The organism is Kribbella sp. NPDC104740, from assembly GCF_055583505.1.
On sequence record NZ_JBVJNV010000011.1, the window covers coordinates 1 to 113,862 of the forward strand.

The 113,862-nt window shown below is 70.3% G+C and carries 100 protein-coding genes (1 of these 100 only partly in view); 53 read left to right on the top strand and 47 right to left on the bottom strand.

Annotated features, from left to right (window positions below; genetic code table 11):
* Window positions 1-262 (top strand): hypothetical protein (locus ACZ6Z4_RS36790; protein WP_465576284.1); only part of this gene is annotated, 262 nt, incomplete at its 5' end.
* Here ACZ6Z4_RS36790 and ACZ6Z4_RS36795 read toward each other — a convergent pair.
* Genes ACZ6Z4_RS36795 through cysC form a run of 3 tightly spaced genes read right to left on the bottom strand, consistent with a single transcriptional unit; the run spans window position 259 to window position 3,675 of the window.
* Window positions 259-1,335 (bottom strand): CDP-glycerol glycerophosphotransferase family protein, encoded by a 1,077-nt coding sequence (locus ACZ6Z4_RS36795; protein ID WP_363671251.1) that lies wholly within the window; start codon window positions 1,333-1,335, stop codon window positions 259-261. The genes ACZ6Z4_RS36790 and ACZ6Z4_RS36795 overlap by 4 nt on opposite strands.
* Window positions 1,332-2,294, bottom strand: a complete 963-nt coding sequence (locus tag ACZ6Z4_RS36800) for a sulfite exporter TauE/SafE family protein (protein WP_465576286.1) — start codon at window positions 2,292-2,294, stop codon at window positions 1,332-1,334. Before ACZ6Z4_RS36800 ends, ACZ6Z4_RS36795 begins: the two co-directional genes overlap by 4 nt.
* A 1-nt stretch (window position 2,295) precedes the next feature.
* Window positions 2,296-3,675 (bottom strand): adenylyl-sulfate kinase, encoded by a 1,380-nt coding sequence (gene cysC, locus ACZ6Z4_RS36805; RefSeq protein ID WP_465576288.1) that lies wholly within the window; start codon window positions 3,673-3,675, stop codon window positions 2,296-2,298.
* Window positions 3,676-3,982: 307 nt separating this feature from the next.
* Here cysC and ACZ6Z4_RS36810 point away from each other — a divergent pair, with 307 nt between their 5' ends.
* The 5 genes from ACZ6Z4_RS36810 to ACZ6Z4_RS36830 are packed head-to-tail and all read left to right on the top strand — an operon-like array spanning window position 3,983 to window position 9,666.
* Complete coding sequence (locus ACZ6Z4_RS36810; protein WP_465576293.1) at window positions 3,983-5,644, top strand: sugar transferase; 1,662 nt, start codon at window positions 3,983-3,985, stop codon at window positions 5,642-5,644.
* Window positions 5,644-6,588 (top strand): GDP-L-fucose synthase family protein, encoded by a 945-nt coding sequence (locus tag ACZ6Z4_RS36815; protein ID WP_465576296.1) that lies wholly within the window; start codon window positions 5,644-5,646, stop codon window positions 6,586-6,588. Before ACZ6Z4_RS36810 ends, ACZ6Z4_RS36815 begins: the two co-directional genes overlap by 1 nt.
* Window positions 6,585-7,574, top strand: a complete 990-nt coding sequence (gmd, locus tag ACZ6Z4_RS36820) for a GDP-mannose 4,6-dehydratase (protein WP_465576299.1) — start codon at window positions 6,585-6,587, stop codon at window positions 7,572-7,574. The genes ACZ6Z4_RS36815 and gmd overlap by 4 nt, the downstream gene beginning before the upstream one ends.
* The gene (locus ACZ6Z4_RS36825; RefSeq protein ID WP_465576302.1) at window positions 7,571-8,374 is read left to right on the top strand and encodes a WecB/TagA/CpsF family glycosyltransferase; all 804 of its coding nucleotides are present in this window, start codon (window positions 7,571-7,573) and stop codon (window positions 8,372-8,374) included. The genes gmd and ACZ6Z4_RS36825 overlap by 4 nt, the downstream gene beginning before the upstream one ends.
* Complete coding sequence (locus ACZ6Z4_RS36830) at window positions 8,371-9,666, top strand: hypothetical protein (RefSeq protein WP_465576307.1); 1,296 nt, start codon at window positions 8,371-8,373, stop codon at window positions 9,664-9,666. The genes ACZ6Z4_RS36825 and ACZ6Z4_RS36830 overlap by 4 nt, the downstream gene beginning before the upstream one ends.
* Here the strand turns inward: ACZ6Z4_RS36830 and ACZ6Z4_RS36835 are convergent.
* The 3 genes from ACZ6Z4_RS36835 to ACZ6Z4_RS36845 all read right to left on the bottom strand — a co-directional run bounded on the left by ACZ6Z4_RS36835 (window position 9,623) and on the right by ACZ6Z4_RS36845 (window position 14,625).
* Window positions 9,623-10,678 (bottom strand): hypothetical protein, encoded by a 1,056-nt coding sequence (locus ACZ6Z4_RS36835; protein ID WP_465576310.1) that lies wholly within the window; start codon window positions 10,676-10,678, stop codon window positions 9,623-9,625. The genes ACZ6Z4_RS36830 and ACZ6Z4_RS36835 overlap by 44 nt on opposite strands.
* Before the next feature lie 89 nt (window positions 10,679-10,767).
* Window positions 10,768-12,297: a fibronectin type III domain-containing protein gene (locus ACZ6Z4_RS36840; protein ID WP_465576313.1), complete on the bottom strand. Its 1,530-nt coding sequence runs from the start codon at window positions 12,295-12,297 to the stop codon at window positions 10,768-10,770.
* A gap of 129 nt (window positions 12,298-12,426) precedes the next feature.
* Window positions 12,427-14,625, bottom strand: coding sequence for a LamG-like jellyroll fold domain-containing protein (locus ACZ6Z4_RS36845; protein WP_465576316.1), 2,199 nt, complete (start codon window positions 14,623-14,625; stop codon window positions 12,427-12,429).
* Window positions 14,626-14,783: 158 nt separating this feature from the next.
* On the opposite strand from ACZ6Z4_RS36845, the gene ACZ6Z4_RS36850 reads away from it, so the two are divergent.
* Window positions 14,784-16,412, top strand: a complete 1,629-nt coding sequence (locus ACZ6Z4_RS36850) for a Wzz/FepE/Etk N-terminal domain-containing protein (RefSeq protein WP_363671229.1) — start codon at window positions 14,784-14,786, stop codon at window positions 16,410-16,412.
* Window positions 16,413-16,433: 21 nt separating this feature from the next.
* Window positions 16,434-17,762 carry an O-antigen ligase family protein gene (locus ACZ6Z4_RS36855; protein ID WP_465576320.1) on the top strand — a complete coding sequence of 443 codons (1,329 nt, stop codon included), beginning with the start codon at window positions 16,434-16,436 and terminating at the stop codon, window positions 17,760-17,762.
* On the opposite strand, the gene ACZ6Z4_RS36860 is transcribed toward ACZ6Z4_RS36855, so the two are convergent.
* Together ACZ6Z4_RS36860 and uxaC are read right to left on the bottom strand one after the other, a co-directional pair.
* Entirely contained in the window at window positions 17,759-19,246 is a 1,488-nt protein-coding gene (locus ACZ6Z4_RS36860; protein WP_465576323.1) for a right-handed parallel beta-helix repeat-containing protein, read from the bottom strand. The two genes, ACZ6Z4_RS36855 and ACZ6Z4_RS36860, sit on opposite strands and share 4 nt — an antisense overlap.
* 42 nt (window positions 19,247-19,288) lie before the next feature.
* Window positions 19,289-20,707, bottom strand: coding sequence for a glucuronate isomerase (uxaC, locus tag ACZ6Z4_RS36865; RefSeq protein ID WP_465576327.1), 1,419 nt, complete (start codon window positions 20,705-20,707; stop codon window positions 19,289-19,291).
* 250 nt (window positions 20,708-20,957) lie between these two features.
* Here uxaC and ACZ6Z4_RS36870 point away from each other — a divergent pair, with 250 nt between their 5' ends.
* The 3 genes from ACZ6Z4_RS36870 to ACZ6Z4_RS36880 are packed head-to-tail and all read left to right on the top strand — an operon-like array spanning window position 20,958 to window position 24,287.
* Complete coding sequence (locus tag ACZ6Z4_RS36870; protein ID WP_465576332.1) at window positions 20,958-21,941, top strand: LacI family DNA-binding transcriptional regulator; 984 nt, start codon at window positions 20,958-20,960, stop codon at window positions 21,939-21,941.
* A gap of 37 nt (window positions 21,942-21,978) precedes the next feature.
* The gene (locus ACZ6Z4_RS36875; RefSeq protein ID WP_465576335.1) at window positions 21,979-22,908 is read left to right on the top strand and encodes a sugar kinase; all 930 of its coding nucleotides are present in this window, start codon (window positions 21,979-21,981) and stop codon (window positions 22,906-22,908) included.
* The gene (locus ACZ6Z4_RS36880) at window positions 22,905-24,287 is read left to right on the top strand and encodes a mannitol dehydrogenase family protein (protein ID WP_465576340.1); all 1,383 of its coding nucleotides are present in this window, start codon (window positions 22,905-22,907) and stop codon (window positions 24,285-24,287) included. The genes ACZ6Z4_RS36875 and ACZ6Z4_RS36880 overlap by 4 nt, the downstream gene beginning before the upstream one ends.
* Here ACZ6Z4_RS36880 and ACZ6Z4_RS36885 read toward each other — a convergent pair.
* Both ACZ6Z4_RS36885 and ACZ6Z4_RS36890 read right to left on the bottom strand, forming a co-directional pair.
* On the bottom strand, window positions 24,277-25,959 hold the full coding sequence (locus ACZ6Z4_RS36885; protein WP_465576343.1) for a right-handed parallel beta-helix repeat-containing protein: 1,683 nt from the start codon (window positions 25,957-25,959) through the stop codon (window positions 24,277-24,279). The two genes, ACZ6Z4_RS36880 and ACZ6Z4_RS36885, sit on opposite strands and share 11 nt — an antisense overlap.
* A gap of 186 nt (window positions 25,960-26,145) precedes the next feature.
* On the bottom strand, window positions 26,146-27,840 hold the full coding sequence (locus tag ACZ6Z4_RS36890; protein WP_465576345.1) for a right-handed parallel beta-helix repeat-containing protein: 1,695 nt from the start codon (window positions 27,838-27,840) through the stop codon (window positions 26,146-26,148).
* 142 nt (window positions 27,841-27,982) lie between these two features.
* Between ACZ6Z4_RS36890 and ACZ6Z4_RS36895 the strand changes: the two genes are divergently transcribed.
* The 5 genes from ACZ6Z4_RS36895 (at window position 27,983) to ACZ6Z4_RS36915 (ending at window position 32,110) form a co-directional block, all read left to right on the top strand.
* Window positions 27,983-29,152: a glycosyltransferase gene (locus ACZ6Z4_RS36895; RefSeq protein ID WP_465577028.1), complete on the top strand. Its 1,170-nt coding sequence runs from the start codon at window positions 27,983-27,985 to the stop codon at window positions 29,150-29,152.
* Window positions 29,153-29,353: 201 nt separating this feature from the next.
* Window positions 29,354-29,767, top strand: coding sequence for an adenylyltransferase/cytidyltransferase family protein (locus ACZ6Z4_RS36900; RefSeq protein WP_465576348.1), 414 nt, complete (start codon window positions 29,354-29,356; stop codon window positions 29,765-29,767).
* Window positions 29,764-30,501 (top strand): CDP-alcohol phosphatidyltransferase family protein, encoded by a 738-nt coding sequence (locus ACZ6Z4_RS36905; RefSeq protein ID WP_465576351.1) that lies wholly within the window; start codon window positions 29,764-29,766, stop codon window positions 30,499-30,501. The genes ACZ6Z4_RS36900 and ACZ6Z4_RS36905 overlap by 4 nt, the downstream gene beginning before the upstream one ends.
* Entirely contained in the window at window positions 30,501-30,917 is a 417-nt protein-coding gene (locus ACZ6Z4_RS36910) for an FAD synthase family protein (RefSeq protein ID WP_465576355.1), read from the top strand. Before ACZ6Z4_RS36905 ends, ACZ6Z4_RS36910 begins: the two co-directional genes overlap by 1 nt.
* Entirely contained in the window at window positions 30,914-32,110 is a 1,197-nt protein-coding gene (locus ACZ6Z4_RS36915; protein WP_465576358.1) for a glycosyltransferase, read from the top strand. Before ACZ6Z4_RS36910 ends, ACZ6Z4_RS36915 begins: the two co-directional genes overlap by 4 nt.
* A 67-nt stretch (window positions 32,111-32,177) precedes the next feature.
* Here the strand turns inward: ACZ6Z4_RS36915 and ACZ6Z4_RS36920 are convergent, their stop codons facing one another.
* Together ACZ6Z4_RS36920 and nadA are read right to left on the bottom strand one after the other, a co-directional pair.
* Window positions 32,178-32,828: a hypothetical protein gene (locus ACZ6Z4_RS36920; RefSeq protein ID WP_465576360.1), complete on the bottom strand. Its 651-nt coding sequence runs from the start codon at window positions 32,826-32,828 to the stop codon at window positions 32,178-32,180.
* A gap of 34 nt (window positions 32,829-32,862) precedes the next feature.
* Entirely contained in the window at window positions 32,863-34,044 is a 1,182-nt protein-coding gene (gene nadA, locus ACZ6Z4_RS36925) for a quinolinate synthase NadA (protein ID WP_465576366.1), read from the bottom strand.
* On the opposite strand from nadA, the gene ACZ6Z4_RS36930 reads away from it, so the two are divergent.
* On the top strand, window positions 33,986-35,368 hold the full coding sequence (locus ACZ6Z4_RS36930) for an NAD(P)/FAD-dependent oxidoreductase (protein WP_465576370.1): 1,383 nt from the start codon (window positions 33,986-33,988) through the stop codon (window positions 35,366-35,368). The genes nadA and ACZ6Z4_RS36930 overlap by 59 nt on opposite strands.
* Here the strand turns inward: ACZ6Z4_RS36930 and ACZ6Z4_RS36935 are convergent.
* Genes ACZ6Z4_RS36935 through ACZ6Z4_RS36945 form a run of 3 tightly spaced genes read right to left on the bottom strand, consistent with a single transcriptional unit; the run spans window position 35,349 to window position 36,294 of the window.
* Entirely contained in the window at window positions 35,349-35,807 is a 459-nt protein-coding gene (locus tag ACZ6Z4_RS36935; protein WP_465576374.1) for an NUDIX domain-containing protein, read from the bottom strand. The two genes, ACZ6Z4_RS36930 and ACZ6Z4_RS36935, sit on opposite strands and share 20 nt — an antisense overlap.
* Before the next feature lie 9 nt (window positions 35,808-35,816).
* Entirely contained in the window at window positions 35,817-35,993 is a 177-nt protein-coding gene (locus ACZ6Z4_RS36940; RefSeq protein WP_465576377.1) for an endonuclease V, read from the bottom strand.
* 7 nt (window positions 35,994-36,000) lie between these two features.
* Window positions 36,001-36,294 (bottom strand): endonuclease V, encoded by a 294-nt coding sequence (locus tag ACZ6Z4_RS36945; protein ID WP_465576383.1) that lies wholly within the window; start codon window positions 36,292-36,294, stop codon window positions 36,001-36,003.
* A 195-nt stretch (window positions 36,295-36,489) separates the two neighbouring features.
* On the opposite strand from ACZ6Z4_RS36945, the gene ACZ6Z4_RS36950 reads away from it, so the two are divergent.
* The 6 genes from ACZ6Z4_RS36950 (at window position 36,490) to ACZ6Z4_RS36975 (ending at window position 41,882) form a co-directional block, all read left to right on the top strand.
* The gene (locus ACZ6Z4_RS36950; protein WP_465576387.1) at window positions 36,490-37,584 is read left to right on the top strand and encodes a glycerate kinase family protein; all 1,095 of its coding nucleotides are present in this window, start codon (window positions 36,490-36,492) and stop codon (window positions 37,582-37,584) included.
* 145 nt (window positions 37,585-37,729) lie between these two features.
* Complete coding sequence (erpA, locus tag ACZ6Z4_RS36955) at window positions 37,730-38,092, top strand: iron-sulfur cluster insertion protein ErpA (RefSeq protein WP_465576390.1); 363 nt, start codon at window positions 37,730-37,732, stop codon at window positions 38,090-38,092.
* A 128-nt stretch (window positions 38,093-38,220) separates the two neighbouring features.
* Complete coding sequence (locus tag ACZ6Z4_RS36960) at window positions 38,221-38,862, top strand: ABC transporter permease (RefSeq protein ID WP_465576393.1); 642 nt, start codon at window positions 38,221-38,223, stop codon at window positions 38,860-38,862.
* Window positions 38,855-40,033: an ABC transporter ATP-binding protein gene (locus tag ACZ6Z4_RS36965; protein ID WP_465576395.1), complete on the top strand. Its 1,179-nt coding sequence runs from the start codon at window positions 38,855-38,857 to the stop codon at window positions 40,031-40,033. Before ACZ6Z4_RS36960 ends, ACZ6Z4_RS36965 begins: the two co-directional genes overlap by 8 nt.
* Window positions 40,033-40,908 carry an ABC transporter permease gene (locus tag ACZ6Z4_RS36970; protein WP_465576398.1) on the top strand — a complete coding sequence of 292 codons (876 nt, stop codon included), beginning with the start codon at window positions 40,033-40,035 and terminating at the stop codon, window positions 40,906-40,908. The genes ACZ6Z4_RS36965 and ACZ6Z4_RS36970 overlap by 1 nt, the downstream gene beginning before the upstream one ends.
* The gene (locus tag ACZ6Z4_RS36975) at window positions 40,905-41,882 is read left to right on the top strand and encodes a glycine betaine ABC transporter substrate-binding protein (protein ID WP_465576401.1); all 978 of its coding nucleotides are present in this window, start codon (window positions 40,905-40,907) and stop codon (window positions 41,880-41,882) included. The genes ACZ6Z4_RS36970 and ACZ6Z4_RS36975 overlap by 4 nt, the downstream gene beginning before the upstream one ends.
* Here the strand turns inward: ACZ6Z4_RS36975 and ACZ6Z4_RS36980 are convergent.
* Window positions 41,869-43,299, bottom strand: a complete 1,431-nt coding sequence (locus ACZ6Z4_RS36980; RefSeq protein WP_465576404.1) for a DHA2 family efflux MFS transporter permease subunit — start codon at window positions 43,297-43,299, stop codon at window positions 41,869-41,871. The genes ACZ6Z4_RS36975 and ACZ6Z4_RS36980 overlap by 14 nt on opposite strands.
* Before the next feature lie 82 nt (window positions 43,300-43,381).
* On the opposite strand from ACZ6Z4_RS36980, the gene ACZ6Z4_RS36985 reads away from it, so the two are divergent.
* The 4 genes from ACZ6Z4_RS36985 to ACZ6Z4_RS37000 all read left to right on the top strand — a co-directional run bounded on the left by ACZ6Z4_RS36985 (window position 43,382) and on the right by ACZ6Z4_RS37000 (window position 47,251).
* Window positions 43,382-44,089, top strand: coding sequence for a TetR/AcrR family transcriptional regulator (locus tag ACZ6Z4_RS36985; protein WP_465576407.1), 708 nt, complete (start codon window positions 43,382-43,384; stop codon window positions 44,087-44,089).
* 79 nt (window positions 44,090-44,168) lie between these two features.
* Entirely contained in the window at window positions 44,169-45,542 is a 1,374-nt protein-coding gene (locus tag ACZ6Z4_RS36990; RefSeq protein ID WP_465576410.1) for an MFS transporter, read from the top strand.
* A gap of 131 nt (window positions 45,543-45,673) precedes the next feature.
* On the top strand, window positions 45,674-46,642 hold the full coding sequence (locus ACZ6Z4_RS36995) for a TRM11 family SAM-dependent methyltransferase (protein ID WP_465576416.1): 969 nt from the start codon (window positions 45,674-45,676) through the stop codon (window positions 46,640-46,642).
* A gap of 126 nt (window positions 46,643-46,768) precedes the next feature.
* Window positions 46,769-47,251, top strand: coding sequence for a VOC family protein (locus ACZ6Z4_RS37000; RefSeq protein WP_465576419.1), 483 nt, complete (start codon window positions 46,769-46,771; stop codon window positions 47,249-47,251).
* Between the two features lie 1,325 nt (window positions 47,252-48,576).
* Here ACZ6Z4_RS37000 and ACZ6Z4_RS37005 read toward each other — a convergent pair.
* Together ACZ6Z4_RS37005 and ACZ6Z4_RS37010 are read right to left on the bottom strand one after the other, a co-directional pair.
* Entirely contained in the window at window positions 48,577-50,046 is a 1,470-nt protein-coding gene (locus ACZ6Z4_RS37005) for a M20/M25/M40 family metallo-hydrolase (protein ID WP_465576421.1), read from the bottom strand.
* Window positions 50,046-51,431 carry a serine hydrolase domain-containing protein gene (locus ACZ6Z4_RS37010; protein WP_465576425.1) on the bottom strand — a complete coding sequence of 462 codons (1,386 nt, stop codon included), beginning with the start codon at window positions 51,429-51,431 and terminating at the stop codon, window positions 50,046-50,048. The genes ACZ6Z4_RS37005 and ACZ6Z4_RS37010 overlap by 1 nt, the downstream gene beginning before the upstream one ends.
* 155 nt (window positions 51,432-51,586) lie before the next feature.
* Here ACZ6Z4_RS37010 and ACZ6Z4_RS37015 point away from each other — a divergent pair, with 155 nt between their 5' ends.
* A complete protein-coding gene (locus ACZ6Z4_RS37015) occupies window positions 51,587-52,129 on the top strand; it encodes a dihydrofolate reductase family protein (RefSeq protein WP_465576430.1) in 543 nt (180 codons plus the stop codon).
* Window positions 52,130-52,197: 68 nt separating this feature from the next.
* The gene (locus ACZ6Z4_RS37020) at window positions 52,198-53,106 is read left to right on the top strand and encodes a diacylglycerol/lipid kinase family protein (RefSeq protein ID WP_465576433.1); all 909 of its coding nucleotides are present in this window, start codon (window positions 52,198-52,200) and stop codon (window positions 53,104-53,106) included.
* On the opposite strand, the gene pulA is transcribed toward ACZ6Z4_RS37020, so the two are convergent.
* The 5 genes from pulA to ACZ6Z4_RS37045 all read right to left on the bottom strand — a co-directional run bounded on the left by pulA (window position 53,103) and on the right by ACZ6Z4_RS37045 (window position 61,537).
* Window positions 53,103-58,808 (bottom strand): pullulanase-type alpha-1,6-glucosidase, encoded by a 5,706-nt coding sequence (gene pulA, locus ACZ6Z4_RS37025; RefSeq protein ID WP_465576436.1) that lies wholly within the window; start codon window positions 58,806-58,808, stop codon window positions 53,103-53,105. The genes ACZ6Z4_RS37020 and pulA overlap by 4 nt on opposite strands.
* Before the next feature lie 99 nt (window positions 58,809-58,907).
* Window positions 58,908-59,618: an SIR2 family NAD-dependent protein deacylase gene (locus tag ACZ6Z4_RS37030; protein WP_465576441.1), complete on the bottom strand. Its 711-nt coding sequence runs from the start codon at window positions 59,616-59,618 to the stop codon at window positions 58,908-58,910.
* Complete coding sequence (locus ACZ6Z4_RS37035) at window positions 59,615-60,172, bottom strand: GNAT family N-acetyltransferase (protein WP_465576444.1); 558 nt, start codon at window positions 60,170-60,172, stop codon at window positions 59,615-59,617. Before ACZ6Z4_RS37035 ends, ACZ6Z4_RS37030 begins: the two co-directional genes overlap by 4 nt.
* 31 nt (window positions 60,173-60,203) lie before the next feature.
* The gene (locus ACZ6Z4_RS37040; RefSeq protein ID WP_465576448.1) at window positions 60,204-60,413 is read right to left on the bottom strand and encodes a sulfurtransferase TusA family protein; all 210 of its coding nucleotides are present in this window, start codon (window positions 60,411-60,413) and stop codon (window positions 60,204-60,206) included.
* Window positions 60,410-61,537 carry a cysteine desulfurase family protein gene (locus ACZ6Z4_RS37045; protein ID WP_465576452.1) on the bottom strand — a complete coding sequence of 376 codons (1,128 nt, stop codon included), beginning with the start codon at window positions 61,535-61,537 and terminating at the stop codon, window positions 60,410-60,412. Before ACZ6Z4_RS37045 ends, ACZ6Z4_RS37040 begins: the two co-directional genes overlap by 4 nt.
* Before the next feature lie 94 nt (window positions 61,538-61,631).
* Between ACZ6Z4_RS37045 and ctaC the strand changes: the two genes are divergently transcribed.
* From ctaC to ACZ6Z4_RS37065, 4 genes are all read left to right on the top strand, one after another.
* Complete coding sequence (gene ctaC / locus ACZ6Z4_RS37050) at window positions 61,632-62,531, top strand: aa3-type cytochrome oxidase subunit II (RefSeq protein ID WP_363671146.1); 900 nt, start codon at window positions 61,632-61,634, stop codon at window positions 62,529-62,531.
* Complete coding sequence (ctaD, locus tag ACZ6Z4_RS37055) at window positions 62,528-64,306, top strand: aa3-type cytochrome oxidase subunit I (protein ID WP_465576456.1); 1,779 nt, start codon at window positions 62,528-62,530, stop codon at window positions 64,304-64,306. Before ctaC ends, ctaD begins: the two co-directional genes overlap by 4 nt.
* Window positions 64,303-64,698, top strand: coding sequence for a cytochrome c oxidase subunit 4 (locus tag ACZ6Z4_RS37060; RefSeq protein ID WP_465576459.1), 396 nt, complete (start codon window positions 64,303-64,305; stop codon window positions 64,696-64,698). The genes ctaD and ACZ6Z4_RS37060 overlap by 4 nt, the downstream gene beginning before the upstream one ends.
* 164 nt (window positions 64,699-64,862) lie before the next feature.
* Window positions 64,863-66,110: a L,D-transpeptidase gene (locus ACZ6Z4_RS37065; protein WP_465576463.1), complete on the top strand. Its 1,248-nt coding sequence runs from the start codon at window positions 64,863-64,865 to the stop codon at window positions 66,108-66,110.
* A 74-nt stretch (window positions 66,111-66,184) separates the two neighbouring features.
* Here the strand turns inward: ACZ6Z4_RS37065 and ACZ6Z4_RS37070 are convergent, their stop codons facing one another.
* Together ACZ6Z4_RS37070 and ACZ6Z4_RS37075 are read right to left on the bottom strand one after the other, a co-directional pair.
* Window positions 66,185-66,442: a hypothetical protein gene (locus tag ACZ6Z4_RS37070; RefSeq protein ID WP_465576468.1), complete on the bottom strand. Its 258-nt coding sequence runs from the start codon at window positions 66,440-66,442 to the stop codon at window positions 66,185-66,187.
* Between the two features lie 161 nt (window positions 66,443-66,603).
* Window positions 66,604-67,161: a TetR/AcrR family transcriptional regulator gene (locus ACZ6Z4_RS37075; RefSeq protein WP_465576472.1), complete on the bottom strand. Its 558-nt coding sequence runs from the start codon at window positions 67,159-67,161 to the stop codon at window positions 66,604-66,606.
* A gap of 49 nt (window positions 67,162-67,210) precedes the next feature.
* Between ACZ6Z4_RS37075 and ACZ6Z4_RS37080 the strand changes: the two genes are divergently transcribed.
* Window positions 67,211-68,560, top strand: coding sequence for an NADP-dependent oxidoreductase (locus ACZ6Z4_RS37080; protein WP_465576476.1), 1,350 nt, complete (start codon window positions 67,211-67,213; stop codon window positions 68,558-68,560).
* A 78-nt stretch (window positions 68,561-68,638) separates the two neighbouring features.
* Here ACZ6Z4_RS37080 and qcrB read toward each other — a convergent pair whose 3' ends face one another.
* The 4 genes from qcrB to ctaE are packed head-to-tail and all read right to left on the bottom strand — an operon-like array spanning window position 68,639 to window position 72,973.
* Window positions 68,639-70,336: a cytochrome bc1 complex cytochrome b subunit gene (qcrB, locus tag ACZ6Z4_RS37085; RefSeq protein WP_363671135.1), complete on the bottom strand. Its 1,698-nt coding sequence runs from the start codon at window positions 70,334-70,336 to the stop codon at window positions 68,639-68,641.
* Between the two features lie 5 nt (window positions 70,337-70,341).
* Window positions 70,342-71,400 carry a cytochrome bc1 complex Rieske iron-sulfur subunit gene (gene qcrA / locus ACZ6Z4_RS37090; protein ID WP_465576480.1) on the bottom strand — a complete coding sequence of 353 codons (1,059 nt, stop codon included), beginning with the start codon at window positions 71,398-71,400 and terminating at the stop codon, window positions 70,342-70,344.
* Window positions 71,397-72,263: a cytochrome bc1 complex diheme cytochrome c subunit gene (qcrC, locus tag ACZ6Z4_RS37095; protein WP_363671131.1), complete on the bottom strand. Its 867-nt coding sequence runs from the start codon at window positions 72,261-72,263 to the stop codon at window positions 71,397-71,399. The genes qcrA and qcrC overlap by 4 nt, the downstream gene beginning before the upstream one ends.
* Window positions 72,260-72,973, bottom strand: a complete 714-nt coding sequence (ctaE, locus tag ACZ6Z4_RS37100) for an aa3-type cytochrome oxidase subunit III (RefSeq protein WP_465576485.1) — start codon at window positions 72,971-72,973, stop codon at window positions 72,260-72,262. The genes qcrC and ctaE overlap by 4 nt, the downstream gene beginning before the upstream one ends.
* A gap of 31 nt (window positions 72,974-73,004) precedes the next feature.
* Between ctaE and ACZ6Z4_RS37105 the strand changes: the two genes are divergently transcribed.
* The 3 genes from ACZ6Z4_RS37105 to trpD are packed head-to-tail and all read left to right on the top strand — an operon-like array spanning window position 73,005 to window position 75,440.
* Window positions 73,005-73,922: a cytochrome c oxidase assembly protein gene (locus tag ACZ6Z4_RS37105; RefSeq protein WP_465576488.1), complete on the top strand. Its 918-nt coding sequence runs from the start codon at window positions 73,005-73,007 to the stop codon at window positions 73,920-73,922.
* Window positions 73,923-73,969: 47 nt separating this feature from the next.
* On the top strand, window positions 73,970-74,386 hold the full coding sequence (locus ACZ6Z4_RS37110) for an Rv3143 family two-component system response regulator (RefSeq protein ID WP_184793991.1): 417 nt from the start codon (window positions 73,970-73,972) through the stop codon (window positions 74,384-74,386).
* 7 nt (window positions 74,387-74,393) lie between these two features.
* A complete protein-coding gene (gene trpD, locus ACZ6Z4_RS37115) occupies window positions 74,394-75,440 on the top strand; it encodes an anthranilate phosphoribosyltransferase (protein WP_465576490.1) in 1,047 nt (348 codons plus the stop codon).
* Window positions 75,441-75,478: 38 nt separating this feature from the next.
* Here trpD and ACZ6Z4_RS37120 read toward each other — a convergent pair whose 3' ends face one another.
* The 4 genes from ACZ6Z4_RS37120 to ACZ6Z4_RS37135 form a co-directional block, all read right to left on the bottom strand.
* Window positions 75,479-76,150, bottom strand: a complete 672-nt coding sequence (locus ACZ6Z4_RS37120; RefSeq protein WP_465576493.1) for a hypothetical protein — start codon at window positions 76,148-76,150, stop codon at window positions 75,479-75,481.
* A 2,257-nt stretch (window positions 76,151-78,407) separates the two neighbouring features.
* The gene (locus tag ACZ6Z4_RS37125) at window positions 78,408-80,501 is read right to left on the bottom strand and encodes a DUF2510 domain-containing protein (RefSeq protein ID WP_465576497.1); all 2,094 of its coding nucleotides are present in this window, start codon (window positions 80,499-80,501) and stop codon (window positions 78,408-78,410) included.
* Window positions 80,502-80,550: 49 nt separating this feature from the next.
* Window positions 80,551-80,838 carry an Lrp/AsnC family transcriptional regulator gene (locus ACZ6Z4_RS37130; protein WP_363671119.1) on the bottom strand — a complete coding sequence of 96 codons (288 nt, stop codon included), beginning with the start codon at window positions 80,836-80,838 and terminating at the stop codon, window positions 80,551-80,553.
* A gap of 727 nt (window positions 80,839-81,565) precedes the next feature.
* Window positions 81,566-83,377, bottom strand: coding sequence for a DEDD exonuclease domain-containing protein (locus ACZ6Z4_RS37135; RefSeq protein ID WP_465576505.1), 1,812 nt, complete (start codon window positions 83,375-83,377; stop codon window positions 81,566-81,568).
* A gap of 174 nt (window positions 83,378-83,551) precedes the next feature.
* Here ACZ6Z4_RS37135 and ACZ6Z4_RS37140 point away from each other — a divergent pair, with 174 nt between their 5' ends.
* The 7 genes from ACZ6Z4_RS37140 (at window position 83,552) to ACZ6Z4_RS37170 (ending at window position 91,995) form a co-directional block, all read left to right on the top strand.
* Window positions 83,552-84,859, top strand: coding sequence for an NYN domain-containing protein (locus tag ACZ6Z4_RS37140; RefSeq protein WP_465576512.1), 1,308 nt, complete (start codon window positions 83,552-83,554; stop codon window positions 84,857-84,859).
* Between the two features lie 115 nt (window positions 84,860-84,974).
* Entirely contained in the window at window positions 84,975-85,217 is a 243-nt protein-coding gene (locus tag ACZ6Z4_RS37145; protein WP_363671113.1) for a hypothetical protein, read from the top strand.
* A 278-nt stretch (window positions 85,218-85,495) separates the two neighbouring features.
* Entirely contained in the window at window positions 85,496-86,554 is a 1,059-nt protein-coding gene (locus ACZ6Z4_RS37150) for a C40 family peptidase (protein ID WP_465576517.1), read from the top strand.
* A gap of 144 nt (window positions 86,555-86,698) precedes the next feature.
* Window positions 86,699-88,288, top strand: a complete 1,590-nt coding sequence (locus ACZ6Z4_RS37155) for a hypothetical protein (protein ID WP_465576521.1) — start codon at window positions 86,699-86,701, stop codon at window positions 88,286-88,288.
* Complete coding sequence (locus ACZ6Z4_RS37160; RefSeq protein WP_465576526.1) at window positions 88,281-89,525, top strand: M48 family metallopeptidase; 1,245 nt, start codon at window positions 88,281-88,283, stop codon at window positions 89,523-89,525. Before ACZ6Z4_RS37155 ends, ACZ6Z4_RS37160 begins: the two co-directional genes overlap by 8 nt.
* 25 nt (window positions 89,526-89,550) lie before the next feature.
* Complete coding sequence (locus ACZ6Z4_RS37165; RefSeq protein WP_465576529.1) at window positions 89,551-90,657, top strand: glycosyltransferase family 4 protein; 1,107 nt, start codon at window positions 89,551-89,553, stop codon at window positions 90,655-90,657.
* A 186-nt stretch (window positions 90,658-90,843) separates the two neighbouring features.
* Entirely contained in the window at window positions 90,844-91,995 is a 1,152-nt protein-coding gene (locus ACZ6Z4_RS37170) for an alanine--tRNA ligase-related protein (protein ID WP_465576531.1), read from the top strand.
* Here ACZ6Z4_RS37170 and ACZ6Z4_RS37175 read toward each other — a convergent pair.
* From ACZ6Z4_RS37175 to ACZ6Z4_RS37195, 5 genes are read right to left on the bottom strand one after another with little or no spacing between them, the layout of a single operon-like run.
* Window positions 91,992-92,267 carry a carboxylesterase family protein gene (locus tag ACZ6Z4_RS37175; RefSeq protein WP_465576536.1) on the bottom strand — a complete coding sequence of 92 codons (276 nt, stop codon included), beginning with the start codon at window positions 92,265-92,267 and terminating at the stop codon, window positions 91,992-91,994. The genes ACZ6Z4_RS37170 and ACZ6Z4_RS37175 overlap by 4 nt on opposite strands.
* The gene (locus ACZ6Z4_RS37180; protein WP_465576539.1) at window positions 92,264-93,376 is read right to left on the bottom strand and encodes a carboxylesterase/lipase family protein; all 1,113 of its coding nucleotides are present in this window, start codon (window positions 93,374-93,376) and stop codon (window positions 92,264-92,266) included. Before ACZ6Z4_RS37180 ends, ACZ6Z4_RS37175 begins: the two co-directional genes overlap by 4 nt.
* Window positions 93,377-93,381: 5 nt before the next feature.
* Window positions 93,382-94,356, bottom strand: a complete 975-nt coding sequence (locus ACZ6Z4_RS37185) for an EamA family transporter (protein WP_465576543.1) — start codon at window positions 94,354-94,356, stop codon at window positions 93,382-93,384.
* Window positions 94,357-94,411: 55 nt separating this feature from the next.
* Complete coding sequence (locus ACZ6Z4_RS37190; RefSeq protein ID WP_363671097.1) at window positions 94,412-95,053, bottom strand: hypothetical protein; 642 nt, start codon at window positions 95,051-95,053, stop codon at window positions 94,412-94,414.
* A gap of 9 nt (window positions 95,054-95,062) precedes the next feature.
* The gene (locus tag ACZ6Z4_RS37195; protein ID WP_465576548.1) at window positions 95,063-96,040 is read right to left on the bottom strand and encodes a DUF5937 family protein; all 978 of its coding nucleotides are present in this window, start codon (window positions 96,038-96,040) and stop codon (window positions 95,063-95,065) included.
* Between the two features lie 58 nt (window positions 96,041-96,098).
* Between ACZ6Z4_RS37195 and ACZ6Z4_RS37200 the strand changes: the two genes are divergently transcribed.
* Window positions 96,099-97,334, top strand: coding sequence for an MFS transporter (locus ACZ6Z4_RS37200; protein WP_465576555.1), 1,236 nt, complete (start codon window positions 96,099-96,101; stop codon window positions 97,332-97,334).
* Here the strand turns inward: ACZ6Z4_RS37200 and ACZ6Z4_RS37205 are convergent.
* The 4 genes from ACZ6Z4_RS37205 to ACZ6Z4_RS37220 form a co-directional block, all read right to left on the bottom strand.
* Window positions 97,279-97,821, bottom strand: a complete 543-nt coding sequence (locus tag ACZ6Z4_RS37205; protein ID WP_465576559.1) for a P-loop NTPase family protein — start codon at window positions 97,819-97,821, stop codon at window positions 97,279-97,281. The two genes, ACZ6Z4_RS37200 and ACZ6Z4_RS37205, sit on opposite strands and share 56 nt — an antisense overlap.
* Before the next feature lie 5 nt (window positions 97,822-97,826).
* Window positions 97,827-98,477 (bottom strand): LysE family translocator, encoded by a 651-nt coding sequence (locus ACZ6Z4_RS37210; RefSeq protein ID WP_363671089.1) that lies wholly within the window; start codon window positions 98,475-98,477, stop codon window positions 97,827-97,829.
* Between the two features lie 84 nt (window positions 98,478-98,561).
* Window positions 98,562-99,584: a LacI family DNA-binding transcriptional regulator gene (locus tag ACZ6Z4_RS37215; RefSeq protein WP_465576564.1), complete on the bottom strand. Its 1,023-nt coding sequence runs from the start codon at window positions 99,582-99,584 to the stop codon at window positions 98,562-98,564.
* Window positions 99,585-99,634: 50 nt separating this feature from the next.
* Window positions 99,635-101,473, bottom strand: a complete 1,839-nt coding sequence (locus ACZ6Z4_RS37220) for a glycoside hydrolase family 36 protein (protein WP_465576567.1) — start codon at window positions 101,471-101,473, stop codon at window positions 99,635-99,637.
* Between the two features lie 134 nt (window positions 101,474-101,607).
* Here ACZ6Z4_RS37220 and ACZ6Z4_RS37225 point away from each other — a divergent pair, with 134 nt between their 5' ends.
* The 5 genes from ACZ6Z4_RS37225 to ACZ6Z4_RS37245 are packed head-to-tail and all read left to right on the top strand — an operon-like array spanning window position 101,608 to window position 106,704.
* Window positions 101,608-102,885: a hypothetical protein gene (locus ACZ6Z4_RS37225; protein WP_465576571.1), complete on the top strand. Its 1,278-nt coding sequence runs from the start codon at window positions 101,608-101,610 to the stop codon at window positions 102,883-102,885.
* Complete coding sequence (locus ACZ6Z4_RS37230; protein WP_465576574.1) at window positions 102,882-104,144, top strand: extracellular solute-binding protein; 1,263 nt, start codon at window positions 102,882-102,884, stop codon at window positions 104,142-104,144. The genes ACZ6Z4_RS37225 and ACZ6Z4_RS37230 overlap by 4 nt, the downstream gene beginning before the upstream one ends.
* 8 nt (window positions 104,145-104,152) lie before the next feature.
* On the top strand, window positions 104,153-105,208 hold the full coding sequence (locus ACZ6Z4_RS37235) for a carbohydrate ABC transporter permease (RefSeq protein WP_465576579.1): 1,056 nt from the start codon (window positions 104,153-104,155) through the stop codon (window positions 105,206-105,208).
* Between the two features lie 3 nt (window positions 105,209-105,211).
* Window positions 105,212-106,108: a carbohydrate ABC transporter permease gene (locus ACZ6Z4_RS37240; protein ID WP_465576582.1), complete on the top strand. Its 897-nt coding sequence runs from the start codon at window positions 105,212-105,214 to the stop codon at window positions 106,106-106,108.
* 41 nt (window positions 106,109-106,149) lie between these two features.
* Window positions 106,150-106,704, top strand: coding sequence for a cysteine hydrolase family protein (locus tag ACZ6Z4_RS37245; RefSeq protein WP_465576585.1), 555 nt, complete (start codon window positions 106,150-106,152; stop codon window positions 106,702-106,704).
* Here the strand turns inward: ACZ6Z4_RS37245 and ACZ6Z4_RS37250 are convergent.
* A complete protein-coding gene (locus tag ACZ6Z4_RS37250; RefSeq protein WP_465576588.1) occupies window positions 106,691-107,020 on the bottom strand; it encodes a hypothetical protein in 330 nt (109 codons plus the stop codon). The two genes, ACZ6Z4_RS37245 and ACZ6Z4_RS37250, sit on opposite strands and share 14 nt — an antisense overlap.
* Window positions 107,010-107,378, bottom strand: coding sequence for a nuclear transport factor 2 family protein (locus tag ACZ6Z4_RS37255; protein ID WP_465576590.1), 369 nt, complete (start codon window positions 107,376-107,378; stop codon window positions 107,010-107,012). The genes ACZ6Z4_RS37250 and ACZ6Z4_RS37255 overlap by 11 nt, the downstream gene beginning before the upstream one ends.
* Window positions 107,379-107,482: 104 nt before the next feature.
* Here ACZ6Z4_RS37255 and ACZ6Z4_RS37260 point away from each other — a divergent pair, with 104 nt between their 5' ends.
* Entirely contained in the window at window positions 107,483-108,400 is a 918-nt protein-coding gene (locus ACZ6Z4_RS37260) for an RNA polymerase subunit sigma-70 (protein WP_465576595.1), read from the top strand.
* Window positions 108,401-108,441: 41 nt separating this feature from the next.
* Window positions 108,442-109,038 carry a P-loop nucleotide/nucleoside kinase family protein gene (locus ACZ6Z4_RS37265; protein WP_465576598.1) on the top strand — a complete coding sequence of 199 codons (597 nt, stop codon included), beginning with the start codon at window positions 108,442-108,444 and terminating at the stop codon, window positions 109,036-109,038.
* Between the two features lie 872 nt (window positions 109,039-109,910).
* Here ACZ6Z4_RS37265 and ACZ6Z4_RS37270 read toward each other — a convergent pair.
* Window positions 109,911-110,336 carry a VOC family protein gene (locus ACZ6Z4_RS37270; protein WP_465576601.1) on the bottom strand — a complete coding sequence of 142 codons (426 nt, stop codon included), beginning with the start codon at window positions 110,334-110,336 and terminating at the stop codon, window positions 109,911-109,913.
* A gap of 88 nt (window positions 110,337-110,424) precedes the next feature.
* On the bottom strand, window positions 110,425-111,054 hold the full coding sequence (locus ACZ6Z4_RS37275) for a dihydrofolate reductase family protein (RefSeq protein ID WP_465576604.1): 630 nt from the start codon (window positions 111,052-111,054) through the stop codon (window positions 110,425-110,427).
* 146 nt (window positions 111,055-111,200) lie between these two features.
* On the opposite strand from ACZ6Z4_RS37275, the gene ACZ6Z4_RS37280 reads away from it, so the two are divergent.
* Entirely contained in the window at window positions 111,201-111,752 is a 552-nt protein-coding gene (locus tag ACZ6Z4_RS37280; protein WP_465576607.1) for a cysteine hydrolase family protein, read from the top strand.
* Window positions 111,753-112,565: 813 nt separating this feature from the next.
* Here ACZ6Z4_RS37280 and ACZ6Z4_RS37285 read toward each other — a convergent pair.
* Window positions 112,566-113,862, bottom strand: the 3' portion of a protein-coding gene (locus ACZ6Z4_RS37285) for an AMP-dependent synthetase/ligase (RefSeq protein WP_465576612.1). It continues 494 nt past the right edge of the window; 1,297 of the gene's 1,791 nt are visible here — the last part of the coding sequence; its start codon lies beyond the right edge, outside the window; it ends in the stop codon at window positions 112,566-112,568.

Genomic DNA, 113,862 nt, shown 5'->3' on the forward strand with positions numbered 1-113,862 from the left:
AAGTTGGACGTTCAACCAGGCAAGGGGGTACCGGTTTTCTTGCAACAGTCTAAACACCATCGTCACGCTGCCTTCCACCGACCTCGCGGCCGCCACCAACCCGCCCGCGGTGGCCAAGACCGGGCCGATCGGGTCGCTGGACCTGATCGGCTCCGAGCCGCTGGCGATCGGGGCGAAGATCGGCGAGGACGGCGAGATCGTCCGCTCCTCGACCGACCAGTTCAACGGCCGGATCGACAACGTCAGCTACCTGCGCAACTAACTGAAGATCTCCGCGATCAGCCGGTCGGTGGCGTTGCCGTCGTCCAGGTGGCAGTACCGCCGGCGGAACGCGTCGTACGCCGGCTGGTACTGCCGGACCAGCCCGTCCTCGTCGGCCAGCGCCGCGGTGAGCTCCTCGGCCGTGGTGACCAGCGGGCCGGGCGCCTCCTCCTCCAGGTCGAAGTAGAAGCCCCGCAGCTGGTCGCGGTACGCCGCCAGGTCGTAGGTGTAGAAGACCATCGGCCGGCCGGTCACCGCGAAGTCGAACATCGTCGACGAGTAGTCGGTGATCATCACGTCCGCGGCCAGGTACAGCGCCTGGATGTCGGGGTGGTCGCTGACGTCGATCACCCGCGGGTGCCGGGGGACCGGCGAGGACGCGGCGACCAGGTGGTGGAAGCGGAAGAGCAGCACGGTGTCGTCGGGCAGGCCGCCGAGCACCTGCTCGGCCTGCTCGGCCAGCGGGTTCGGCGCGGCCCCGCCGGTCAGGGCGTCGTCGCGCCAGGTCGGCGTGTAGAGCACGGCCCGCGCCGAGGGCGCCAGACCGAGCTCCGCGCGGACCTTGGCGCGCAGGTCGTCGGCGTACGGGCCGGACAGGACGTCGTTGCGCGGGTAGCCGATCTCGAGCACCGAGCCGGGGTAGCGGAACGCCTGCCGGAGCTTGCCGGTGGAGAAGTGGTTCGGCGAGACCAGGTGGTCCCAGCGCCGGACGTCCTTCTCCAGCCGCCGCGAGTAGACGTCGGCATTGTCGTACTTGGCGTCGACGTCGAAGCCGATCCGCTTCAGCGGCGTCCCGTGCCACAGCTGCACGTAGGTCGTCCGCCGGGTCTTCAGCGGGTAGCGCGGCATCATGTCGTTGGACAGGAAGTAGTTCGCCGAGGCGATCTTCAGGAAGTACGCCGGGGTGTTGCGGACCACCCGCTCGACGTCGTCGGGCAGCTCCACCTCGGAGTCCGCGACCACCCAGATCCGGCGCAGGTCCGGCCGCAGCCGGCCGAGCCGCTCCGAGATCGCCCGCGGGCTGTCGGAGTACTTGCCACGCCAGCTCTCGAACACGACGGTCTCTCGTCTCATCGCTGGTTCCCTCCTGCTTGTTCGCGGACCCGGTCCGCGAGCTCTTCCGGCGGCTGCCGTCGTACGGTCATCGGGAATCCGTGGCGCCGGCGGATCAGCATCCACACCGGCGGAGCCACGAGCAGCACGGCGACCAGCACGACACCGGTCTCCACGTTCGGTACGCCGAGCAGCTTGAGCGCCGAGGCCAGCAGCACGAACGCGAGCGCTCGCCGGACCAGCCCGCCCGGCGCTCGGGAAGAGATGCGGGCGCCGACCCAGACGCCGGGGACGCAGCCGACCAGCATCGCGACCGTGAGGTCGAGCTGGAAGTCGCCGAACAGCAGGTGTCCGAGCGCGGCCGACGCGACCAGCGGGACGGCCTGGAGCAGGTCGGTGCCGACCAGCTCGCTCGCCTTGAGCCCGGGGTACAGGGCCATCAGCGCGATGATCACCAGCGAGCCGGAGCCCACCGACGTCATCCCGACGACCAGTCCGCCGATCACTCCGACCAGCACGGTCGGCAGCGGGCGGGTGCTGACCCGCGGGCGACCCTGGGGGAGCGGCGGCAGCAGACCGTCGCGCTTGCGGGCGCGCTCGGCCAGGCGGATGTAGGCCCGGATGGTCAGACCGGCCGCGGCGATCAGCAGCGCGACACCGAGGGCGCGCTGGATGATCTGCTGCACGTCCTCACCGTCGCCGAGCGAGCGCGCGATCAGCACCCCGGCGAACGCGGCCGGGATCGAGCCGACGCACAGCCAGCCGACGAGCTTGAGGTGGACGGTGCCACGCCGCAGGTGAACGGCAGCACCGACCGGCTTCATGACGGCACTGGCCACGAGGTCGCTGGAGACAGCGGTCAGCGGGGGTACGCCGAAGAACAGCACCAGCACCGGCGTCATCAGCGCGCCGCCGCCCATCCCCGTCAGCCCGACCACCACCCCGACGCCGAAAGCGGCAGCCGCGAGCGCGAAGTCCATCTCAGCCGCCGGCGCCTTGGTGGGCGGCCGGGCCGGCCGGCCCGATCCAGCCCCCTGCCCTCAAGTAGTCGGTGATCTCCCGCAGCGACTCCGCCGGAGACACCTCGGAGGTGTCCAGCCTGATCTCGGCGTCGAACGGCTCGTCGTACGGATCGCTGATGCCGGTGAACTGAGTGACCAACCCCGCACGTGCCTTGCGGTACAAGCCCTTGGTGTCGCGCCGCTCGCACTCGGCGAGCGGCGTCGCCACATGCACGAGCACCAGGTCACCGACCGCCTCGACCATCGCCCGCACCGCCGCCCGGCTGTCCGCCCTCGGCGCGATCGGCGCACACACCGCGACCCCACCGTGCCGAGCCACCTCCGCCGCCACGAACCCGATCCGCCGCACGTTCAGATCCCGCCCGGCCCGATCGAAGCCCAGCCCCGACGACAGCATCCGCCGTACGACGTCCCCGTCGAGCAACGTCACGGACCGACCGGCCCGACTGGTCAGCTCCTCCGAGAGCGCCTTGGCCAGCGTCGACTTGCCCGACCCCGACAGGCCGGTGAAGAACACCACCAGCCCCCGCTCCCGCCGCGGCGGCCGCCAGCGGCTCAGGATCGGGACCACGCTGTTCAGCACCGGGTCCTCGACCACAGCCGGTGTGTCGGTCGCATCCTGCACGCGACGCAGCGCCTCGCTCCACACCTTGTCATCAGCCAGATGCAGCAGCCGCGTGGCGTCGAGCCCCACTGCCACAGCAGCAGCCAGCGCCGCATCCGACTCGTTCCCACGCCAGGACACCGGTACAGCGACCCTGGCAAAGCTCTCCGGGGCAGCCAGCTCCAGACACTCCCGCAGCGTCGCAGCCGGTACGCCGTCCGGCGTGGTGCCCGCGACCGGGAGGACCAGCACCACGTCCTCGCCGTCGACCTCCTGCAGGTCCGCGCTCGTCAGCGGGCGCTGCGCCACGATCACCACACGCCCAGCCGCCGAGCGCGCCGGGACCTGCACACCTCTCGAACTGGCCGGGCCCTCCGCCCACAGCTCGCTCGCCGACTGTCCGACCCACCCGTCTCCCGCGGCGTGCCCGACCCAGCCCTCGATCCACCCGTCGCCGGCCGACAACTCGGTCAGCCTCGCGACCGGCGTCGACTCCGCGTCGGCGACCGTCAGCGCTCCGGCCTCCAGGGCGTGCGCGATCTCGTCGTCGCCCGCGGGCACGCGGACGCGACCAGCGGCCGGCGGCTCGCCGACGGCGTCGTCCCCGAGTACGGCGTACGGCGGCCGGATCCCGTGGCTCGCCAGCCACAGGTCGGCGACGACCCGCGCACCCGGGCAGACCACCGGTGGTTCCCGGTGCGTGGGCAGCGCTACAGCTCTGACGTCTTCCAGCACAACAGCCCCCCAGCTGTGAAACCGGCCCCGTGACGGTTCGTCCGGGCCGTCTTCCCCTCGTGTTTCCCTAGAATTCCCCCCGGTGACACATGGTCACCGGGGCCCAGTCTCGCCTATTCCGTGCGTGCGCGCCAGCATCGCGCAACGGACCGCGCGGTCTCGCAATCGTTCCGACACGCCGCGTAACCGACACGGGTCCGGAACAGTTGACACTGTTGGAGAGACCTTGGAGACTGCCCCGGCAGCCTGGAGTTCCTGGGGTGGCGGCAGTTGAGATCGAGAGGCCGGTGTGAGCGGAGGTAACGGCGTGCCCGCAGCGCCGCGCGAAGCGACGCCCGACGAGGCCCGCACCCCCGCCGACCAGCCGCCCAAGAACGTCACAGCCCCGACGCACACCGCCTCCGGCGCCACGGCGGGATCCCCGGCACACCCCACGCCCACCGCTCCGGTGCACACTCCGGTTCGTGCCGCGGCAGTGCAGGCATCCCTGAGCCCGCTCGCCGTCGACGAGGCCCCCGGCCCGATGTGGGTCGTCCCGCACGAGGTCCCGGCGATCGTCCCGCAGCCCTCCCGGCTCACCGAGCCGCGCTGGATCGGCGTCTACCGCTGGGCCGCCCTCGGCGGCGACCTGCTCGCCGCGGTGATCGGCATCTCCGTCGCCCTGCTGACCAGGTTCGGCTACGAGGTCGGCGGCGCCTACCTGGTGATCAGCAGCCTGCTCCCGCTCGCCTGGGTCGCCGGCGTCGCCCTCTCCAAGGGGTACGACGCCCGCTACTTCGGCGCCGGCCCCGACGAGCTCCGCTCGCTGCTGCGGGCCGGCGTCGGCCTCACCGCGGCGATCGCGATCCTGTCGTACGCCACGAAGAGCGAGATCGCCCGCGGCTTCGTCGTCCTGGCCATCCCGGTCACCGTCATCGCCGCCCTCGTCCTGCGCTACGCGCTCCGCAAGGACCTGCACCGGCACCGCGTCCGCGGCCGCTGCATGCACCGCGTCCTCGTCGTCGGCCGTACCGACCCCGCGGCGACCCTCTGCGAACACCTCGAGAGCCGCCCGACGGACGGCTTCCGCGTCGTCGCCACCTGCCGCCCCCGCGGCGCGGGCCGCAAGGCCGGACCGCTGCGCCCCGACGAGCTCGACGAGGCCGACATCCTCGCCGCCGTCGACCGTCACGCGGTGGATGTCGTCGCGGTCGCCACCGACCCCGAGCTGGCCGGCCAGTCGCTCCGCCGTCTCTCCTGGGCGCTGGAGCAGCGCGGTGTCGAGCTGATCGTGTCCCCGGGCATCATCGAGGTCGCCGGCCCGCGCATCTCCATCCGCCCGGTCGCCGGCCTGTCGCTCCTGCACCTCGAGCGCCCGTCCGTCAGCGGCGGCCCGCACGTGCTGAAGGCGGTCTTCGACCGCGTCGTCGCGCTGGCCATCATCGTCGCCCTCGGTCCGCTCCTGCTCGGCCTGTTCCTCGCGGTGAAGCTGACCAGCCCGGGCCCGGTCCTGTTCCGGCAGCGCCGCGTCGGCCGGGCCGGTGCCGAGTTCACGATGCTCAAGTTCCGCAGCATGTACGCCGACGCCGAGCAGCGGCTCGGTGACCTGTACGCGCTCAGCGACGGCAACGGCGTGCACTTCAAGATGCGCAGCGACCCCCGCGTCACCCCGCTCGGCCGGTACCTGCGCCGCTTCTCGCTGGACGAGATGCCGCAGCTGTTCAACGTGCTGCGGGGTGAGATGTCGCTGGTCGGGCCGCGGCCGCCGCTGGCCGAGGAGGTCGCGCTGTACGCCGCGGACGACTCCCGGCGGATGCTCGTCAAACCCGGCATGACAGGGTTGTGGCAGGTGAGCGGGCGCAGCGACCTGTCCTGGGACGAGTCGGTCCGGCTGGACCTGCGCTACGTCGACAACTGGTCGATGACGCTCGACCTGCTCATCCTCTGGAAGACGCTGCGCGCGGTGTTCTACGGCTCAGGAGCTTATTGATGACGATCGACCCCCGGTCGCCGGTCTACGTCGCGGGGCACCGCGGTCTGGTCGGATCGGCGATCTGGCGCCGGTTGGAGCAGGCCGGTTTCAGCCAGCTGATCGGTGCCACCTCGGCCGAGCTGGACCTGCGCGACCAGGCCGCCACCACGGCGTTCCTGGCCGAGCACCGGCCGGCCGTCGTGATCGACGCGGCCGCCCGGGTCGGCGGCATCCTGGCCAACCGCGACCACCCGACCGAGTTCCTCAGCGACAACCTGCGGATCCAGGTCAACCTGATGGACGCGGCGCTGGCCGTCCGGGTGCCGAAGCTGCTGTTCCTCGGCTCCTCGTGCATCTACCCGAAGTACGCCGAGCAGCCGATCCGCGAGTCCAGCCTGCTCACCGGCGAGCTCGAGCCGACAAACGACGCCTACGCGATCGCCAAGATCGCCGGGATCCTGCAGGTCCAGGCCGTGCGAAGGCAGTACGGGCTGAAGTGGATCTCCGCGATGCCCACCAACCTGTACGGGCCGAACGACAACTTCGACCCGACCAGCTCGCACGTGCTGCCCGCGCTGATCCGCCGCTTCCACGAAGCCAAGACGACCGGCGCCGACAAGGTGGTGCTGTGGGGGACCGGTACGCCGCGGCGCGAGTTCCTGCACGTCGACGACCTGGCCGACGCCTGCCTGTTCCTGCTCGACCACTACGACGACCCGGCGCCGATCAACGTCGGCGTCGGCGAGGACCTGACCATCCAGGACCTGGCCGAGATGGTCGCTCGCGTCGTCGGCTACACCGGTGCCATCGGCAACGATCCGACCAAACCGGACGGTACGCCGCGCAAGCTGCTCGACGTGAGCCGGCTGCGCGACCTCGGCTGGTCGCCGGCCGTCGAGCTCGAGCCCGGCCTCACCCAGACCTACGCCTGGTACCTCGACCACCTGGGAGCTGACCGATGAAGAAGGCCCTGATCACCGGGATCACCGGCCAGGACGGCTCGTACCTCGCCGAGCTGCTGCTGGCCAAGGGATACCAGGTGCACGGGCTGATCCGCCGGGCCAGCACCTTCAACACGCACCGGATCAACCACCTGTACGCCGATCCGCACGAGGACGACAAGCGGCTGTTCCTGCACTACGCCGACCTCACCGACGGCTCCCGCCTGGTCACGCTGCTGGCCTCGATCCAGCCCGACGAGGTCTACCACCTGGCCGCGCAGAGCCACGTCCGGGTCAGCTTCGACGAGCCGGAGTACACCGGTGACACCACCGGCATGGGCACCACCCGGCTGCTCGAGGCGATCCGGATGATCGGGCTGGACTGCCGGTTCTACCAGGCCTCGTCGTCGGAGATGTTCGGCGCGACGCCGCCGCCGCAGAACGAGCAGACCCCGTTCTACCCGCGGTCGCCGTACGGCGCGGCCAAGCTCTACGGCTACTGGATGACCCGGAACTACCGCGAGGCGTACGACATGTTCGCCGTCAACGGGATCCTGTTCAACCACGAGAGCCCGCGCCGCGGCGAGACCTTCGTGACCCGCAAGATCACCCGCGCGGTGGCGCGGATCAAGCTCGGGCTGGAGAAACGCCTCTACCTGGGCAACCTGGAGGCCTGCCGCGACTGGGGCTACGCGCCGGAGTACGTCGAGGGCATGTGGCGGATGCTGCAGCACCACGAGCCCAGCGACTACGTGGTCGCCACCGGTACGTCGTACTCGGTGCGTGACTTCGTTCAGCTGTCCTTCCAGCACGCGGGCCTGGACTGGGAGCAGTACGTCGACTACGACCAGCGCTACGAACGCCCGACCGAGGTCGACTCGCTGATCGGCGACGCCTCCAAGGCCCAGACCGAGCTGAGCTGGAAGGCGCAGGTGCACGTGCCGGAGCTGGTCCGGATCATGGTCGACGCCGATCTGGCCGCCCTGACAGAGGAGGCGACTGCGTGAGCACCGAGAGCGAGTGCGCCCGCAAGAGCACCGGCGACGGCACCGGCTGGGACCAGCGGGTCGACGTGCTGGGCATCCACGTCAGCGTCACCGACCTGGACGACACCGTCGAGACCTTCGGCAAGTGGATTTCGGCGGGGGAGCGGCAGTTGGTCTGCGTCGCGGACATGAACGCGCTGCTGCACGCGCGCGCCGACGCCGAGCTCACCGAGGTCTACAACTCGTCCGGGCTGACGCTGCCCGACGGGATGCCGCTGGTCTGGTCCGGCAAGCGCGCCGGGTTCGACCGGATGGCGCGGGTCTGCGGGCCGGACCTGCTCGAGCGGGTGATGGCCGAGGCGGCCGAGCGCGGCTGGTCGCAGTACTTCTACGGCGGCGCGGACGGCGTACCGGAGAAGCTGCGCGACACGTTCACCGGGCGGCACCCGCGGCTGCGCGTCGCGGGCGCCTACTCCCCGCCGTACCGGGCGCTGTCGCCCGAGGAGGACGCGGCGATCGTCGACGAGCTCAACGCGAGCGGCGCCGACATCGTCTGGGTCGGGCTCGGTGCGCCGAAGCAGGAGCGCTGGATGGCCGAGCACCGCGACCGGCTGACCGCGCCGATCCTGATCGGGGTCGGCGCCGCGTTCGACTTCCACACCGGGCGGCTGGACCGCGCGCCGCTGTGGATGCAGCGCTCCGGGCTGGAGTGGAGCTACCGGCTCTACAAGGAGCCGCGGCGGCTGTGGAAGCGGTACGTGCTCGGGATCCCGCGGTTCGTCGTCGGCGTGCTGCGGCAGGCGCCGAAGCCGGTTTCTTGAAACTTCCCAAGCTCAGCAAGCTGGCCGGGCCCGCGGGCCGCGCCGGGTGGGGACTCGCCGACCAGGGACTGTCCAGCCTCAGCAACCTCGCCGTCGGCGTCCTCGTCGCGCGGAGCAGCAGCGTCGCCGACTTCGGCGTCTACGCGCTCGCGTTCGGCGGCTACACGATCGCGCTGAACGTCTCCCGCGCGGTCGCGACCGAGCCGCTCGCGGTCCGGCACTCGGGGGACCGGACGCCGGAGTGGGAGAAGGCCGTCCGGTCCGGTACGGCGACCGCGCTGCTCGCCGGGCTGGTCGCGATGCTGGTCGGGCTGATCATCGCGGCGGTTCCCGGCGTACCGTCGCACGGGGTGCTGATCGCGTTCGCGGTCACGATGCCCGGACTGCTGCTGCAGGACGCGTGGCGGTGGGCGTTCTTCGTCGTCGGTGACGGACGGCGGGCGTTCCTCAACGATCTGGTGTGGCTGGTCGCGATGGGCGTGCTGTTCGGCGGCCTCTACCTGACCGGCGCCGCGTCGGCGTTCTCGCTGACGCTCTGCTGGGGGCTCGGCGCAGTGATCGCCGCGATCTTCGGCCGCTTCCAGACCGGCCTCCTGCCGCGCTTCCGCCTGGTCAAGCACTGGCTGCGCGCGAACCGCGACCTCACCCCGAAGTACGTCGGCGAGATGCTCGCGGTCAGCGGCACGATCCAGGTCTACATGCTCGGCATCACCGCGGCCGCGAGCATCGCCGCGGTCTCCGGCATCCGCGGCGCCCAGGTGCTGCTCGGCCCGGTCAACGTCCTCAACCAGGGCATCCGCGCCGTCGCCGTACCGGAGGCCGCACGGGCTCTCAAACACTCGCACCGCCGCCTGTGGCGAGTCGGCCTCGTCATCTCCTTCGGAGTCGGCGCCGGCGCGCTGGCCTGGGGCGCGATCTTCCTCCTGCTCCCCGAGTCCGTCGGCACTGCCCTGCTCGGCCCCGGCGTCTGGTCCGAAGCCAGCGCCGTGATGGTCCCGGTCATCCTGCTGCAGGCCCTCGGCGCCTCGAACGCCGGCGCCTTCGCCATCATGCGAGCCCTCGCCGCCGCCGGCCGCGGCCTCCGGGTCCGCCTGATCTCGTCGGTCATCCTGATCACCGCCGGCGTCACCGGCGCCCTCCTCGGCGACGCCCAAGGCGCCGCCTGGGGCCTCGCCACGGCGGCTCTCTGCACCCTGCTCCTGTGGTGGCACGAGGCCCACCGAGCGCTGGTGGCCCACAAAGCCGCCGCTACGCCGACGGCACCCGCCGAAGGGCCGACCGCGCAAAGCTGACCGCGAGGTCGCACTGCGCCGCGGCGTCGTCGTTGTCGCCGTGGACAGCCACCGACAGCGTCTCCACCCAGTCCTCGTGCGCAGGCCGCAGCGGCTGGTAGTCGACCGTCACCTGGCACGACGGCAGCGACGGCCCGATCAGGTTCGCGTACTCGTCCCGCGGCGAGGCATCCAGCACCGCCCGCTTCCCCTGCAGCGTCAGCGCCCGCCCGTCGGCCTCCACCGCGGGCATCGCCTCCCGGCTGAACGCGACGTACACACTGGGCCGCCGGATGTCCTCGCCGCCCCACGTGCACCCGTGCCCACCGAACGCCCGATGCACCTTCCGATCACTCCCCGGCACCCGCGCCACCTCTCGCGAGGTCAGCAACCTGCAGGCATCCCGGCGCCCGACCGACCCCGCCGGAAGCCCAGCCGGCTTCGTCCGGCCCTCCGCTACCGCACGGACGACGCCGCGCATCACGGCGTCAGCGCCGGCACAGGGCTCACTGGCAGGTGCGGTGCTCCAGGAGCCGTAGACCGAGATCACCGCCCCGGGGGCCACCACCACGTCCCGACCGCACAGGTCCCGATCTGTCGTCCACTGCGCGTAGGCACCCACCCCGTCGACCACCTTCCGGGTCTGCGGCGGTGCGCCGGGCTTGGTGCCGCTGAGCGACGGCTGCAGCTCCAGCGCGCCGCCGAAGTGGTTCTTGGCCGGTACGGCGAAGTCGCAGGAGTCGAAACCCTCGCTCCACTTGATCTCCGGCTTGCCGTACCGCGTCAGCACCGCTGGGTCGACGAACCCGCAAGGGTCGGCGGCCAGCACCTGGGCGGCGGTCAGGTGGACTCCGACGGGGCGCTGGGGCGGCGATGCGCTCGTCGGTGCGGGCGGCGTCGGGCTCGGCGAGGACGGCGTGGCGGTCGGTGACGACTCGGCTGCTGGGGGAGCGGCGGCCTCAGGGGAGGAGCAGGCGGTGACGAGCAGCGCGACGGCGAGCACCGCGGTTGCGCCGAAGGGACGACGGGACATGACGTCAGGCTAGGAAAGTTCGCCGTACAGCACACAGGCCCGGCCGGAACCTGTCAGGTTCGGGCCGGGCCTGGGTGTTCAGCTGGGTGTTACTTGACCACGATCGTTGCCGACGTCGCGGACTTGACGACGTTGCGGCCGTCGAGGACCTCGACGCGGTAGTTGACCGACTGGCCGGACTTGGCGCCGGTGTCGGTGTAGGTGACGAGCTGGGCGGCCTGCCAGTTGTAGGTGTTGCGGTTCCAGGTGCCGACCAGGCGGGTGCCCTGGTAGAGCTTGTAGGTCAGGGTGATGTTGTCGGGGTCGACGACCGTCTTGAAGGACAGGCCGACCTTCCCGGCGACCGGGCTGTTCGCCGCGGGGGCGGGCGGGGCCGGGGCCTTCGCGCCGCCGATGGCGTTGGTGAAGCGGGTGACGCCCTGCTGGCCGACGCCGTTCACCTTGAGGAAGTCGCCGCCGACCCACAGGTCGGTGCCGGTGGCGTCCATCGCCAGCGGGCCGACCTTGGTGGTGCTGTTCGGGTCGGCGTCGGTGTTGGGGAACCAGGGGCCGAGCTTGCCGGTCACGCCGGAGTGCGCGAGCAGGTAGTGCGTGCCCGAGCCGTCCTTGAAGTACGACGGGTCGTCGGGGCTGCAGTTGTGCGCGTGCGAGCCCTTGTAGAGCCAGTTCCCGATCGCCTTGACCGACTCGGTCGCGCCCAGGCACTTGCTCTGCCACAGCAGCCGCCCGGTGGCGACGTCCGCGGCCAGGATCCCGTCGTAGCAGCCGGTGCCGTCGCCGCCGTTGGAGACGAACACCTTCGAGCCGTAGGTGTCGATGTCCTTGACCCGGGTGACGCACTTGCTGGTCGGCTCCGGGATGTAGGCCTCGGCGTTCATCGCGATCGGTACGCCGGTGCTGTTGTTCAGCGAGACCAGCGTGTTGTGGTGCTGGTTGTGCACGGTCCGGAACGGGCCGCCGGCGAACACCTTGGTGCCGTTGTCGGCGACGTCGACCGCGTACACGTCACCGTCGGCGTCCGGGTTCCAGGGCAGCAGCTTGCCGCCGTTCAGCGTGACCGCCGCCAGCCGGTTGCGCTCGACGCCGGCCACCCGGCCGAAGGACCCGCCGAAGAAGACGCTGTTGCCGTAGATCGCGACCGCCTTGACCCGCGACGCGACCGACGGCGAGAAGCTGCTCAGCGCGCCGGTCGCGGCGTTGAACATCGCGATCCGGTTCCGCGGCAGCCCGTTGACCGTGGTGAAGTCCCCACCGACCACGATCCACTTCTTGTCCAGCGAGGCCGCGATGCTGTACACCGGGCCGTTCAGCTTCGGCGCGAAACCGCCGGCGTTACCGCTGGTGCGGCTGAAGGCGGCCAGGTACGTGCGTACCGCCTCGCCCTGTCCGGCCGGCTTCCCCGGCGGCCGGACCCTGGTGAAAAGTCCCCCCACGAACACGTTGTCCCCGGCGATCGCGATCGCGTTCACCGGCGCGTTGGTCTGCCAGGTGCTCTGGCGCAACGCGGAGACGGCCGTGCCGAACCCGGGCGCGGCGGCGACCACCGGCGGGCCGGCCGGGATCAGCGCCGCGGCCAGCACGGCCACCGCGGTGACTACTACCAGTACTAACTTCTTCATCGATGTCCTCAGAAAGCGGGCGGGCCTGTCTGCTATCAGCACGCGAAATCTAGCGCTGCCGGGAAGTCACCCGGAAGGCGGCTCCCCAGCAGCGTTATCACGTTGTGCTATAGCAGGCTGACCGTCCGCTCAGCGTGCGTCGAAGTGCGCCTGAACCTGCGTGGCTCCGAGCGCGTACGGGTACACCGCCGCCTCGTCGATCGCCATGCCGGTCTGGGTCGCGCCACCGCCGGACCAGTTGCCCGTGTTGTCGTACCCGACCCGCCACCAACCGTAGTACAGCGCGGCCGGTCCGACGCTCTGGCTGCCCGCCAACACGCCGTCGACATACAGCCGCATGTCCCCGTTGTCGTAGGTGCCGACGACGTGGTGCCACTGGCTGTTGTTCTTGTTCGAGCTGCTGGTCAGGGTCCGCCGGCTGCCGTCGTTGACGCCGAAGGTGATCGCGCCGTTGCTGCGCATGTAGAGCATCCGGTCGCCGCCGTCGGCGCTGTTGCCGGTCTTGGAGTTGCCGAAGCCGACGATCCGGCCGCCGCGGGTGAAGCTCTGCTTCACCCAGGCCTCGACGCTGAACTGCTGCGGCATGCTGAACGCCTTCTCGCCGACCATCCGGCCGCTGGAGTTCGTGGTCGCCGCGGTGTTGCCGCTGATCGCCCCGGCGGTGCCGAGCGTGATTCCGGTGAAGGTGCCGTTGTTGCTCTGGCCGGAGGAGTCGACCGACGTCGTCGTACCGGAGGGCTCACCGAGCCGCCAGTAGGCCTGCGGGCCGTCGGCGGCCAGCAGCTGGTCGTACGCCGTGGAGGCGCTGCTCGCGACCGTGATCGGGTCCGAGTAGTTGCCGCGCAGCGTCGTCGTACCGTCGGTCACCTCGACCCGGTAGTTGGTCACCTCGCCCGGCGTCACCGCGGTGTCGGTGTAGTGCAGCCACGGCTTGTCCCACGGCGTGGAGGTAGCGGTCCAGGTCGCGATGGTGACGTTGCCGAAGCCCTTCAGCAGCCGGTAGGTGAGCGTGCTGTCGTCGTTGTCGACCACGGTCGGGAAGTGGATCTCCACCTGCCCCGGCCTGACGCTGTACGGCGTGAGCTTGGCCGGCTTCGCCGGGGCCGAGCCCGGGCCGGCGTTGGTGAACCGGGTCAGGCCCTGCTGGGCGACGCCGTTGCTGGTGGTGAAGTCGCCACCGGCCCACAGGTCGGAGCCGCCGGTCGCGAACGCCAGCGGGCCGACCTCGGTGGGCGGACCGGCGTTGGTGTTCGGGAACCACGGGCCGAGCTTGCCGTCGCTGAGCGACTCGGTGAGCAGGAACCGGTAGCCGAAGCCCTGCGGGAAGCCGCCCGCGCCCTGGTTGGCGCAGTCGTGCGCGTGCGAGCCCTTGTAGAGCCAGCCGTTGACGACCTTGACCGCCTCGGTGGCGCCCAGGCACTGGTTCTTCCAGATCAGCGCGCCGGTCGCGACGTCGGCGGCCCAGGTGCCGTCGAAGCAGCCGCCGCCGTCACCGCCGTTGCCGAAGTAGACCTTGTCGCCGCTGGCGTCGATCGCCTTCACCCGGGTGGTGCACTGGCCGTTCGGCGGCGGGACCGCGGAGGCCGCCGGGAACGGCAGCACGGCGCCGGTCGCCGGGTCGAGGCTGGAGACGGTGTTCTGGGTGGTGCCGTTGACGGTGCTGAACTGGCCGCCGGCGTACACCTTGGAGGCGTCGTCGGCGACGTCCACGGCGTACACGTCACCGTTCACCGCCGGTGCCCACGGCAACAGGGTGCCCAGGTCGGCGCTGACCGCCGCGAGCCGGAGCCGCTCGACGTTGTTGACCAGGCCGAACGAGCCGCCGAAGTACACGGTGTTGCCGGAGACCGAGATCGTCTTGACCCGGTACGAGACCGAGGGCTTCCAGTTCGTCACCAGCGCACCGGTGGCGGTGTCGAAGGCGGCGATCCGGTTCCGGGTGACGCCGTTGACCTGGGTGAAGTCGCCGCCGACGTAGAGCCGGGAGCCGTCGGCCGACGCCGCGACGGCGTACACCTGGCCGTTCAGGACCGGGTTGAAGGCCGTCACCAGGTCGCCGGTGGTGGCGTCGAACGCCGCCAGGTACGCCTGGCCGACCTCGTTCGTGCCCAGCGGCGAGCCCGGCGGGCGGACGCTGGTGAACCGGCCGCCGGCGTACGCCTTGCCGGCCGCGACGGCCAGGCCCTGGACGCTGGCGTTGGTCTGCCAGACCGGGCTGTGCTCGGCCGACAGGGAGGCGCTGATGCTCTGCGCCGGAGTCGGTGCCAGCACTGCCCCCAGCAGTACGCCGGCCACTCCCAGGCGCGCGAAAAGGCGTCTCTTCTTCATGCTGCGATGTCCCCCCTTGGACATGTTCGCCGTACGGCGACGGCGCGATGTGTGCTACTGGTCCTGCGGACCCCCGGGGACGAGAGTAGGGCATCCGGGGCGATCGGGGGTGAACTCCCGGTATCGTGTGCACCGCGTAACGAGAAAGTGGGGCACCGATGGAACCGGGAACAGTGGTCTGGCGCGACACCGCCCAGGCGCTGCTACGGCACAAGTGGCTGATCGTCGGGTGCATCGTGCTCGGCATCGTCGGCGCGTCCTTCTTCTCGCTGTCCCAGACCGAGCGCTGGACGGCGTCCAGCCAGATCGTGGTCGGCCCGGCCGTCCCGCCGGCCCTGGTCGGCAAGCTGCCCAGCGGCGCCGACAAAACCGGCCCGCTCGGCATGGACCTGCCGGCCGAGACGCAGGCGCGGGTGATCTCCAGCCCGGCGCTGCTGCGTGAGGTGGCCAAGTCGCTGGACCTGCCGACCGACGAGGAAGCGGTCCAGTCGCTGGCCACCGTGACCCGGGTCAAGGCGGTCACCGACAACGCGTACCTGATCACCACCGACGGCCCGACCGCCGACGAGGCCGTACGCCGGGCCAACGCGATCGCCCGGATCTACCTGGCCCAGCGCAGCACCGAGGCGAAGGCCCTGCTGACCACGCTGGCCGGGCAGGCCTCCGACCGGTCCCGGACGGCCACCGCGCAGTCCCGCAGCCTGGTCAGCCAGATCAACGAGGCCCTGTCCCGGAACGACTCGCAGACCGCGGCCGCGCTGCGCGACCAGCGCGTCGGCCTGGCCACCGAGGCCCGGCAGGCCGCCGACGAGGCGTCGGCGATGCGCAAGGCGCTGTCCGGTGTCGGCTCCGGCAGCGAGCTGGTCACCCCGGCGACCAAGGACACCGCGACGTCGTCGCCGAAGGTGCTGCGCGACATCACCGTCGGCGCGATCCTCGGCCTCGTGCTCGGCTTCGGCCTGGCCCTGCTCAGCACGCACCTGAGCCCGTTCGTCCTGACCCGCGACCAGGCAGCGAACGCTGCCAGTGCGCCGGTCATCACGGCGTCGGTCGGCCGGCGCCGCTTCTGGTCCCGCGCGGCGCCGCAGCTGCCGCCGTCCGAGCTGACGGCGCTCGGCGCCGAAGCCAGCGGCGCGCTCGCGCGGCGCGAGATCAACCCGCACGGCGCCGGAACGAGCGGCGCCGCGGCCCTGCTCGTCGTCTCGGCGTCCCCGACCCCGAACTCGGCGGGTATCGCGCTGGCGATGGCCGAGGCCGGTGCACGCGACGGTCGCGAGACGCTGCTGGTGATGGCCGACCTGACCGGCGCGCCGGTGCTGTCGCACGTCACCGACCACGAGGGCCTGACCGACCTGGTCAGCGAGCCCGCTCCCACGCGAGCGGTCCGGGCGCGCAAGCTGTTCCGGCCGGGCACGGTCGCGGACCTGTACGTGCTGCCGCCCGGTCTGAGCAAGGACGAGACGGCGCTGGCCGTCGGGCCGTCGCTGGTGCCGGGCATCGTCGCCGATCTCCCGCCGGGGTACTCGGTCGTCATCCACGGGCCGGCGTCTGTTGGGCGACACGGGATCACGCCGCTCGCGGCCTCGGTGGACGCGTCGGTGCTCGTCGTCCAGGTCGGGCACGACAAGGACACCGACGTGAGCCGGCTGACGTCGGCGCTCGCGTTCGCGGGGGCGCCGGTGCTCGGCGTCGTGCTGGTCGGTGCTTCGCCGCATGACGAGACGCTCGGGATCCCGCTCAACTACAAGCCCGCCGATCGCAGTACGTCCGCACTGCCGATCCGCTGAGCGCTCGATGACCGCGCCGCGATGACGCTGACTGCCCCCGTCGTACCGGGGACCACGCCGCAGCCCAGCCAGAAGCCGGCGGTGCTGTGGCTGATCCTGTGGTGCCTGCTGGTGCTGGGCGTGCAGCCGTGGTCGTCCCGCGCGGCCGCGCCGCAGGGGACCACCGGCTCGACCAACAGCCTGATGAAGGGCGTGCTGCTCGGCGCGATCTTCCTGATCGTGCTCGCGGCGACCAAGCCGGGCTTCCGGACGCGGGTCAGCCCGACGACCCAGCTGTACGTCGTCTACGTGCTGTTCGCGACGGCGACGGTCTTCCTGCTCGCCGACCCGCTCGGCCCGCTGCTCCGCCTGGCGCGGCTGCTGATCGGGTTGGTGCTGTTCTTGATGCTGTGGCGCCCGCTGATCCAGACGCCCGAGCGGCTGATCCGCGCCCATCTGTGGGCGCATCTGCTACTCGCCGGGACGATCGTCCTCAGCGTCGCCTACGCCCCGGCGCAGGCCTGGCGGCCCCTGAGCTCGTTCGGTACCGGCTTCCGCCTCCAGGGCGTCATCATCCCGATGCTCCCGCCGCGCGTCGGCGAAGTCGGCGCCTTGTTGCTGGGCCTGGCGATCATCGCCCTGCTGGCCCGCAAGATCGCCGTCATCCCGGCCGGCGCGATGATCGGCCTCGGCATGGTCCTGGTCGCGCTGAGCCGCACGCGCACAGCCGCCGCAGCCATCGCCTTCGGCCTCTTCCTGGCCCTGCTGCTGACCCGCAAGACCTGGTTCGGCCGCATCGCCGCCCTCGCCGTACCAGGCATCCTGGGAATCGCCTTCCTGCTGATCCCCACGTTGCACACCTGGCTCCTGCGCGGCCAGGGCACCCAGCAGATCAGCTCCCTCAGCGGCCGCACCACCAGCTGGCAGTACGTGCTCGACGAGCAGGTCTCCCTCCAGACCGCCATCATCGGCCACGGCCTCGGCAACAAACGCGTCCTGCTCCGCCGCGGCGAAGGCGACATCGACGTGATGGCCATCGACAACAGCTGGCTGGGCCTCTACTGGGAGACCGGCCTGCTCGCGGTGGTGATCGTCGGCATCGCCATGATCGTCGCCTGGGTCTCGGTCCTCCGGGCGCCGACGCCGTACGTGAAGGCCTGCGGAGCCCTGCTCCTCGGCTACGTCTCCGTCGCGTCGCTGAACGAGAGCGGCCTGTCCGACCTCAGCTCGATGACGCTCCACCTCCTGGTAGCGGCTGCCGTCTGCGACTCCGACCGCCTACGAGAACGCTCAAGATCCGCCCTCCAACGAAGACCTGACGACCCGCTCCCGCTGCTCCTGCCGAACCAGCCGAAGGTCCCACCGCGTTAACTGCTGCGGCTGTCCTTGTCGAAGCCGGCTGCTTGCCATTCCTGCCAGGTGAGGGGAGCACCCTTGTAGGCGAAGCGTTCGGCGCTTCCGCCGATGCGGTAGGTGTTGCGGCGGAAGACGACCGACTCCGGCGCGGGTGAGTCCTTGTTCTCGACCACGCCGGTGCTGGCGGTCTTGCCGTCCATCACGACCTGGTTGCCTTCGACCAGTACGTCGCGCAGCACGTAGGTGCCCCGCGGCCCCTCGCCCCGCGTGCGGGACTGGATGGAGATCCCGTTCCGGTTCGCCCGCACGAGGTTCCCGAGCACCTGCACGTCCGACGACGTGTTCACGTTGATCCCGCCGCCGTCCCACAGGCTCGGCCCCGACCCGCGCCCGGTCCCGAAGCCGTTCTTCTCGACGACGTTGCCCTCGATCACGCCGTTGAAGCTGATCTCGTACCGGATCCCGTCGGCCGCGTTGTCCCGGATCCGGTTCGCGGTGATCCGCCGGTCGTACTCCGCGATGTCGCTCCACATCCCGATCCCGCGGTTCGCGACGATGTCGTTGCCGGTCACCTCGCCCGACGAGCGGGTCGCCTTGATCCCGCCCGACTCCCAGTCGGCGATCCAGAACCCGTCGGTGTTGTTCCGGGCGATCAGGTTCTCCACGATCCGCCCTTCAGCCGACCGGAACTGCCCGATCCCGAGCTGCCCGTTGTCGGCGACCGTGTTCCGGCGGACGACGGCGTGGTCGCCCTCGATCACCATGATCCCGACGGCGTGGTTGCGGCGGACCTCGTTGCTCTCGACCGTCCACTCGGTGCCGACCTGCACGGCCCCGCCCTGCGGCCGGCTCGCGAAGTGCTCAACGGTCAGCCCGCGCACGGTCACCTTCGGCGCCGACTTCTCGATCGCCGTCTCCGTCCGCGACATCTCGACGTCGTGCCCGCCCGGATCCTCGGCGACGTACACGGCGTTGGCCGTGTAGTCCCCGTAGAAGCTCCCCGGCTTCAACGCGGCCCTGCTCATCACCCGGGTCAGCGGCTTCCCGTCGACGAACACCTGCTCACCGCGCTGGCACGGGTTCGTCCGCTCGTCCTCGCACTTCCCCTTCAGCTTGTACGCCGCGGGCAGCGCTCCACGCACCACCCAGTCCCGCCCGTCCCGCTGCCACGTGTTCAACGTGACGGCTCCGGACAGCACCGCCCCCTCGTCGCTGGCGAGCGTCGACCCGGCAGTGGGCCGGATAGCCCGCGCGATCCGATGCAGCCCCTTGCCGAAGCAGTACGTCGTACCGGCGGGGTTGGCGTCGATCACCTGCTGCGGGTCCTGCCCCGGCGCGATCTCCACACCGTCGCAGGCACCCGCCGTGCGAGGTCCGGTCGCTCCCAGCTCGACAGTCGCCGCCGTGGGCAGCCCTGCCGGGTCAGCAGCCTCCGGCTTGCTGTCAGTGCACCCGGCCAGCAGCACCAGCGCCAGTGCGATCCCGGCAGCGCGTCTCATCCATCCCCCAACACCCCAGCAGCAAGTCGCCCAACTGTAGTGCTAGCTGAGGTATGTGGTCCGCGCCAGGTTGTAGGCGAGGTCTTGCGCGACCTGGAACGCGTCGTCCTCGTCCAGCCGGTGCTGCACGACCAGGCTCGCCAGGTACCCCGCGTCGATCCGCCGGGCCAGGTCGTGCCGGGCAGGGATCGACAGGAACGCGCGGGTGTCGTCCACGAAGCCCGACGTGTTGTAGAAGCCGGCCGTCTCCGTCACCAGCTCACGGAACCGCCGCATCCCGTCGGGGCTGTCCAGGAACCACCAGGGCGCGCCGAGCCGCACGCTCGGGTACACGCCGGCCAGCGGCGCCAGCTCCCGCGAGTACGCCGTCTCGTCGACGGTGAACAGCACCATCCGGAAGCCCTCGACGTGCCCGAACCGCTCCAGCACCGGCCGCAGCGACCGGGTGAACTCGGTCGCCACCGGGATGTCGTGGCCCTGGTCCGGCCCGTACGTCGCGTGGATGCCCGGGTGGTGGTCGCGCAGGACGCCGGGGTGCAGCTGCATGACCAGCCCGTCCTCGGCGGACATCGAGGCCATCTGGAACAGCATGTTGCCCGCGAACGCCGCGGCGTCCTCCGGCGTCGTCCGGCCGTGCAGCGCGTCGGCGTAGATCCGCTCGGCCTCGGCGTCGGACAGGGGAGTGGCGGCCGCGCTGAAGTGCCCGTGGTCGGTCGCGCGGGCGCCGGCCGCGATGAACGTCTGGCGGCGCTGGCGCAGCGCCTCGAGGTACCCGGCGTACGACGAAGTGTCGGTCCCCGCGCGCTCGCCGAGCAGCGTGATCAGCTCGGCCCAGCCCGGCCGGTCGACGTGCACGACGGCGTCCGGGCGGAGCGTCGGGACGATCCGCCCGGGCAGGTCGGCGGCGATCTTCGCGTGCGGGGCGAGGTCGTCGGTCGCGGCGTCGGTGGTCGACAGCAGCTCGATGTTGAACGAGTCGAGCAGCGCCCGCGGGCGGAACTCGGGCTGCGCGAGCTTCGCGGCGATCTCGTCGTACAGCTGGTCGGCGGTCTCGGCCGACGGCTGCACGGTCAGGCCGAGCACCTCGGCGAACTCGTGCTCCAGCCAGTAGCGGCTCGGCGTACCGGCGAAGAGGTGCCAGTGCGCGCAGAACTCGCGCCAGATCTCGCGCGGCTCGGCCGTCACCGTCCCGTCGCGGCGGGGGAGGCCGAGGCGGTCGGGGGAGACACCCTGGGAGATCAGCATCCGGGTCACGTAGTGGTCCGGTACGACGAGCAGCTCGGCCGGGTCGCCGAACGGCTCGTCGGCGGCGAACAGGTTGGCGTCGACGTGCCCGTGCAGGCAGAGCAGCGGCAGGTCCTTCGTGGAGGCGTGGATCCGGCGGGCGAGCTCGCGGGCCTCACCGGCCGGCAGCGCACGGTCCGGGTGAGGCTGCAGGGCCTTCGGCATGTCGTCCTCCATCGGTGGAACTGCAACAGTGCTGCAAAGGATTGCAGTAGCCTCAGGTAAGCACAAGAGCCGGTGCTGTTGACAGAGCGTTGCAACCGCTTGCAGACTCGGCGGGACCTGATGGTCGCGGGCCGGACTGCCGGGTGGCGTGGGCGACTCGCGCAGGACGGCAATGGGCGACCTCGCAGGATGGCGTGGCGACCTGCGCAGGATGGCGTGGGCGACCCCACGCAGGACGCGGTGCGATTTCGGGAGGTGGACGGTGGCGGCGACCCTTCGCGACGTCGCGCGGCTGGCCGGGGTGTCGACCTCGACCGTCTCCCGCGCGCTGTCCCTGCCCGACCTGGTCAACCCGGCGACGCGCGCCCGGGTGCGCACGGCAGCGGATACCCTCGGCTACGAGCCGAACCGGGCGGCCCGCGGCCTGATCACCGGCCGCACCGGCAACATCGGCCTGGTCCTGCCCGACCTTGCGAACCCGTTCTTCCCGAGTGTCGTCAAGGGCGTCCAGGCGCGCGCCCGCGCCGCCGATGTCGCGGTCTTCGTCGCCGACACCGACGAGGACGTCGCCGCCGAGCTGGACCTCGTCCGCGCGCTGGCCCAACAGGTCGACGGCCTCATCCTCTGCTCCCCGCGTGCGGACGCGGCGTACCTGAAAGCGATCGCGGCCGACACCACCGTCGTACTGGTCAACCGCCTGGTCGACGACCTCCCCGCCGTCGTCTTCGACCACGAAGACGGCATGCGCCAAGCAGTAGCCCACCTGGCGGCCCTGGGCCACCAACGCATCGCCTGGGTAGGCGGCCCCGCGGCTTCCTGGTCCAGCGACCAGCGCGGCCAGGGCCTCTCCCAGGCGAGCGCCGCCCACGGCGTCGACCTGATCGACGTAGGCCACTTCCCCCCGCACTACGACGGCGGCATGGCCGCCGCCGACCAGGTCGTCGCCACGGGCGCCACCGCGGTCATCGCCTACAACGACCTGGTGGCCATCGGCCTCCTCGCCCGCCTGCACGCCCGCAACATCCCGGTCCCGTCGGCGATCAGCGTGGTCGGCATCGACGACATCGCCATGTCCGCGATGTCCCACCCTGCCCTCACCACCATCCGCCTCCCCAAACAACAAGCCGGCCGCCTGGCCGTAGACCTCCTCCTCACCCTCCTGGAGAACCCGGCAACAACCCCAGCCCCCACAGTCCTCCCCGGCGACCTGCTCGTCCGAGCCTCCACCACCGAACCACCCAGCTGATGTTCAGACCCCGCCCCTGGAGGTACTTCTGATGGTGATGCCTGATGTGTTGGTGCTCGGGGAGATCCTGGTCGAACTGAGCTCGACCGACCCCCTGGACGCCGGCACGCAACTGACGCTGAACTTCTCCGGGGACGCACTGAACGCAGCAGCGGCTTCGGCGGCGGCAGGCGCACGGACGGCTCTGCTGGCTCGCGTGCCGAACGACGAGCTGGGCGATCGCCTGCTCGAGCGAGTGGTTGCCCTGGGCATCGACACCTCCCTCGTACGCCGCGTCGACGGCCAGCACGGCATCTACCTCCAGCACGCCGACCCCTCCGGCGCCCGCGAGTTCACCTACGTACGCCGGGGCAGCGCCGGCTCCGGCTTGGGCCCCGGTGACGTCCCGCTCGATCTCGTCGCCGAGGTCGGCGCGGTCCTGGCCAGCGGGATCGCCTGCGCGATCTCACCGCTGTCCGCGAAAGCCGTCCGCGTAGCCGCCCAGCACAGCAAGTGTTTCGTCTACGACCCGAACTGGCGTCCCCGCCTGGTCTCCGCCGCCGGCGCGGCCGACCACCTGCGCGCCGTCGCGCCGTACACACGTCTGATCACCCCCGGCTGGCCCACCGAAGCCCGGCTCGTCGCCGACACCGACGACCCAGCAACAGCCTGTACGACGCTCCGCAGCCTCGGCATCGACGCCGTGGCGCTGACCCGCGGCGAGGGCGGCATCCTGCTCGACGACGCCGGCCGGCTGACCGAGATCCCCGTCGTCCCCGCCCCGACCGTCGTCGACCAGACCGGCGCCGGCGACTCCTTCGCCGGGACGGTCACCGCCCGCCTGGCGCTCGGCGACGACCTCCTCACCGCCGTCCGCCTCGGCGTCGCCGCCGCGTCCCTCTCGGTCAGCGGCCTCGGCGGCACCGGCCACGTCCCCACCCTCACCCAAACCCGAGCCCATGCCGCCACCACGGAGGTCTCCGCATGAACCGACTCAGCCTCAGCAACCTCCCGACAAAACCAGCGGTAGACCCCTCTGAACTATCGGTCGGCATCGTCCACCTCGGCCTCGGTGCCTTCCACCGCGCCCACCAAGCCGTCTTCACCGAGCGCGCCGCCCAGCTCTCCGGCGAGACCCGCTGGGGCATCTCCGGCATCAGCCAGCGCTCCACAACCGTCCGCGACCAACTGGCCCCCCAGGACGGCCTGTACTCCGTCCTCACCCGCGGCACCGACGACACCTCGATCGAGGTCATCGCCAGCATCCGCGAGGTCCTCACCGCCCCCGAAGACCCAGATGCCGTCGTCGCCCGCATCGCCGCCGACAGCACCGCGGTCGTCACCCTCACCGTCACCGAGAAGGGCTACCGCGCCACCTCCACCGGCGCCCTCGACCTCACCGACCCCGAGATCCAGGCCGACCTCACCGGCCGCCCACCCCGCACGGTCGTCGGCCAGCTGGCAGCAGGTCTGGCGAGACGCGAAGGCGACCCGCTCACGATCCTCTCCTGCGACAACCTCGTTGCCAACGGCCCCTTCCTCCAGCGCCTCGTCCACGAGTACGCCGGGGCCGCCGGTCTGAAGGGCGACCAGTTCGACGCCGCCCGATTCCCCGCGAGCATGGTCGACCGGATCGTCCCCGCGACCACCGACGCCGACCGCGCCGAGGCGGCGCGCCTGCTCGGCGTACAGGACGAGGCCGTCGTCGTCGCGGAGCCCTTCCTGCAGTGGGTCATCGAGGACCACTTCGCCGGCGCCCGCCCGGCGTGGGAGACCGCCGGCGCGGTCCTGACCGCCGACGTCGCCCCCTGGGAGCAGGCGAAGCTCCGGATGCTCAACGCGACGCACTCGATGCTCGCCTACCTCGGCGCGCTGCGCGGCTACGCGACGATCGCCGAGGCGGTCCGCGACGAGGAGCTCGCCGCCGCGGCCCGTGCGCTGATCAGCACCGACGTCATCCCCACCCTCACCCCGCCGGACGGGCTCGATCTCCCGGCGTACGGCGAGTCGGTGCTCGAGCGCTTCGCCAACCCGGCACTCAAGCACAAGACCACCCAGGTCGCGATGGACGGCTCGGTGAAACTCCCGGTCCGCCTGCTCGGCACGATCCAGGACCGCCTCCGCGCCGGCGCCGAACCGGACTCGGCGGCTCGCGCGGTGGCGGCCTGGATGGTGTACGTCGCCCGCTCCGAAACCGTCGACGACCCCCAGGCCGACCGCCTGAAGGCCGCCACTGCGAACGCGTCCACTCCGACAGCACTGGTCGACGCCCTGCTCGGCGTCGACTCGGTCTTCCCGAAGGAGCTTCAGGACGACCCGACCCTGCGCCGCCTGCTGACGACGCACGTCGCCCAGCTCAGCGAATGACCCGCTTCCCGAGCAAGAAGTTGCTCCCGGCATCGATACCGGCCTGCTGCCACTCCTTCGCCGTGAACCACTGACCGAACTTCTGGAACCGGTCCGCGGACAGGCTGTCCAGCAGGTACTGGTTGCCCTTCAGCGTCACCTCGCCGGCCGGAATGGCGGCGCCGGCGTTCTGCACCATGCCGGTCGCCGTCGTCCCGCCCTTCATCGTGACCTGGTTGCCGGTGACGACGATGTCGCGGAGCACGTTCTTGCCCCAGGGCCCGTTGCCGCGGGTCCGGGACTGGATCGAGATCCCGTTCACGTTGCCGGCCACCACGTTGTCGCGGACCTGGACGTTCGACGAGGTGTTGACGTTGATCCCGCCGCCGTCCCACAGCGACCGGCCGGAGCCGCGCCCGGTGCCGAGCCCGTTGCCGGTGATGGTGTTCTTCTCGATGACGCCGTTGCGGCCGATCTCGTACCGGATCCCGTCGGCGGCGTTGTCGACGATCTCGTTGCTCGCGAACGTGCGGCCGTCGTCGTACGCGTCGCTCCACAGCCCGACGCCCTTGTTGGCCTTGATCAGGTTGCCGCTGACCGCGCCGCCCTTGGACCAGGTGGTCTTGATTCCGCCGGACTCCCAGTCGGCGATCCAGAAGCCGTCGGTGTTGTTCTTGCGGATCTCGTTGGCCGCGATGGTGCCGTTGGTGGTGCTGTACTGCCCGACGCCGAGCTGCCCGTTCGAGCGGATCAGGTTCTTCTCCAAGCGGGCGCCGTCGGCGTTGACCAGCATCGCGCCGACCGCGTGGTTCCAGCGGATGTCGTTGGCGAACACGTTCCAGCCGGGGCCGAGCACGACCGCGCCGGCCTGCGGGGCGGAGGCGAAGTGCTCGACGGTCAGGCCGCGCACGGTCACGTTCGCCTGGCCGCCGCCGATCGCGGTCGCGGTCCGGGACATCTCGACCGACTTCCCGGCCGGGTTGTCGCCGATCCAGACCGCGTTCGCGGCGTAGTCGCCGTAGAAGGTGCCCGGGACGACCTTGTCGCGGGTGGCGACCCGCTTCAGGTGCTTGCCGTTGAGGAACAGCTGCTCGCGCAGGTAGCAGATGTTCGCGACGTTGTCCTCGCACTGCCCGATCCGGGCGTACGCCGCCGGCAGCACGCCCTTGACGGTCCAGTCGCCGCCGTTGGCGGTCCAGCCGGTCAGCGGGACGGACCCGGTCAGGACGGCGCCCGCGTCGCTGCCGAGGGTCTGCTTCGCCTTCGGGCGGAGCATCCGGTCGATCCGGTGCAGCCCGGCCGCGAAGCACACTGTGCTACCGGCCGGAGCCTTGTCGACGACGTCGGCGGCGTTGTCGCCGGGCTTCACCAGTACGCCGTCACAGGCGGGCGCCTGCGACGGCCCGGTCAGGAACTCGCCGCTCTGACTCGGCGGCCGGTACGGCCGCCGGTCGTGCACGGTGATCGTCGGCAAGGTGATGGACGGAAGCGTGATCTCCGGGCGCCTGATCTCCGGCCGGTGGATCTCCGGCTGCTGGATCTGCGGCCGCTGGACCTCCGGCCGCTCGGTCGTGGGCCGCCGGCTGCCGGGCCCGGCCGGCCCTTCGTCCAGGACCACCCCGGACGCCGGTCCGGACACGCTCGCGGTCAGGACGACCGCGCTGACACTGATGATGCTCAAAGTCTTCTTCACGCGAAAACCTTTCGGGGCTCAGCACCCCCCGTGGTGCCGCCTTCGCCTGAAGACTACTACTTCTCGTAGCCGTTCCACCACGAAAAGTTTGTTGCTCACCGCAAACGAGCTGTTGCCCCGGGCGCACATCCCGTTGTCCGCAGCAAATGATTGCAAGGTGTGAAAAACCTTGCGCTGGGTAACCGGTCAGCTGGTGGCGAAGGTCCCCGCGGTGTCGTGCCCGGCCGCCCGCCAGCCTTCGGCGGTCAGCTTGGTGCCGAACCGGGCGAACCGCTGGGCCGCCAGGCGGTCCAGCTGGTACCGGTTCCCGCTGAACACCAGCTGCCCGGCCGGCACCTCGGCGCCGGAGTTCTGCACCATGCCGGTGGCCTGCGTGCCGCCGGTCATCTGCACGGTGTTGCCGGTGACCTTGACGTTGCGCAGCAGGTACTTGCCCCACGGCCCGTCGCCGCGGGTCCGGGACTGGATCGCGATCCCGTTCACGTTGCCGCTGACGACGTTGTTGCGGACCGTCACGTTCGACGAGGTGTTCACGTTGATCCCGCCGCCGTCCCACAGCGAGGTACCGGAGCCGCGCCCGGTGCCGAAGCCGTTGCCGGTGATCGTGTTGTTCTCGATGGTGCCGTTGCGGCTGATCTCGAACCGGATCCCGTCGGCGGCGTTGGAGGCGATCTTGTTGCCGCTGATCACCCGGCCGTCGTCGGCGACGTCGGCCCACAGCCCGACGCCCTTGTTGGCCTGGATCAGGTTGCCGCTGACGGTGCCGGACGACCGGGTCGACTTCATCCCGCCGGACTCCCAGTCGGCGATCCAGAAGCCGTCGGTGTTGTTCTGGCTGATCACGTTCGAGGTGACATTCGCCTGCAGCGAGTTGTACTGACCGACGCCGAGCTGGCCGTTGTGGTGCACCAGGTTGCGCTCGATCCGGGCGCCGTTGGCCTTGACCAGCATCAGCCCGACGGACTTGTTCCAGCGCACCTCGTTGGCCTTCACGGTCCAGCCCGGACCGGAGACCAGCGCGCCCGCCTGGGCCGCGCTGGCGAAGTGCTCGATGGTCAGCCCGCGCACGGTGACGCCGGTCTGGTTCGACTCGATCGCGGTCGAGGTCTTGGCCATCTCGACGGCCTTGCCGGCCGGGTTGCTGCCGACGTAGACCGCGTTGGCGGCGTAGTCGGCGTAGAAGGTGCCGGCCTTCACCGCGCCGAGCGAGGCGACGCGGGTCAGGTGCGCGCCGTCGAGGTAGACCTGCTCACGCAGGCTGCAGATGTTCGCGGAGTTGTCCTCGCACTGCCCGGCCTTGCCGTACGCCGCCGGCAGCGCGCCGCGGGTCACCCACGCGGCGCCCGAGCGAGCCCAGCTGGTCAGCGGCACGGACCCGGTGAGCACCGCGCGCTCGTCGCTGGCGATGGTCTGGTTGGCCTTCGGCCGGATCGTCTGGCCGATCCGGTGCAGCCCCGCGGTGAAGCAGAACGTCGTACCGGCCGGCTTCGAGTTCACGACCGCCTGCGCGTTCTGGCCCGGCTTGATCGCGACGCCGCTGCACGACCCGGCGTACGCCGGACCCGCGCTGTCCTTGCCCGGGACGACGACCGGCTTGCTGGTCACCGTCGGCTCCGGCGTGCCCGGCTTCCCGGTCGGGTCCGCGGGCGTTGTCGGCTTCTTCGTCGGTACGACGGTCGCCGGCTTGCTGGTCACCGTCCCCGGCGGCTGCGTCGCCGCGGGCTTCGTCGCCTTGGTCGTCGGCCGCGAAGACGGGAGGATCCCGGCGCCGTTGCCGGCCTCCTGCTCGCCGGCGCGTAACTTCCCGGCGGTCGCGGCGTTCTTCTGATGAGAGACGACGGGGTAGGCGATGGTTGCTGCTGCCAGGGCGGTGGCGATCACTGCAACAGCCAGCAGTCGCTTGGACGGCGTCCTTCTCAAAGCATCCTCCGGGTTAGGGCGCGCGGTGATACGTCCCCAGATGCGGCCTCACGAACCAGTTGTCACCACCCCGAGCCTCTAAGGTGGTGCCATGCGGGTCGCCATGTTGCACAACCGTTATCGTTCGGGTCAACCCAGTGGCGAGAACACCGTCGTCGATCAAACGACTGATTTTTTACGGCGGTCAGGACATGACGTCGACGTCTACGCGCAGCACAGCGACACGATCGCGCAAATGCCCGGAAAAGATCGCGCGCTGTTACCGCTCCGCTCCGTATGGTCATTCTCGTCCGCGCGCGATTTAACATTCCGATTGCGGGAATCCCGTCCGGACATCGTGCATGTGCACAACACGTTCCCGCTCTGGAGCCCGTCGGTGCTCCGGGCCGCGCACCAGCTCGGCCTCCCGGTGGTGGCCACGCTGCACAACTTCCGGCTGATGTGCGCGAACGGCGTGCTGCAGCGCGACGGCCGCCCGTGCGAGTCCTGCGTCGGCAAGATCCCGTGGCGCGGCGCGGTCCACGGCTGCTACCGCGAGTCGACCGTGCAGAGCCTGCCGCTGGTCGCCGGGATCACCGTGCACCAGAAGCTGCACACCTGGCAGAAGTACGTGACCACGCTGATCGCGCCCTCGGAGTTCCTCAAGACCCGGTACGTCGCCGCCGGCTTCACCGCCGAGCAGATCGTGGTGAAGCCGCACGCGGTCCCGTTCTCCGGACGGGTCCGCGAAGGGGCGGGCGAAGCGGTGGTGTTCCTCGGCCGCCTCACCGAGGAGAAGGGCTTCGCCGATCTCCTCGAGGCCTGGGACGCGTCGCTCGGTCAGCTCGTCGTGGTCGGCGACGGCCCGCTGCGCGCCGCGGCCGAGGCGCGGGCCGCCGTCGACCCGTCCGTACGGGTGCTGGGCGAGCTGCCCTGGGCCGAGAGCATGGAGATCGTCCGGACGGCGCGCGCGGTCGTCGTACCGGCCCGCTCGTACGAGACGTTCGGGCTGGTCGTCGTGGAGGCCTTCGCGCACGGCGTACCGGTGGTGGCCTCGCGGAGCGGGGCGCTCGCCGAGCTGGTCGAGGACGGTGAGACCGGCGCACTGGCCGACCCCGGGAGCCCGGACGCGCTGCGGAAGGCCCTGCGGTTGGTCACTGATCCGCACACTTCGATAACCTGCGGCGAGCGAGCCCGCCGGGTCTATGTGGAGCGCTTCAGTCCGGAGCGCGACCTGGCAGCCACGGAGAGGATCTACGCCGATGCGATCGCGCGGCACGCGGCCGGCCGATGACCGGGGCCCCGGCCTGCGGAATCCCTGCCCGGGCAGCGATCGGCACGCGCCGGATTTCCTAGGTCAGCCGCGATCACGCGGTGTAAAGTGCGCGGAGGCGAGGGGGGTCTCGTCGACCGCTGGTGGGGACCGGTTGCCGGGGCGTTCGCCAGAAGTTCAGACCGCAGGGGACGGGTCCGCGGGGACCCAGTGGGGGAGCGCATGCAACGCGTCGGGTATCTGACCGGGGTCTTCGACCTGTTCCACGTCGGGCATCTCGACGTGCTCGAACGGGCCCGGCAGGGCTGCGACCGGCTCGTGGTCGGCGTACTGACCGACGAGTGGGCGCTGGAGGCCTGGGACGCCCGGCCGTTCGTCCCGCTGGTCGAGCGGGCGCAGATCCTGGAGCAGCTGCGCTGCGTCGACGAGGTCGTCGTGGTGACCGACGCCGGCTGGCTGGCCGGTGTACCGGGCGCCGTCTTCGCTGCCGACGGCACCGACGGAGTGCTGGCCGCCGACGAGCTCGACGGGGTTCCTGCCGACCTGATCAGCGAGCTGCCGAGCCGTCGTGAGTCCAGCAGCCAGATCCTGCGCGCCGCGATCGACCAGCGGCAGTCACGCAGCTCCGTCGCATGAGCCGGTACGGCGACGCCGTCGCGCGGCTGGCCCAGGCCCAGAAGCCCTCGGCCGGTACTCCGGTCTACTCCCGGTTCGTGAACCGCAAGCTCGGGCGCTACCTCGCGGCCGGCGCCTACGTGCTCGGCCGGACGCCGAACCAGGTCAGCCTGACCAGCGGCTTCTGCTCGCTGGTCGGCATCGTGCTGATCGCCTTGGTCGAGCCGAGTGTGCCGCTGGCGCTGGCAGTCACCGCGCTGCTCGTGCTCGGCTACGCGCTGGACTCGGCCGACGGTCAGCTGGCCCGGCTGCGCGGTGGGGGATCGCCTCTCGGCGAGTGGCTCGACCACATGATCGACTGCGTGAAGATCGCGCTGCTGCACTCCGCCGTACTGATCTCGCTCTACCGATTCGATGCCTTCAGCAACGAATTGGTGCTGCTGGTCCCGCTGGCCTACCTGTGCGTGTCCGCGGTGATGTTCTTCGGGCTGATCCTGATCGACCAGCTGCGCCGCCGGCACGGCGCCTCGACCGCCAACGCGCGCGGCGACTCGGTGCTGAAGTCGCTGGTGATCGCGCCGACCGACTACGGCATCCTCTGCCTGGTGTTCCTGACCTTCGGCTGGCCGACGCTGTTCACCGCCCTGTACGGGTTGATGCTGCTGGCCAACCTGCTGTTCCTGCTCGCCGCGATCGCCAAGTGGTACCAGGAGATGGCGGCGCTGGCGCCGTCGGCGACGGGGGTCCGGGGCTGATGGGTGTCGTCGGGTACGCGCCGGGTGTCTACGACATGTTCCACATCGGGCACCTGAACATCCTGCGGCGGGCCAGCGAGCACTGCGACTACCTGATCGCCGGCGTCGTCGAGGACGATGTCGTCACCCGGATCAAGGGCCGGCCGCCCGTCGTACCGCACGACGAGCGGATGGAGGTCGTGCGCGCGATCGGCATCGTCGACGAGGTGGTCAGCGACTGGTCCAGCGACAAGTTCGAGATGTGGAAACAGCTCCGGTACGACGTGCTGTTCAAGGGCGACGACTGGAAGGGCACCGAGAAGGGGACCCGGCTGGAGAAGCTGCTCGGCGAGGTCGGGGCCGGCGTCCACTACTTCCCGTACACGGCCTCCACGTCGAGCACGGACCTGCGGCGGTTGCTGGAGGGGACACTGTGAACGGGAGCCGCCGGAAGATCCTGGTGAGCGCGTACGCCTGCCGGCCGAAAGGCGGCTCCGAACCGGGCGCCGGCTGGGCCTGGGCCAAGGCCGCCGCGCGCGACCACGACGTCTGGTTGCTGACCCGCGGCAAGTTCGCGCACGAGATCACCGAAGAGCTCGCGGTCCGGCCGGTGCCGGGGCTGACCGTCGTACCGCTGGAGCTGTCGAAGTTCCTGCTCAAGCTGCGCCGCCGGCACGCCGACGTGTACTGGTACTACCCGCTGTGGCAGCGCAAGGCCGGCCGGGTCGCGGAGCGGCTGCACCGCGAGCTGACCTTCGACGTGATCCACCACCTGACCTTCGCCGTCGACTGGATGCCCGCGGGCGTCGTCCGGCGCTCGTCGGCGAAGGTGATCTGGGGCCCGGTCGGCGGCTCGACCGCGGTCCCGCTGTCGATGGCGCACTGGCTGGGGTCGAGCGGTCTCACGGGGGAGCTGGTACGCCGCGCGTACACCGGTGTCGCCCGCCGCCTCGTCGGTCGCCGGTTGGCCCAGAAGGCCGACCTGGTGGTTGCCCAGAACAAGGACGTCGCCGAGGTCTTCGCCCCGTACGCGCGCGAGATCGCCGTCCAGCCGAACGTCGCGATCCGCCGCTTCGCCAGCGCGGCCGGGCCGTACGAGCCGTTCGGTGGCCCCGGCGTCAAGACCGCGCTGTTCGTCGGCCGCCTGATCCCGTGGAAGGGCTTGCTGATCGCGATCAGCGCCCTGGCGCGTCCGGAAGCCGCGAACTGGGAGCTCCGCGTGATCGGCGACGGCCCCGACTGGCGCCGCGCCGAACGCCTCGCGGAGGACCTCGGCGTGCGCGACCGCGTCGAGTTCACCGGCCAGCTACCCCGCGAGGACGTCCTCGCCGCGCTGCTGCGCGCCGACGCATTGCTCGCCCCCGCGCTGCGTGAAGCGGCGGGTTGGGCAGTCACCGAGGCGCTCGCCAGCGGCTGCCCGGTCGTCTGCGTCGACCGCGGCGGCCCATCGGTCATCGTCGGCCCCGCCGAAGGCGTGACGGTCGACTGGCACGGCGACGTCGTCGGCGAGCTCGCCAAGGGCCTGGCATCGCTGAAAGGCCGAATCACCCCGGTCGACCGCTGGGGGCCCGACCGACTCCCGGCGCTGCTGAGTACTTGGTACGACCCCGCCAGAGTCTCGAACTCCTAAGCCCACCCGCTGAACTTCCCGGCCGGAGCGGTCTCAGCCACAGACGACTGTGTCGGCCGCATGCAGACTAGAGGTACTCCGGCTCGCCTTGCACAGTCAGGCCTGCAGCGGCGGCCAAGCGTTCAGCCAGCTTCCTGTCACCCGAACGCGTCTCGACGTACACGCGGTAGCCCACCGGACCTGGATCCAAATCCCACAGTGTCGACGCGTTGACGGCCACAGCGACCCCCGCGTGCTTGCTCTCACCCGAGTCGGCGGCCCCCGCGGGCCAGCGACAGTCGTCCCAGTGCACCAACGTCCGCGCCGGCTCCGGCGGAATCAGCTCCCAGCTGAACTCCGCCGGCGGCAGATCCCCGACGTACACCCGCACCGGCACCGGCGCCTCGTCCGCCAGCTTGCCGAGCGCCGCCACATCAGTCGGCTCGACCCAGAGATGCACACCCTCCGGCCCGACCACCCCGCTGCGCGGCCGCCCGTCGGCGACCAGCAGCCACTCGACCTCGACCGCAAGCGGCGCAGGCAGCAGGAACTCCATCGTCGTCCACCCGACGGTTGCCGCCGACAACCACCAGTCGAGCGCGTGGCTGGTCGTCTCGCACTCGAGCTCGACCAGCACCCGCTCCGGCGTCGCGTTCAACTGCAGCAGCCGCTCGACAGCCTCAACAGCCCCGGCGCGGTCCACGCCGTACGACACCAGGTGATAAGCAGAGTCGCTCACGCCCCGAACTCTACCGACGCCCAGCGGCCGAACCTCAGTCCCGCGCGGTCTTGCCCGGCAGCGCCAGCATCCGGTCGAGCGCGACCTTCGCGTACTTCTCGGTGTCGGCGTCGACCCTGATCGGGTTCACCACGTGCCCGGCGACCAGGTTCTCCAGGGTCCAGACGAAGTGCGGCAGGTCGATCCGGTTCATCGTCGCGCAGTAGCAGACGGTCTTGTCCAGGAACACGATGTTCTTGTCCGCGTGCTGCTTGGCCAGCCGCGACACCAGGTTCAGCTCGGTGCCGACGGCCCACGACGTACCGGGTTCGGCCTCGTCCAGGACCTTGATGATGTACTCCGTCGACCCGACCAGGTCGGCCTTGGTGACCACCTCGTGCCGGCACTCCGGGTGCACCAGCACCTTCACGCCGGGCACCCGCGCGCGGACGTCGTCGACGGACTCGGCCGTGAACCGCCCGTGCACCGAGCAGTGCCCGCGCCACAGGATCATCTTCGCGGCCGCCAGCTGCTCGCGGGTCAGCCCACCGCCCGGCTTGTGCGGGTCGTACACCACGCACTCGTCCAGCGAGATCCCCATCTTCAGCACCGCGGTGTTGCGCCCGAGGTGCTGGTCGGGCAGGAAGAGCACCTTTTCGCCCTGCTGGAAGGCCCAGTCGAGCGCGACGTCGGCGTTGCTCGACGTACAGACCGCTCCGCCGTTGCGGCCGCAGAACGCCTTGATGTCGGCGCTGGAGTTCATGTAGGTGACCGGCACGGTGACGTCCGCGACGCCGGCGTCGGCGAGCGCGTCCCAGGCGGCCTCGACCTGCTGGATCCGGGCCATGTCGGCCATCGAGCAGCCGGCCGCGAGGTCGGGCAGGATCACCGTCTGGTTCTCGTTGGTGAGGATGTCGGCGGACTCGGCCATGAAGTGCACACCGCAGAACACGATGTACGGCGCGTCCGGCCGGTTCGCCGCGTCCCGGGCGAGCTTGAAGCTGTCACCGGTGACGTCCGCGAACTGGATCACCTCGTCGCGCTGGTAGTGGTGCCCGAGCACGAACACCTGGTCGCCGAGCGCGGCCTTGGCCTTCAGCGCGCGCTCGACCAGGTCCGGGTCGGAGGCCGGCGGCAGCGCGCCGGGGCACTCGACGCCACGCTCGGAGTGCGGGTCGGTGTCGCGGCCCAGGAACAGCAGCGGAAGCGATTTCGGCCCGTCGGCGATCGTCGTCACGTCAACATCGTCGCACGCCGCTGCCCCCGGACCGCGTGGTACCCGTCACTGCCCATCATGCGAAATCACCAGCCGCGATTGCCGGGTGTGCAAGCATCGACAGATGACAGACGTGATCGTCGTCGGAGCAGGACTGGCCGGGCTGAACTGTGCCCTCACGCTGCAGAGCCGCGGCTACGCGGTGACTGTCCTGGAGGCCGCCGACGCCGTCGGCGGGCGTGTCCGCACTGATCGCATCGACGGCTACCTCTGCGACCGTGGCTTCCAGCTGCTCAACCCGGCGTACCCGGCCGTGCGCCGGTACGTCGACCTGGAGGCGCTCGACCTGCAGCCTTTCACCGCGGGCGTCGCCGTCGCCGGAGCAGCCGGTACGACGCTGGTCGCCGACCCGCGGCGGAGCCCGTCGCTGCTCGCCAAGTCGCTCGTCAGCGGGTACGTGCAGCCCAAGGAGTTCTCCCGCCTCGCCGCCTGGGCAGCTCCCGCGCTCGGCCCGGTGCACCGGGTGCTGGCCGCTGACGATTTGTCGCTGCGGGAGTCGCTCGACGCGGCCGGGGTCGAGGGCAGGCTGCGCCGGGAGATCCTGGAGCCGTTCCTGGCCGGCGTACTGGCTGAGGACGAGGGGTCCACGTCGGCGGCGTTTGTCCGGCTGCTGCTGCGCAGCTTCCTGCTCGGTACGCCGAGCCTGCCCGCTGGCGGCATGCAGGCGCTGCCTGAGCAGCTGGCGACCCAGCTCCGCGAGCCGGTGCAGCTGGAGCGGCCGGTCACGTCCGTGCAGGGCGGCGACGAGGTGGTCGTGCACACCCTCGACGGCGACCTGCACGCGCGCGCCGTCGTACTGGCGACCGACCCGGCGACAGCCGCCGAGCTCCTGCAGGTTCAGGCTGCGCGGATGAAGGGGCTGACGACGTACTGGTTCAGCACTGATGAGCCGCCGCGCTCCGACAAGCTGCTGGTGGTCGACGGGCGCCGCGACGGCCCGGTGCTCAACACCGCCGTCATGTCCAATGTCGCCCCGACCTACGCGCCGCCCGGCAAGCACCTGGTCCAGGCGACGACCCTGTACCCCAGCGACGCCGTCGAGGCAGACGTCCGGATCCAGCTCACGCGTATGTACGGCACGTCAGCCGGCGCGTGGGAGCTGATCGTCCGCCACGACATCGCCGAGGCGCTACCGCACCACCCGCCCCCGCTGACCCACCGCCGCCCAGCAAGCCTCGGCGAAGGCCGCTACGTCGCCGGCGACCACCGCGACACCCCATCCATCCAGGGCGCCCTGGTCTCCGGCCGCCGCGCCGCGAACGCGGTCACCCAGCAGCTGGTCTGACGGGCTCGTTGAAGTAGATCCCCGCGACGCCGTACGCCGTCGGCAGCAGCGGCCGGTGGTTGGCGATCACGGTCAGCTCCGCGGCCTCCTCGGCGGTGAACCACCCGACCTCGGTCACCTCGTCGGACAGACCCGCCGTCCCCTCGACCACCTCCGCGCGGAACAGCACGCCGAGGATCTGCACGCTGTTGCCGTCCGGGTAGACCACGACGAGATCCGGGTCCGAGTAGACGCCGAGCAGCCCGGTCGCCCGCACGGTCAGCCCGGTCTCCTCCAGCACCTCCCGCTCAGCCGCCTCCGCAGGCCGCTCACCCGGATCGATCCCGCCACCGGGCATGCACCACTCACCGTTGTCGCTGCGGCGGGTCAGCAGCAATCTGTTGCCGTCCAGCACCGCAGCCGAGGCTCCTGGCCGCAGCGGGGGTCGTACGTCGTTCATCCTGCTCCTCTACCTGTCGGCCAGTGCGTCTCGGCAGGCCCGGTCGGCCGCACGCGTCGTCTCCGGCAGCCGGTAGCGCGGCGAGAGCTCGAGCACTCGCGCCACCGCCGTCTCCAGCGAGACCCGGTGCCCTACCGACACGAAGACTGGTTTGACGCCGGTCTGCGTGCGTACGACTTGTCCCACCACTTCGTCATCCAACAACAGCCCACTGACACTTCCTCGGGCCGCGGAAGCCGAACAGACCGGGCACGTACGGGAAGGTGGTGCGGCCGAGCGCCACAGCCCGGTCGACCTCCTGCAGCCCGTTGCTCCCCACCGGTCGCTGGACCTCCAGAACCACCACCGCCGCGGCGTACTCGTCGCCGTCGTACGCGACGTCCAGCCCCGCCACGAACCGCGGTGGCGTCGGACTGTGGTCGGTGACGTCGACGCTCCGTCGGAGCTCCTCCTGGAGGGCGACGGCGTCGGCCACGGTGAGATCCACCGCCCGCACGCTACCCGGGCCGGACACCCACCACTGTCTAACCCTGCCGCGGAGGCCGTTCCGCCGCCCGGCTGAGCGTGGGCCGAGCGTCGACGGGCCGGTTGATCAGTGGTGGGCGTCCGCGCGACCGGGAGACTCGTCCGGTGGGTGGCCAAGGTGGCGCGGAGCGAGGCGCGGGTTTGGGATGATGGCCGCATGCGCGTGCTGATTGCTCCGGACAAGTTCGCTGGGACGTTGACGGCGGTCGAGGCTGCGGCCGCGATCGAGGAGGGGTGGCGGCGGCGCGATCCGGAGGCCGAGGTGCTGGTCGCACCGATGGCCGACGGCGGCCCCGGGTTCATCGACGTGCTCTCGGCGGTTGTCGACGGCAAGCTCCTGGCGGTGACGGTGCGCGGCCCGCTCGGCGGCGAGGTCCCGGCGACGGTGCTGGTCGCGGGCGAGACGGCGTACGTCGAGACCGCGCAGGCCTGCGGGCTGCACCTCGTGGAGCCGGAAGACCGGCGGCCGGAGGACGGTACGACGTACGGGGTCGGCCAGCTGATCGCCGCCGCGGTGGACGCGGGCGCGAAGCGGATCATCCTCGGGCTCGGCGGGTCCGGGACGAACGACGCGGGCGCCGGCCTGCTCGCCGCGCTCGGCGCGACCGCCGCCGGCGGCAGCCTCGACGCCGGCGCGACCGGGCTGGCGGAGCTGACCGAGGTTGACCTCGAGCCGGCCCGGGCGCGGATGGCGGGAGTCGAGTTCGTCGCCGCGAGCGACGTCGAGAACCCGATGCTCGGGCTGCGCGGCGCGACGAGTGTGTTCGGCAAGCAGAAGGGCGTCACCGACGAGCGCAAGCCGGTCGTCGACGGCTGGCTGACCCGCTTCGCGGAGCTGGCCGACCGGAAGACGGCCGACCAGAAGGGTGCGGGTGCCGCGGGCGGCCTCGGGTACGCGCTGCTCCTGCTCGGCGCCGAGCGGGTCTCCGGGATCGACCTGGTCGCCGAGCTGACCGGGCTCAAGGACAAGGCCGGGCGGGTCGACCTGGTGCTGTCCGGCGAGGGCGCGTTCGACTTCCAGTCCCGCGACGGGAAGGTGATCGCGGGCGTCGCCAAGGTGGCCAACGACGCGATGCGGCCGTGCGTCGTACTGGCCGGGAAGGTGCTGATCGGGGCCCGCGAGATGCGCACGATGGGGGTCGAGTCGGCGTACTCGCTGGTGGACGCGGTGGGGGAGGAGCAGGCCTTCGCCGACGCCTACGGCTCGCTGGCCGCGGTCGCCGAGCGGGTCGCCCGGACCTGGGCCCGCTGAGCACGTTGTTGATCCTCCGAATTGGTGTGCGACCATGGGAATGAAGGCGGGTCAGTGGGTGTTGGCCCGTGTTGACAGCGGATTTTCCGCGTACGGCTGCCTGCCCATCGGCGGCCGGGCGCTCAAGAGATGACTGGAGTCAGGAATGACTGAAGCGCAGACCGAGCAGGCCACCGCCGCCGCGACGGGGATCCTGTTGACGGACGGGGCCGCCGCCAAGGTGAAGGCGCTGCTGGACCAGGAAGGTCGCGACGACCTCGCGCTGCGCGTCGCCGTGCAGCCGGGCGGGTGCTCGGGTCTTCGGTACCAGCTGTTCTTCGACGAGCGTCAGCTCGACGGTGACGTGGTCGCGGACTTCGACGGTGTGAGCGTCGTCACGGACCGGATGAGCGCGCCGTACCTCAAGGGGGCCTCGATCGACTTCGTGGACTCGATCGAGAAGCAGGGCTTCACGATCGACAACCCGAACGCGACCGGGTCCTGCGCCTGCGGCGACTCGTTCAACTGAGCCTCACCCGAAGCCCCCGGCACCCCCGTGGTGCCGGGGGCTTCGTTCTGCCCTGACCGCGAGTCAAACGTTTGAGCTTTCTGCCGAGGGGAACCTCTGGAGGTTACCTAGCGGCAGGAAGGGCGATCGTGTGGGATTTCATCACTGAACGGCAGTCGCAACTGCTGTACCAGGGCTACCAGCACCTGAGTCTGGTCGTGCAGTGCGTGCTGCTGGCGACCGTGATCGCGGTCGCGCTGGCCGTGCTCGTGCACCGCAACCCGCGGATCGCGGCCGCCGCCGAGGGCGTCAGCGCGGTCGGCCTGACCATTCCGTCGTTCGCGCTGCTCGGCCTGCTGATCCCGCTGGCCGGGATCGGCACCGCGACCTCGGTGGTCGCGGTCACCTTCTACGCGACCCTCCCGATCCTGCGCAACGCCGTCGTCGGCCTGGCCGGGGTCGACGCGACGCTGGTCGAGTCCGCCCGCGGCATGGGCATGGGCCGGATCCGCACGCTGCTGCGGATCGAGCTGCCGCTGGCCTGGCCGGTGATCCTGGCCGGCGTCCGGGTCTCGGCGCAGATGTCGATGGGCATCGCGGCGATCGCGGCGTACGTGCTCGGACCTGGTCTGGGCAGCTTCATCTTCACCGGGCTCACCCAGATCGGTGGCGCCAACGCACTCAACTCCGCACTGGTCGGAACGCTGGGGGTGGTGCTGCTGGCTCTCGTGCTGGACGCGCTGCTGCTCGGTGTCGGCCGGCTGACCACCTCCAGGGGGATCCGTGTCTGACCTGCGTACGACGACCGAGACCAGTACGACGGACGAGCACGAGGTCAGCGGCGTCGACCTCGACCTGGTCGACGTCGTCAAGCGGTACCCCGGGCAGCAGAAGCCGGCGGTCGAGGGCCTGTCGCTGCACGTCCCCGCGGGCGAGATCGTGATGTTCGTCGGCCCGTCCGGCTGCGGCAAGACCACGTCGCTGAAGATGATCAACCGGCTGATCGAGCCGACCTCGGGCAGCATCCGGATCGGCGGCGAGGACATCAGCGGGCGTGACGACGACGACCTGCGCCGGCACATCGGGTACGTCATCCAGGGCGGCAGCCTGTTCCCGCACATGACGGTCGCGCAGAACATCGCGCTGGTGCCGGGGCTGCTCGGCTGGGACCGTTCGCGCACCTCCGAGCGTGTCGACGAGTTGCTCGAACTGGTCGGCCTCGACCCCGAGCGCTACCGCTCCCGGTATCCGCGCGAGCTGTCCGGTGGCCAGCAGCAACGCGTCGGCGTCGCCCGCGGCCTGGCCGCGGACCCGCCGGTGATCCTGATGGACGAGCCGTTCGGCGCGGTCGACCCGATCACCCGGCAGCGGCTGCAGGACGAGCTGCTCAGCATCCAGGAGGAGCTGCGCAAGACGATCGTCTGCGTCACCCACGACTTCGACGAGGCGGTCAAGCTCGGCGACCGGATCCTGATCCTCACCGAGGGCGCCAAGATCGCGCAGTACGACGTACCGGAGGCGATCCTGTCGAACCCGGCCGACCGGTTCGTCGCGGACTTCGTCGGTGCGGGGGCTGCGCTGAAGCAGCTGACGCTGAGCCGGGTCAGCGAGATCGATCTCGGGCAGCCGACGGTTGCTTCGGTGGGCGACACGGCTGCTGATGTGCTGCGGTCCGCGCAGGCGGCCGGGGACGACTCGGTGGTCGTGCTGGACGCGAAGCGGCGACCGATCGACTGGATGTGGACCCGCGATCTGGTGGACGTGGATCGGGTGCCGGCGCCGGCCGAGGGGACGGACCTGGTGACGATCGACCGCCGGGCGACGCTGAACGACGCGCTGGACACGATGCTGGTGTCGAGCCACGGGAGCGCTGTCGTCACGGGGCGGCGGGACGAGTATCTCGGGGTGGTCGACTTCCAGGCGGTACTGGACCGGATCCAGGACGCGCCGGAGGCGGTCTGATGAGCATGCTCGATCGCGGCTCCTCGCCGGGCAAGGGACCTGATGCCGAGGACAACGTTGCGGATGCCGAAGGCAAGGTTGCGGAGGCCAAGGGCAACCTTGCCGACGCCAAGGCGACTGCTGCCGGGCTGGCGTCCGAGCGGCGTCGCCGACCGAGCTGGGGACTGTTGCTCGGTCAGCCCATTTTCGTTGCCGTCGTACTGGCCGCTTGGGTGATCTGGCGCTCCCAGGCCTCCCTCGACTCGATCGAGCAGCGCCAGCTGGACTGGGGCGTCGTCGGCACGCTGACTCTGGAGCACCTGAAGCTGACGATCGTTGCCACGGTCATCGTCCTGCTGATCGCCGTCCCGCTCGGCATCGCACTCACCCGCCCGCGGATGCGCCGCGCCGCCCCGATCGTCGTCGCGGTCGCCAACGCCGGCCAGGCGGCCCCGGTGATCGGCCTGATCGTGCTGCTCGCGATCTGGCTCGGCTTCGGCTTCTGGACCGCGATCCTCGCCCTCTGCCTGTACGCCGTACTCCCGGTGCTCCGGAACACGATCGTCGGCCTGCAAGGCGTCGACCGGAACCTGGTCGAGGCCGGCCGCGGCATGGGCATGTCGACCCGCGCGGTACTCGGCCGGATCGAGCTGCCGCTCGCCGTACCGGTGATCATGGCCGGGATCCGGACCGCGTTGGTGCTCGTCGTCGGCACCGCGACGCTCGCGACGTTCATCGACGCCGGCGGGCTGGGCAGCCTGATCACGACCGGGATCCGGTTGCTGCGGTTCCCGGTGCTGATCAGCGGCGCGCTGCTGGTCGGCGTACTGGCGCTGCTGATCGACTGGGCGGGCCGGATCCTGGAAGAGCTGACCCGGCCGAGGGGGCTGCGATGAAGCGTCTCAAGTTGCTTGTGGCAATGGTTCTGGTCGGCGCTGGGCTGACCGGCTGCGGCCTGGGGACGAGCGGCGGCTACGTCCCGACCGCGTCCCTGGCCGGCCCGCTCGCCCCGGTGAAGAAGCTGGACGGCCTCGAGATCGGGATCGGCTCGAAGAACTTCCAGGAGCAACTGATCCTCGGCAAGATCGCCGCGATCCTGATGCAGTCGGCCGGCGCCGAGGTCAAGGACCTGACCAACATGCCCGGCAGCGACACGTCCCGCCAGGCGATGCTGCAGGGCCAGATCCAGATGGCCTGGGAGTACACCGGCACCGCCTGGATCTCGTACCTGGGCCACGACTCCGGCATCCCCGACAAGCAGAAGCAGTACGACGCCGTCGCCGCCGAGGACCTCAACAAGTACGGCCTGGTCTGGCTCGACCCGGCCCCCATGAACAACAGCTACGGCTTCGGCGTAACCCGCGCCAACTCCGAGAAGCTCGGCCTCACCAAACTCTCCCAACTGAGCCAGATCCCACTCAAAGAGCGGACCTTCTGCGTGGAATCCGAGTTCGCCAACCGCAACGACGGTTTCGAACCCATGCTCAAGCACTACGGCGTCCCGCTCGGCTCCGGCGTTTCCCGCAACAACGTCCGCACACTAGACACCGGCGCCGTCTACGCCGCCACCAGCAACGGCGACTGCCTCTTCGGCGAGATCTACACCACCGACGGCCGCATCAAGTCCCTCGACCTGGTCGTCCTCGAGGACGACAAGAAGTACTTCCCGGCGTACAACGTCGCCCCGGTCATCGAAAAGAAAACCCTCGACCAGTACCCCCAACTCCGCGACCTCCTGGCCCCGGTCTCCGCCAAACTCACCGACGCCGTGCTGATCGACCTCAACGCCCAGGTAGACGTCGACGGCCGCGAACCCGCCGACGTCGCCCTGGACTGGCTGAAGAAGGAAGGCTTCATCACTCAGGACTGACCTCCGCGCGGGCGCGGCGGGGGAGTAGCCAGGTGATTGCCAGCGCGACCACGAACAACCCCGTCGCGACCAGCGTGCTGGTTTTGGTGGCGGCGAGGAAGCCGTCGGTCGGGAGCAGCTGGAAGAAGATCGTGCCGATGACCGCGACGCCGATGGCGCCGCCGAACTGTTGCATGGCGGTGAGGACGCCGGAGGCGGAACCGGCGGCGGTGTCGTCGATCGAGGCCAGGATGATGTCGAACAGTGGCGCGAAGACCATGCCGGAGCCGATGCCGACGAGCAGGAGTGGCGGGACCAGGTCCCAGATGGTTGTGGTGTCGCCGTTGTGGGTGAGGGTGAGCCAGACCCAGAGCATCGCGAGCGTCATCACACCGATGCCGAGTTGCAGGGCTCCACGGCCGAGCTTCGGGGCGAGGAGGCCTGCGGAGAGCGGGGCGCCGATCGCGATGCCGAGGGAGAACGGGACCATCGCGAGGCCGGCCTTCAGCGGGCTGTAGTGCAGGCCGAGCTGGGTGAACAGGTTGAGTACGAGCGTGAAGCCGGACATTCCGAGGAAGAACGTGCTGATCACCGCGAGCCCGGCGACGTACCCGCGGCTGCGGAAGAGGGACGGGTCGATCACGGGGTTGCCCGACCGGCGCTCGCGCCGGCCGAACAGCGCGAAGACGGGGAACGAGGCAACCATCATCGCGATCGTCCACAGTGGCCAGCCGTGCTCGCGGCCCTGGACGAGCGGGTAGATCAGCAGGCCGGCGCCGAGGCTGACCAGGAACACTCCGGCCGGGTCGAGCCCGCGGGCGCACGGCGTCTTGACCTCCGGCATCCAGCGCAGCGCACCGACCACCGCGGCCAGCCCGATCGGGACGTTGATCCAGAAGATCATCCGCCATCCCGCGTCGAACCAGTTCGCGTCGATCAGTACGCCGGCCAGCACCGGCCCGGCGACCGCGGACAGGCCCATCACCGGCCCGAACAGCCCGAACGCCTTGCCGATCTCGTCGGGCGGGAACACCGCCTTCAGCACCGCGAACCCCTGCGGGATCATCACCGCGCCGAGCAGGCCCTGCGCGACCCGGCTCCCGATCAGCAGCTCGGGCGAGGTCGCCAGTCCGCAGACCGCCGACGCGACCGTGAACCCGACCGCGCCGATCACGAACAGCTTCCGCCGCCCGACCAGGTCGCCGAGCCGCCCGAAGCTCACCAGCCCGATCGCGAACGCGAGCGTGTACCCGGCGAGCATCCACTGCACGGCGGCGTTCGACCCGCCGAGCTCGCGCTGGATCGACGGCGCCGCGATGTTCACGATCGTCGCGTCGACCAGATCCATGATCTCGGCGACCAGCACGGTCCCGAGCACGATCCACCGCCATCGGTACGGCGTACCGATCGTTGGCGGGACTGAGGTTGAGGTGGTCATCGTTGCTCCAAGCGTCGAACGGTGTTCGTTGGCGAACACTGTTCTACTTACGAACACCGTTCGTGTCAAGTACAGTGTTCGCATGAGTCAGTCGCCGTGGCAGCCAATCACGCCCGCCAAGCCCGCCCGGGCGTCCCGGGAGCCGTTGACGCGGGAACGGATCGTCGACGCCGCGCTCGGCGTACTGGTCGAAGAGGGCTACGAGGCCGTGTCGATGCGCAAGGTCGCCCAGGTGCTCGGCACCGGGCCGGCGTCCCTCTACGCGCACGTCGCGAACAAGAAGGAGCTCGATCAGCTCATGCTCGACCGGGCCGCGGCGGACATGCGGCTGCCCGAGGCCGACCCGGAGCTCTGGCAGGAGCAGCTCAAGGCCGCGATGCGCGAAGTGCTCCGCGTGATGCGCTCGTACCCCGGTCTCGCGCGGGCGGCGATCGGGCAGGTGCCGTTGGGGGAGAGCGCGATGCTCACCACCGAGCGGTTCCTGGCAATCCTCAAGGCCGGCCGGGTCCCCGACCAGGCGGCGGCGTGGGCGGTCGACCTGATCCCGCTGTTCATCGTCGCGACCGCGTTCGAGGAGAGCGTGCAGGGCGCGGCGGAGTACACGCCGGAGGATCTCGAGGGTTTCGTCGAGCAGCTGCGGTCGTACTTCGGCTCGCTCGACCCCGCGCGGTTCCCGATCACGATCGCGCTCGCGGGCGCGATGACGACCGGGGCCGGTGGCGACGAACGCTTCGAGTTCGGTGCCCAGGTCATCGTGGCCGGCCTCGCCTCGATGGTGCCGGCTGAGTAGCTCCCGCCGTCGCCGGCTGATTGGATTCGCGCCGGATGGGAACCAAGGTTGTTGCCATTGACAACCGAGAGGACCTTTCGTGGGCGCCGACCAGTCCCAGCCGACCGTCGAGACCGATCCGCCGCCCGGAGTGCTGAAGCGAGCGATCGCGGCGTCCGCGATCGGTAACGCCACCGAGTGGTTCGACTACGGCATCTACGCGTACGGCGTGACGTACATCTCGGCCGCGATCTTCCCCGGCGACACCGAGAGCGCGACGCTGCTGGCGCTGATGACGTTCGCGGTCTCGTTCCTGGTCCGCCCGCTCGGCGGCCTGGTCTGGGGCCCGCTCGGCGACCGGCTCGGCCGCAAGCATGTACTGGCGATCACGATCCTGCTGATGTCCGGCGCGACTTTGTGCGTCGGGCTCGTTCCGTCGTACGACTCGATCGGGCTCTGGGCACCGATCTTGCTGGTGCTGCTGCGAATGATCCAGGGGTTCTCGACCGGCGGCGAGTACGGCGGCGCCGCGACGTTCATGGCGGAGTACGCGCCGAGTCGTAAGCGCGGTTTCCTCGGGAGCTTCCTGGAGTTCGGGACGCTGGCCGGGTTCTCGCTCGGCGCGCTGCTGATGCTCGGGTTCTCGCTGGTGCTCGGCGACGACGCGATGGGGTCGTGGGGTTGGCGGCTGCCGTTCTTCGTCGCGGCGCCGCTCGGGATCGTCGGGCTGTACCTGCGGTCGCGGCTGCAGGACACGCCGGTGTTCAAGGAGCTGGAGGAGTCGGGCGAGAAGGAGGAGAACACCTCGACGCAGTTCAAGGATCTGCTCGCCGGGTTCTGGAAGCCGATCTTGCAGCTGGGCGGGATGGTTGTCGCGCTGAACGTCGTCAACTACACGTTGCTGACCTACATGCCGACGTACTTGGAGAAGGAGATCCATCTCTCGGCCGACGAGTCGCTGATCGTGCCGATCGTCGGGCAGCTGGCGATGATGTGCTTCCTGCCGTTCGCCGGACGCGTCTCCGATCACGTCGGGCGTAAACCGCTGTGGTGGGTGTCACTGGCCGGCTTGTTCGTCGCCGCGGTCCCGGCGTTTCTGCTGATGGGGACGAACATGACCGGCGCGGTCCTGGGCTTCGCGATCCTCGGTCTGCTGTACGTGCCGCAGCTGGCGACGATCTCGGCGACCTTCCCGGCGATGTTCCCGACCCAGGTCCGGTACGCCGGCTTCGCGATCGCGTACAACGTGTCGACGTCGCTCTTCGGCGGCACCGCGCCTGCGGTGAACGACTGGCTCACCGAGCGCACGGGGGACAACCTGACGCCGGCGTACTACATGATGGCGGCCTGCGTGGTCGGTGCGATCGCCATCGCGAAGGTCCCGGAGACGACGCGCTGCCCGCTGAACGGGACCGAAACCCCAGGCACAGAAGGCGCCCCGCCGCCGGTCGCGTTGGAGCCTGCCAAGGGGTGAGCGCTCCCGCCCGGTCGCCCGTCGGGCTGAAACCAAGGGGGGGAGCGCCCACCGCCCCGCCCGTCTGATCGGCGGGCGGCGCGGAGGTGAGCTGGTACGGTCGAGGACTGCACTCTTCTCAGGAGCTCACCTTGTTGTTGGACCGGCCCGTCCAGGACCAGATCGTTCTCACCACCGTCGGCGGGGCGGAGGACCTGCTCGAAGGTCCGGGCATCATCGCCCGCTCCGACGGCGCGGTGACCTGCCGGATCGACGGGCCGCTTCGGCCGCTCCACGACATGCGCCTCTACCTGACCGCCGCCGTCCCGCTCGTTGACGGGGCCGCCGTGCTGCGGTCGGCGGAGTCCGGCGTACTGTCCGCGCTCGAGGAGCCGATCCGCTTCCGGATCGCACCCCGTACGCCGGACGCCGACGCGCTGCGCGCCGTACTGGTCGACAAACTCGGCTGGTCCGAGAACAAGTCGGACTGGTCGGTGAACTTCATCCCCGGCACCTCGACCAGCTGGCTCGCCGAGATCGGCCCGCTGCACTGGTCGCGCAACTACCCGCAGCTCGAGCGCCTGCCGTGGTCGACCAAGCCGGTTGTCGCCGAGGTGATGATCCGGCTCGCGAAGGTCGGCACCGAGCACCACCTGCTCGACCCGTTCTGCGGTACCGGCACGATTCTGCTCGCCGCTCATCCGTTCGCGCGCGGCCGACTGATCGGCTCCGACCGCGACGAGCAGGCGATCGACCTGGCCCGCACGAACCTGCAGCGCGCCGGCGTACGGGCTGAGCTCGCCGTCGGCCCCGCGGAGAAGCTGACGGCCGCGACCGGCAGCCTCGACCGCGTCGTCTCGAACCTCCCCTTTGGCAAGCTCGTCGGCACCCACGGCGACAACGCCAAGCTCTACCCAGCGGTGCTCAAGGAGATCGCCCGCGTGCTGCGCCCCGACGGTCGCGCCGTCCTGCTCACCGAGGACAAGCGGCTGCTGAAGGACTCCGTCGCCCGGACGCCCGAACTGAAGATCGTCCGCGAGCGTCTGCTCAAGTACTCCGGCGCGACGCCGACTGTCTTCGTTCTCTCCGGCACCCGGAAGCGACAGAACCGGCGGTCGTAGCGGCCAGATCACGGCTCAGGTCTACCGACGCATCTCGCCGTACGGCGGCGCGGGAAGAGGACAGAACCTGGCCGCTTCCATCCGTAGCGTTCTCGGGGTCGGCACCGCGACCAGGAAGGCACCGAGATGACCGTCACCCCGATCCCGCCCGGTTACACCAGCGTCACCCCGTGGATCATCTCCGCGGACACCAACGCCCTGATGGCCTGGCTGACCGCCGCCTTCGACGCCGAGGACTGCGGCCGCGTCGTCGACGACCAGGGCGTCGTCGGCCACGCCGAGATGCGGATCGGCAACGCGATGGTGATGATGTTCGACTCCAAACCCGACTGGCCGCTGACCCCCGCGTTCCTGCGTTTGTACGTCGACGACGCCGACGCCACCCACCGCCAGGCCCTGGCCGCCGGCGGCACCTCGATCACCGAACCCACCGAACTCTTCTGGGGCGACCGGGTAGGCCGAGTGCGCGACCCGTTCGGCAACCTGTACTGGCTCCAGACTCGAGTGGTCGAACTCACCGAGGCCGAGGTCGTGGAACGCATGAACGACCCGAAGTTCATCGCCGCGATGGAGTACGTCCAGGGCGCCAACTTCTTCCCTGGCGCCTGAGCAGGAGAGCGCGGGCCGCGGTCGTCAGCGCGGCGGCCGCGTCATACCAGGGGCCTGCGTCGCTGCGCTGAACGGCTCGCTCGTCGGGCTGCTGGCCCGCCGGGCTTTCACCGGTCACCGGCGGTGCTCAGCCGTCCGGCAGCAGCAGGCTGCACTGCTCAGCTCGGGCCCCAGCCCTCGTCGGAGAGCACTGGCTCAGCCGCAAGCGCTGCAGCGCGGTGGTCGGGATTCGCTCGATCGTCGGCGGAGAGGCGGAGAGGCGGAGAGGCGGAGAGGCGGAGAGGCGGAGAGGCGGAGCGGCGGAGAGGTGGAGGAGCGGAGAAGCACGAGCGGCGGGTCGGGCGGTTCGGCCGATCAGCAGTCGGCCGCGGGGCGCGCCGCGGCGACCTGTGGCAGGGTCCGCCAGGCGGCCGAGCAGCAGTCGACTGCGCGGTACCCGGGAGGCGATTTGCTTCAGATCCGTTGGGTGGCTGTCGGCTTCCGCGCCGCGTCGCACCCCAAGCGCAGCAGCCGCGCGCTGCGTGTCCGCAGATCGTGGGCGTCAGCGGCTGCGTCGCGTCGCGGGCCTGTGGTGGTTGCTCGTGCTCGGGGCGGGTGGTGGTTGCGTCGTACCCGGGCTCGGGGTGGCTGCGTCGCGTCCCGGGCCTGCGGTGGCCGCTCGCACATGGGTTGGGTGACGGCCGCGTCGTGCTCCGGGTTGGCGGTGGTTGCGTCGTCCCCGGGTGAGAGGCGTGCCCCGGGCAGCGGTGGCTGCGTTGCGGCCGGGACCAGCGGCGGCTGTGTCGTGCTCGGGATTAGCGGCGGTTGCGTCGCGCTTGCCTCGGTCCGTCGACGGGGCGGCCGGCGGACCGAGCAGCAGTCGGCCGTACGGTGCCCGGGAGCGAGATTGACGCCGTATGGGGCGAGCTTGCCCATCGTGCTGGTCTCGCGGCGGCTGCGGGGGACGACCTGTGGCAGGTCGCCGGGTGGTTGTCGCCTTCCGCTCCGTCGTATGCCAGCGCAGCAGCCGCATGCGCTGAGTGTCCGCAGGTCGGGGGCGTCAGCGGCCGCGTCGCGGCCCGGACCAGTGGTGGCCGCTCGTGATTGGAGCGAGTGGGGGGTGCGTCGTTCTCGGGCCGGCGGTGACTGCATCGCGGTCCGGTCCAGTGGTGGCCCGCTCGTGCTCGGGGCGAGTGGTGGTTGCGATGTACCCGGGCTAGTGGTGGCTGGGTGGTGCTCCGGGGTTGAGGCTGCCGCGTCGTGCCCGAACAACCGCGCCTGCGTCGCGCCCGGGATCAACGGGGGCTGCGTCGTACCGGCGTTAGCGGTGGGTGCGGGATACAGGGTCAGTGGGTGAGGAGGCGTAGGGCGGTGAGGGCGTAGGTGCGGGCGGCGGTCAGCAGTTCTTCTACTGCAACTGACTCGTTGGCGCGGTGGGCTTCGGTTTTCACTGAGCCTGGGCCTAGGACTATCACCGGTACGGCGAGGTCGCGGGCGATGAAGCCGCCGTCGCACGCTGCTGTCCAGCCGGCGAGGGGGAGGTTGGGGCCGCCGGATGCGGTGAGGGCGGTGTTGGTGATTTGGACCAGGTCGGCGGAGGCGGGGGTTTCGAAGGCGGGCATTTCCATGGGCATGGAGAGGTCTACGGTGAGGTCGCGGTCTTCCAGGTGGAGGGCGGCGACTCGGTGGCGGAGGTCGTTGAGGACTTCCGCTGGGGATTCGCCGGGGAGTAGGCGGCGGTCGGCGACGAGGGAGCACTCGGCGGGGACGATCGAGCCGCCGGTGCCGCCGTTGATCTGGCCGACGCTCCAGGTTGCGGGGCCGAGCAGGGGGTGGGGTTTCTCGGCCAGTTCTGCGTGGATGCGCTCGATTTCGGCGATCACCGCGGCGGCGCCATAGATCGCGTTCGCGCCGTCGGCGGCGTTGCCTGCGTGGACGGCGCGGCCGTGGACCTCGACGCGCAGGTAGGAGTCTCCGCGGGCGCCGATGATCGTCTGCAGGTCAGTTGGCTCGGTTGTGATGCAGCCGAGGAAGGGAGGTTGCCGGGTGAGGTCCGCGTCGGCGGGTTGCCCGGGGAGGTCCGCGCCGGCTGATTGTACGGCGGCGTCCGCGCCGGATGTTTGTACGGCGACGCTCGCGGCGGCAGGTTGCCCGGTGAGGTCCGCGCCGGATGGTTGTACGGCGACGCTCGCGGCGGCAGGATGCCCGGGGAGGTCCGTGCCCGCTGGTTGACTGGCGGTGCTCGCATCGGCCGCCTGCCCGGCGACGTCCGCGCCGGCTGGTTGCTCGGCGAGGCCCGCGACGACTGATTTACCAGCGCCAGCCCAGCGCGACTCCACGTACGCGCGGATGCCCTTGCCGGTTTCCTCCTCGTCGACGAGTGCAGCCAGCTCGACCGGACCCGACAGCTCGACGCCGCGCAGGATCGCCAGCGCGGCCAGGGACGCGGCGAGGCCGCCCTTCATGTCCGAAGCCCCGCGGCCGTAGAGGCGGCCGTCGATCAGCTCCCCGCCGTACGGGTCCTTCGTCCAGCCCTCGCCGACCGGTACGACGTCCGTGTGGCCGAGGAGGAGCAGGCCGGGGCCGTCTCCGCCGGGCAGCGTGATCGTGATGTTGTTCCGACCCGGTTCGACTTGGGTCTCGGCGACCTGCAGGCCGAGGGCGGCTGCGGCGGCGCTGAGGACGGCGACGGTCGCCGCCTCGTCGCCCGGCGGATTCTGGCCTGTTGCTTGGAGCAACGACTGGGTGAGCTCGACGACCCACTGCTCGTCGAGGCGGTCCAGGATCTCCCGCTCCGCCGCGGTCAAGCCATCCATCACACCGGCTCGGAGGTGATGGTCAGATCGGTGGTGCCGAAGCCGACGTTGAAGGCGACATCCACAGCGAGCCCGGCGTCGCTCGGGTGGCAGCGCAGCGTGATGACGAACGGTGTCTCCAGCACGCGGATGGTGCCGACGAAGCTGTCGCCGTCGCCGTACGCCGAGGTGACGATGCGCTGGGCCGGGTCGGGGAGCGTATAGGTCTGCTCGGACCAGGCGCCGGGGGCGATGGTGATCTCCTGCTCGCCGGACTCCCAGGGGCGGGACGCGACGAAGGTGAAGGTGCCGGTGCCGTCGGCGTCGAGGCGGGCGGCGGAGATGCCGGCGTCGTTGGGCGCGAAGCGGTAGGTGCGGCCGTTGCCTGCTGGGGGAGTGGGGCCGGCCGGCGGGAGGAGCTCGAGCGGCTGAGCGGTGGTGTCGCCCTCCGCGCCCTTGCCCTCGAGGACCGGCAGCAGGTGCTCCCAGATCACGTTCATCGTCGCCTGCATGTCCGGCGACGAGCTCGTCATCACCACCGCGGCGTCGTGGTCCGGCAGCACCAGCACGTACTGGCCGAACGCTCCGTCAGCCCGGTACGAGTTGTGCCGCCCGCGCCAGAACTGGTAGCCGTACCCCTGCTGCCAGTCGGGGTTGCTCTCGCTGCTGTTGTCGACCTGGGCCGAAGTCGCGGCCTCGATCCAGTCCGCAGGCACGAGCTGCTCGCCGTTCCACACGCCCCGCTGCACCAGCAGCTGCCCGAACGCAGCGAGCGACGGCGTACTGAGGCTCAACCCCCAGCCGCCCATGTTGATGCCCTCGTCGGACGTCTCCCAGATCGCCTCGGTGATCCCGAGCGGCTCGAACAGCCGGGGGCGCAGGTAGTCGATCAGCTTCTCGCCGGTCACCTTCTGCACGATCGCCGACAGCATGTACGTCGCACCGCTGTTGTAGACGAACGGCGCGCCCGGCGCGTGCTCGACCGGCAGCCGGAGGAAGCCCTGCACCATCCGCCCGGTCCGCCCCAGCCGGTCGACCGTGTCCACCGCATGACCGGTCGCCATCGTCAGCAGGTGCCGGACCTCCATCGCGGCCAGGTTGTCGCTGATCGTCTCCGGCAGGTCGTCGCCGGAGAAGAACGAGACCACCTTGTCGTCGACCGACAGCAGCCCGGCCTCGACCGCGAGCCCGACCGCGGTCGAGGTGAAGCTCTTCGAGACCGAGAACAGCAGGTGCCGGTCGGTCAGCCGGTACGGCGACCACTCACGCTCCAGCACCACGTGACCGCGCCGCAGCACCATCACGGTCTGGATCTCCTGCTCGGACGCGTCCAGCGCCGCGACGAAGGCGTCGAGGCCGGTGCTGGAGAGTCCTTGGTCTGCGGGCGTGCTGCGAGGAAGGGTCACCCGAAGAACGCTAGCTCGCGGCCCCGACAAATTCACCGGATCTGGCGTGCCGTGAGACAGGGGTCAGGAAATCTTCAGGTCCGGGTGTCGATTCCGCCGGCGGCCGGTCGACGTACGGGCAGAAGCAACCATCCGACACCCCAAGGAGCACCGAAATGCGCAAGATCGTGGCCGGCCTGTTCATCTCCCTCGACGGCGTCACCGAGGCGCCCGACCAGTGGCACTTCCCGTACTTCGACGACGCCATGGGCGCGCAGGTCGACGCGCTCACCGCCCGCTCCGACACGATGCTGGTCGGCCGGAAGACCTACCAGGAGTTCGCCTCGTTCTGGCCGACCGCGGAGCTGGAGATGGCCGAGCACATGAACGGTACGCCGAAGCTCGTCGTCTCCCGCACGCTCGACACCGTCGACGCCTGGCAGAACTCGACCCTCGTCGGGGGCGACGACCCGATCGAGACGCTGCGCAAGCTGAAGCAAGGTCCGGGGAAGGACATCAGCGTGGTGGGTTCGTCGACGCTGGTCCGGTCGCTGCTACGGGCCAAGGTGCTCGACGAGCTGCACCTGCTCGTGCACCCGATCGCGGTCTGTCACGGGGCGCGACTGTTCGACGACGGGGAGACGGTTCCGCTGGAGCTGATCTCGGTGACGCCGTTCGAGACCGGCGTACTGCACACGGTTTACCGACCGGCCGAGTAGTCCCTGGGTTTCCTGGGCACTCCGTGGAATGCTGCACCTCCATTCCCCTGAACAGACAGGCTCTACCGGTGACCACACAAGCCCAGCCGCGGGCCGCGGTGATCCTGAACCCGATCAAGGTCGGTGACGTCGACGCGTTCCGCGCGAAGGTCGACGCCGCGCTGACCGAGCGCGGGTTCGACGACTCGCTGTGGCTGGAGACGACCGAGGACGACGCCGGGTACGCGATGGCGCACCGGGCGATCGACGAGACCGTCGACCTCGTCGTCGTCGCCGGTGGGGACGGGACGGTCCGGGTGGTCTGCGCCGAGCTGGCGCGGACCGACATCCCGGTCGCCGTCCTGCCCGCCGGAACCGGGAACCTGCTGGCCCGCAACCTCGGGATCTCGCTCGACCTCGACGTCGCCCTCGAGCAGGTGCTGGACGGGTCCGAGCAGCGGATCGACAGCGTGCTGGTCAAGGGCGATCAACTCGGCGACGACCGGTTCGTGGTGATGGCTGGGCTCGGGCTGGACGCGGCGATCATCGCCGACGCTCCTGATGATCTGAAGAAGCGGGTCGGCTGGGCGGCGTACGTCGTGTCGACGGTGCGCAACCTGAACCATCCGTTCGTCGAGGTCGAGATCTCCGTGGACGACGCGGCGCCGATCAAGCGCCGGGCCCGCACGGTGGTGATCGGCAACGTCGGCACGCTGCAGGCCAACATCCCGCTGCTGCCCGACGCCGAGCCCGACGACGGCCAGATCGACCTGGTGGTGCTCGCGCCGCGCCGGATCAGCCACTGGCCGCGGCTGGCCCTCAGCCTGGTCGTCAAGTCCCTGAACGAGGGCCGCCACATCCAGCGCTTCACCGGTCAGCGCATCCAGGTGAAGGCCGCCACCGCCGTACGCCGGGAGCTCGACGGCGACACCATCGAGACCGGCCGCATCCTGAGCGCCGAGGTCGACCCCTCGGCGCTCGTCGTCAGAGTGCCTTAACGCTGAACCAGTACGGCGACCGTCCGGGCCGGCACCGACACCGTGCCGGTTCCAGCCGTCCAGGTCGTCTGCTTGACCACCGGGTCGGACCCGGCGGCCTGGACAGGCGACAACGACAGGTTCGCGCCGGACAGCCCCGGGAGCTGCTGGCTCACTGTGGAAGCCGTCGAGTTGAAGACCACCACCACGCCCTTCAGCGCCGGGTCGACGTTCGGGCCGACCGTGTCGTCGATGCGCATCGTGACGACCCCCGGTACAGCAGCAGGAGTGCCGCTGAGCGGGAACGACAGCTTCTGGTTGATCAACCCCGCGGATCCCAGCCGGAACAGCGGGCTCGAGAAGCGGAGCTTCAGCAAGTCGGCGGCCGAGGATGACGCGGTAGCGACGTCGGCGGCGGTCGGCTTCAACGAAGCGTCAGCGAGCAGCGGCTTCATGAACGACCACTTCGCCTCGTTGTCCGGCTTCGGCGGCAGCCCGTGGCCGAAGCCGTTGTCGGCGCCGGTCCAGTCGAGCTGGTTAAACCAGTCGCCCGAGTCGTAGGAGTTGCGGTCCAGCGACTTGCTGCGGAGCAGATCAGCACCGGCGTGCCAGAAGGACGGCGTCTGGGACAGTGCGGTGGTGGCCAGCGACAAGGTGTTCATCCGGACTCGATCGGCCATCGGCAGCGTCGCCGGCAGCTTGAAGGTCAGCGAGTCCCACAGCGTTTCGTTGTCGTGGGCATCGACGTACGTGATCACCTCGTTGGGCTGGTCCGCGTACCCCGCGGGGGAGCCGTTGTAGTCGACCCCGTCACCTCGTACGACGGCCCCGCCGTCCGCCGACTTGAACGTGAACGCCCGCAGGTTCCCGGCCAGCCCGAGCTGGACGAGATCCGTGTCGTGAGAGAGCCGCTTGGCCTGGTCAGCGGCCGAACCATTGACCGGCGCCCCGTTCGGATCCGAAGCGGCACCCGACCCGAAGCCCTGTACCCGCGGGTCCTCGTCGAACGGCCCGCCACCCCGGACGGCGTCCCGCAGCCGGTCCGAGAACGTCGCGATCCCGGTTCCGCCGAGGTTCCCCTGCGTCGCCTGCTCGAACAGCGCGTCGTTGGCGACCTCGCCGAAGTTCCAGCCCTCGCCGTACAGGGTCACCTTCTTGCCGTCCACGCCGTCCCGCGCGACGGTCAGCTTGTCCAGAGCCGCGCGCACCTTGAGCATGTTCGCCTTGCTGTGATGCCCCATCAGGTCGAACCGGAAGCCGTCGACGCGGTAGTTCCGCGCCCACGACACCGTGCTGTCGACCATGATCTTCTCGGCCATCGCGTGCTCGGTCGCGATGTTGCTGCAGCACGTCGACGTCTCGACCGCACCCGATGCGTTCAGCCGCTGGTAGTAGCCGGGGACGACCTTGTCGAGCACCGACGTCGGCGCCTGACCAGCCGCCGGTGTGTGGTTGTAGACCTGGTCGAGCACCACCCGCAGCCCCGACTTGTGCAGCCCGCCGACCATCGTGCGGAACTCGGCGACCCGGCTCAGCCCGTCCTTCTGGACGGCGTACGAGCCCTCCGGCGCGAGCCAGTGGTACGGGTCGTAGCCCCAGTTGAAGCCGTCCTTCGCGGCGACCGCCGTGACGCACGCCTGCTGCTGCTCGGAGTCCGCAGGCAGCGCCTTCAGGTCGCACGCGGGCTGCTCCTGCGTGCCCTCCGGGATCGACGCGATGTCGAACGTCGGCAGTAGATGCACGGTGTTCAGCCCGGCCTGCGCGAGCTTGCGCAGGTGCTTGGTCCCGGCGCCCTCGTCGGCGAACGCGAGGTAGGTGCCGCGGTGCGCCGCCGGGACGGTGCTGTCGCTGATCGAGAAGTCGCGCACGTGCAGCTCGTAGATCGTCGAGTCGACCGACCGCGCCAGCGGCGGCACCGGCGTCCGCGACCAGAGCGCGGGCTTCCCGGCCGGGTCGTCGAGATCCACCGCGACCGAGTACGCCGAGTCGGTGGTCAGCGCGACCGAGTACGGGTCGGTGACCACGTTCGTCTCGACCTTGCCCGTGCTCGGCGCGTAGACGGTCACCTCGTACCGGTACTGCGCGCCGGCCCACTGCCGCCGCCCGTCCGCGGTCCACGAGCCGTCCGACGACTCCCGCATCGCCACCCGCTGCCCGCCGATCAGCAGCGAGACCTTCTGCGCGGTCGGCGCCCACAGCGTGAACCGCGGGACGCCGCCGTGCCAGGTCACGCCGTACGAGCGCCCGACCGCGGCGCCGTACACGTCGTCCAGTACGCCGGGGAGCTGCACCCCGGTCGCGTCGAGCAGCCGCCCGGCGTCGTCGTACTGGGCGAGCCCGAGCTGGCCCTTGAGGATCTTGCGCGCGTCGGCGTGGTCGAGCCGGAGCGCGGTGTACCCCTTCAGCGCGGGGAAGCGAGTCAGGATTTCCGACGGCAGGCCGTGAGGATCGACACGCAGCCCCGACGACGAACCGCCGATGTCGTCGGCGTCGACCGCGAGCCCACCGGTCGGCGACCAGTGCAGCCGCCAGCGCGACCGCTCCGGGTGCGCCACCGGCGGTACGGCGAGCAGATCCTTCGCGACCCAGTGCGCCTTGGCCTGCTTCAGGTCGGGCTGCGCGCCCGGCTTCGACGTGGTCACCGTGAGCTGGTGGGTCGCGAGCGCGTACGAGAACGTGACGACGAGTCCGTCCCCGGGAACGGTGATCGGGATGTTCGCGCCGGTCGGGCTGCCGCCGGCGCCGTAGCTCTCGTCCCACGACAGGCCGTGCGCGACCTTCGCCTCATAGCTGCCCGCTCCCAACTCGCTCGTCGACCAGGTGAAGGTGCCGTCGCCGTCCTGGTCGGTCAACCAGGGTCGCATGCAGTCGGGTGACCAGTCGGCCGGGCAGCCCAGCTCGGACTGGAACGACCCGGGCACGGTGACGATCGGGCCCTGCGCGTCCGAGGTGACGAAGTGCCGGCCGTGCTCGTAGTAGAACGTGGTCGGGGTGGCCGGCGCGGTGTAGGAGATGTTCGCGCCGTTGAGGTTGCCCCCGGCCCCGTAGTTCTCGTCCCAGGTCTTGTTGATCGCGGCCTTGTAGGCGTGCTCGCCCGCGGGCAGGGTGTAGCTGCCCTTCCAGACCTTGTCGTCGGGGTCCAGCGTCAGCTGCGCCTGGTCGCAGTCCGGCGACCAGTCCGCGGCGCAGCCCATCTCGCTGTTGTGGTCGCCGGGCACGCTCACGTTCGCGGGCTGGACGACCGGGCCGCCACCGCCACCCCCGCCGCCACCGGGCGGCGGCGGGTCGCCGGCCACGCCGTACGCGCCGGAGACGGAGTAGTTGCCGGAGGCATCCTTGAGGACGGCCCGGTACTCGAGCAGGGTGCCCTTGGCGAGCTTCGAGACGTCGTGGAAGACCCGGTACGGCGCGTTGTCGTCGGCGCCGAGGCGCTGCCAGGCCGTCGTACCGACCGGGCGGACGCCGAAGGTGACGGTGACCGGCGTGTTCTCCGGCACCGCGGCGGCGATCTCGGCGCGTCCGCCGACCGTCGCGCCGAGCTCCGGCGAGCTCAGGTAGACAGCCGGCGCCTTCGAGCGGTGCGGCACCTTGGACACGGCCTGGTAGACCGTGACGGACAGCGGCGGCTGGGTCAGCGTCGCCCGCCCCTCCCGGTCGGTGACGAACGACTTGGTGCCGCCGTACACGGGCCGGAACACGCGAGCGCCGTACGTCGGGACCGTCGCCGTCTTCGCGGTCGTCGCGTTGTTGGACACGACCAGGTACTCGACCTTGTCCGCCCCGAGCCGGCTGAACGCATACAGCCCGCCGGTGTTCGACGAGTACCGGTGGATCTGGGTCCCGTCGCCCAGCGACGGGTACTTCGCCCGCAGTTTCTGCAACGCCGCGATGTGCTTGTACATCGGCGCCTGCGTGTTGAACGAATCCTTGTTCCCGATCGTCGAGGTCCCGGTCCCGTCGACCACCTCGTCGTCGGCGTAGTCGCTGGTCTGGGTCGCGAACATGTCCTGCCGCGCGTCCTTGTCGCCGCCCGGACCGGTGAAGCCCTGCTCGTCGCCGTAGTAGATCACCGGCTGGCCGCGGGTGAGGAACATCAGCGAGTGCGCGAGCTTGTCACGCTGCAGGAGTTCCTGACCCGCTGCCCCGGACTGCTTGAGGAACGTGCCGACCCGGCCCATGTCGTGGTTCCCGAGGAACGTCGGCAGCTGGTACGCGTTCGAGTCGGCGTCGGTGTAGTAGTCGTCGTTGGCGTAGAAGTCGCGCAGCTTCGTCGACGGGTCGCCCTTGGCGAACGCGACCGCGCTCTGCTGGAAGCCGAAGTCGAGCGTCGCCTGCAGCGCGCCCGAGGTCGTGTACGTCGACATGAACTTGGGGTCGGCGTCGAAGACCTCGCCGAACATGAAGAAGTCCTTCGACCCCTTGGCCTTCGCCGCCTTCAGGATCTCCGGCGAGAACTTCTGCCAGAACTCCAGGTTCACGTGCTTCACGGTGTCGATCCGGAACCCGTCGATGCCCAGCTCGGCCCAGGTCTTGTAGACGTCGATCATCCCGTCCCGGACCTTCGGCTGCTCGGTGAACAGGTCGTCCAGACCGACGAAGTCGCCGTACTCCGCGCTCTCGCCGGCGAACGTCGAGTCACCGCGGTTGTGGTAGAGCGTCGGGTCGTTCAGCCAGGCCGGCTGCTTCACGGTCTCGTCGGCCGGCGTCCTGAAGACCGGCACGTTCGGGAAGCTGGTGTTGCGGTCCAGCGGCGGGAACGTGTCGCCGCCGGCGTACTGCTTGTCGTCGAAGACGTTGCCTGCGGCGTCCTTGTACGGCGCGGTCGACTTCGGGATGTAGCCGTACTGGCCGGACTGGTAGGCGATCACGTCCGCGGTGTGGTTGGTGATGATGTCGAAGAAGACCTTCATGCCCTTGCCGTGGGCGAGCTTGATCAGCTTCTGCATGTCCGCGTTGGTGCCCAGGTGCGGGTCGATCTGGGTGAAGTCGGTGATCCAGTACCCGTGGTACCCGGCACTGACGTCCGCACCCGAGCCCTGCACCGGCCGGTTCTTGAACGACGGCGTCAGCCAGATGCTCGTCGTCCCGAGCGACTTGATGTAGTCGAGCTTCTGCATCACGCCGGCCAGGTCGCCGCCGTGGTAGAAGCCCTTGTCGGTCGGGTCGAGCCCGGTGGTCAGCCGGTCGCCGGTCAGCCCGCCCGCGTCGTTCGACTTGTCGCCGTTGGCGAACCGGTCGGCCATCAGGAAGTAGAAGCGTTCCTTGGTCAGGTCCTGGCGCAGGCTCGGGGAGGCGAGCGCCTTGTCGGCCGCGGTCGGCGTCGTACCGGCCAGATCGACCGGCGCGACGCTGACGACGTGCGTCGTGTCGTCGTAGCTGAACCGCACCTTGGCCGGGCCCGCGAGCGTGAGCGGGATGTTCGGCCCGTTCAGTACGCCGCCGGCGCCGTAGTTCTCGTCCCAGCCGCCGTTGACGGTCACCTTGTACTCGTAGCTGCCGGCGGGCACGTCGAAGACCTTGCTGTACGGCGCTGCGGCGCCAAGACTGGACGCGGCACAGCCCGGGTCCCAGTCCCCGGCGCAGCCGAGCTCGCTCTGCAGCGACCCCGCGAGCGTGATCACCCGCTCCGCGGAGGGACCGGCAGGTGCTGCGGACGGCGTACCGAGACCGACCGCGACCACGGCGACCGCGGTCGCTCCGGCCAGCCAACGGGCACGGCGCATGACGAACCTGAGCATCGCGGGTTCCCCTCCCAAGACAGGACAATCTGCCCGGGACGCTAGCCCGGGACCCCGGGCGGGGGAAGGGGTCGAAGGTCGCGCTCAGGTCACGGCGAGCAGATCGGGCAGGGTGGTCTCGATCGGAGTGTGCAGGAGTTGGTCGGCCTCTTCGTCGTACGGCGTCGGCTGGGCGTTCATGATGATCAAACGCTTGCCGGCCTTCAGCGCGACATCGCACAGCCCAGCCGCCGGGTACACCTGCAACGACGTACCGACGGCCAGGAACGTGTCACACGCCTCCGTCGCCGCGACCGCCGCGTCGAGGACCCGCTGATCCAGCGACTGGCCAAAAGAAACCGTCGCCGACTTGAGAATGCCGCCGCACACCTCGCAGGCCGGATCCTCCTCACCGGCGTCGAGCCGCGGCAGCAGGTCGGCCATCGGGATCCGCCGCGCGCACTGCAGGCAGTCGACGAACCAGACCGTCCCGTGCAGTTCCAGCACGTTCACCGAGCCGGCCTTCTGGTGCAGCCCGTCGATGTTCTGCGTGATCAGCGCGGTCAGCCGGCCCTGGCGCTCCAGCTCGGCCAGCGCGTGGTGCCCGGCGTTCGGCTCGGCCGTCCACGCGGGCGCTGACAGCCGGTGCTTCCAGGCTGCCGCCCGGACCCGCGGCGACGCGACGTACTCGTCGATGTCGAACATGGCCTGCGCGGCCGGGTCCTTCGTCCACAGGCCCTGCGGCCCGCGGAAGTCCGGGATCCCCGACGCGGTCGAGATCCCGGCCCCGGTCAGTACGGCGAAACGTTCGGTCACACCGGTGAACTTACCGGCCACTCCGTGGCCAGCACCGACATCACGATCGAGTCGACCCACTCGCCCTCCCAGAACAGGTCGTCGCGCAACCGGCCCTCGACCACGAACCCGGCCTTCTCGTAGGCCCGCTGGGCGCGCGGGTTGAACGCGTAGACGCCGAGGCTGATCCGGTGCAGCCCGAGCTTCTCGATCCCGTAGCCGACGATCAGCTGGGTCGCCTCGGTCCCGAGGCCACGGTTGCGGCCGCTCGGCCCGATCAGGATCCGGAAGTTGCAGGCCCGGTTGTCCTCGTCGTACTCGTTCAGCACCGCCTCGCCGACGGTCTGCCCGGTCGCCTTGTCGACGATCGCGAGATCGAGCCGGTCCGGCTGGTCCTTGCGGGTGCGCATCCACTCCAGCGCCTTCTCGTCGCTGATCGCACCGTGGCTCCCGGTCAGCCGGGCCACCTCCGGGTCGTCCATCGCGGCCTTCATCGCCGGGAAGTCCTGCTCGTCCAGCACCCGCAGCACGACCAGCTCGCCGGTCAGCGTCGGTTTGTACGCAAAGTCGCTCATCCCGAGAGTCTGCCGACCGCTCGCCGCTGTGTCAGCTGAGTTTGCGGACGACGTACCGGCCGTCCTCGGCGGCGACCAGCTCCTGGCCGCGCATCCGGCACCAGGCGGGGATGTCCGTCGCGGCGGCCGGGTCGTCGGCCAGTACGGCGATGCTGTCGCCGACGGCGAGCGCCGGGAAGGCCTGGGCGAGCTTGATCACCGGGAGCGGACAGAGCATGCCGCGGCAGTCGAGGGTCGTCACATGCCCACCTCTGCCCGGATCCGCTGGACCAGGCCGGGGAGGACCTGGGCGAAGCGGTCGACGTCGTCGTACGTGGTGGTGCGGCCCAGCGAGACGCGGACGTTGCCGTGGGTGAGCACGCCCATGGCGGCCAGGACGTGTGACGGGCGGAGCGTGCTCGCCGTACAGGCTGAGCCGCTGGAGACGGAGAAGCCCTCGGCGTCCAGTGCGGTGACCAGGGCCTCGCCGTCGACGTACAGGCACGAGAAGGTCAGGACATGAGGGAGGCGGTCGTCGGGGTCGCCGACCACCTCGACGTCGGTCAGGTCGGCGGCGACGCGGGTGCGCAGCTCGGCGATCCAGGCGCGATGCTGCTTGTCCAAGGCATCGGCTTCCTGAAGGCGGGCCTGGAGAGCAGCGGCGGCGGCCAGCGCTGCCGGGACGTTCGGGTGGCCGGGGGAGAGGCCGTCCTCGCGCTCGTCGACCGGCCAGGCCGCTGCGAACCGGGTGCCCTTCCGTATGGCGAGCAGTCCGACACCGGCCGGACCACCCCATTTGTGAGCACTTGCGCTCAGCACCGACCACCCGGCGGGGATCGGCTCGTGACCGACCGTTGCCGCGGCGTCCACGAACAGGGGGACTCCGGCGGCCTGTGCGACCTCGCTGAGCGCGTCCACAGGCTGGCGGGTGCCGACCTCGTGGTTGGCCGTCTGCAGCGCGGCCAGCGCGACGCCTGGTTGCTGGAGCTGGGTGGCGAAGTGGTCGGAGTCGACACGGCCCAGGTGGTTGACGGGCACCTCGTACGGCGTACCGGCTGTTGCGGCGGCGTGCAGCACGGCCGAGTGCTCGACCGCGGAGTGCACCACCGTGGCGCCGATCCGTCGCCGGGCGGCCGCGACGGCGGGCAAGCCGGCATGGATCGCGGCCGTGCCGGAAGTGGTCAGAAACAGCTCATCCGGGCGGACTCCGACGCCCTCGGCGAGCACCGCTCGGGCGTTGTCCAGCAGCAGTCTGGCGGTCCGTCCCTCGTGGTGCAGACGGGCCGGATCGGCCCACCCGGAATCGAGTGCCTGGAGCAACACCTCACGTGCGGCAGGGTGCAGTTCCTCGGCACTTGCGGCGTCCAGGTATGCACGGTTGCTCACGGAGGAAACGCTAAGCCCTACCTGTGCGCAGAACTGCGGAGGCTGTCCAGTAGTGTTCTGTCGTCAGTCTCACCTGGGAAGGGAAAGGCGCCCCGTGGGTTCGAACGGCACGTCCGGAGTGGTCGCGCGAGCGGCGGGTCAGCAGACCCGCGCCGCCGCACGTCCGGCGAAGCGACGCCTGCTGGTCCCGGCAGCGGTAGTGGTCGGCACATTGCTGCTGACCGGCTGCTCGTCGGAGACCAACGCGCAGTGGAAACGAATTGGACTGCCGGAGGGTGCTTCGGACCGGACCGAGGCTGTCCGTAGCCTGTGGGTCGGGACGTGGATCGCCGCGCTGGTCATCGGTGTGGCGGTCTGGGGCCTGATCCTGTTCGCCGTGGTGCGGTACCGCCGGCGCAGCGAGGACGCCCCGCGGCAGACGCGCTACAACCTGCCGCTCGAGGTGCTCTACACGCTCGCGCCGTTCGCGATCATCGGTGTGCTGTTCTTCTACACCGTCGAGCACGGCAACGAGATCACCCGGAACTCCGGTGCCTCGACGCACCAGATCAACGTGGTCGGCCAGCAGTGGCAGTGGACCTTCAACTACAAGGACACCGTCGACGGGCAGCAGGGCGTCTGGGAGACCGGAACGCTCGACCAGCCCGCCGAGCTGGTGCTGCCGGTGAACGAGTCGGTCGAGTTCGAGCTGACCTCGCCGGACGTCATCCACTCCTTCTGGGTACCGGCCTTCTACTTCAAGCTCGACGTCATCCCCGGCCGGACCGGCAAGTTCGAGCTGACGCCGACCAAGACCGGCACCTTCGCGGGCAAGTGCGCTGAGCTCTGCGGCCTCTACCACAGCCGGATGATCTTCACCGTCCGCGTGGTCACCGCCGACGAGTACCAGGCCCACCTGCGCGAGCTGGCGGCCAAGGGCCAGACCGGTGCCGCCGTCGGTGGCCAGGACGCAACCACCATTCCCGGCCACGGGGAGCAGGAGGGCGAGAAGTGACCGACTTCGCCGAGCGTAGCGGCGCCGTGGGCGCCGCGACTGCGCTGCCGAGGCGGCGCAGCAAAGGCCAGATCGCGGTCAAGTGGCTCACCACCACCGACCACAAGCTGATCGGTCACCTGTACCTGATCACCTCGTTCATCTTCTTCCTGATCGGCGGCGTGATGGCGCTGCTGATCCGCGCCGAGCTGGCCAAGCCGGGTCTGCAGATCGTGAACGAAGAGGTCTACAACCAGCTCTTCACGATGCACGGCACGATCATGCTGCTGCTGTTCGCGACGCCGCTGTTCGTCGGCTTCGCGAACGTGATCATGCCGGTCCAGATCGGGGCCCCCGACGTCGCGTTCCCGCGGCTGAACATGTTCAGCTACTGGCTGTTCCTGTTCGGCGGCACGATCACGATCTCCGGGTTCTTCACCCCGGGCGGCGCCGCCGACTTCGGCTGGTTCGCCTACGCCCCGCTGTCGAACGCGGTCCGTTCGCCGGGCGTCGGCGGTGACCTGTGGATCATGGGTCTGTACCTGGCCGGTCTGGGCACGATCCTCGGTGCGGTCAACTTCGTCACCACGATCATCACCATGCGCGCGCCCGGTATGACGATGTTCCGGATGCCGATCTTCACCTGGAACATCCTGGTCACGTCGATCCTCGTTCTGATCGCGTTCCCGATCCTGGCCGGCGCGCTGCTGATGCTGGAGGCGGATCGAGCTCTAGGGGCTCACGTCTTCGACGCGGCCAACGGTGGTCCACTCTTGTGGCAGCACCTGTTCTGGTTCTTCGGCCATCCCGAGGTCTACATCATCGCGCTGCCGTTCTTCGGCATCATCACCGAGATCCTGCCGGTGTTCAGCCGCAAGCCGGTCTTCGGCTACATCGGCCTGGTCGGCGCGACGCTGTGGATCGCCGTCCTGTCGGTGGCGGTCTGGGCGCACCACATGTACGTCACCGGAGCGGTGAACCTGCCGTTCTTCTCCTTCATGACGTTCCTGATCGCGGTGCCCACCGGGGTGAAGTTCTTCAACTGGATCGGGACGATGTGGGGCGGCTCGCTGTCGTTCGACACCCCGATGCTGTGGTCGATCGGCTTCCTCACCACCTTCCTCTTCGGCGGTCTGACCGGCGTCATCCTGGCCTCCCCGGCCCTGGACTACCAGCTGTCCGACTCCTACTTCGTGGTGGCGCACTTCCACTACGTGGTGTTCGGCACCGTGGTGTTCGCGATGTTCGCGGGCTTCTACTTCTGGTGGCCCAAGATGACCGGCCGGATGCTCGACGAGAAGCTCGGCAAGCTGCACTTCTGGCTGCTGTTCATCGGCTTCCACACGACGTTCCTGGTGCAGCACTGGCTGGGCGTCGAGGGGATGCCGCGGCGCTACGCGTCGTACGGCGCGAACGAGGGCTTCACCACGCTGAACGAGGTCTCCAGCATCGGTGCCTTCGTGCTCGGCCTGTCGATGCTGCCGTTCTTCTACAACGTCTACAAGTCCCGCAAGGCGCCGCTGGTCGGTGTCGACGACCCGTGGGGCTGGGGCCGGTCGCTGGAGTGGGCGACCAGCTCGCCGCCGCCGCGGCACAACTTCGTCAGCCTGCCCCGGATCCGCTCGGAGTCCCCGGCCTTCGACCTCCACCACCCGGAGATCGCCCTGGCCGAGTACGCCGACAGCGGCGCACCCCGGGACAACCTGCTCGACGCCGGCGAGGACCAGGGCCGGGTCGAGAACCTCGAGCGCAACTTGAACGCCGGTACCAGCACGGACGGAGAGGGTAAGGCATGAAGGTCGAGGCCTGGGTCTTCGGCATCGTCACGCTGTTCGTCCTGATCGTCGCCCCGATCTACTGGCTGATGTCGGAGGACCCGACCGGGACCACCGCGCTGGTGATGACGTTCTTCCTGGCACTGCTGGTGACGTTCTATCTGAGCATCACCGCCCGCCGAATGGACGCCCGTCCGGAGGACCGCAAGGAAGCCGAGATCGCGGACGGAGCCGGCGAGCTGGGCTTCTTCCCGCCGTACTCGTGGTGGCCGCTGTGGTGCGCCGCGACGCTGTCGGTGGTCGCCCTCGGCCTGGTCTTCGGCTGGTGGCTGTTCATCATCGGGGCCGGGCTCGGCATCATCGCGCTGTCCGGTTTCATCTTCGAGTACTACCGCGGTGACCACGCTCACTGACGAGCGCACCGACGGAAGAGTCAACTAAAAGACCGTTCCGATCGTCATCAGTACTGCGGGCCTCGACCGGCCCGCCGTACCGGTGGCGATCTGGTGCGTCTGGACTGTCGCCGGGGCGAGCTAGGCTTGTGCGGGCGGTGGAACGAATCTCAGGGGAGCACAGGGTGTTGGGTAGTTCGGTGCGCAAGCGCGGCCTGGCCGTGGCGGGGATCTGCGCGATGCTGGTCGTCGCGGGAGCGTGTAGTGACACCGACGCCGGAGGTCCACCCGCGTCCCAGCAGGGCGGCAGCCCGTCCGCGGGCGCGTCGAACACGCCCGGTGACGACAACAGCCAGACCCCGACGACCGACCCGGCCGCGGCGAACGTGACCGTCACGCCGGCCAAGAACGCCGCGGCGGTGCGCCCGGACCAGCCGGTCAAGGTCGTCACCAGCTCCGGCACGCTGCAGGACGTCACCGTCAGCGACAAGGACGGCGGCAAGGTCAGCGGCTCGTTCAACGACGCCAAGTCGGAGTGGACGTCGCTGCCGCAGCTGAAGCCCGGTTCGACGTACACGGTGGCCGGGTCCGCGCAGGGCAGCGACGGCAAGACCGTGCAGATCAGCTCGACGTTCAAGACGCTGGCCGCGAGCACCCGGCTGAAGGCCTCGGTCGCGCCGCTCGACGGCGAGACCGTCGGCGTCGCGATGCCGATCCAGATCTTCTGGAACAACACCGTCAAGGACCGCGCCGCGGTCGAGAAGCGGCTCTCGGTGAAGACCTCGGTCCCGGTCGAGGGCAGCTGGCACTGGATGAACAGCAAGCAGGTCAACTACCGGCCGAAGAACTACTGGCCCGCCGGCACCAAGGTGACCGTGAACATCGCCACCCAGGGCGTCAACGCCGGCGGCGGCGTCTGGGGCTCGGCGAGCCGCCAGATCGACTTCACGATCGGCAAGTCCGTCGTCACCAAGGTCGACGTCAAGAAGCACACGATGGCCGTCACCATCAACGGCAAGCTGGCCCGTACCATCCCGATCACCGCCGGCAAGGACGGCTTCACCACCCGCAGCGGCGTGAAGGTGATCATGGAGAAGTACCGCACCAAGCGGATGGACGCCCGCACCGTCGGCATCCAGCCCGGCGACCCGGAGTACTACGACATCCACGACGTCCAGTACGCCCAGCGCGTCACCAGCTCCGGCGAGTTCATCCACGGCGCCCCGTGGTCGAGCGGCAGCCAGGGCACCGAGAACGTCAGCCACGGCTGCGTCGGCATGAGCCTCAAGGACGGCGCCTGGTACTTCGCCCAGACGCTCCGCGGCGACCCCGTCGTCGTCACCGGCACCAACCGCCCAATGACCCCCGGCAACGGCTGGACCGACTGGAACGACAGCTGGACCAAGTACAAGGCGGGTTCGGCGCTCGCCTGACCTGGGCTTTATGAGGCCGCCTCACCTTCGGGTGGGGCGGCTTCTTGCATTCGGGCTCTGCAGACCGCGCGGGCTCAGCCGGCCGTCCCCGCCGACGGCCGCCTGACGGCGTACTGAGCCAACTGGGCCCAGTCCTCGAGAGCTGTCTTCAGGATCTGCTTCACGGTCTCCTTCGTGTGCTCCAGGGCAAGCGCGATGAAGCACTGACACCGGGTGAGATCGTCGCCGTTCGCCACACACAGCAGAACGCCAATCACTTGAAGACCGCGCGCGGCGGCCGCGCAGCGGACGTCCATCGGCAGCGGGATCCCGATGCATCGAGCGCTGCCCATGCACGAGTGTGACTGCGACTACGCAGCGTTGCCTCTCGATGCAGAGTGTCGGTTCAGCCCTCCCCGAGCGGGAGGCGGACTGCGGGCCGGAGCAGTAGGCGGAGGTCGGCCAATGGCGGGTAGTGGGTGGCCTGCTGGCCGGGTCTTGCCGCGGCTTGGGGTCAGGCGCGAGTGAGGGGCAGGTGGACTGCGGGCGGGAGCTCTCGGCGTACGGGGGTGGCGGCTCGGATGCCTTCGTTGGCCATCAGGGCTAGGGAGAGGTCTTCGAGGACGAAGTCGTCGCGGAGGGCGCCGGCGGACTTGGTGCGGGTGATCAGGTCCAGGAGGGCGCGGAGGGTGCGGTCGCGTTCGGCGGCGAGGCCGGCGGCTGGGGGGAGGCTGGAGGTGAAGGCGCGGGCGAAGCCTCGGTCGAGGGCGTGCTGCTCCATCATGCGTTCGACCATCTGGCTGAAACCGTGCCACGGGTCGGGGGCGTCGAGGGCGTCCTGGACGATCGTGGAGCAGAGCGTCATCTGCTCGGCGAAGGCCGCGGCGTGCAGGGCCTCCTTGGTGGGGAAGTGACGGTAGAGGGTCGCTACGCCGACCTCCGCACGGCGGGCGATCTCGCGGATGGGGACGTCGAGACCCTCCGCGGCGAAGGCCAGGCGGGCCACGGCGAGGATGCGCTCGCGGTTGTCGCGGGCGTCGGACCGCAGCGGGGCTCCCACTTGTGTCGTCACGTTTCTCACTTTAGCTAAACGGACGGGGTGTTCCGTTACGTTCGCGGGCATGAGAGTGATCGAGTTCAGTGAGTACGGGCCGCCCGGAGTACTGCGGGTGGCCGAGGTCGAGGAGCCGCACGCGGGGCCGGGGCAGATTCGGATCGCGACGCGGGCGTCGGGGCTGTCGGTGGGAGAGACGGCGATCCGGGTGGGGCGGTACCGGGAGATCCTTCCGGCGAGCTTCCCGTGGCGGACGGGCTTCGATGCTGCCGGGGTGGTGGACGAGATCGGCCCGGGGGTCGTCGACCTGGCGGCCGGGCCGGGCCAGCCCGGGGCGGCGGAGCCGGTGCGCGGTCAGCTGGCCGGCGGCGGGTCGAGGGCCGCCCACTCCGGCTCGGGTGGACCGGGGATCGTTGCGCCGGGCGCGAGCGGGCCGGGCGCGGGCGGACCGGGGACCGGTCAGCTCGGCGCGGGCGGTCCGGGGCTCGGCGAACCCGGCTCGGGTGGGGCGGGGCGCGACGGACTCGGCGTCGGTGGGCCGGGGGTCGGCCGGCGCGGCGTCGGTGGGCGGGGAATCGGCGGCCCCGGTTCCAGTGGGTCGCCGATCCTCGGGCCGGGCGCGGGTAGGCCGGGGACTGGCCAGTTCGGCGCGGGTGGGTCTGGGACTGGCTGGGGTGGTGCGAGTGAGCCGGGGATCGGCCGGCCCGGAGTGCGGATCGGGGACGAGGTGTTCGGGATGGCGACGATGGAGGGGCGGGCGGCGAATGCGGACTTCGTCGTGCTGGCTGCTTGGGCGCCTAAACCGGCTGTGTGGGGCTGGGAGGAGGCTGGAGGGGCCGCTGGGAGTGTGGAGACGGCTACGCGCGTTCTGGACCGCCTACAGGTCCGCTCAGGGCATACGGTGCTGATCCAGGGCGCTGCTGGGGGAGTGGGGAGTGTCGCCGTGCAGCTGGCGGTGGCTCGGGGGGCTCGGGTGATCGGTACGGCTCGTGAGGGGAACCATGAGTTCCTCCGAGCGCTGGGAGCGGAGGCGACGACGTACGGGCCGGGGCTGGAGGAGCGCGTCAGGAAGTTGGGTGCTGAGGAGGTTGACGCGGTGTTCGACTGTGCTGGTGGGTCGTTGCCTCAGCTGGTGACTATCGCGGGTGACCCGGCGCGGGTGGTGACGATCGCTGACTTCTCTGCTGCGCAGTACGGCGTACACATGTCGCACAGTGCGCCCGCTGATGAGACCGGGGAGGCTGTCGGCGCGGCTGACAGGCTCGCGGTGCACGGGCTTGCGGAGGCGGTGCGGCTCGCTGAGGAGGGCGGGCTGCGGATTCCCGTGGCGGCGAGTTTCGCGCTCGAGGAGGCGCCGGCGGCGCACGAGCTGAGTGAGAGCAAGCACGCGCCGGGGAGGATTGTCTTCCGGCACTGAACAGGAGACCGGCATCCGGTCAGCACAAAGCGAAAGGCCCCGGCTCGCAAGGAGCCGGGGCCTTCGTCTTACCGAGCGTCAGTGCTTCGAGATCTGCTCTCGGGCCGTCTCGTCGTCGGTCTCGACGGTGCCGGTGACGCCGGGGACCTCGGTGCTGTGGCCGAGCTCCTCGTGGTCGTCGTGGCCGTGACCGTGGGCGTGAGCTTCCTCGATCTCCGCCGCGGTCGGCTTTTGCACCGCGTCGGCGAAGTAGAAGCGCGACAGCGCCGCGCGGATCTTGGTCAGGCCGCGGTGCGGGGCCGCGACGCCGTTCTCGTCGGTCTCCGGGCCGACCTCGAGCGGCAGCTGCCGCTCGCGGGCGGTCAGGGCGTACGCCTCGTAGTTCGAGATCGGGGCGTGCCGCTCGGTGTACTCGCCGTCCGGCGACCGCATGATGACGCCGGTCTCCAGGCCGTGCAGCAGCCGGTCGTTGTCGGCGCGCTGCAGCGAGATCGCGATCCGCCGGGTCACCCAGAAGGCGAACACCGGGCCGAGGAACACCGCGAACCGCAGGAACCAGGTGACCGAGTTGAGCGAGACGCCGAAGTGGGTCGCGATCAGGTCGTTACCGCCACCGATCCACAGCAGGCCGTAGAAGGTGATGAACGCGGCGCCGATCCCGGTCCGGGTCGGTACGTTGCGCGGCCGGTCGAGCAGGTGGTGCTCCCGCTTGTCGCCGGTGATCCACTGCTCGATGAACGGGTAGAGGGCTACCAGGGTGACGAACGCGGGCGGGATGATCAGCGCCGGGATCAGCAGGTTCCAGCTCAGCGTCACGCCCCAGAAGTGGGACTCGAAGCCGGGCATGATGCGGACCGAGCCTTCCAGCCAGCCCATGTACCAGTCGGGCTGCGAGCCTGCCGTCACCTCGGCCGGGTTGTACGGGCCGTACAGCCAGACCGGGTTGATCTGCAGCAGCGCGCCCATCAGGGCGGTGATGCCGAAGACGACGAAGAAGAAGCCGCCGGCCTTGGCCATGTAGACCGGCATCAGCGGGTAGCCGACGACGTTCTTCTCGGTCCGGCCGGGACCGGGGTACTGGGTGTGCTTGTGGTACACGACCAGGATCAGGTGCGCGGTGACCAGCGCCAGGATCAGGCCGGGGATCAGCAGCACGTGCACGGTGAAGAACCGGGACACGAAGTCGTCGCCCGGGAACTCGCCGCCGAAGATGAAGAAGCTCAGCCAGGTCCCGATCACCGGCGAGGCCTGGATCATGCCCTGGGTGATCCGCAGACCCGTTCCGGAGAGCAGGTCGTCGGGGAGGCCGTAGCCGATGAAGCCCTCGATGATGCCGAGGAACAGCATCCCGAAGCCGATCACCCAGTTCAGCTCGCGCGGCTTGCGGAACGCACCGGTGAAGAAGGTGCGCAGCAGGTGGACCATCATCGAGGCGACGAACAGCACGGCCGCCCAGTGGTGGATCTGCCGCATCAGCAGACCGCCGCGGATGTCGAACGAGATGTCGAGGGTCGAGGCGTAGGCCTCGGACATGTGCAGGCCCTTGAGCAGGCTGTACGAGCCCTGGTACTCGACCTCGGCCATCGACGGCTTGAACCACAGGGTGAGGAAGACGCCGGTCAGCAGCAGGATGATGAAGCTGTAGAGGGCGATCTCACCGAGCATGAACGACCAGTGGTCGGGGAAGACCTTGCGCAGGTTCTTCTTGCCGAGCTTGGACAGTCCGGTCCGGTCGTCGAGCCAGGCTACCGGCGGGGGAAGTTCTTTCGTGGCCACTGTTGTCACCCTCGTTCCCAGAAGCTCGGGCCGACCGGTTCGGTGAAGCCGCTCTGCGCGACCAGGTAGCCCTCAGCGTCCACGGCCAAGGGTAGCTGAGGCAGCGGACGGGCCGCGGGGCCGAAGATGACCTTCGCTCCGTCGGCCAGGTCGAACGTCGACTGGTGGCACGGGCAGAGCACGTGGTGGGTGGTCTGCTCGTACAGCGAGATCGGGCACCCGACGTGGGTGCAGATCTTGGAGTAGCACAGGATGCCGTCGATGCCCCAGTTCTCGCGGCCGGCCGGGGTCCGGATCTCGTTCGGTGCGATCCGCACCACGATCACCGCCGCCTTGGCCTTGGCGTTCTGGTACTCGACGCCGCTCTCCTCCTGGATCGGAGCGAGGTTCGCGGGGGCGGCGTTGACCAGCTGGCCGACGATCAGGTCGGACGGCTTGATCGGGCGCAGCGTGACGTCGTTGACGACCCGGATGCCCTTGGCCCAGATGGTGTCGTACAGCTTGCGGCCCGGCGCCGGGCCGAGGTCGCGCAGCAGCACGATGGCCGGCAGGCCGAGCAGCGCCATCGCGCCGATCAGCGAGCGGCGGATCAGCTTGCGGCGGGTGAACCCGGACTCCGCGACACCGGTCTGGAAGCCCTCGATGATGTCGGCCTGCTGCTCCGGCGTCCCGTGGCCGGGGTGCCGGTACTCGACGATCTCGGTGTCGACCATCAGCTTCTTGGCCCACTGGATGGCGCCGGCCCCGATCAGGAACAGCGCCAGGCCCAGGCACAGGCCGATCGTCATGTTGTTCGCGTTGCCGGACAGCGGGCCGAACACCAGCGTGGCGTCCCGCGGGATCGCGAAGTACGCGACGCAGGCGCCGAGCGCGAGCACACCGGCCAGCGAGAACATCGTCGCGACCTGCCGCTCGACGCGGTCGGCGGCCTTCGGGTCGATGTCGGTGATCCGGTGCTCGTGCGGCTCGATACCCGGGTCGGGAATCGGCTCCGAGACCTCCACGGCGCCGTGGCCGTGGTCGTCCCCGCTCTTGACGGGGAGGTTGTCCTTGTCGTCGCTCATTCGGCCTTCGCTCCCTTGGCCTTGACGCCCTTGGCGCCGATCCAGACCGCTACGCAGACCAGCAGGCCGATACCGACCAGCCAGCCCCACAGACCCTCGGAGACGGGGCCGAGACGGCCGAGCCCGAAGCCACCGGGGTCCTTCTGCTCCTGCAGGGCGTTCAGGTACGCGATGATGTCGCGCTTGTCCTGCGGCTGCAGCACCTGGTCGGAGAAGACCGGCATCTGCTGCGGACCGGTGAGCATCGCCTCGTAGATGTGCTTGGGGTCCACGCCCATCAGCGACGGGGCGTAGCGGCCGTTCGGCAGCGCGCCACCCTTGCCGGCGAAGTTGTGGCAGGCGGTGCAGTTGGTCCGGAACAGCTCGCCACCGCGGGTGACCTGCTCGTCGGTGGCCTTGCTGATGTCGTAGGAGTCCGACGCCGGCACCGCCGGGCCGGGCGCCAGCGACGCGACGTACGCGGCCAGGGCCTCGATCTCCTCCGGCGTGTACGCCGGGGTCTTGCGCGGGATCTGGGCGCCGGGCTGCATGGCCGGCATCCGGCCGGTGCCGACCTGGAAGTCGACCGCGGCCGCGCCGACGCCGATCAGCGACGGGCCGGCGAACTTGCCCTCGCCGTTGCCGCCGCCCTCGGCGTTCAGGCCGTGGCAGCTGGCGCAGCCGACCGCGAAGAGCTTCTTGCCCTCCTCGATCTGCTGGGACTGGGCCGAGTTGTCGGCGACCGCGTTGTCAGGGGCGAAGGCGGCGTACGCCGAACCCACTGCCAACAGGCCGAACAGGAGCACGACGAGGCCGGCTGACCGGTGCCGTCGTCGCGCAGACAGAAAGCGCGCCGGTGACAAGGAAAGTCTCTTCTCACTCATTTGAGCAGGTAGATGGTCGCGAACAGGGCGATCCAGACCACGTCGACGAAGTGCCAGTAGTACGACACGACGATCGCCGAGACGGCCTGTTCGTGGGTGAACTTACGGGCCATGTACGTGCGTGCGAGCACGTACACGAAAGCGATGAGACCGCCGGTCACGTGCAGACCGTGGAACCCGGTGGTCAGGTAGAAGACCGATCCGTACGGCGACGAGGCGATCGTCACACCCTCGTGGATCAGCGTGGCGTACTCCGTCACCTGGCCGGCGATGAAGACCGCGCCCATCAGGTAGGTGAGGATGAACCACTCACGCATGCCCCAGGAGCGGACGTTCAGCGCCGAACCGGTGCGGCCGACCCGGCCGTGCTCGGCGGCGAAGACGCCGAACTGGCAGGTGAACGACGACAGCACCAGGATCGTGGTGTTGATCGCCGCGAACGGGATGTTCAGGAGCGCTGTGGAGGCGTCCCACAGAGTCTCCGTCCCCGGTGCCGCGGCGGCGGTCGTCACCGACCGGATCGTGAAGTACGCCGCGAAGAGGGCGGCGAAGAACATCAGTTCGCTCGCGAGCCAGACGATCGTGCCGACACTGACCATGCTGGGACGGTCGTGATGTCCGTGTTCACGGGACGCTGGGAGTGCGGTTGCAGTGGCCACGCGGTCATTATGTCGGTCCGGGTTCCTGACAGCACGCCCACCCCCATGCATGTCGGCGCTTTCTGGTTTCTACTGTGGAGGCGTGCTTCCCCTTCACGCCGGACCGGGCGATCAGATCGAGCCGATCACGCCGCTGCGGCTGCTGACCGCCTGGACCTTCGAACCGGTGCTGCTGGCGGTGATCGTGGCCGTCGGCGCCCTCTACCTGTACGGCGTACACCGGCTGCGTGCGCGGGGGGACAAGTGGTCGCGCGGCCGCACGTTCGCGTTCGTCGGCGTCGGCCTGGGCAGCGCGGTGATCGCGACCCAGTCGGTGCTCGGGGCGTACGACACGGTCCTGATCAGCGTGCACATGGCCCAGCACATGGTGCTGTCGATGCTGACGCCGCTCGCGATGGCGCTCGGCGCGCCGGTGACGCTTGCTCTGCGCACCCTTCCGCAGAAGCCGCGCGGATGGTTGCTCTCCGTGCTGCACTCGCGGTTCGCGAAGGTGATCTGCTTCCCGCTGATCGGGTTCACGCTGTTCGTGCTCAGCCCCTGGGCGCTCTACTTCAGCGGCTGGTACGACGCGACCCTGCGCTCGACGCTCCTGCACGACCTGCTGCACCTGCACTTCATCGCCGTCGGCTCGCTGTTCTTCTGGCCGCTGCTCGGCCTGGACCCGGTGCCCGGCCGCGTCATCTACCCGTTCCGGCTGATCCTGACCTTCCTGACGCTGCCGTTCCACGCCTTCCTCGGGATCACGATCATGTCCGCGAACACGCTGATCGCCGAGGACTGGTACACCTCGTTCGGCCGCTCCTGGCCGCCCTCGCCGCTGCGCGACCAGTACATCGCCGGCGGTCTGCTCTGGGGCTCCGGCGACATCGTCGGGATCATCTTCTTCGGCGTCCTGTTCGTGCAGTGGGTGCGCCAGTCCCAGCGTGAGGCACGCCGCGAGGACCGGCGGCTGGACCGCTTGGAGGAGCAGGCGCGCAGAGCCGGGCAGGCACCCCGGTAACATGCGCGGTGTTATCTCGATGTCCACACACAGCTTGGGATGAAGCGATGAGTTCAGAGCGTCCGCTGAAGGTGCTGGTCTACAGCGACGACCGTACGACGCGGGAGTCGGTCCGGCTGGCCCTGGGCAAGCGGCCCGCCGCCGATCTGCCCGAGCTCGAGTACTTCGAGTGCGCGACCGAGCCGGCCGTGATCAAGACCATGGACAAGGGCGGCATCGACCTGGCCATCCTGGACGGCGAGGCCGTCCCGGCCGGCGGGATGGGGATCGCCCGGCAGCTCAAGGACGAGATCTTCCGCTGCCCGCCGGTCCTGGTGATCACCGGCCGTCCGCAGGACGCCTGGCTGGCCACCTGGTCGCGCGCCGAGGCCGCGGTCTCGCACCCGATCGACCCGGTCCGGCTCGCCGAGGTGACCGCCGGGCTGCTCCGGCAGCGGGTCGAGTCGCTGCCCGCGACGACCTGACCCGGCGATGACCGCCGCTTTCACCTGGCCCCAGGTGCTCAACCCGCTGCTGCGGCAGGAGGACCTGGACAGCGCCGCCACCGGCTGGGCGATGGAGCAGATCCTGTCCGGCGCGGCCTCCCCGGCGCAGCTGGCCGGGTTCGTGATCGCCCTGCGGTCCAAGGGCGAGACGGTCACCGAGGTCGAGGGCCTGGTCACCACCATGCGCGACTTCGCCACCCGGCTTGAGGTGTCCGGCCGCACGCTGGACGTCGTCGGCACCGGAGGTGACCAAGCGCACACGGTGAACATCTCCACGATGTCGGCGATCGTCGCGGCCGGCGCCGGGGCGAAGATCCTCAAGCACGGCAACCGGGCCGCCTCGTCGGCGTGCGGCGCTGCCGACGTACTGGAAGAGCTCGGGATCCCGCTCGACCTGACCGCGGCCCAGGTCGCGGCCGTGGGGGAGCGGGCCGGGATCACGTTCTGCTTCGCGCCCGCGTTCCACCCGGCGCTGCGGCACGCGGCCGTCCCGCGCCGGGAGCTCGGCGTACCGACGACGTTCAACTTCCTCGGCCCGCTGGCCAACCCCGGCAACCCGTCCGCCCAGGCGGTCGGCGTCGGCGACAGCCGGATCGCCGGGCTGATGGCCGGCGTACTGGCGCGGCGGGGGATCGACGCGCTGGTCTTCCACGGCGACGACGGGCTCGACGAGCTGACCACGATGACGACGTCGCAGGTGTGGTCGGTCGGCGGCGGCTCGGTCGAGGGGCCGGTGACGCTGGATCCGCGCGAGCTGGGGATCGAGCCGGTTCCTGCTGGCGCGCTGCGTGGTGGAGATGCGGCGTACAACGCGAAGGTGGTCCGGGCGCTGCTCGATGGGGAGACCGGGCCGGTGCGGGACGTCGTACTGCTGAATGCCGGGGCTGCTCTGGCGGCGTACGACGCTGAGCCGGGGACGGTCGCGTCACGGATCCGCGCCGGGATGGACCGCGCGGCGGAGGCGATCGACTCCGGGGCCGCGAAGGACGTGCTGGACCGCTGGACGACGATCTGCCTCGAGGTCAAGGGCTGATGGTGTGGGGCCCGCTCCCTTCGGGGAGCGGGCCTCTCCTACTTCTTGAACTGAATCTGCGAGACCTTCGTCCGCCACACCGGAAGCCACTGCGGCGTGGACCCGGCGATGTCGGCCACCGACACCACCGCCGTACCGTCCCCGCGGTCGACCACCGCGACCATCACCGTCGAGAAGGTCTCCGGCAGCTTCGGCTTCCGTACGTCGACCTTGATCGTCAGCTCGTGCCCCACGTGCCCGTCCACCGTCAGCGGCCGGTGCGTGGCCTTGCCGATCAGCTTCACGTTCGGGTCGTAGAGCTGCACCAGCGCCGTACTGGCTGCCTTGATCGTCGCGTCCTTCAACCCCGCCGGGGTGTTCGTGAACGCGATGGTCTTGGGCAGCTGGCCGAAGGAGACGTAGTTCACCCAGTCCGCCTCGCCGTCGTAGTCCTCGTGCACGGCGATCGCGCTGCCCGCGCCGGACGCTAGCCCTGTCCGGTCGCCTTGCGCCTCCCAAGCCGCCGACATCACCGGCATGGTGTCGTCGAGCCCGTTGTAGAACAGCCCGCCGATCACGCGGCCTTCGGGCGTGGGCGTCGGCGAGGGCCGCAGCGAAGGACTGATCGTCTTGACCCCGCCCGCAGACCCCGCCGGTACATCCACCGGCGAAACCGCCGAGGCGTTGGTCCAGAGCCAGGAAACGCTGAACCCGGTAATCAGCACTGCCACCAGTACGAGCGCCAGTGCGCCGATGAGCCGTGCTCGGTGGGGGCTCCCGCCGGAGGGCTTGGTCACCACGCCGTAGGACTCGTCATCCCCATCGTCCTCAGGCGGCGGAGGTCCAATCTCCTGCTCCTGCCATCCGCCCCGGCGAGCCGCCCGACGGGCCTGCGAGCCGTGCTCGGGCTTCTGCCTGCCCAGCCTGGAGTCAGGCTGCCCGCTGCCCAGCGGCACCTGCCCCTGAGCCCCAGCCTGCTCCGCCATCCCAGCCCGCAACGGCACCTGCCCCTGAGCCCCAGCCCCCAGCGCCTGCTCCAAAGACCCCAACCGCTGCGGAGGTTGCCCTTGGGGGCCGGCCTGCTGTTGCGCATGGGGACCTACCTGCTGCTGCCCGTGGGCCCCAGCCTGCTGCGGTGTCTGCGCCTGAGCGCCACCCCACAGCTGTGCCTGCCCCTGGCTGCTCGCCTGCTGCGGTGTCTGCGTCTGAGCGCCAGCCCACGGCTGAGCTTGCCCCTGGTCGCTCGCCTGCTGCGGTGTCTGCGTCTGAGCGCCAGCCCACGGCTGTGCCTGCCCCTGGCCGCTTACCTGTTGCGGCCCCTGCGCCCGAGCGCCATCCCAAGGCTGCGCTTGCCCGTGGCCGCTCGCCTGCTGCGGTGTCTGCGCCTGAGCGCCATCCCACGGCTGAGCTTGCCCCTGGCCGCTTGCCTGCTGCGGACCCTGCGTCTGAGCGCCAGCCCACGGCTGTGCCTGTCCCTGGCCGCGTACCTGTTGCGGCTCCTGCCCCTGAGCCCCGTCCCACGGCTGTGCCTGCCCCTGGCCGCTCGCCTCCTGCGGCGTCTGCGCCTGAGCGCCAGGCCCCTGCGGCCCGCCCTGCCCAGTCCCTCGCGGCGCCCCCTGCCCCTGCTGCTGAGCCTGCCCGTACGGCGCGGCAGGCCCACTCAGCCCAGATCCTCCTGGACCACCAGCCTGCCCGAGCCGCTGGGCACCCGCCTCTGACCGAGACCCATCACCGCTCTGCGCCGCAGGCCCGTAAGCTCCCGCCCCTTGCCGCGGCGGCCCGTACTGCCCAGGCCCCTGCGGCCCACCCTGCGGCGGCCCGTACTGTCCCGGCGGCCCCTGCGGCGACCGACCAGGCCCGCCCGTCGGCTGCCCAACTACTGGTGCACCCGGCTGCTGCCCACCAGCCTGCACCGGCCTACCCGGCTGAGCCGGTCCACCTGTCTGCGCAGGCCCACCCACCTGTGTCTGACCAGGGCCAACCGGCTGTCCCTGTCCACCGGCGTACGTCGGACCGCCTGGTCCACCTGCCTGCGAGTACCCGCCTGCCCGCACCGGCCCACCCGGCGGCACGGCACCACCCGGCCCACCCATCTGCTGCGCCGAACCACGCGCCCCAGCAGCATGCGCCGGCCCACCGCCGTGCTGCGGCCCACCGATCTGCTGCCGCCCCTGCGGCTGCGCCGACCCACCAGCGTGCTCTGCCGACCCACCAGCGTGCCGCGTCGACCCACGAGCGTCGTGCTGCGCCGACCCGCCTGCGTTTTGCGGCCCACCGGGTTGCGCCGGTCCGCCTGCCTGCGCCTGCGGCCCCGGCTGCACCGGACCACCCGACCGCGCCGACTGCTGTCCCGGCCCGCCTGCTGCCGCGGGTCCGCCCGCCTGGTGCACCATCCCACCGGCTTGCTGCACCGGCGCACCGGGCTGCTGCCCCGGACCACCCGACCGCACCGGCGCCCCCGCCGCCTGCTGCGCCGGACCATCTGCGTGTTGCGCCGTGCCGCCTGCCTGCGGCACAGGACTACCTGCCTGTTGCACAGGACCACCCGGTCCCGCCTGCTGGCCACCGCCGGACGCCCGCTGCGGCGGCGCCTGCTGCTCCGCCGGACCCTGCGAAGCCCGCGGACGCGACGGAGGCGGCGGCGGAGGAGCCGGCGCCCGCGACTGCCCGAACAATGGATCCGACCCACCCAACGCATCCGAAGACCCCAGCGAGCCCGCCGCACTCAGCGGACCGGAATCACCAGGCACCGGACGCTGGGCGGGCGGCCCACCGGCGTCTGCGGGCGACCCAGCGACGTTGGCGGGCGACCCAGCGACGTTGGCGGACGGCCCAGCGTCAGCCGGCGGCCGAGCAACGCTCGCAGGCGACTCACCCGGCGAACGAGTCTCCTCCGGTCCAACGCCCTCTTCACCCACCTCTCCCGCCAGCTCAGATCGTGGCGGCGGAGACGGAGGCGGAGCGCTGTGGCGGGGTGGGTTTTCGTTTTCAGCCAACGTTGATTCCCTTGTAGAGCGCGGCTTCGGCCGTCCTCAGATCCGGCCGGGTGGTCGGGATGTCGCTGATGTAGGCGACGGCGGTGCCGTCGCCCAGATCGAACACCGCGACCGTCAGGGTCAGTGTGCGGGTGGTGATCTTCGGGTTCGTCGCGGTGACGGACTGCTGGAAGTACCAGCCGTTCTTCCCGGTGCGCTTCGCGGCGCCGTTGCGCAGGTCGGCGAACTTCACGGGGATGTCGCCGTACAGCGTGCTCCGCAGCTGCGCCGACAGGTCCGCGGCGGTCGCCTTTACGTCGCCGTTGAACAGCACCGACGTACCGAGCGCGCCGACGAACGCGTCGGCGTACCAGCTGTTCTTGCCGTCGAACTTCTCCTGTAGCAGCACGTACTGCCCGCTGGAGTTGACCAGCTGCGGGACGAGTCGCTTGCGGTCCGACCACGGCGGGCGCTGGCGCGGGAACGAGATCGCGTCGGAGGCGATCCGCCCGCCCTCGTGCAGCTTCGGGTTCTTGGACTGACCGGGGCGGACAGTGCTCTGGGTGCCCGGGGGAGTGGTCGGCTGGCTGGTGGGCGCGGTGGTGGGGGTGCCGGTCGGCGTGGTCGTCGGCACGCTGCCGGTCGGCTCGGGCTCGGCCTTCTTGTCGTCGCGGTTGGCGACGAAGAAGACGCCGGCTACGACGATCAGGACGAGCCCTACCGCACCGGCGATGACCAGCATCGCTTTCGGCGGGCCGCCGGGCTTGTCGCCGCCGGTCTTCTGCCGGGTGCCGCCACCGGTCGGCCCACTCGGGCCTGCTTGCCACTGGGCCTGTCCGCCTTGCTGGGGACCCCAGCCACTCTGGTCAGTGCCTGTCTGCGGAGTCTGTACGGCGGACTGCCACGGATCGCCCTGCCCGCTGTTCTGCCACCCAGCAGCGCCCTGCTGCCCACCGGTCTCCCAGCTGGCAGCCCCCTGCTGACCGCTGCTGTCCCAGGCCCCAGCGCTCTGCTGCTGGGTGCTGCTGTCCCAGCCACCAGCGCTCTGCTGCTGACCGGTCTCGGAGCTGGCGGCTCCTTGCTGGCTGCTGCTGTCCCAGCCGCCGGTGCTCTGCTGCTGGCTGCCGGTCTCCCAGGTGGCAGCGCCCTGCTGCTGGCCGCCTGTCTCCCAGCTGGCAGCGCCCTGCTGGACTCCGCTGGCGCTCTGGCCGCTGCTGTCCCCGCCGCTGGCGTTCTGCTGACCGCCGGTTCCCCAGCTACCCGTACTGCCGGCCTGCCAGCTTCCAGCACCCTGCTGATCAGCTGACGTCTCCTGGCCGACCTGGGAGCCTGCAGCACCCTGCTGACCGGCCTGGGAGTCCGGAGCGCCCGACTGCGAGCCCACAGCGCTCTGCCCCCACTGCGGAGAGGTCTGCTGCTCAGCCCACTCCCCACCGGTCGGACCCCACTGCGGCGTCTGCGCCTGCTGCTCGTCGGCCGATCGCCAGTGATCCGGGTAGTCCTCTCCCGGCGCCTCGTCAGGGACCTTCCACAGCTGAGGCGTCTGGTCACCGGCGGGCGTCGTACTCGCAGATTCTGTTGCCAAGGACAACGTCCACTGGTTCTGCGCCGGCTCGGGGTCGCCGGTGACGGTCGCGGGGTCTGGTCCGGTGGTCTGGTCGCTCGCCGCGGGAGCTTCCTGCTGGGTCCAGTGCCCGGCGTTGGTCGAGCCCGCGAACTTCTGCGTCCACGTCGCGCGCGCCTTCTCGGCAGCGCTCAACGACGAGGTGTCGACCGACTCATCCGGTGCACCGCCCTGCGCGGCGGACCCAGCGGTCCACGCGTTCTGGACCTGGGTCGGTTGCTCAGCCTCTGCCACGACCTCAGGCGGTGTCGCAACCTTCGGCTGCACCTCAGGCTGAGCGACAACCGCAGGCTCATCCACCACCGCAGGCTGAACCACAGTCTCCGGCTCAGCCGCCGCTTCAGGCTCCGCCGCGACCTCCGGAGCCGCCTCCTCCGGCGTCTCCCGTTCGGTCTTGTTGGTCCACTGCGTCCCGTTCCACCAGCGGATGGTGTCCGGTTGTCCGGTGGGGTCCGGATACCAGCCGGCGGGAGGGTTGCTCATGGGTTCACCGTAACTTCAGCGGGGTGTCAGACAGGCCACGCGATCAGCCTCAGAGACCGTCCTCCTGGCCGAGGCTGAAGGCGGCCTCGAGGTCGTGCGTCGAGTACGTCCGGAACGCGATGTGCGTCTCGGTGCTCTGGACGCCGGGCACCCGGTTCACGTGGTCGGGGATGACGCTGGCGAGGTCGTCGTGATGAGCGACCCGGACCATCGCGATCAGGTCCAGACCACCGGTCACCGAGTACACCTCACTGACCCCGTCGATCGCCGCCACCTGCTCGGCCACCTCAGGAATCCGCGCCACGTCCGCCTTGATGAACACGATCGCCGTGACCATGTCGTCCTCTCCGTCTTCCCCCGCGAGTTGCTGCCGCGGTGAAGCATAGTTGTCGGGGTTGGTTGGGGTGGGGTTGCAGTACGCCGGGGGTGCGCGCTCGGGTGCGCGCCTGTGACCCTCCGGCGCGCCACGGCCCTGACCCCGTCGGCGGGCGAGCACGAGTCGGTCAGCCGCTACAGGTCGGTGGGGATGCGGCCGACGGGGTGGTCTGTGGTTGAGGTCGCACCGGCCGGAGGAGTTGCCAGCGGGTCGATCGGGAGGCCGAGCTGGTTCTTCTGCAGCTTTCGGCCCTGTATTTACCTTGCCGTCGCCTTGGTGGCCTGCAACTACAGGTTGTCTGTGATGCGGCCGACGAGGTTGCCTGTGGTTGAGGTCGCGTCGGCCGGGTGGGGTGCTCAGTAGCCCCGTGGAACTCGGGGCGGTGGGTGGTGGATGTCCGTGGAGGAGTGCGCCAGGGGTGGATGGCAGCTGCTGGCGAGAGCGGCGATGCGCGCGAGTTGGTGTGCTGCCGGAGGTCGGCGGGGATGCGGCCGGCGAGGTGGTCTGTGGCTGGGGTCGCGTCGGCCGGGTGGGGTGCTCAATAGCCCCGTGGAACTCGGGGTGGTGGGTGGTGGATGTCCGTGGAGGAGTGCGCCCGGGATGGATGGCGCCTGCTGGCGAGAGTCCGCGGTGCGCGCAAGTTGGAGCGTTGCGGGAGGTCGGTGGTGATGCGGCTCGGCGGGGTGGGTTAGCTGCCTGTGCGCGCCGGGCCCAGCGGACGCAGCTGCCGGCGGCGGCGTTCTGAAGGATGGTGGTGGTCCTCCGAGCGCGGGGGGTCGAGGCGGCGGAGGTGGCGGGCGGCGCCGGAGATGGGGCAGGTCCAGGTGCCGGTCAGTTCGACCAGGCGGATGCCGGGTTGGTCGAGCCAGCGGAGGACCAACTCGATTTCCTCGGGGGAGGCGGTGGCTACCGGGCCGATGCCGGGGAGGACTGTTTCGGCGGAGGCTCGGAGCATTTCCAGGTACTTGCGGGGGTCGGTGCCTCGGGTGGCGATGCCGGCGGCGGCGAGGCGGCCGTGGCGGATGACGTGGAGTTCCCAGCCGCCGTCGTCGGTGCGGCGGGCGGCGCAGATCTCGGGGCAGCTGGTGACGGCGCCCATGCGCTGCATCTTGGCGCTGCTGCGGACGAAGGCGCCGAGGCGGTCACGGTGGACGGCGGCGTCCTCGAAGCGTTCGTCGGCGGACAGGACGTCGATGCGGCGGGTCAGCGCCTCGATCACCGGCGACGGGTCGGAGACCAGCGCCGCGCGCAGGCCGTCGACGAACTCGCCGTACGCGTCCATGTCGATGCGGCCGTCGCAGGGCGCCACGCAGCGGCCCATCTCGGCGAGGACGCAGGGGGACATCCGCGGCGCGCGCGACATCCTCGGCGTGCACTGGCGGATCGGGAACGCCTCGTGCAGCGCGGCCATCGCGCGTTCGGCGGTCTTGCGGGAGCTGAACGGGCCGAGGTACCCGGCGTCGTCGTCGCGGAGCTTCTTGACCAGCGACAGTCGCGGGAACGGCTCGACGGTGACCTTCAGCCAGTGCTGCCGCTCGGGGAACTTCGAGCGCCGGTTGTAGCGCGGTTTGTGCTCCGCGATCAGCCGCAGCTCGCGGACCTCGGCTTCCAGCGACGTCCCGCACTCGATCCCGCGCACCCCGGACGCGATCCCGATCATCTCGCCGATCCTGGTCCGGGTCTCGGACGCGGTGAAGTACGAGCGCACCCGGGTCCGCAGATCCTTCGACTTGCCGACGTACAGGACCTCACCGCGATCGTCGGTGAACAAGTACACGCCAGGGGCGTGCGGCAACGACTCCGCCAGGTGCCGCTTCTTCCGTACGGCGGGCGCCACCCGCGCCGAGAAGGTCTGCAGGTCCTCGAGCGTCTGGACGCCGAGCGACCCGACCCGCTCGAACAGCCCGTGCAGCACGTCGACCGTCGCGCGCGCGTCGGACAGCGCGCGGTGGTTCGGTGACGTGGTCGACCGGAACAGCTTGGCCAGCGTGCCGAGTTTGCAGTTGGGCACCTCGTCGGGCGTGAGGACCCGCCGGGCCAGCAGCGCCGTGTCGACGACCGGGAAGTCGGGCCAGTCGTACCCGTGCACCTGGGTGTCGTGCTTGAGGAATCCGACGTCGAACGGCGCGTTGTGCGCGACCAGCACGCAGCCGCGGGCGAACTCCAGGAAGGCCGGCAGCACCGAGTCGATCCGGGGTGAGGAGGCAACCATCCCGTCGGTGATCCCGGTCAGGACGGCGATGAACGGCGGGATCGGCTCGGCCGGGTTGACCAGGGTCTGGAACTCACCGACCAGTTCACCGGCCCGGACCTTGACCGCGCCGATCTCGGTGATCCCGGAGTCGCCCGGCGCGCCGCCGGTGGTCTCCAGGTCGACCACGCAGAACGTGACGTCGCGCAACGGTGTGCCGAGGTCGTCGAAACTCGGCTGCACGCCACGGATCGCGACCAGCGGTCCGGGCGCCGGGGCAGCGGCGGGATCCGGCGAGGGGCTGCTCATGACGACGACGCTAGAAGCCCGCACCGACAATTCCTGCGCTGACACGCGGCCCGACCGACTACGCTGCCGGTATGCGTATTCAAGCGATCACCGCGATCCCGGGCCGTGCGCCGGGCCGCTGTGGTCCGCGTCACTGGCTGAGCCAGACCTCCGTCCGGGCCGGACTGCGGACCGGTGACTGAGGCAGGCACCGCCGCCGGCTCCGCTACCACCGCCTTGCCCGAACCGGTTCGGCAGCGGGTTCTCGCTCTCGCCGCCCAGGCTCTCGGTCAGCTGCCCGCGACCGATGTCCCGGCGCCGCTGCGGCGGTTCGCCAGCTTCGCCCCGGCGAAGCGGGCCAAGCTGTCGGCGTCGGTGATGGGCCCGATCCTGGCGACCGACGAGCACTTCCGCCGGCTGATCGCCTTCGAGGTACGCCGGGAGCACCCGGAGCTCGGCGACGCGATCGCGGAGGGCGTCCCGGTCCCGGCCGCGGAGCCGGTGGAGGCGGCCGCGCTGGCGTACCTGCTCCGCCCGGACGACTGGGAGGACCGGGTGCTGGCCGCTGCCCAGGTGCAGCCGGACACCTCCGCCGTGGACGACCAGGTGGTCACCCGGCTCACCGACCAGCTCGACCAGGCCCGTACGGAGACCCGTCAGGTCCGGGAGCGGCTGCGCGAGCAGGTGACCGAGCTGAAGGCGGAGAACACCACTCTGCGCCGCAAGCTGAACGAGGCGCGCCAGCGGATCAGCGGTCTGCAGGGCGAGCTCGAGCAGCGGACGATCGAGGCGACCACCGCGGACGAGCGGGTCGCTGCTGCGCGCGCCGAGGTGGAGCGGGAGGTCCGCAAGCTGCGGGCCCGGGTGACCGAGCTGGAGGCTGTGGAGCACGCAGCACGTCGTACGGCGGGGCAGGAGCGCGAGATGGCGTCCACCCGCACCAGACTGCTGCTGGACACGCTCGTAGAGGCTGCCAGCGGGCTACGGCGTGAGCTGGCGCTGCCGCCTGGGGGAGAGCTGCGCCCTGCCGACACTGTCGCCGGTGTGGAGCCGTCGGCGGCTCCTGTCGGCCGTACGGCGCCTGACGACGACCCGGCGCTGTTCGACGAGCTGCTGGCGCTACCGCAGGTACACCTGATCGTGGACGGGTACAACGTCACCAAGACCGTCTGGCCGAACTCCCCGCTGCACTCCCAGCGGCAGCGGCTCGTCACTGCGCTCGGCGCGCTGGTGGCGCAGCGGCGGGTCGAGGTGACGGTGGTGTTCGACGGCGCTGAGCTGTCCGGGCCGGTGCAGCTGACGCCGCCGCGCGGCGTACGGGTGCGGTTCAGCCCGGCGGGCGTGATCGCCGACGAGGTGATCAGGCAACTGGTCCGCGCCGAGCCGCCGGGGCGCCCGATCGTGGTCGTCTCGTCGGACCGGGAGGTTGCCGAGAGCATCGTCCAGCTCGGCGCCCGGGCGCTGTCCGCGATCAGTCTGATCGCACGGATCGCCCGCCCCTGAAGCCGATCCGCCGCCGCGCCTGGAAACCCCGTCGATCAGAAACTGTCGGTGGGGCTCTTTAGCGTCCTTGGCAGCCGGATGCAAGTCCGGGTGCTTCCCCCCTTTGGAGGACGTTGTGCTGATCGACTGCGACGCGTGCGTGATGAGAGGTCCGGGCTGCCAGGACTGCGTGGTCACGGTGGTGCTCGGGCTGACTGCCGAGCGGTCCGCCGAGCTGCGGATCGACGACGACGAGCGCGCGGCGCTCGACGTACTGGCCCAGTCCGGTCTGGTGCCGCCGCTGCGGCTGGTCCATGCCGTCAGCAGCGTCGAACCAAACGCTGCTGGGGAAGGAGAATCGGCCGCGGACGCGGTCTGAGCGCCGCTCCGGTCGCGCCCTGACCGCGACCGGGACGGTCGGCAACCCTTTGCCCGACGTTAATTTTGGATCAAACCCGAGGGGCGAATTGCACCGGTCACGAATCGGTTACTACTGTTACCTCTCGTTGCCTCAGCGTGTCGGTCTTCCGGACCGGCCGGGCAGCACCAGCCGAAGGGTGACCCCCCGGCCGGCGAAGAACCTGCTGCGGTAGGTTCGTCGCTTCGGGCGTCGGGTCGACGGGGACGGCGCGAGCAGAGGAAGGGACCGACCGGGCTGTGTCCATCGGACGCATCAACCGCACCAGGGGTATCGCCCTCGCCGCCATCACCAGCACCGCCGTCGTGGCGGGAGTGCTCTTCATCCAGGGAGCCGCGGACGCGGACCCCAAGCTGACGCTGGAGCAGGCGAAGGCCCAGGTCGCGACGCTGCAGCACAAGGCCGAGCAGGCCGGGGAATCCGCCAACGATCTGCGTGGGCAGATCAAGGCGTCGACCGACCGGGTGAAGGCGCTGCAGGCCGGTATCAAGAAGCAGCAGACCCAGGTCGACGCGGTGAAGCGGCAGATCGGCTCGCTCGCGGTCGCCGGGTACCAGACCTCCGGGATGACGACGACGGCGCAGCTGCTGCTGTCGACGAACCCCGACCAGTTCCTCAGCCAGGCCTCCACCGCCCAGGCGTACGCCGGCCAGCAGAACTCCGCGCTGCGCAAGTTCCAGGCCGCCCAGGGCAAGCTCGCCGACCTGCAGGCCAGCGAGCAGACCGAACTGGCCGCGCTGCAGAGCGTGCAGGCCCAGCAGGACGGCCTGAAGAAGCAGATCCAGACCAACCTCGACGCCGCCGAGAAGGTGCTCGGCAAGCTCAGCGACGAGGAACGGTCCCGGATCGAGGCCGAGAACGAGAAGGAAGCCGAGGAGGCCCGCGAGCAGCGGACCAGCCGCAGCGGCCGGATGGACGACGACGAGGACCTGCCGGACGTCCCGGCCAGCGGCCGCGCCGCGGCCGCGGTGAACTACGCGATGGCCCAGCTCGGCGACCCGTACGTGTGGGGCGCCGACGGCCCGAGCTCGTTCGACTGCTCCGGCCTGACGATGGCGGCCTGGGGGCGCGCCGGCGTCTCGCTGTCGCACTCGTCCAAGCAGCAGATCAACGAGGGCCGTCGGGTCAGCAAGAGTCAGCTGCAGCCGGGCGACCTGGTGTTCTTCTACAGCCCGATCAGCCACGTCGGCATGTACATCGGCAACGGCCGGATGGTGCACGCCAGCCGCCCCGGCAAGCCAGTCAAGACCGAGTCCATCAACGTGATGCCGTACAGCGGCGCCGTCCGCCCGGGCTAAGCAGGCGCGGGTTCAGATTCGTGATCACGGCTCCGGGGCACGCCCCCCGGAGCCGCGTCGTTTCACCACCGGTGTGTTCTCCTGTCGGGGAGGACGCCTAAAGTGACTCCCCGGACTGGGGCAGGTGAGCAGCAAGGGGCCGAGGTGAACGACGACCAGCGCGAGACGACGCCGCTGCCTGCCGTTCCCCCGGGCCCGCGGAAGGCCCCGTCGGACCAGACGACGGTGGTGATCCCCGCGCAGCACGCGGCGCCGCGGCAGAAGAAGCCGGCGACCGGGGGTGGTTGGTGGGACGACGCGCCGGTCGGTGAGGTCAAGACCGAGCCGGTAGCTGCTCCTCGCCCCGCCGGAAGCGGGGACGGTGGCAAGGACGCTGACGGCTCCTGGAAGAGTGTCGTCTGGCCCCTCCCGCGTCCTCTCGTCAAGCGGATCGCCCTCGGAGCCGCGGTCGGGGTGGTCGGCGTCGCCGCCTTCGCGGGCATCCGTCAGCTGGCCGACGACCCCGCGAGCACCACCGGCCCGACCGGTACCCCCAATCCCGGTCAGACCTCCACGACTCCCGACGAGGCCTCCGGGGGCGTCCGCCGCGCGGTCGCCGGCGAGGCCGTGCTGCAGAAGATGGCCGACGCCGTCCGCGCCGAGAACCGCTCCGAGTTCCTGGCCACGATCGACCCGCAGGCCAAGTCCTTCGACGAGCAGGCCCGGACGATTTACAGCAACCTCGGCAAGCTCCCGCTCGCGACCTTCCAGCTGCGCTACGTCAGCGACGACCCGGCCGCGCTCGAGCCGGACCGCACCCGCGCCCTCGGCGGCACCCAGTCCTGGCTCGCCCAGGTCGAGGTCTCCTGGCAGCTCACCGGGTACGACGCGAAGCCGGCCCGCGAGATGCTCCCGGTCACCTTCGTCACCCGCGACGGTACGACGTACGCCGCGTCCTTCTCGGAACGCTTCGTGGCCGGTCAGCGCCGCCCGATCTGGGCGCTCGGCAGCATCGACGTCGCCAGGAGCGAGCACAGCCTGGTGATCAGCCTCGACTCGCAGGCCAACGCCGACGACTACGCGGAGGTCACCGACCGCGCGGTCGACTCGGTCAGCAAGGTCTGGGGCCGGAACTGGCGGCAGAAGGCGGTCATCTACCTGCCGTCGAAGCAGTCCCAGATGGAGAACGTGCTCGGCGCCCAGCAGGGCACCTACACCCAGATCGCGGCCGTCACGATGGCCGAGCTGGACACCCCGCAGGTCGGCGCCCCGGTTCGGATCGTGGCCAACCCGAAGCTGTTCGACGAGCTCGGCAAGCAGGGCCGGCGGATCGTGCTCACCCACGAGACCACCCACGTCGCCTCGACCGCTACCGCCTCGCCGGTACCGTTGTGGCTGGCCGAAGGGTTCGCCGACTACGTCGCCTTCACCGCTGTCTCCGTCCAGGACGAGTCCGCGGCGAAGGAGCTGTTCAAGGCGATCCGGGCCGGCAAGGTCCCGAAGACGCTGCCGGCGCCGGAGGCGTTCGCCGCGTCGTCGACGGAGCTCCCGCAGGCCTACGAGTCGGGCTGGCTCGCGTGCCGCCTGATCGCCGAGCGGGAAGGACAGAGCAAGTTGGTCAAGTTCTACCGGACCGTGCACGCGTCGAAGAGCCCGACCGGGCTGGCCGACGCGTTCCGCACCGTGCTGGGCACCACCGAGCAGCAGTTCGTCGCCGACTGGCAGAACTACATCAAGCGGCTCGCCGGTGTCTGACGCGACCGCCCGCCGGGCCCCCTGGGCCGCCGGTGTGCTGGTCGCCGCCGCTCTGGTCGTGGTGATCGTCACCACCACGCCCTGGCACCTGATCGACCTGCCCACCCCGGACGCCGCGCTCGACTTCACCAGCGCCGAGATCGACCGCCAGCAAGCGTTCCGCCACGCATTGTTGCCGTGGTCAACGACTTCGTGGGTGCTGTCGGTGCTCGTCCCGCTGGCGATCGGCTTCAGCCCGCTCGGCCGCCGCCTGTACGACGTACTGCGCATCCGCCGCTGGTGGCTCGCCGTTCCGGTGCTGGTCGCCGGGCTCGGGCTAGTGACCTCGCTGGTCACGCTTCCGACCGACGCGCTGGCCGAGCAGGTCACCCGCGACTACGGCTTGTCCACCGAGAGCTGGGGCCTGTGGCTGCGCGACCGCGCGGTGAACTGGCTGCTGATGTCGCTCGCGCTGGTCGCGATCGCGCTCGGGCTGATCGCGCTGGCGAAGAAGTGGCGAACCTGGTGGTGGGCGCCCGCGGCGATCGCCGGCGCGGTGCTCGTGCTCGGGGTCTCGTTCGCGTACCCGGTGCTGGTCGAGCCGCGCTTCAACGACTTCACCTCGATGGCGCCGGGAGCGCGGCGCGACGCGTTCATGCAGTTGGCGCGTGAGGACGGCGTACCGGTTCGCGATGTGCTCGTCGCTGACGCGTCGAAGCGGACGACGGCGCTGAACGCGTACGTGTCGGGCTTCGGATCGACGCGGCGGTTGGTCGTCTACGACACGCTGCTGAAGGACGCGACGCCGGCACAGGTGCGCCTAGTCGTCGCGCACGAGCTCGGGCATGCGGCCGAGGACGACGTGCTGCATGGGACGCTGATCGGGACACTCGGGGCGGCGTTCGCCGTGGTGCTGCTCAAGCTGCTGCTCGGTGATCGGATGGCTGATCCGCGCCGTACGGCGGCGTTACTGGCGCTGGTTGTCGCCGGTACGACGCTCGCGGCGCCGGTGCAGAACCTGGTCAGTCGCCGGATCGAAGCGCGCGCTGACTTCCACTCGCTGCGGCTGACGAACGATCCGAAGGATTTCGTCGAGATGCAGCACGCGCTGTCGGTGACGAACATCTCGGGTCTCGAGCCGAGCCGCTGGCGGTACTGGATGTTCGCCAGCCATCCGACGCCGCCGGAGCGGATCGCGATGGGGCGGGCGTGGGGGAGCGAGCACGGGGATCCGGTGCCGCCGCTGGTGGACAGATGACCTTGCGCCACGCCCCGACAGCCGGATGACCGTCCTCGTCGTCACCAACGACTTCCCGCCCCGCCAGGGCGGGATCGAGACCTTCGTGCGGTCACTCTGCGACGAGCTCGACGATCTCGTCGTCTACACGTCGCACACTCCCGGCGACACGGCGTACGACCACACGCTGTCCTTCCCGGTCGTTCGCGACCGCACGAAGATGCTGCTCCCGACGCCCCGAGTCACCCGCCGAGCGATCGAGCTGATGCGCGAGTACGACGCCGACCGCGTCCTCTTCGGCGCCGCCGCCCCGCTCGGCCTGATGTCCCAGCAGCTCCGGGCCGCCGGCGCCCGCAGGATCGTTGCCATGAGCCACGGTCACGAAACCTGGTGGGCGAGCCTGCCGGCGACCCGCCAGGCCCTGCGCAGGATCGGCGACACCGCCGACGTCGTCACCACGGTCTCGGCGTGGTGCGAGGAGCGGATCGCCCGCGCGCTGTCGCCGAAAGCAACCATCGAGAGACTCACTCCAGGTGTTGATCCGGCTCGGTTCTTCCCGGGGTGCGGGGGAGAGCAGATACGCAAAAGCCTCCGACTCGGCGATCGTCCGGTCGTCGCCTGCGTCTCCCGGCTGATCGCTCGCAAAGGCCAGGACACCCTCATCCAGGCTTGGCCGCGCGTGCTCGCCGACGTACCCGACGCCGTCCTCCTGCTCGTCGGCGGCGGCCCGGAGCGCGAGCGCCTGGAAGCCCTGGCCGAACCGCTCGGCGACTCCGTGCACTTCACCGGATCCGTGCCCTGGCAGGACATCCCGCCGTACGTCGACGCCGCGGACGTCTTCGCGATGCCGACCCGGACGCGCCGCTTCGGCCTCGAACCCGAAGCCCTCGGCATCGTCACGGTGGAGGCCTCCGCCACGCGCAAGCCGGTGGTGATCGGCGACTCCGGCGGTACGCCGGACACCGTCCGGCACGGCGAGACCGGCTACCTGGTCGACCCGTACAACCCGGTCGCGACCGCGGTCCGGCTGGTCGAGCTGCTCACCGATCGGGGCCGTGCGCAAGCATTCGGTGATGCCGGCCGAGCGTGGGTCGAGAGTGAGTGGACCTGGGCCACTTCCGGTACGAAGCTCAGGACCCTGCTCGACGTCTGACCAAAAGTGTGTACTCTGGGTGCATGCATCAGATGTCCCGCCTCGCCGCAGCCGTACGAGCTTTCCGCTCTCCGGCTGCCGCTGTCTGACATCTTCCTCCAGAACCGGCGACCGGAAACGGTCCGCCGGTTCTTGCGTCTCCGAGGCCAGCCCATCGTTTCCGGTCCACACCCCAAAGGACCCGAAATGAACCTCACCAAGACCTTCCTCGACTTCTTCACCGAGCACGACCACATCCCGACCACGGGCTCCTCGCTGATCCCGCGCCCGGGGGACCCGGTGCTGTTCACCACCTCCGGTATGCACCCGCTCACGCCGTACCTGGAAGGTGATCCACATCCGCTGGGCCGGCGCCTGGTCGGCGTGCAGCGATGTCTGCGCACGACCGACCTGGACGAGGTGGGCGACCCGACGCACCTGACCGTGTTCGAGATGCTGGGCTCCTGGTCGCTCGGCGACTACGGCAGCGAGCAGACCCTGCGCTGGGGCTACGAGCTGCTCACCGAGCGTTTCGGCATCGACCCGAGCCAGCTGTACGTCACCGTGTTCGGCGGCGACAACCAGGTCGAGCTGGACCAGGAGTCGCTGCGCACCTGGCAGTCGCTGGGCGTCCAGGTCGAGTTGACGAGCGACGAGAACTGGTGGTCGAACGGCCCGACCGGTCCGTGTGGCCCCGACTCGGAGATCTTCATCTGGACCGGCGACGGCTCACCCGAGGGCACCCCGACCACCGACGACCGCTGGGTCGAGGTGTGGAACCACGTGATGATGCGCTACCGCCGGCTCGACGACGGGTCGCTGGAGCCGCTGGAGCAGCGCAACATCGACACCGGGCTCGGGCTGGAGCGGCTGACGATGCTGCTCGAGGGCAAGAAGTCGGTCTACGAGACCAGCCTGTTCGAGCCGTGGACGCAGACCGTGCCGAAGCTGTGGAAGCTCGGCGAGACCGACGAGCGGATCGTGATCGACCACCTCCGGTCGAGCATCGTGATCGTCGGTGACGGCGTGCACCCGTCGAACACCGGCCGCGGCTACGTGCTGCGCCGGCTGATCCGCCGGGTGCTGACGATCCTGTGGCGCGACGACGAGTCGCGGTCGCTGGCGGACCTGCCGATCGAGCTGTTCCAGCAGACCCTGGACCACTTCCACCAGGGCGAGCTGGTCACGCTGGTGCGCCGGATCATGATCGACGAGGAGATCCGGTTCACCAACCTGCTCGACCGCGGCCGTCGCATCCTCAGCCACGACCGCTTCCGCAAGCCGCTCGACGACAGCGACTTCGAGTACCTGCACGAGACCCACGGCCTCCCGCGGGAACTGGTGGACTCGCTCCTCTAGAAGACCTGGACAGCCCGGGTGGTCGGCTCGTACGGCGACCAGCCCGGGCTCCCGGTCTTCGCGAAGCTCACCCAGGCGGCGTGCATCCGGTCCGCCAGCTCCTGTGGCGGCTCCGACCCGTACAGCGGGGAGGTGGCGGTCGCCAGGGTGTCGAACACGAACGGCAGCTCCAGCGCGTGGCAGGAGCGCAGCCCCTCCAGCGGCGACTCCCAGCTGAACTCGTACACGTACGCCGTACCGCCAGCCGCCTGCTGAGCCTCAGCAAGCCTCACCGTCGGCTGCGCGATCGCACGGTCGCTGCTGATCGCGGTGAAGATCTCACCAGGCGTCCCGGTGTACTCCGACGCCAGCGCCGGGTCCAGCCCAGCCCGAGCGAGCAGCACCGGCAGGGCCTCAGTAGTGATCGAGCAGCGATTCCAGTCGGCACGGTGAACAGGTTGAACTCGTGCCGCGTAGCACCAGCCATCACCTCCACACCAGCCGCAGCACCAGCAGCAATCGCTGCCAGCGGCTGCTGATGCACCAGCTCTCCATCGATCGCCGGGAACAGCGGCATGATGCCGCCGCCCGCCTGCACCGTCGTCACACCCCAGCGGGCCGGGTCAGGTGCAGCACGCAGCTCAGCGGACACCTGCTGCTGCACAGCGATCAGCTCGACCGTGGAGACGGACGACAGCCCAGCAGCAGTAGCCGGTACGCCGAGCCGCTTGGCAACCTCAGCCGTCACCAGCGCGAGGTCGCTGTCCAGCGCCACCGCCTCAGCCGACCCGCTCTGCACGATCGCGCGCTGGAACAGCCCCTTGGCCGCGGGCATCGCGAGCAGCGTCGCGACGCTCATCCCGCCGGCCGACTGCCCGAAGATCGTCACCTGCTCGGGGTCGCCGCCGAACGCGGCGATGTTGTCGCGCACCCAGCGCAGCGCCGCGAGCTGGTCGAGCAGCCCGCGGTTGCTCGGCGCGTCGGGCACGACGCCGAAGCCCTGTACGCCGAGCCGGTAGTTGATGCCGACCAGCACGACCCCGTCGCGCGCGAACGCGCTCCCGTCGTACGCGGGGATCCTGTTCGACCCGTTGCGGAACGCGCCGCCGTGGATCCAGACCATCACCGGCAGCCCTTCGCCGCCGGGAGTCCAGACGTTCAGGTTGAGGATCTCGTCGCCGTCGCTGAGCGGGTTCGCCAGCAGCACGTCGAAGGGCGGGTCGTACGGCGGTTGCGGCGCGGTCGGCCCGAACGCGGTCGCATCGCGGACGCCGTCCCAGGCGACGACCGGTTGCGGCGCTTCGTAGCCGACCGGCGTACCGGCGTACGGGATGCCGAGGTAGGCGGTCACCCCGTCGGTCGTGACGCCCCGGACCTGTCCACCCTCAACTGTCAGCTCCATGCGGCCTATCCTCGCACCGACTCCGGGACCTCCTCGGTGACCGGCAGTTCGAGTGGCGCGACCTTGCCGACCGACGACTGGGCGACGAACGCGCCGAGCAGCACGATCGCGCCGCCGATGATCTGGTTCGTGGTCAGCGTCTCGTTGAGCAGGATCCAGGCGAACAGCGTCGCCGCGACCACCTCGACGTACGCGACCGCGCCGCCGATCGCCGCCGAGAGCCGCTGGACCGCGGCCGCGCCGGCCAGGTAGGCGACCACGGTGCTGACCACGATCAGCCAGGCCGCGAACACCCAGCCGGGCGCCGACCGCTCGCCGATCGCGATCGTGTCGGTGAGCGCGTTCCACGGGATGCCCCAGGGCGCCGCGATCGCGGTCAGCAGGATCGCGCCGACGACGCTGCCCGCGGCCGTCATCACCAGCGGGTCGGCGACGCCGGTCAGCTTGTCGATCAGGATGAAGTACGTCGCCTGGCATGCGGCCGCGCCGAGCCCGGCGAGCAGCCCGATCAGGTCGAGCCGGACGCCGGACCAGATCTCGACCACGGTCGCGAGTCCGACCAGCGCGATCCCGACGCCCAGCGCGGCCGACTTCGGCACGGCGACCTTGCGGCCGAACTTGAGCCAGGCGACGACCAGCACCGGCCCGGAGAACTCGAGCAGGATCGCGACGCCGACCGGCAGCCGGCTGGCGGCGATGAAGAACAGCGTCTGGCAGCCGGCGATGCCGGTCAGCCCGTACAGGACCAGCTGCGGCCAGGAGGCGCGCGCGGCGCGCAGTCCGGCCGCGCCGCGGAAGATCAGCACCAGCGGGACGAGCAGCGCGGCGGCGCCCAGGATCCGCAGCCAGGCGGCCTGCTGCGGGGACATCCCGGCGCCGATCAGCGCCTTCGCGAACGGTCCGGAGCCGCCGAAGGTGACCGCGGAGAAGAGCGCGAACCCGAGCCCGATCGACTTCGTCCGGGCAGCATCCTGTGTCATGGGCGTAATGCTGGCACACCCATTACAGGCGCGTCGAGAGTGTTTCAGTTCGTGGTCAGAGCACGTTGACCGCGCGCGCCGCGACCACCGCGATGGTGAGCAGCGAGATCGCCGACTGGACCGTCATCAGCGCCTTCACCCGGGCCGACAGCGGCATCGTGTCGGTCGGGCTGAACGCGGTCGCGGCGGTGAACGCCACGAACAGGTAGTCGGTGAACCCCGGCAGCCACTTCTCCCAGCCGGGGATGTCAGCGGTCATCTGCGGGAACAGCAGGTCGGCGCGTTCGGTCTCGTGCTCGTGCTCGGGCGCCCGCGCGAACGGGCCGCCGCGGTCGACCTCCCAGTACCAGACCGCGAACGCGACGACGTTCGTCACCCAGATCAGCAGCGCGGCCTTGACCAGCACCATGCCGTTGTTCGCGTCACCGGAGGTCAGGTAGGCGATCAGGCCGGCCAGATAGATCCCGTTGATCACCACGATGACGGCCAGCAGGACCAGTTCCACCCAGCGCAGCCAGGGCTCGTCCCGGTGCAGGTGGAACGGGTTTGCCCACACCAGCGGAACCAGCAGCGCAGCGCCGAGCGCTGGCAGCAGCCAGCGAGGCATCGGCAGCACCTCGGCCGGAACTGTCAGCTGCAGGCCCAGCACGACCAGCACCGCCAGTGAGGCCGGCCACCTCCGCATGTGCTTCTTCATGCCGTCTTTCTATCCGACAGAGGCGTCGACTACTGCCTGTCCCACGTCGGTGCGTCGGTAGTGGACCTGGTGACCCGTACGGCGACGCGTGACCAGGCCGGCGGCGTACAGGGCCTTCAGGTGCTCGGCGACTGTCGCCAGGGCCAGTCCGTACTGCGCTGCGAGGGCACTGGTCGTTGCTGGTGGGTCCAGTGCTGTGAGCAGGGTTGCTCTGGTTCTGCCGAGCAAAGTGGCCAGGGGGTCGGGTGCTGCGGGTGCGTCGTCCCAGAGGCGGGCTGCACCGCGTGCTGGGTAGACCAGCGTCGGCTGGTAGCCCGGGGCAACGATGGCGACCAGGTACGGCCAGGCGAAGGCGCCGGGGACCAGCAGCAGTCCCTCACCGGAGAGCTCGTGGTCGGGCTCGCGGTAGCGGGAGGCGATCAGGCTGTCGTCGTTCCAGGAAAGCGTCGGGTGCAGGTCGTCGAAGAGCTTCGCGAGCCCGCCGCTGGTGAGCTGCTCGCCGCGGTGCGCGATGTCGTCGTCGAGCACGCGGCTGATCGTTGGCCAGTCGGGCTCGATCAGCGTGGTCCAGGCGTCCTCGATCTGGTCGGCGAACCGCTCGCGGGCTCCGGCCGGATCGGCCAGCATTCGGTCGATCGCTGGCGCCGCGGGGTTGTTCAGCTCGTCACGGGATCTGGTGAGCTCGGCCCGTACGACGTCGAGCGGCGTCGCGCGGACGCGGGCGATCTCGGTCGCGAAGCGGGCGCGGGAGGCCTTCGGCGGGGGAGTGAGGAAGTCGGGGGTGAAGCCGGTGCGTGGCTGCACTGCGCGGAGCATGCGGAGGTCGAGCCGTTTGGCCGCCTCGGCTTGGGCGGCGACCCAGGGGGAGTAGAGCGGGCGGTGCTTGCTGCCGTTCAGGACGCGGACCGCGGAGACGGTCTCCCAGAGCGGCGAGACGCCGAAACGGCAGCGCAGCGCGTCGGCCCGGGTGAAGCGCAGGACAGTCATCTTTCGGTCACCCCCGAAAGTCTAGTCGCCGGTCGGCGTCGCCGGGCACGCTCGGCCCGTGACCTCTCAGGCCGATCCACCGCGCGCTGCCCGTCCCGCGGGCGGCTACCTCGCCGTACTCCGCATCCCGGGCCTGCGTGCCGTCTTCACCGCGCACGCCGTCTCCATGGTCGGCACCGTCGCCGCCCAGGTCGCGCTCTCGATCCTCGTCTTCGACCGCACCGGCTCCCCGCTGCTCTCGGCGCTCGTCCTCGTCTGCTCGTTCCTCCCGTACGCCCTCGGCGGCACGATCCTCTCCTCGATCGCCGACCGCTTCCCAGCCCGCCCGCTCCTCGTCGCCTGCGACCTGCTCAGCGCGCTCTGCATCGGCGCCATGCTCATCCCCGGCCTCCCCGTCGCCGCCCTGCTCGGCCTGCTGCTGCTCACCGGCCTGATCGCCCCGATCTTCGCCGGCGCTCGCTCCGCCAGCCTCACCCAGCTCCTCCCCGCCGACCTCTTCCCGACCGGCCGATCCCTGCTCCGAACCATCAGCCAGACCACCGTCCTCACCGGCTTCGCCCTGGGCGCGATCGCCGTCGCCGCCGTCGGCCCGACCTGGCTGCTCGCCCTCGACGTCGCAACCTTCGCCCTCTCCGCAGTCCTGATTCGCTTCGGCACCCCGTCAACTCCGGCGCCAGGCGCCCGCGGCAACACCCTCCAGGCGTCCCGCGAAGGCCTCCACTACCTCTTCACCACCCCGAAGGTCCGCACCCTGCTGCTCCTCACCTGGGCAGCCCCCGCTTTCTCCGCCGTCCCCGACGGCTTGGCCGTCGCGTACGCCGCCCAAACGGGCGCAGCCGCTTCGGCCGCGGGCGCCCTCTTCACCGGCTACGCCGCCGGAACCGTCCTCGGCGAGCTCGCCGCCACCCGCCTCACGCCGCAGACGCGCCGCAAACTCCTCATTCCGTTGCTCCTGGCAACACAACTCCCCGCGATCGCCTTCGCCCTCACCCCGTCGGTCGCGCTCGCCGCAGTCCTCCTCGCCGTCTCCGGCAGCGGCCACGCCTTCAACCAGGCCGTCGACCCGCTGATCCTGGAAGCGGCGGACCCGGCGTACCGAGGCCGCCTCTTCACCGTCCAGACCAGCGGCCTGATGACGGTCCAGGGCGTCACGATCGCCCTCGCCGGCGTGATCGGAACCTTCGTCGCCCCGAACATCACCATCGCGTGCGCAGGCGTCCTCGGCACAGCGGTCGTCCTCACTCTGGCCCGAAAGACAAGAACCGCCGAACATCCCGCCGCGACCGCAGCCTGACCATCCGCGCGACTGCTGGGTCCTCGCTGAGCCGCTCGTACTCCCGCTTGGTCGGCGCATACGTCCGCCAGGCCCAGAGCACGATCGACCGCGCCGGATCCCGACTCAGCTGATCCCGCAACGGCCGCTCCCGATTCCCGTTCCACAGCTCGACCCCGCTCAGCGTCCGCCGTACGGTCCGCAGTACCAGTTGCCACATCACCACGGCTCGCGGCAGATCCAGCCAGACCACCACATCGGCGGCCGTCCAGGTGATCTCCCGGACCCGCGCCGAGTAGTTGCCGTCGACAACCCACCCGTCGCTCGCCGTCGCCGCAGCGACTCGCGCGGCGAACTCGTCCTCGGGCAGCTTCGTCCACCCGGCCTGCCAGAACAGGGCGTCCAGCTCGACATGCGGTACACCGAGCCGCGCGCTCAGCGCGCGAGCCACAGTCGACTTCCCCGAGCCCGCGACGCCGATCACCACCACCCGACGGACAGACCCCATCTCGATCAGGGCGCAGCGACCGGCTGCGCGCGGTCGGTCGCGAGCTTCACCGCGAACACCGCGAGCGCCGTACCAGTGACATACCGGTGGATCCGCGCCCACAGCGGCTTGCGGCTGAAGAACACCGCGACGGACCCGGCGGTGATCACGAAGATCGCGTTCACGCCGACGCCGACCGCCGTCTGCGTGAGCCCGAGGATCAGGCTCTGCGCGCCGACGTGACCCTGGGACGGATCCACGAACTGCGGGAGCAACGAGATGTAGAGGATCGCGATCTTCGGGTTCAGCAGGCAGGTCAGCAGGCCCATCCCGAACAGCTTGCGCGGGCGATCCGGCTCCAGAGCGTCGGGGGTGAACGCCGAGCTGCCGCCCGGTCGGAGTGCCTTCCAGGCCAGCCAGAGCAGGTACGCCGCCCCGGCGATCTTCAGCCCGACGTAGATCTCCGGCACCAGCGCGAACACCGTCGCGAGCCCGGCCGCCGCCGCGAGCAGGTAGATCAGGAAGCCGGTCCCGACGCCCGCCAGCGAGATCAGGCCGGCGCGGCGGCCCTGCACGACCGAGCGTGAGACGAGGTAGATCATGTTCGGCCCGGGCATCACCACCAGCCCCAGCTCGATCAGTGCGATCCCGATCAGTGCTTCCGTGCTGACAATCATCGCCCGTCCCCTCCGCCGTCGGTGCCTTGGCGAAACTAACAGGCGCCGGGATCCCCGGCGTACGGGTTTTCCCAGCTGAGACGGCTAGGCGCTGGCGCGCACGACCAGGGGAGCGGTGACCAGGCACCCAGGCTGATCAGCCTCGTTCGCGATCTCCCGCAGCGCCCGCGCGAACAGGCTGTTCGCGATGTCCCGCAGCGGAATCCGGGCCGTCGTCAGCGGAGTGTCGAGCATGCTCGCGAACGGGAAGTCGTTGAAGCCGGTCACCGCGACGTCCTCGCCGACCTTGACCCCGAGCCGCTGCAACGCCCGGATCGCCACCACGGCGAACGCGTCGTTGTCCGCCACGAACACATCCGGCCGATCAGCGCCCGCCATCGCCGCGGCGACATAAGCGCCCACCGCGTCGAGGTCGTCGAAAGACTCCGTCGCGTACGGCGTCTCGAACAGCTGCCGAAATCCTTCCTCGCGCTGATGCACCCACGGGAGCTCGCTCTTCGTCCCCAGGTACGCCGCCCGCGAGCGCCCGGCCGCGCGCAGGTGCCGCCCGATCGCGGCCATCGACTCGACGTTGTCCACATCGACCCAGCACTGCCGCTGCCCGGCGCCGGTCCGCCCGAACGCGACGAACGGGAACCCCTTCGCGGAAAGGAACTCGATCCGCGGATCGTGCGGCATCGTCTCCAGCACCACGATCGCATCGACCTGACGCGCGGCGATCAGCTGCTCGTACAAGGCGATCTCGGTCTTGCCCTCGGTCGGCGTCGTCACGTGGACGCCGTACCCGTCGACCGCGGCCGCCTTGACCAGCCCGCCGAGCAGCCCGTGCAGGAATCCACCGAGCCCCGGGTTCTGCTCGTCGACCGCGTCGTCGAGGTAGAGCGGCAGCCCGATCACCTGGCTGCGGCCGGACGACAGCGCGCGGGCGGCGTGGTTCGGCGTGTACCCGAGCTCGGCGATCGCGGCCTGGACCGCGGCGACCGTCTGCTCGCTGACCCGGTGCGGCGCGTTCACCACGTTGGACACCGTCATCGCCGACACCCCGGCCTTCCGGGCCACGTCGGCCACGGTCGTCCGGCGGTGCGCGGTCTTCCGCTCGGTCGCCATCAAGCCCCCTTCGTCAACTCATCCAACCAGCGTCACCGCGGCGCCGCGCGTCAGGCCGTGGCGGCGCGTTCGATCCGCGCCACGCCACCGACCGGTACGTCGAGCGCCCACAGCCCTCGCGGAGGTGCGCACGTCCCGCGCCGCACCTCGCGGCCGGAACAGTCAGACACTACGACCTCGACCGGCTCGTCACCGGCACCGTCGAGCAGCACGGTCGGCTCGTTCCCGCCGTTCACCAGCAGCAGTACGCCGGCCGGCGCCGCCAGCCGCACGACCGGGTTCGAGTACACCGCGACGATCGTCTCCTCCGCGGTGATCGCCGCGACCTGCGTGTACCGCGCGTCCGGCCGGACGGGCACCAGCTCGCCCTGCAGCAACGTCGCCGCGTGATCTCGCAAGAAGCCGAGCCAGTACCGCACCACGCGGTCGTGCTCGTCGGACACCGCGTCGAGCTCCATCGACACCTGCGGCGAGCTGAACAGCACGCCGATGAACTGCTCGGCGACGGCCTCCGCCGAGGCGTCCGGGTGCCACATCAGCATGTCCGAGTGCACGGCCCGATCGCCGGCCAGCAAGCGCGCGTCGACCGTCCGCACCCGGTTCTCCACCGCGTCCAGCGCGCAGTCGCCGGCGCGCAGGAAGGTCCCGTACTGCCACAGCCGCGGGTTCACGTAGTCCTGCCGGAACTCGATCAGCAGGTCCGGCCGCAACCGCTGCAGCTCGTCGCGCACCGCGGCGAAGAACAGCTCGACGCCTTCGTCCACGGTCGCGCAGTCGCCGTCCGGCGTGGGCGGCGGGTTCTTCCAGGCCCAGCTGTCGATGAAGTCGATCTTCAGCCCGTCCACACTCCAGTCGCGCACCGGCCGGACGCAGCACTCGACCAGGTGCTCGCGGACGTCGGCGTACCGGGGATCGAGCGCGACCGTCGTCTGCTCCGCGTCGAGGAAGCCGAGCGCCTTGTCGCTGAACCGGTCCCAGGCCTTCGAGTGCCGGCCCATCAGCGGCGGCGCGATCCAGAGCACGTAGTCGACGCCGAGAGCGTGCACGCGCCGTACGTGGTCGGCCATGTCGGGGAAGGAGCTGCTGGTCGGCTCCCAGTCGCCGCAGTACGCGTACCCGCGCTGGGTGTTGTCGGTCTGCCAGCCGTCGTCGACGATCACCGCACTGCACCCGTACTGCGCGCCGGTCCACGCGTGCCGCTCGACCGACTCCTGCGACACGTGCTGGTGGTCGGAGTACCAGGTCGAGTACATCGCGGTGCGGGCGACGTCGGGCACCGGCGTGATCCGGTCGCCGAGCTCGGCCGTCCAGGCGTCGGTGACGCCGCGCAGCGCGGCCGCGAAGTGCAGCGCGCGCAGGTCGATCCGGACGGTCAGCCGGTGCTCGCCGTCGACCAGCTCGACGTCGTCGACCACGAGCTCGACCAACTGCTCGGCGGTCTCCTCGTTCACGCCGACGGCGAAGTCGCAGCCGCGCACGCTCGAGGACAGCGACACGACCAGCGGGCTCACGTCGTCGGTGCGCACCAGCGCGGCGACGGGCGCCGAGCGGACCGAGCGGACGTCGCGCTGCGAGCCCCAGTCGGTCGGGAGGTTGCGGTGCGATCCCTGGGTCGCCTGCCACAGCGTCGCCGCGCCTTCGACCGGCCAGGTCCAGCGGATGCGGACCGGCTCCACCCGCAGGTCCGCGGCGACGATCTCCACCAGCAGAACCCCGGCGGTGGGCGCGTCGAGCCCGCTGACCCCGGCGGTGGGCGCGTCGAGCCCGCCGGCCCCGGCGCCGGGAGCGATGACCTCCCGGACCGTGGCGGCCCCCGAGACCGTGGCGGTCCGGACCACCGAACCGTCGGGGGAGCGCACCTCGAACGAGGCCTGGGGCGGGACGGGCATCGGCGGCTCCTGTCGTCGTCAGTAACTCTCGACCACCGACTATAGCGGTAAAATCGAAGCGTTCCCACGTATTGACGAATACCCGATCCATGCTAATTTTACCGCTAAACACGGATTCGTCGAAGGGTACCGCGATGCCGGAGCTGACCGTCACGTCGGACAGCGCGTACGTCGAGAACGCCTTCGCCTGGGCACGCGACCAGGCGCTGGCCTGGGTGACCACGGACGTTGCCGAGGGCAACCTCCCGTCGTACTGGGCCGGCTACCCGTCGCGCCCGATGTTCTACTCCCGCGACGTCTGCCACCAGGCCGGCGGCGCCCACCTGCTCGGCCTGGACGCCGAGAACTTCGCGATGCTGCGCCACTTCGCCGCCTCCGCCACCGCGGTCCGCAAGTGGTACCCGGTCTGGGCGTTCCACTTCGACGGCGCGGTCGCCGCCCTGGACTACCGCGGCGACGACGACTTCGTGCGGGAGATCCCCGCCGTCTTCGACCTGACCTGGCGGGCGCTGGAGCAGTACGACTGGACCGGCGACCGGCGCTGGCTCGACGACCCCGACCTCGCGGCGTACTACCTGCGCTCGGTCGACGACTTCGTCGCGCTGCACGACCACGACGGCGACGGCGTCCCGGAATCGCCCGGGACCGGCGACATCTTCGCCGGCTCCGCGACGTACAACGAGCAGGACGCCGACCACCCGCTGATCGTCGCGGCGGACGGGATCGCTCTGCAGTACGCCGCACTGACCGCGCTCGCCAAGCACCACGGACCGGCGTACGGCGACCGCGCGAACAAGCTCCAGCAGGAGTTCCTGACGACCTGGTGGGACGACGAGCAACGCCGCTTCGCCCGCGGGCGCACCGCGGACCACGGCCTCGACTTCGGCTGGGGACTGGAGTCGAGCTGGATCGCGCCGATGACCGGGCTGACCGGCGACGGCGTCCGCACCGAGCAGTTCCTGGACTTCGTCGAGCAGCAGCTCGAGCTGTCCCCGCCGAAGAACATCGAGGCGTTCAGCTACCTGCCCGAGGTGTTCTTCCGGCACGGTCGCGACGAGTCGGCGTGGCGCTGGATCCGGCACCTGATCGACAGCCGCGACGACTACCCCGAGGTCTCGTTCACCGTGGTGCACCACCTGGTGGCCGGGTTGCTCGGACTCCGGCCGGACGCCGCGGCCGGTGCCTTGTCCATCGACTCCCACCTGCCGGCCGACATCGGCCGGCTGACCGCCGACCACGTCCGGGTCGGCGGCTGGGACCTGCGCATCACCCAAGAAGGACGGCACACGACAGAGGTCACCGTGCACAGCGGACCGGGGCCGCTCACGGTGACCGCCGGACCGGCCGGCCACCGCACCATCGAGCCCGGCGGCACCGTCCGGGTGACAACTCAGACGAAGGACCCCTCATGACACTTCGCAACCGCCTGCTCCCCGTCGGAGCCGGACTCGCCGCGCTGCTGCTCGCCGCCGGGTGCGCGACCGGCAGCCAGCCCGCCGCCAACAACGGTGCCGCCGACGAGAACGGTGACATCACCTTCTCGTTCTGGGGCACCAACTCCGAGGCCGCCTCGCTGAAGGCGATCGCGGCCGCGTTCGAGCAGGCCAACCCGGGCACCAAGGTGACCACGAACTGGATCCAGGCCGACTACGAGCAGAAGCTGCAGACTTCGATCGCGGCCGGCACGCAGTCGACGGTGATCGAGATCAGCAACACCAGCCTGGCCGGGTTCGCGCCGAGCTTCGCCGAGCAGCAGGTCGACCCGGGCAAGTTCGTCCAGCCGAACATCTCCGACGCGCTCATGTTCGAGGGCAAGTACTACGCGACGCCGTTCACCGCCAAGCCGAAGGTGATGGCGGTCAACCTGGACGCGTTCAAGGCCGCCGGGCTGCCCGCGCCGAGCCCGACCACGCCGCTCAGCCTCGACGAGTTCAAGACGATCGCGCAGAAGCTGTCCCACGGCGACGGCAAGACCCGCGTCTTCGGGACCAGCAACATGTGGTTCAAGGGCTGGCTGACCGCGGCCGGCGGCGGTTTCTACAACGCCGACGCGACCGCCTGCACGTTCGGCGACAGCCAAGGCGTGGCGACCGCGCAGTACATCGTCGATCTGCAGAAGGAGCGCTCCGCGCCGAACTCGATCGACATCGAGGGCCAGGACCAGGCGCAGTGGTTCGCGGCCGGGCGGCTCGGGACCTTCAGCGACTTCGGGCCGTGGACTGTCGCCGACTTCGCCAAGATCAGCAAGCCGAACTGGACGCTCGTCCCGGTCCCCGGCAAGGGATTCCCGATGGAGGTCGGCGGGCTCGCGATCGCGAAGAACGCCAGCGGCAAGAAGGCCGAGACGGCGAAGAAGTTCGTCGAGTTCGCCAGCACGAACAAGACGGCGCAGGACCAGCTGATCCAGGGCAACACCGCGCTCGGCGTACCGATCATCGCGGAGTCGACGCCGACGCTGGAGAAGGTGCTTCCGGCCGAGCGCAACCTGGCCGCGTTCACGACCGCGCTGAAGACCGGTCTGGTCAGCCCGTCGGTGAAGCGCGAGGGCCAGATCTCCGGCGACGCCGACAAGGGCATCACCAGCTACACCCCGCTGGGCAGCGGCAAGGACGACGTGGCCAAGATCCTGCCCGGTCTGAACGACAAGTGCACCGCGGCCCTGAAGCAGTGAGGTAGACCGTGAACCCGACCATCGGATGGATCCGCCAGCTCGCGGAGTCCTGGGGAGTGCCCGCGGTCCTGGTGCCGCTGGTCCCGTTCCTGGTCCTGCTGATCGTCCTGTACGCCGTGATCGGGCTGGCGGCGTACGCGGCGTTGCGCAGGTGGCCGCGGGCCGACAAGACGATCGCCTTCTGGTTGTTCATCTCGCCCTGGCTGATCGGGTTCGTGATCTTCACCGTCGGCCCGATGCTGTCCTCGATCTTCGTCAGCCTGACCTCGTGGGACCTGATCACGCCGCCGAAGTTCGTCGGCCTGGCCAACTACTCCGAGGCCTTCCAGGACCCGCGGGTCGGGCAGGCGATCAAGGTGACGCTGCTGTACGCCGTGATCAGCGTCCCGCTGCAGACCGCGCTGGCGTTCGCGGTGTCGCTGCTGATGAACGTCGACCTGCCGGGGATCCGGCTGTTCCGGACCATCTGGTACCTGCCCAGCCTGGTCTCCGGCGTCGCCCAGATCGTGCTGTTCCTGTGGGTCTTCAACCCGCAGTACGGGCTGGTCAACGACGCGCTCGGCAAGATCGGGATCACCGGTCCCGGCTGGTTCAACGACGCGTCCTGGGCGCTGCCGACGGTGATCCTGATGAGCCTGTGGACGGTCGGCGGCGCGATGGTGATCTACCTGGCAGGATTGAAGGACGTGCCGGTCACGCTGTACGAGGCCGCCGCGCTCGACGGCGCCGGGCCGCTGCGGCTGTTCTGGCACGTCACGTTGCCGCAGCTGAGCCCGATCATCCTGTTCAACGTGCTGACCGGGATCATCGGCGCGCTGCAGATCTTCACCCAGGGCTTCGTCGTTAACGGCGGCCCGAAGGACTCGCTGCTGTTCTTCGTCTACTACCTGTACGACAACGCGTTCCAGAACTTCCGGATGGGCTACGCGTCCGCGCTGGCCTGGATCCTGTTCGTGATCATCATGGCGCTCACCGCCGTGACGCTGCGCGGCAGCGCCTTCGCGATCTACTACGAGACCGAGATGGGCGGGCGGCGCCGCCGCCCGCGCCTGAGGAGGGGCTGAGCCATGGCCGTACTGGTCGACACCGGCCGCGCCACCGAGGTCGCCGCGAGCGTCCGGCGCGCGGACCGCCCGTACTGGCGGCGGAACCTGCCGCTCACGGTGATCCTGTACGTCGTACTCGGTCTCGGCTCGGCCGCGTTCGTCTATCCGTTCCTGTGGATGATCGCGACCTCGCTGCGCTCGCTGGCCGGCGTCGGCAGCGCGGGCGCGAGCATCTGGCCTAGCGAGTTCCTCTGGGACAACTACACCCGGGCGATCACGTCGTTCCCGTTCTGGCGGTACGCGCTGAACTCGGTGCTCACCACGCTGATCCCGATCGTCGGGACGGTGTTCTCGTGCGCCCTGGCCGGTTTCGCGTTCGCGCGGCTGCGGGTGCGGTTCTCCGGGCTGGTCTTCGCGGTGGTGCTGGCGACGATGCTGCTGCCGGGGGAGGTGACGATGGTGCCGCAGTTCATGTTGTTCAACAACCTCGGCATGATCGACACGCTGTACCCGCTGATCCTGCCCGCGTTCTTCGGGTCGCCGTTCTACATCTTCCTGTTCCGGCAGTTCTTCTCCCGGATGCCCGCCGAGCTCGCCGACGCGGCGGTCGTCGACGGGTGTGGCTGGTTCAAGATGTTCCTGCTCGTCTACCTGCCGCTCGCGCGGCCGGCCGTCGTCGCGGTGTCGATCCTGCTGTTCATGGGCTACTGGAACAACTTCCTCGGCCCGGCGATCTACATCAACTCCGACCAGTGGAAGACGTTGCCGCTCGCGTTGGCCGGCTTCCAGTCCGTGAACGGCACCGACACCCCGTTGCTGATGGCAACGTCGGTGCTGATCACGCTGCCTTGTCTGGCGATCTTCTTCCTCGCCCAGAAGCAGATCACCAACGGGATCACCTTCACCGGGGGCCGGTGAATCCGGTTGACCGCGCCGGTGGGTTCGTCGATGATCGCCGCATGCCGGAACCTGTGGACGCGCTGCTGATCATCGACGTCCAGGCCGGGCACGTGGGTGGTGCGCACGCCGTACCCGACGCCGACCAGTTGGAACAGGCCGTCGCAGGCCTCCTGGCGGCAGCACGGGGGAGTGGGGCTCTCATCGTCCACATCCAGAACGACGGCGATGCCGGTCAGGTGGATGCGCCTGGGACTGCTGGCTGGGAGCTGCACTTCCAGCCGGCCGACGGTGAGACGGTCATCCGCAAGACCCACGACGACGCCTTCCGCGAGACCTCACTGACCGCACTCCTCACCGACCACGGCGTCGGGGCGGTCGCGATCTGCGGCCTGATGTCGGAGATGTGCGTCAGCGCGACCGCCCGCACGGCACTCGACCGCGGGTATCGGGTGGTTCTGCCGCAGAACGCCCACACCAGCACGGGCATCCCGGCCCGCCCAGGCCTGAGCGAAGCGATCCCCGCCGACACGGTCTCGCGGGTCGCCGAATGGGCTTTGGGAGATCAGGTCGAGCTGGTCCGGCGGGCCGGTGAGGTCGACTTCAAGCGCCGCTGACGAACGTGTAGGCCTCGTCAAGTAGAGCTTTCCAGCGGTTCGTATTGGGTATGCCGACCCACTCACGTGCGGGGTTTCTCCCGACGTGCACCTCCTCGCCACCCGCGGCGAGCAGCTCGGCAACGCGCGCGCCGGGCAGCTTCACGATCAACTGTCCCTCGCGTCCCACGAACGCGAACACCTTCGGCTCACCTTGAGACAGCACCCGAAGCGCCTCGCTGCCGAACATCGCCGCGCGATCAACCCCCGGCACCCCGTCGTACGCCTCGGCCAGCTCGTCAAGTAGTTCCTGCCCCCGCCGGCGCTCAGGACGCATCGGCAGCCCGCGCCTCGGTGAACGGCTGGCGGTCGAAGATGATCCGCAGCTCCGTGATCCGCCCGTCCACGACCGTGATCAGTTCCGCCGCCGGCGCATCCGCGACCGGCACCGTCCGCGTCCCGTACATCAGCAGCGCCGTCGACTCGTCGCCGTACGCCGCGAGCAGCTCCGACTCCAGCAGGATCTTCGAGAACGGCTCCATGAACCCGCGGAACGCCTCCGCGCCCTCGATCGGCCCGGACGGCGCCCGGCAGACGATCCCGTCGGCGACGTACTGCATGGCGGCCTCGAAGTCGTGGCCGGTCCAGGCGCGGTGGTAGGCGAGCGCGACGTCGAGCGCGGTCTGCTGGGTCATCGGGGGAGTCCTTCCGGTCGGCTGATACCTGTACAGACACCACCCGCCCCCGAATCGGAACGCAACCGCCAGGAATTGTCCGGAGCGCCTGCCACCATGGGGTGATGACGACGGTGCTGGAGCGGGCGCGCGGCGGCGACGACCGCGCCTTCGGCGAGCTGACGGCGCCGTACGCGCGCGAGCTGCACCTGCACTGCTACCGAATGCTCGGCTCGGCCACCGACGCGGACGACGTCCTGCAGGAGATCCTGCTCGCCGCCTGGACCGGCCTGAGCAGCTTCGCCGAGCGGTCGTCGCTGCGCACGTGGCTCTACCGGATCGCCACCAACCGCTGCCTGAACGCCATCCGCGACGGCAAACGCCGCCCCCCGACCGAACCGCTGCCACCCTTCGACCCACCCGAGCCGACCCGGCGCGGCGACATCACCTGGCTCCAGCCGTACCCCGACACCTGGCTCGAGGACCACGCCGTACGCCGGGAGACGATCGAGCTCGCCTTCGTCACCGCGCTGCAACGCCTCCCACCCCGCCAGACCGCGACGCTGGTGCTGGTCGACGTCCTCGGCTTCACCACCACCGAGGTCGCGGAGATGATGGACACCACCCAGACCGCGATCAAGGGCGCACTCCAACGCGCGCGGGCCTCGGTGGGTCAACCGTCCAACGAACCAAACGATGGAAAAGAACAAGACATAGCCCGCCGCTTCGCCGAAGCGTTCGTTGCCGATGACATCGAAGCTGTCACCGACCTGCTCACCGACGACGCCTGGCTCGCGATGCCTCCCGCACCGCACGAATACCAAGGCCCAGCAGCGATCGCGGCCTTCCTCCGCGCCAGCGCCGCCGGCCGTCGCGGGGCGCGCGTCCGCCTGGATCCGAGCCCCTGCAACCACCAGCCCGGCTTCCGCTGCTACTTCCTCACCGACGACCACCCACCCCGCTACGCCGGCCGCTTCGTCCTCACGATCGCCGGCGACCGCCTCACCCGGATCACCAGGTTCCTCGACCCCGCGCTCGAATAAACCGATCGTCCGCAGCCCGCCCACCCTGGCACCCTTGCCCCATGGACCTGGTGATCATCTTCGGACCCGCCGCCGCCGGCAAGATGACGGTCGGGCACGCCGTCTGCGAGCGGACCGGCTTCGCGCTCTTCCACAACCACGCGATGATCGAGCCGATCCTGGAGATCTTCCCGTTCGGCACCCCGCAGTTCAACCGCCTGGTCTCGGAGTTCCGCCGCCGCGTGCTCGAGGAAGCCGCCGCGTCCCACCTGCCCGGCCTGGTCTTCACCTTCGTCTGGGACCTGAACGACCCCGACGAGATCGCCCTGATCGCGTCGTACGCCGAGATCGCCAAGTCACACGGCGGCCGCACCCACCTGGTCGAGCTCTACTCCGACCAGTCCGAACGCCTCGCCCGCAACACGACCCCGTTCCGCCTGGAACGCAAAGCCAGCAAACGCAACCTCGAGTTCTCCGAACGCAACCTGCTGGACATGGACGCCCAGTACACCCTCAACACCGGCGGCCCCCGCACCAAGGCCGAGGGCCTCCTCGACCAGCACCCCTACCTCCGAATCAACAACACCAACCTCACCGCCCAAGAAACCGCCGCCCAAATCATCAAGACCTTCGACCTCCCGCTCACCACCCACCACTGATCAACCCCACCCCACCATCCCGCACCAAGCGCCGCCCAGCCGCCCGAGGCCGCGCCGCAGGGGTTGATCAGTGCTGCAGATCGCCCTCCCCGCGGAGACCAACCGAACAGGCGGACCTGCACCACTCACCAACCACGTGGTTCGCCGCTCGGGCAGGCTCGCCGTCCGCTCGCACCCAGCCTGCGCGAGGACTTGGTGAGTGCTGCACGTCCGCGGGTTGGGCTGTCCTGCCGACGATCGCGCCGGTTGGCCCGGGGCGGGCGGCCGGGGGGAGGAGCCGGACCTGCACCACTCACCAACGACGTGGCTCGCCGCTCGGGCAGACTCCCCGCCCCCTCGCGCCCAGCCCCACGCGAGGACTCGGTGAGTGCTGCAGCTCCGCCGGCTGCGTTGTTCTGCCGACGCTCACGCAGAAGACGTGCGACTTCCCGACCGGCACCCACACTGACCAACCCCGCTCCGCCCCGCCGCACTCAGCGTCCACCAGCGCGCCCAGCCTGCGCTGCACCGGGTTGATCAGTGCTGCAGGTCGCCCTCGCAGCCGAGGGCGATTCAGCAGGCCGACGTGCACCACCCACCAACCGAGCGGCCCGCCGCCTCGGCAGGCTCACCGCCCGCTCATCCCGACCCCGGGAGACGACTTGGTGGGTGCTGCAGGTCGCCCTCCCCGCGGAGACCAACCGAACAGGCGGACCTCCACCACTCACTAACCCTGCGGCTCGCCGCTCGGGCAGGCTCGCCGCTCCCTCGCGCCCAGCCTGCGCGAGGACTTGGTGAGTGCTGCAGCTCCGCCGGCTGTGCCGTTCTGCCGACGATCGCGCCGGGCCGGGGCGAGCGGCCGTGGAAAGAAGGTGTCCGCGGTCGGTGGGCGGTCAGTGGTGGGTCTGTCGTGCTGCGGTGATCTCCAGGTAGTGCGGGTTGTGCATGATCCCGAGTACGTTGCCGAACGGGTCGACGACGGACGCGGTGGTGAAGTCGCTGTTGCCGTGAGCGGTGATCGGCTGGTATTCCTTCGCGCCGAGCGCCAGCAGGCGCTCGAACGTTCCCGGTAGGTCGTCGACGTGCCAGTGCATCACCGCGCCGCCCGGGGCGTTCCCCGCCCCGGGCGGGGCGTACTTGCGGTCGATGAAGCCGAGTTCGTCGCCGTCGTCGCCGACGCGGAACTCCACGTACGCCGGTGCGGCCGGCGCCTCGGGGAAGGCGTAGTAGGCCTCCTGCCCGAGTACCTCGGCGTACCAGTCGCGCGCGGCGGCGAGGTCGTCGGCGTAGAAGCTGATGGTGGCGAATCCTCGGAACATCGGTGTCTCCCTGGGCCTCCCGGTGGCTCGTCCACCGGCGATGAACCCATCCTGCGCCCGATAAGTGCGCACCCAATGAGCACTTATCTCAGCTGATCACCGACTTCCCGTCGACGATCATGTACTCGCCGCCGGAGGCGAGCGCGGCCGGCGTCAGTACGGCATACGTCAGGCCGGTCGAGGTCAGGCGCGACTCGCGCACCGTGAACGCTGTCGGTGGCAGGCCGTCGGCGAACAGCCGCTTGCCCTGCCCGAGCGCGATCGGGAACGTGATCAGCCGGTACTCGTCGATCAGTCCGGCCCGGTGCAGCTCGTGCGCGAGGCCGCAACTTCCGTGCACCTGCAGCTCGCCGCCGGGCTGCTCCTTCAGTGTGCGGATCTCGTCGAGGCCGCTGACGACCGTGGTGCCGCTCCAGGCGGGATCGCGCAGCGTCCGTGAAGCGACGTACTTCGGCAGCGTGTTCAGCTTCCGCGCGACGAGGTTGTCCGGGTCGGTCACTCGCGACCAGTAGCCGGCGAACATCTCGTACGTCGTCCGCCCGAGCAGGATCGCGCCGGCGTCGGCGAACCAGCTGTCGACGATCGCGTCGAACTCCTCCCCGGCGTACGGGACGACCCAGCCGCCCTGGTCGAATCCGTTGCTCGCGTCTTCCTCGGGGCCGCCCGGGCCCTGCATGACGCCGTCGTAGCTGAGGAAGGTGTGCAGTGTCAGTCGCATCCGGGTCGCTCCTGAGGTCCCGGCGGTCCAGGGCTGGATCCGCCTCTCACCCCTGGCGTCGAACGGGCTCGGACCGGATCGACAGCGAATTGTCGGTGCCGGGAACTAGCATCTCGGCATCGAGTTCGGCAGCACCGGGAGGACGCATGACGACACTGACCGATCGACCGAGGACCGCGCTGCTCGTCGTCGACGTGCAGAACGGTGTGATGGAGGGTGCGCACGACCGCGACAGCGTCGTGGCGAACATCGCGACCCTGGTCGGCAAGGCGCGGGCGGCCGGCGTCGAGGTGGTCTGGGTGCAGCACAGCAGCGAGCACCTGAAGCGCGACAGCGACGAGTGGCAGTACGTCCCGGAGCTGGTGCAGGGCGCCGGTGAGGCCGTCGTCCACAAGCGGTACCCGGACTCCTTCGAGGACACCGACCTCGAGCCGGTCCTCGCCGAGCGCGGGATCGGCCGGCTGATCGTCTCCGGCGCGCAGACCGACGAGTGCATCCGCTCCACCCTGCACGGCGCGATCGTCCGCGGCTACGACGCGACCCTGGTCGCCGACGCCCACACCACCGAGAACCTCTCGGAGTGGGGCGCGCCGACCCCTGACCTGGTGATCGCCCACACCAACCTGTACTGGGAGAACCACCAGGCCCCGGGCCGAACCGCCGGTACGACGACCACCGCGGAGGCCGACTTCAGCTGAGCCGACCCACCCCGAGGTGCTCCGCCGGGGCTGGCCCGGCGGTCCGTGCCTAGCTACCGGCGTGCTGCGTTGTTCCACCCCGGCGTGCTGTGTCGGCCTGCCGGGCGTTCCGCGCCGCCCCGACGTGCCGTGCCGCCCCGGCGCTCCGCGCGGGCCCAGCTTTCCGCGCCGGGCTCCCGGTCTTCCGCGCCGGCCTACCCCAGCGCTCTGCGCTGGCCAGGTGTTCCGCGCGGGGGCTGACCGGCGTTCTGCGCTGGCCCGTCCCGGCGTTCCGCAGCGCGCTGCCCGACGTGCCGCGCGGGCCAGGTGTTCCGCGCGGGGGCTGCCCGGCGTTCCGCGTCGGCCCACCCCGGCGTACCGCGCCGGGCTACCGGTGTTCCGTGCCGGCCGACCCCGGCGTACCGCGCCGGGCTACCGGCGTGCTGCGTTGTTCCACCCCGGCGTGCCGCGTCGGCCTGCCGGGCGTTCTGCGCTGGACCGTCCCGGCGTTCCGCGCCGCCCCGACGCGCCGCGCAGGCCCGACGTGCCGCACGGGCCAGGTGTTCCGCGCCGGGCGACCGGTGTTCCGTGCCGGCCCACCCGGCGTACTGCGCCGGGCTACCGGCGTGCTGCGTTGCTCCACCCCGGCGTGCTGCGTCGGCCTGCCCGGCGTTCCGCGCTGGCCCGTCCGGCGTTCCGCGCCGGGCGACCGGTGTTCCGTGCCGGCCCACCCGGCGTACTGCGCCGGGCTACCGCCGTCCGCGTCGGCCCACCCCGGCGTACTGCGCCGGACTACCGGCGTTCCGCACCGCCCTGCCCGGCGTACCGATCGCCCTACTTCGCGTACAGCGCTTCCACGTCGTTCGCGTGGTTCTTCATCACCACGTGGCGGCGGATCGACAGCTTGAGCGAGAGTTCGCCATTTTCCTGGGTCCAGTCGGTGGGGAGGATGGTGAACTTCTTGATCCCCTCGGCCTTGGAGACGGCGGTGTTGGCGTCGTCGACGGCGGTCTGGATCTCGGCGATCAGGTCGGCGTCGGTGCACAGGGACTCGAGGTCGGCCGGCTTGCCGTGTTTGGCGGCCCAGGCCGGGATGGTCTCGGCGTCGATGGTGATCAGCGCCGCGATGAACGGCTTGCCGTCGCCGACGACCATGCACTGGCTGACCAGCGGGTGCAGGCGGATCCGGTCCTCCAGGACGGCGGGGGCGACGTTCTTGCCGCCGGCCGTCACCAGGATCTCCTTCTTCCGGCCGGTGATCTTGATGAACCCGTCGGCGTCGAACTCACCGACGTCACCGGTGTGGAACCAGCCGTCCTCGTCGATCGCGGCCTTGGTCGCTTCCTCGTTGCGCCAGTAGCCCGACATCACCTGGCCGCCCTTGAAGAGCAGTTCGCCGTCGTCGGCGACGCCGACGGTCACACCGGGCAGCGGCCGCCCGACGGTCCCGATCCGGATGTCGTCCGGCAGGTTCACTGACACCGCAGCGGTCGTCTCGGTCAGGCCGTACCCCTCGAGAACCGGTACGCCGATCCCGCGGAAGAAGTGGCCGAGCCGGTCACCCAGCGGCGCACCGCCGGAGACCGCGTAGTCGACGCGGCCGCCGAGCACGTTGCGGAGCTTGCCGTAGACCAGCTTGTCGAACAGCGCGTGCTTGGCCTTCAGGCCGAGCCCCGGGCCGCCCTTGTCGAGCGCCTGCGAGTACGCGATCGCGGTCTCCGCGGCGGCGTCGAAGATCTTGCCCTTGCCGGCCGCGTGCGCGGACTGGCTGGCGGTGTTGAACACCTTCTCGAAGACCCGCGGCACGCTCAGGATGAACGTCGGCTTGAACTCGCCGAGATCCGCGACCAGGTTCTTCACGTCGGCGGTGTGCGCGACCTTGACCCGCATCATCACGCAGCCGACCTGGATGATCCGCGCGAACACGTGCGCCAGCGGCAGGAACAGCAGCGTCGACGCGCCGTCCAGCCGGAACAGGCTCGGCAGGATCTTGGTCGCAGTCCCGAGCTCGTCCATGAAGTTCGCGTGGCTGACCGTGCAGCCCTTCGGCCGGCCGGTGGTGCCGGAGGTGTAGATCAGTGTCGCCAGGTCGCCCGGCACGACCGCCGTACGGCGCTTGTCGAGCTCGGCG

Excerpts from the sequence above, each read along its gene's own strand:
- ACZ6Z4_RS36795 (WP_363671251.1), bottom strand. The coding sequence starts at position 1,335 with ATGAGACGAGAGACCGTCGTGTTCGAGAGCTGGCGTGGCAAGTACTCC.
- ACZ6Z4_RS36800 (WP_465576286.1), bottom strand. The coding sequence starts at position 2,294 with ATGGACTTCGCGCTCGCGGCTGCCGCTTTCGGCGTCGGGGTGGTGGTC.
- ACZ6Z4_RS36815 (WP_465576296.1), top strand. The coding sequence starts at position 5,644 with ATGACGATCGACCCCCGGTCGCCGGTCTACGTCGCGGGGCACCGCGGT.
- gmd (WP_465576299.1), top strand. The coding sequence starts at position 6,585 with ATGAAGAAGGCCCTGATCACCGGGATCACCGGCCAGGACGGCTCGTAC.
- ACZ6Z4_RS36835 (WP_465576310.1), bottom strand. The coding sequence starts at position 10,678 with ATGTCCCGTCGTCCCTTCGGCGCAACCGCGGTGCTCGCCGTCGCGCTG.
- ACZ6Z4_RS36840 (WP_465576313.1), bottom strand. The coding sequence starts at position 12,297 with ATGAAGAAGTTAGTACTGGTAGTAGTCACCGCGGTGGCCGTGCTGGCC.
- ACZ6Z4_RS36845 (WP_465576316.1), bottom strand. The coding sequence starts at position 14,625 with ATGAAGAAGAGACGCCTTTTCGCGCGCCTGGGAGTGGCCGGCGTACTG.
- ACZ6Z4_RS36850 (WP_363671229.1), top strand. The coding sequence starts at position 14,784 with ATGGAACCGGGAACAGTGGTCTGGCGCGACACCGCCCAGGCGCTGCTA.
- ACZ6Z4_RS36855 (WP_465576320.1), top strand. The coding sequence starts at position 16,434 with ATGACGCTGACTGCCCCCGTCGTACCGGGGACCACGCCGCAGCCCAGC.
- ACZ6Z4_RS36860 (WP_465576323.1), bottom strand. The coding sequence starts at position 19,246 with ATGAGACGCGCTGCCGGGATCGCACTGGCGCTGGTGCTGCTGGCCGGG.
- uxaC (WP_465576327.1), bottom strand. The coding sequence starts at position 20,707 with ATGGAGGACGACATGCCGAAGGCCCTGCAGCCTCACCCGGACCGTGCG.
- ACZ6Z4_RS36875 (WP_465576335.1), top strand. The coding sequence starts at position 21,979 with ATGCCTGATGTGTTGGTGCTCGGGGAGATCCTGGTCGAACTGAGCTCG.
- ACZ6Z4_RS36880 (WP_465576340.1), top strand. The coding sequence starts at position 22,905 with ATGAACCGACTCAGCCTCAGCAACCTCCCGACAAAACCAGCGGTAGAC.
- ACZ6Z4_RS36895 (WP_465577028.1), top strand. The coding sequence starts at position 27,983 with ATGTTGCACAACCGTTATCGTTCGGGTCAACCCAGTGGCGAGAACACC.
- ACZ6Z4_RS36900 (WP_465576348.1), top strand. The coding sequence starts at position 29,354 with ATGCAACGCGTCGGGTATCTGACCGGGGTCTTCGACCTGTTCCACGTC.
- ACZ6Z4_RS36905 (WP_465576351.1), top strand. The coding sequence starts at position 29,764 with ATGAGCCGGTACGGCGACGCCGTCGCGCGGCTGGCCCAGGCCCAGAAG.
- ACZ6Z4_RS36910 (WP_465576355.1), top strand. The coding sequence starts at position 30,501 with ATGGGTGTCGTCGGGTACGCGCCGGGTGTCTACGACATGTTCCACATC.
- ACZ6Z4_RS36935 (WP_465576374.1), bottom strand. The coding sequence starts at position 35,807 with ATGAACGACGTACGACCCCCGCTGCGGCCAGGAGCCTCGGCTGCGGTG.
- ACZ6Z4_RS36950 (WP_465576387.1), top strand. The coding sequence starts at position 36,490 with ATGCGCGTGCTGATTGCTCCGGACAAGTTCGCTGGGACGTTGACGGCG.
- erpA (WP_465576390.1), top strand. The coding sequence starts at position 37,730 with ATGACTGAAGCGCAGACCGAGCAGGCCACCGCCGCCGCGACGGGGATC.
- ACZ6Z4_RS36970 (WP_465576398.1), top strand. The coding sequence starts at position 40,033 with ATGAGCATGCTCGATCGCGGCTCCTCGCCGGGCAAGGGACCTGATGCC.
- ACZ6Z4_RS36975 (WP_465576401.1), top strand. The coding sequence starts at position 40,905 with ATGAAGCGTCTCAAGTTGCTTGTGGCAATGGTTCTGGTCGGCGCTGGG.
- ACZ6Z4_RS36980 (WP_465576404.1), bottom strand. The coding sequence starts at position 43,299 with ATGACCACCTCAACCTCAGTCCCGCCAACGATCGGTACGCCGTACCGA.
- ACZ6Z4_RS36985 (WP_465576407.1), top strand. The coding sequence starts at position 43,382 with ATGAGTCAGTCGCCGTGGCAGCCAATCACGCCCGCCAAGCCCGCCCGG.
- ACZ6Z4_RS37000 (WP_465576419.1), top strand. The coding sequence starts at position 46,769 with ATGACCGTCACCCCGATCCCGCCCGGTTACACCAGCGTCACCCCGTGG.
- ACZ6Z4_RS37005 (WP_465576421.1), bottom strand. The coding sequence starts at position 50,046 with ATGGATGGCTTGACCGCGGCGGAGCGGGAGATCCTGGACCGCCTCGAC.
- ACZ6Z4_RS37015 (WP_465576430.1), top strand. The coding sequence starts at position 51,587 with ATGCGCAAGATCGTGGCCGGCCTGTTCATCTCCCTCGACGGCGTCACC.
- pulA (WP_465576436.1), bottom strand. The coding sequence starts at position 58,808 with ATGCGCCGTGCCCGTTGGCTGGCCGGAGCGACCGCGGTCGCCGTGGTC.
- ACZ6Z4_RS37035 (WP_465576444.1), bottom strand. The coding sequence starts at position 60,172 with ATGAGCGACTTTGCGTACAAACCGACGCTGACCGGCGAGCTGGTCGTG.
- ACZ6Z4_RS37060 (WP_465576459.1), top strand. The coding sequence starts at position 64,303 with ATGAAGGTCGAGGCCTGGGTCTTCGGCATCGTCACGCTGTTCGTCCTG.
- ACZ6Z4_RS37070 (WP_465576468.1), bottom strand. The coding sequence starts at position 66,442 with ATGGGCAGCGCTCGATGCATCGGGATCCCGCTGCCGATGGACGTCCGC.
- ACZ6Z4_RS37080 (WP_465576476.1), top strand. The coding sequence starts at position 67,211 with ATGAGAGTGATCGAGTTCAGTGAGTACGGGCCGCCCGGAGTACTGCGG.
- qcrA (WP_465576480.1), bottom strand. The coding sequence starts at position 71,400 with ATGAGCGACGACAAGGACAACCTCCCCGTCAAGAGCGGGGACGACCAC.
- qcrC (WP_363671131.1), bottom strand. The coding sequence starts at position 72,263 with ATGAGTGAGAAGAGACTTTCCTTGTCACCGGCGCGCTTTCTGTCTGCG.
- ctaE (WP_465576485.1), bottom strand. The coding sequence starts at position 72,973 with ATGCATGGGGGTGGGCGTGCTGTCAGGAACCCGGACCGACATAATGAC.
- ACZ6Z4_RS37110 (WP_184793991.1), top strand. The coding sequence starts at position 73,970 with ATGAGTTCAGAGCGTCCGCTGAAGGTGCTGGTCTACAGCGACGACCGT.
- trpD (WP_465576490.1), top strand. The coding sequence starts at position 74,394 with ATGACCGCCGCTTTCACCTGGCCCCAGGTGCTCAACCCGCTGCTGCGG.
- ACZ6Z4_RS37125 (WP_465576497.1), bottom strand. The coding sequence starts at position 80,501 with ATGAGCAACCCTCCCGCCGGCTGGTATCCGGACCCCACCGGACAACCG.
- ACZ6Z4_RS37130 (WP_363671119.1), bottom strand. The coding sequence starts at position 80,838 with ATGGTCACGGCGATCGTGTTCATCAAGGCGGACGTGGCGCGGATTCCT.
- ACZ6Z4_RS37135 (WP_465576505.1), bottom strand. The coding sequence starts at position 83,377 with ATGAGCAGCCCCTCGCCGGATCCCGCCGCTGCCCCGGCGCCCGGACCG.
- ACZ6Z4_RS37165 (WP_465576529.1), top strand. The coding sequence starts at position 89,551 with ATGACCGTCCTCGTCGTCACCAACGACTTCCCGCCCCGCCAGGGCGGG.
- ACZ6Z4_RS37170 (WP_465576531.1), top strand. The coding sequence starts at position 90,844 with ATGAACCTCACCAAGACCTTCCTCGACTTCTTCACCGAGCACGACCAC.
- ACZ6Z4_RS37180 (WP_465576539.1), bottom strand. The coding sequence starts at position 93,376 with ATGGAGCTGACAGTTGAGGGTGGACAGGTCCGGGGCGTCACGACCGAC.
- ACZ6Z4_RS37185 (WP_465576543.1), bottom strand. The coding sequence starts at position 94,356 with ATGACACAGGATGCTGCCCGGACGAAGTCGATCGGGCTCGGGTTCGCG.
- ACZ6Z4_RS37190 (WP_363671097.1), bottom strand. The coding sequence starts at position 95,053 with ATGAAGAAGCACATGCGGAGGTGGCCGGCCTCACTGGCGGTGCTGGTC.
- ACZ6Z4_RS37195 (WP_465576548.1), bottom strand. The coding sequence starts at position 96,040 with ATGACTGTCCTGCGCTTCACCCGGGCCGACGCGCTGCGCTGCCGTTTC.
- ACZ6Z4_RS37205 (WP_465576559.1), bottom strand. The coding sequence starts at position 97,821 with ATGGGGTCTGTCCGTCGGGTGGTGGTGATCGGCGTCGCGGGCTCGGGG.
- ACZ6Z4_RS37210 (WP_363671089.1), bottom strand. The coding sequence starts at position 98,477 with ATGATTGTCAGCACGGAAGCACTGATCGGGATCGCACTGATCGAGCTG.
- ACZ6Z4_RS37215 (WP_465576564.1), bottom strand. The coding sequence starts at position 99,584 with ATGGCGACCGAGCGGAAGACCGCGCACCGCCGGACGACCGTGGCCGAC.
- ACZ6Z4_RS37220 (WP_465576567.1), bottom strand. The coding sequence starts at position 101,473 with ATGCCCGTCCCGCCCCAGGCCTCGTTCGAGGTGCGCTCCCCCGACGGT.
- ACZ6Z4_RS37225 (WP_465576571.1), top strand. The coding sequence starts at position 101,608 with ATGCCGGAGCTGACCGTCACGTCGGACAGCGCGTACGTCGAGAACGCC.
- ACZ6Z4_RS37230 (WP_465576574.1), top strand. The coding sequence starts at position 102,882 with ATGACACTTCGCAACCGCCTGCTCCCCGTCGGAGCCGGACTCGCCGCG.
- ACZ6Z4_RS37240 (WP_465576582.1), top strand. The coding sequence starts at position 105,212 with ATGGCCGTACTGGTCGACACCGGCCGCGCCACCGAGGTCGCCGCGAGC.
- ACZ6Z4_RS37245 (WP_465576585.1), top strand. The coding sequence starts at position 106,150 with ATGCCGGAACCTGTGGACGCGCTGCTGATCATCGACGTCCAGGCCGGG.
- ACZ6Z4_RS37250 (WP_465576588.1), bottom strand. The coding sequence starts at position 107,020 with ATGCGTCCTGAGCGCCGGCGGGGGCAGGAACTACTTGACGAGCTGGCC.
- ACZ6Z4_RS37255 (WP_465576590.1), bottom strand. The coding sequence starts at position 107,378 with ATGACCCAGCAGACCGCGCTCGACGTCGCGCTCGCCTACCACCGCGCC.
- ACZ6Z4_RS37260 (WP_465576595.1), top strand. The coding sequence starts at position 107,483 with ATGACGACGGTGCTGGAGCGGGCGCGCGGCGGCGACGACCGCGCCTTC.
- ACZ6Z4_RS37265 (WP_465576598.1), top strand. The coding sequence starts at position 108,442 with ATGGACCTGGTGATCATCTTCGGACCCGCCGCCGCCGGCAAGATGACG.
- ACZ6Z4_RS37270 (WP_465576601.1), bottom strand. The coding sequence starts at position 110,336 with ATGTTCCGAGGATTCGCCACCATCAGCTTCTACGCCGACGACCTCGCC.
- ACZ6Z4_RS37275 (WP_465576604.1), bottom strand. The coding sequence starts at position 111,054 with ATGCGACTGACACTGCACACCTTCCTCAGCTACGACGGCGTCATGCAG.
- ACZ6Z4_RS37280 (WP_465576607.1), top strand. The coding sequence starts at position 111,201 with ATGACGACACTGACCGATCGACCGAGGACCGCGCTGCTCGTCGTCGAC.